This window comes from Paraburkholderia sp. (genome assembly GCF_036488795.1).
Lineage (GTDB): Bacteria > Pseudomonadota > Gammaproteobacteria > Burkholderiales > Burkholderiaceae > Paraburkholderia.
Genome location: NZ_DASXHA010000106.1, coordinates 1 through 81,301, shown reverse-complemented (window position 1 = coordinate 81,301; position 81,301 = coordinate 1). Strand labels below are relative to the sequence as shown.

General features: G+C 63.5%; 65 protein-coding genes and 1 pseudogene. 40 read left to right on the top strand and 26 right to left on the bottom strand.

Annotated elements, in window-relative coordinates; all coding sequences use genetic code 11:
* Nucleotides 1-7: 7 nt before the first annotated feature.
* Together VGH41_RS15520 and VGH41_RS15515 are read right to left on the bottom strand one after the other, a co-directional pair.
* Nucleotides 8-718: an SDR family NAD(P)-dependent oxidoreductase gene (locus VGH41_RS15520; protein WP_331598355.1), complete on the bottom strand. Its 711-nt coding sequence runs from the start codon at nt 716-718 to the stop codon at nt 8-10.
* A 195-nt stretch (nt 719-913) separates the two neighbouring features.
* Complete coding sequence (locus VGH41_RS15515; RefSeq protein WP_331598354.1) at nt 914-1,855, bottom strand: LysR family transcriptional regulator; 942 nt, start codon at nt 1,853-1,855, stop codon at nt 914-916.
* Nucleotides 1,856-1,963: 108 nt separating this feature from the next.
* On the opposite strand from VGH41_RS15515, the gene VGH41_RS15510 reads away from it, so the two are divergent.
* The 3 genes from VGH41_RS15510 to VGH41_RS15500 all read left to right on the top strand — a co-directional run bounded on the left by VGH41_RS15510 (nt 1,964) and on the right by VGH41_RS15500 (nt 5,690).
* Nucleotides 1,964-3,475 (top strand): CoA-acylating methylmalonate-semialdehyde dehydrogenase, encoded by a 1,512-nt coding sequence (locus VGH41_RS15510; protein WP_331598353.1) that lies wholly within the window; start codon nt 1,964-1,966, stop codon nt 3,473-3,475.
* Nucleotides 3,476-3,642: 167 nt separating this feature from the next.
* The gene (locus VGH41_RS15505; RefSeq protein ID WP_331598352.1) at nt 3,643-4,563 is read left to right on the top strand and encodes a LysR substrate-binding domain-containing protein; all 921 of its coding nucleotides are present in this window, start codon (nt 3,643-3,645) and stop codon (nt 4,561-4,563) included.
* Between the two features lie 29 nt (nt 4,564-4,592).
* Entirely contained in the window at nt 4,593-5,690 is a 1,098-nt protein-coding gene (locus VGH41_RS15500; RefSeq protein WP_331598351.1) for a nitronate monooxygenase, read from the top strand.
* A gap of 471 nt (nt 5,691-6,161) precedes the next feature.
* Here the strand turns inward: VGH41_RS15500 and VGH41_RS15495 are convergent, their stop codons facing one another.
* The 4 genes from VGH41_RS15495 to VGH41_RS15480 all read right to left on the bottom strand — a co-directional run bounded on the left by VGH41_RS15495 (nt 6,162) and on the right by VGH41_RS15480 (nt 11,242).
* A complete protein-coding gene (locus tag VGH41_RS15495; RefSeq protein WP_331598350.1) occupies nt 6,162-7,856 on the bottom strand; it encodes a metallophosphoesterase family protein in 1,695 nt (564 codons plus the stop codon).
* 340 nt (nt 7,857-8,196) lie between these two features.
* The gene (locus VGH41_RS15490; protein ID WP_331598349.1) at nt 8,197-8,523 is read right to left on the bottom strand and encodes a hypothetical protein; all 327 of its coding nucleotides are present in this window, start codon (nt 8,521-8,523) and stop codon (nt 8,197-8,199) included.
* Between the two features lie 352 nt (nt 8,524-8,875).
* Nucleotides 8,876-9,961, bottom strand: coding sequence for an aldose epimerase family protein (locus tag VGH41_RS15485; RefSeq protein ID WP_331598348.1), 1,086 nt, complete (start codon nt 9,959-9,961; stop codon nt 8,876-8,878).
* Between the two features lie 48 nt (nt 9,962-10,009).
* A complete protein-coding gene (locus VGH41_RS15480) occupies nt 10,010-11,242 on the bottom strand; it encodes a DNA-binding transcriptional regulator (protein ID WP_331598347.1) in 1,233 nt (410 codons plus the stop codon).
* A gap of 254 nt (nt 11,243-11,496) precedes the next feature.
* Between VGH41_RS15480 and xylA the strand changes: the two genes are divergently transcribed.
* The 7 genes from xylA (at nt 11,497) to VGH41_RS15445 (ending at nt 22,400) form a co-directional block, all read left to right on the top strand.
* The gene (gene xylA / locus VGH41_RS15475; RefSeq protein WP_331598346.1) at nt 11,497-12,819 is read left to right on the top strand and encodes a xylose isomerase; all 1,323 of its coding nucleotides are present in this window, start codon (nt 11,497-11,499) and stop codon (nt 12,817-12,819) included.
* A 122-nt stretch (nt 12,820-12,941) separates the two neighbouring features.
* Entirely contained in the window at nt 12,942-14,420 is a 1,479-nt protein-coding gene (gene xylB, locus VGH41_RS15470) for a xylulokinase (RefSeq protein WP_331598345.1), read from the top strand.
* 196 nt (nt 14,421-14,616) lie between these two features.
* Nucleotides 14,617-15,645, top strand: coding sequence for a D-xylose ABC transporter substrate-binding protein (gene xylF, locus VGH41_RS15465; protein WP_331598344.1), 1,029 nt, complete (start codon nt 14,617-14,619; stop codon nt 15,643-15,645).
* Nucleotides 15,646-15,732: 87 nt separating this feature from the next.
* Complete coding sequence (xylG, locus tag VGH41_RS15460) at nt 15,733-17,292, top strand: D-xylose ABC transporter ATP-binding protein (RefSeq protein ID WP_331598343.1); 1,560 nt, start codon at nt 15,733-15,735, stop codon at nt 17,290-17,292.
* The gene (locus VGH41_RS15455; protein ID WP_331598342.1) at nt 17,289-18,488 is read left to right on the top strand and encodes a sugar ABC transporter permease; all 1,200 of its coding nucleotides are present in this window, start codon (nt 17,289-17,291) and stop codon (nt 18,486-18,488) included. The genes xylG and VGH41_RS15455 overlap by 4 nt, the downstream gene beginning before the upstream one ends.
* Nucleotides 18,489-18,779: 291 nt before the next feature.
* Nucleotides 18,780-19,244, top strand: coding sequence for a GNAT family N-acetyltransferase (locus tag VGH41_RS15450; protein WP_331598341.1), 465 nt, complete (start codon nt 18,780-18,782; stop codon nt 19,242-19,244).
* Between the two features lie 393 nt (nt 19,245-19,637).
* A complete protein-coding gene (locus VGH41_RS15445; RefSeq protein ID WP_331598340.1) occupies nt 19,638-22,400 on the top strand; it encodes an autotransporter outer membrane beta-barrel domain-containing protein in 2,763 nt (920 codons plus the stop codon).
* A 207-nt stretch (nt 22,401-22,607) separates the two neighbouring features.
* Here the strand turns inward: VGH41_RS15445 and VGH41_RS15440 are convergent, their stop codons facing one another.
* A complete protein-coding gene (locus VGH41_RS15440) occupies nt 22,608-23,513 on the bottom strand; it encodes a helix-turn-helix transcriptional regulator (RefSeq protein ID WP_331598339.1) in 906 nt (301 codons plus the stop codon).
* Nucleotides 23,514-23,701: 188 nt separating this feature from the next.
* On the opposite strand from VGH41_RS15440, the gene rraA reads away from it, so the two are divergent.
* Both rraA and VGH41_RS15430 read left to right on the top strand, forming a co-directional pair.
* The gene (gene rraA / locus VGH41_RS15435) at nt 23,702-24,196 is read left to right on the top strand and encodes a ribonuclease E activity regulator RraA (protein WP_331598338.1); all 495 of its coding nucleotides are present in this window, start codon (nt 23,702-23,704) and stop codon (nt 24,194-24,196) included.
* Between the two features lie 28 nt (nt 24,197-24,224).
* On the top strand, nt 24,225-24,656 hold the full coding sequence (locus tag VGH41_RS15430) for a gamma-glutamylcyclotransferase family protein (RefSeq protein WP_331598337.1): 432 nt from the start codon (nt 24,225-24,227) through the stop codon (nt 24,654-24,656).
* A 132-nt stretch (nt 24,657-24,788) separates the two neighbouring features.
* On the opposite strand, the gene aceB is transcribed toward VGH41_RS15430, so the two are convergent.
* Together aceB and VGH41_RS15420 are read right to left on the bottom strand one after the other, a co-directional pair.
* The gene (gene aceB / locus VGH41_RS15425) at nt 24,789-26,390 is read right to left on the bottom strand and encodes a malate synthase A (RefSeq protein ID WP_331598336.1); all 1,602 of its coding nucleotides are present in this window, start codon (nt 26,388-26,390) and stop codon (nt 24,789-24,791) included.
* A 195-nt stretch (nt 26,391-26,585) separates the two neighbouring features.
* Nucleotides 26,586-26,933, bottom strand: a pseudogene (locus tag VGH41_RS15420) (haloacid dehalogenase); the annotation flags it as partial.
* Nucleotides 26,934-27,093: 160 nt separating this feature from the next.
* Between VGH41_RS15420 and VGH41_RS15415 the strand changes: the two are divergent.
* Nucleotides 27,094-27,996, top strand: a complete 903-nt coding sequence (locus VGH41_RS15415; protein ID WP_331598334.1) for a LysR family transcriptional regulator — start codon at nt 27,094-27,096, stop codon at nt 27,994-27,996.
* A 177-nt stretch (nt 27,997-28,173) separates the two neighbouring features.
* The gene (locus tag VGH41_RS15410) at nt 28,174-28,608 is read left to right on the top strand and encodes a universal stress protein (RefSeq protein WP_331598333.1); all 435 of its coding nucleotides are present in this window, start codon (nt 28,174-28,176) and stop codon (nt 28,606-28,608) included.
* A gap of 313 nt (nt 28,609-28,921) precedes the next feature.
* Here VGH41_RS15410 and aceA read toward each other — a convergent pair whose 3' ends face one another.
* The 3 genes from aceA to VGH41_RS15395 all read right to left on the bottom strand — a co-directional run bounded on the left by aceA (nt 28,922) and on the right by VGH41_RS15395 (nt 33,003).
* Nucleotides 28,922-30,229 carry an isocitrate lyase gene (gene aceA, locus VGH41_RS15405; protein WP_331598332.1) on the bottom strand — a complete coding sequence of 436 codons (1,308 nt, stop codon included), beginning with the start codon at nt 30,227-30,229 and terminating at the stop codon, nt 28,922-28,924.
* 423 nt (nt 30,230-30,652) lie between these two features.
* Nucleotides 30,653-32,257 (bottom strand): DEAD/DEAH box helicase, encoded by a 1,605-nt coding sequence (locus VGH41_RS15400; RefSeq protein ID WP_331598331.1) that lies wholly within the window; start codon nt 32,255-32,257, stop codon nt 30,653-30,655.
* A gap of 476 nt (nt 32,258-32,733) precedes the next feature.
* Nucleotides 32,734-33,003 (bottom strand): acyl-CoA-binding protein, encoded by a 270-nt coding sequence (locus tag VGH41_RS15395; protein WP_331598330.1) that lies wholly within the window; start codon nt 33,001-33,003, stop codon nt 32,734-32,736.
* A gap of 186 nt (nt 33,004-33,189) precedes the next feature.
* Here VGH41_RS15395 and tsaB point away from each other — a divergent pair, with 186 nt between their 5' ends.
* From tsaB to VGH41_RS15375, 4 genes are read left to right on the top strand one after another with little or no spacing between them, the layout of a single operon-like run.
* Nucleotides 33,190-33,993, top strand: a complete 804-nt coding sequence (gene tsaB / locus VGH41_RS15390; protein ID WP_331598329.1) for a tRNA (adenosine(37)-N6)-threonylcarbamoyltransferase complex dimerization subunit type 1 TsaB — start codon at nt 33,190-33,192, stop codon at nt 33,991-33,993.
* On the top strand, nt 33,990-34,484 hold the full coding sequence (gene rimI, locus VGH41_RS15385) for a ribosomal protein S18-alanine N-acetyltransferase (RefSeq protein WP_331598328.1): 495 nt from the start codon (nt 33,990-33,992) through the stop codon (nt 34,482-34,484). Before tsaB ends, rimI begins: the two co-directional genes overlap by 4 nt.
* On the top strand, nt 34,471-35,487 hold the full coding sequence (locus tag VGH41_RS15380) for a uracil-DNA glycosylase (protein ID WP_331598327.1): 1,017 nt from the start codon (nt 34,471-34,473) through the stop codon (nt 35,485-35,487). The genes rimI and VGH41_RS15380 overlap by 14 nt, the downstream gene beginning before the upstream one ends.
* Before the next feature lie 2 nt (nt 35,488-35,489).
* On the top strand, nt 35,490-36,464 hold the full coding sequence (locus VGH41_RS15375; protein ID WP_414696663.1) for a DUF1853 family protein: 975 nt from the start codon (nt 35,490-35,492) through the stop codon (nt 36,462-36,464).
* Nucleotides 36,465-36,498: 34 nt separating this feature from the next.
* Here the strand turns inward: VGH41_RS15375 and thiD are convergent, their stop codons facing one another.
* The gene (gene thiD, locus VGH41_RS15370) at nt 36,499-37,305 is read right to left on the bottom strand and encodes a bifunctional hydroxymethylpyrimidine kinase/phosphomethylpyrimidine kinase (RefSeq protein ID WP_331598325.1); all 807 of its coding nucleotides are present in this window, start codon (nt 37,303-37,305) and stop codon (nt 36,499-36,501) included.
* A 117-nt stretch (nt 37,306-37,422) separates the two neighbouring features.
* Nucleotides 37,423-38,730 carry a lysophospholipid transporter LplT gene (lplT, locus tag VGH41_RS15365; protein WP_331598324.1) on the bottom strand — a complete coding sequence of 436 codons (1,308 nt, stop codon included), beginning with the start codon at nt 38,728-38,730 and terminating at the stop codon, nt 37,423-37,425.
* 218 nt (nt 38,731-38,948) lie between these two features.
* Between lplT and alr the strand changes: the two genes are divergently transcribed.
* From alr to VGH41_RS15350, 3 genes are all read left to right on the top strand, one after another.
* On the top strand, nt 38,949-40,019 hold the full coding sequence (gene alr, locus VGH41_RS15360) for an alanine racemase (protein ID WP_331598323.1): 1,071 nt from the start codon (nt 38,949-38,951) through the stop codon (nt 40,017-40,019).
* Nucleotides 40,020-40,084: 65 nt separating this feature from the next.
* On the top strand, nt 40,085-41,461 hold the full coding sequence (radA, locus tag VGH41_RS15355) for a DNA repair protein RadA (protein WP_331598321.1): 1,377 nt from the start codon (nt 40,085-40,087) through the stop codon (nt 41,459-41,461).
* A 141-nt stretch (nt 41,462-41,602) separates the two neighbouring features.
* On the top strand, nt 41,603-41,866 hold the full coding sequence (locus VGH41_RS15350; RefSeq protein WP_331598320.1) for a DUF2866 domain-containing protein: 264 nt from the start codon (nt 41,603-41,605) through the stop codon (nt 41,864-41,866).
* A 148-nt stretch (nt 41,867-42,014) separates the two neighbouring features.
* Here the strand turns inward: VGH41_RS15350 and VGH41_RS15345 are convergent, their stop codons facing one another.
* Nucleotides 42,015-43,091 carry a CaiB/BaiF CoA transferase family protein gene (locus VGH41_RS15345; RefSeq protein WP_414696662.1) on the bottom strand — a complete coding sequence of 359 codons (1,077 nt, stop codon included), beginning with the start codon at nt 43,089-43,091 and terminating at the stop codon, nt 42,015-42,017.
* A 105-nt stretch (nt 43,092-43,196) separates the two neighbouring features.
* Nucleotides 43,197-45,158 (bottom strand): ATP-binding cassette domain-containing protein, encoded by a 1,962-nt coding sequence (locus tag VGH41_RS15340; RefSeq protein ID WP_331598319.1) that lies wholly within the window; start codon nt 45,156-45,158, stop codon nt 43,197-43,199.
* 122 nt (nt 45,159-45,280) lie between these two features.
* Here VGH41_RS15340 and VGH41_RS15335 point away from each other — a divergent pair, with 122 nt between their 5' ends.
* A complete protein-coding gene (locus VGH41_RS15335) occupies nt 45,281-45,760 on the top strand; it encodes a glutathione peroxidase (protein ID WP_331598318.1) in 480 nt (159 codons plus the stop codon).
* A 57-nt stretch (nt 45,761-45,817) separates the two neighbouring features.
* Here VGH41_RS15335 and cls read toward each other — a convergent pair whose 3' ends face one another.
* From cls to dapC, 6 genes are all read right to left on the bottom strand, one after another.
* Complete coding sequence (gene cls, locus VGH41_RS15330) at nt 45,818-47,293, bottom strand: cardiolipin synthase (RefSeq protein WP_331598317.1); 1,476 nt, start codon at nt 47,291-47,293, stop codon at nt 45,818-45,820.
* Nucleotides 47,294-47,446: 153 nt separating this feature from the next.
* Nucleotides 47,447-48,331 (bottom strand): 50S ribosomal protein L3 N(5)-glutamine methyltransferase, encoded by an 885-nt coding sequence (gene prmB / locus VGH41_RS15325; protein ID WP_331598316.1) that lies wholly within the window; start codon nt 48,329-48,331, stop codon nt 47,447-47,449.
* Between the two features lie 16 nt (nt 48,332-48,347).
* Complete coding sequence (gene dapE / locus VGH41_RS15320) at nt 48,348-49,487, bottom strand: succinyl-diaminopimelate desuccinylase (protein ID WP_331598314.1); 1,140 nt, start codon at nt 49,485-49,487, stop codon at nt 48,348-48,350.
* A gap of 116 nt (nt 49,488-49,603) precedes the next feature.
* The gene (locus VGH41_RS15315) at nt 49,604-49,969 is read right to left on the bottom strand and encodes an ArsC family reductase (RefSeq protein ID WP_331598312.1); all 366 of its coding nucleotides are present in this window, start codon (nt 49,967-49,969) and stop codon (nt 49,604-49,606) included.
* Nucleotides 49,969-50,796, bottom strand: a complete 828-nt coding sequence (gene dapD, locus VGH41_RS15310; RefSeq protein WP_331598311.1) for a 2,3,4,5-tetrahydropyridine-2,6-dicarboxylate N-succinyltransferase — start codon at nt 50,794-50,796, stop codon at nt 49,969-49,971. The genes VGH41_RS15315 and dapD overlap by 1 nt, the downstream gene beginning before the upstream one ends.
* Nucleotides 50,797-50,861: 65 nt before the next feature.
* Nucleotides 50,862-52,079, bottom strand: a complete 1,218-nt coding sequence (gene dapC, locus VGH41_RS15305) for a succinyldiaminopimelate transaminase (RefSeq protein ID WP_331598310.1) — start codon at nt 52,077-52,079, stop codon at nt 50,862-50,864.
* 319 nt (nt 52,080-52,398) lie between these two features.
* Here dapC and VGH41_RS15300 point away from each other — a divergent pair, with 319 nt between their 5' ends.
* The 3 genes from VGH41_RS15300 (at nt 52,399) to VGH41_RS15290 (ending at nt 58,405) form a co-directional block, all read left to right on the top strand.
* The gene (locus VGH41_RS15300; protein WP_331598309.1) at nt 52,399-53,400 is read left to right on the top strand and encodes a DMT family transporter; all 1,002 of its coding nucleotides are present in this window, start codon (nt 52,399-52,401) and stop codon (nt 53,398-53,400) included.
* A 148-nt stretch (nt 53,401-53,548) separates the two neighbouring features.
* Nucleotides 53,549-57,067, top strand: coding sequence for a chromosome segregation protein SMC (smc, locus tag VGH41_RS15295; protein ID WP_331598308.1), 3,519 nt, complete (start codon nt 53,549-53,551; stop codon nt 57,065-57,067).
* Nucleotides 57,068-57,163: 96 nt separating this feature from the next.
* Entirely contained in the window at nt 57,164-58,405 is a 1,242-nt protein-coding gene (locus VGH41_RS15290) for a cell division protein ZipA C-terminal FtsZ-binding domain-containing protein (RefSeq protein ID WP_331598307.1), read from the top strand.
* Between the two features lie 137 nt (nt 58,406-58,542).
* On the opposite strand, the gene VGH41_RS15285 is transcribed toward VGH41_RS15290, so the two are convergent.
* The gene (locus VGH41_RS15285; protein ID WP_331598306.1) at nt 58,543-59,388 is read right to left on the bottom strand and encodes a hypothetical protein; all 846 of its coding nucleotides are present in this window, start codon (nt 59,386-59,388) and stop codon (nt 58,543-58,545) included.
* A gap of 278 nt (nt 59,389-59,666) precedes the next feature.
* Here VGH41_RS15285 and ligA point away from each other — a divergent pair, with 278 nt between their 5' ends.
* Nucleotides 59,667-61,733, top strand: a complete 2,067-nt coding sequence (gene ligA, locus VGH41_RS15280) for an NAD-dependent DNA ligase LigA (protein ID WP_331598305.1) — start codon at nt 59,667-59,669, stop codon at nt 61,731-61,733.
* On the top strand, nt 61,730-62,263 hold the full coding sequence (gene def, locus VGH41_RS15275; RefSeq protein ID WP_331598304.1) for a peptide deformylase: 534 nt from the start codon (nt 61,730-61,732) through the stop codon (nt 62,261-62,263). The genes ligA and def overlap by 4 nt, the downstream gene beginning before the upstream one ends.
* 117 nt (nt 62,264-62,380) lie before the next feature.
* Here def and VGH41_RS15270 read toward each other — a convergent pair whose 3' ends face one another.
* Genes VGH41_RS15270 through map form a run of 3 tightly spaced genes read right to left on the bottom strand, consistent with a single transcriptional unit; the run spans nt 62,381 to nt 67,799 of the window.
* Nucleotides 62,381-64,372, bottom strand: a complete 1,992-nt coding sequence (locus VGH41_RS15270) for a pseudouridine synthase (RefSeq protein ID WP_331598303.1) — start codon at nt 64,370-64,372, stop codon at nt 62,381-62,383.
* Between the two features lie 6 nt (nt 64,373-64,378).
* Nucleotides 64,379-66,958: a [protein-PII] uridylyltransferase gene (locus VGH41_RS15265; RefSeq protein ID WP_331598302.1), complete on the bottom strand. Its 2,580-nt coding sequence runs from the start codon at nt 66,956-66,958 to the stop codon at nt 64,379-64,381.
* 31 nt (nt 66,959-66,989) lie between these two features.
* A complete protein-coding gene (gene map / locus VGH41_RS15260) occupies nt 66,990-67,799 on the bottom strand; it encodes a type I methionyl aminopeptidase (RefSeq protein WP_331598301.1) in 810 nt (269 codons plus the stop codon).
* A gap of 461 nt (nt 67,800-68,260) precedes the next feature.
* On the opposite strand from map, the gene rpsB reads away from it, so the two are divergent.
* From rpsB to lpxA, 13 genes are all read left to right on the top strand, one after another.
* Nucleotides 68,261-69,013 carry a 30S ribosomal protein S2 gene (gene rpsB, locus VGH41_RS15255; protein ID WP_331598300.1) on the top strand — a complete coding sequence of 251 codons (753 nt, stop codon included), beginning with the start codon at nt 68,261-68,263 and terminating at the stop codon, nt 69,011-69,013.
* Nucleotides 69,014-69,179: 166 nt separating this feature from the next.
* A complete protein-coding gene (gene tsf / locus VGH41_RS15250; RefSeq protein ID WP_331598299.1) occupies nt 69,180-70,061 on the top strand; it encodes a translation elongation factor Ts in 882 nt (293 codons plus the stop codon).
* 233 nt (nt 70,062-70,294) lie between these two features.
* Nucleotides 70,295-71,008 carry a UMP kinase gene (pyrH, locus tag VGH41_RS15245; protein WP_117336610.1) on the top strand — a complete coding sequence of 238 codons (714 nt, stop codon included), beginning with the start codon at nt 70,295-70,297 and terminating at the stop codon, nt 71,006-71,008.
* A gap of 98 nt (nt 71,009-71,106) precedes the next feature.
* On the top strand, nt 71,107-71,667 hold the full coding sequence (frr, locus tag VGH41_RS15240) for a ribosome recycling factor (protein ID WP_331598298.1): 561 nt from the start codon (nt 71,107-71,109) through the stop codon (nt 71,665-71,667).
* A gap of 63 nt (nt 71,668-71,730) precedes the next feature.
* On the top strand, nt 71,731-72,513 hold the full coding sequence (uppS, locus tag VGH41_RS15235) for a polyprenyl diphosphate synthase (RefSeq protein ID WP_331598297.1): 783 nt from the start codon (nt 71,731-71,733) through the stop codon (nt 72,511-72,513).
* Complete coding sequence (locus VGH41_RS15230; RefSeq protein WP_331598296.1) at nt 72,507-73,328, top strand: phosphatidate cytidylyltransferase; 822 nt, start codon at nt 72,507-72,509, stop codon at nt 73,326-73,328. Before uppS ends, VGH41_RS15230 begins: the two co-directional genes overlap by 7 nt.
* A 10-nt stretch (nt 73,329-73,338) precedes the next feature.
* Nucleotides 73,339-74,544: a 1-deoxy-D-xylulose-5-phosphate reductoisomerase gene (locus VGH41_RS15225; RefSeq protein WP_331598295.1), complete on the top strand. Its 1,206-nt coding sequence runs from the start codon at nt 73,339-73,341 to the stop codon at nt 74,542-74,544.
* Between the two features lie 7 nt (nt 74,545-74,551).
* Nucleotides 74,552-75,940 carry an RIP metalloprotease RseP gene (rseP, locus tag VGH41_RS15220; protein WP_331598294.1) on the top strand — a complete coding sequence of 463 codons (1,389 nt, stop codon included), beginning with the start codon at nt 74,552-74,554 and terminating at the stop codon, nt 75,938-75,940.
* Nucleotides 75,941-76,006: 66 nt separating this feature from the next.
* Entirely contained in the window at nt 76,007-78,310 is a 2,304-nt protein-coding gene (gene bamA / locus VGH41_RS15215; RefSeq protein ID WP_331598293.1) for an outer membrane protein assembly factor BamA, read from the top strand.
* 48 nt (nt 78,311-78,358) lie between these two features.
* Nucleotides 78,359-78,925, top strand: a complete 567-nt coding sequence (locus tag VGH41_RS15210; protein ID WP_331598292.1) for an OmpH family outer membrane protein — start codon at nt 78,359-78,361, stop codon at nt 78,923-78,925.
* Between the two features lie 20 nt (nt 78,926-78,945).
* A complete protein-coding gene (gene lpxD, locus VGH41_RS15205; protein WP_331598291.1) occupies nt 78,946-80,040 on the top strand; it encodes a UDP-3-O-(3-hydroxymyristoyl)glucosamine N-acyltransferase in 1,095 nt (364 codons plus the stop codon).
* A gap of 175 nt (nt 80,041-80,215) precedes the next feature.
* Nucleotides 80,216-80,683, top strand: a complete 468-nt coding sequence (fabZ, locus tag VGH41_RS15200) for a 3-hydroxyacyl-ACP dehydratase FabZ (RefSeq protein WP_331598289.1) — start codon at nt 80,216-80,218, stop codon at nt 80,681-80,683.
* Nucleotides 80,684-80,852: 169 nt separating this feature from the next.
* On the top strand, nt 80,853-81,301 hold a 449-nt coding region (gene lpxA / locus VGH41_RS15195; RefSeq protein ID WP_331598288.1), incomplete at its 3' end, for an acyl-ACP--UDP-N-acetylglucosamine O-acyltransferase.

Genomic DNA, 81,301 nt, shown 5'->3' with positions numbered 1-81,301 from the left:
CTCGCGATTAATGGCCGGCGATCTGGCCGCCGTCGACGTGCAGGATTTCGCCGGTGACGAACGGCGCGGAATCCAGATACAGCACCGCGTTGACGATGTCGCTCATCTCACCCATGTGACCGACCGGGTGAAGTGCGCCGAGTGCGGCGTGGGTTTCAGGTGCGTGCATCGGCGACTTGATGATGCCCGGCGCAACCGCATTGGCGCGAATGCCGCGTTTTGCGTATTCGATGGCGAGGGACCGGGTCGCCGCGTTCAGGCCGCCCTTGGTCAGCGAAGCGAGCACCGAAGGCACGCCGTCGATCGCGTGGTCGGCAAGCGTGGTGGTGATGCTGAGCACGTGGCCGCTCGAATGCTTCTCCATTTCGGCGATGGCGAGCTGCGTGATGTAGAAGAAGCCATTCAGGTTGACGCCGAGCACCGCGGCGTAATCTTCTGCCGTGTAGCTGGTAAAAGGCTTGGCGACGAAGATGCCGGCGTTGTTGACCAGCGTGTCGATGCGGCCAAAGCGCGCCACGCCTTCGCTGATCACGCGGCGGGCGGTTTGCGGATCGGCGATATCGCCTGCCACGGTGACGAGGTTGGCGTCGTCCGAGGGCTTGATGCTGCGTGCGGTGGCGACCACGCGATAGTCGAGCTTGCGGAACGCCTTGACGATTTCAGCGCCAATACCTTGCGACGCACCGGTGACGACGACGACCTTTTGGGAGTTGCTCATGGAAAACCTCAAGAGTAGTTGATCTGGCTGATTGCTGATCGGGCCCGTGGCGCCGATAGGTGCTCAATCTAGGCGCTTTGGCGTCGAATTCGAATACCCGCCAGGGACAAACACTTTTGATGTGACGGAACAAATCAATGCCGCCGGCACGCGGCGGCTGCGCCTGCTACTCGGGCAGGCACGGCTTGAGCCATGTTAGAGCGGGAAGCCGTCCGCAAAGGTGTCGCGCAGATAGGCGACGAACAGGCTGACCGCGCGCGGCACGTGCGACGCGTAAGGACGCAGCACGTAAAGCTGTTCCGCGAACGTGCCGGTGACGCGCCAGTCGGGCAACACCACGGCCAGCTTGCCGGCCTTGACGGCTGCCTGCGCCGTGAAATCGGGCAGGAGGGCGATGCCCATGTCGGCCAGTGCGGCGTCGCGCAGCGTTTCGCTGTTATTGGCCGAGAACTGTCCGGTCACCGGAACCGTGGCCGGCGCGGCAGCGGTTTTGCGCGCCGTTTTGCGCTCGAATGACCACATGGCTGCGCCGGTCGCGCGCGGATAGAACAGGCAGTCGTGAGCGGAAATATCCTCGGGCGTGCCGGGCGTACCGCGTTTGCGAAGATAAGCGCGCGTCGCGGCGAGCACCGAGTGCGTCTCGCAGAGCTTCCACGCAACGTGGGTATCCGGCGCGCCGGCACTGTGGCGAATCGCCAGATCGAAGCCTTCCGTTGCAAGCGAGCTGATTCTGTCGGAGACCTCGAGTTGAATCCGGACTTCGGCATGCGCCTGCAGGAACGCGGGCAATTTCGGCATGAGCTGTTGCCGGGCAAACGCAACTGGCGCGGTGATCCGGATCAGGCCGCGTGCCACGCCGGCCAGCTCACGAACGCTCGCGAAGTTGCTGGCGATGTTTTCGTACTGGCTGCGCGTGCTTTCGACGAGCCGCTGCCCGGCTTCCGTCAGGCGCACACTGCGCGTGGTGCGCTGTACAAGGGAAATCCCTGCGGCGCGCTCCAGTTCGGAGATACGTTGACTCATCGCCGCCTTGCTGACCCCAAGACGTGTCGCCGCCGCCGTATAGCTCCCCTGTTCGGCCAGCACGGTTAGCCAGTACAGATGGGTCCAGAGGTCTGCAATTTTTTCGCGTTCCATACATTCATTGTTCACAGTGAGAAACAATGAGTTCAATGATAACGGCTTTGCAGATGGGGCGCGTGCTCCTAGACTCTGTTCATCGCCATTCAATCACCTGGAGTCGACATGCAAGCCTTCACCGATAGCGCCGACGTAGCGCATTTCATCCACGGCCAGAGCGAGAAGGGCACGGGCAGCCGTAGCCAGCCGGTCTTCAATCCCGCCACCGGCGCACGGCCGCGCAAGGTGCTGCTGGGCGAGACGGCGGACGTGGACGCAGCGGTCGCGAGCGCGAAGGCAGCCTTTCCGAAGTGGAGCAACACGCCGCCGATTCGCCGTGCACGTGTCATGCTGCGCTTTCTGGAGTTGATGAACCGGCACCGCGACGAACTCGCTGCGATCATCACGGCCGAGCACGGCAAGGTGTTTTCGGATGCCCAGGGCGAAGTGGCACGCGGCATCGACGTGATCGAATTTGCTTGCGGCATTCCGCAACTGCTTAAGGGCGACTACACCGAGCAGGTCTCGACGGGTATCGACAACTGGACCACGCGCCAGGCGCTCGGCGTGGTTGCGGGCATCACGCCGTTCAACTTCCCCTGCATGGTGCCGTGCTGGATGTTCCCGGTTGCGATCGCCGCCGGCAATGCATTCATTCTGAAGCCGAGCGAACGCGATCCGTCAGCATCGCTTTTCATGGCGAAGCTGTTGAAGGAAGCAGGCCTGCCCGATGGGATCTTCAACGTGGTCCAGGGCGACAAGGTCGTCGTCGACGCCTTGCTGGCGCATCCGGACGTGAAGGCGGTCAGCTTCGTCGGCTCCACGCCGATTGCGAACTACATCTACGAAACCGGAGCGAAGAACGGCAAGCGCGTGCAGGCACTGGGCGGCGCGAAAAATCATATGGTGGTGATGCCCGACGCCGACCTCGATCAGGCCGTCGATGCGCTGGTGGGAGCCGGATACGGTTCCGCGGGCGAACGCTGCATGGCCATCTCGGTCGCCGTTCTGGTTGGCGACGTCGCCGACAAAATCATCCCGAAGCTGGCCGAACGCGCGCGCAATCTGGTCGTAAAGAACGGCATGGAGCCTGATGCGGAGATGGGTCCGATCGTCACGCGGCAGGCGCTCGAGCGGATCGAGGGTTACATCGCAACGGGCGTCGAAGAAGGGGCGAAGCTGGTGGTCGACGGTCGCGGTTTGAAGGTTCCGGGGCATGCAGACGGCTTCTTCACCGGCGGTACGCTGTTCGACAATGTGACCCCCGAGATGCGTATCTACAAGGAAGAAATTTTCGGTCCGGTGCTCGCGTGCGTGCGCGTGAAGGACTTCACCGAAGCCGTCGACCTGATCAACGCCCACGAGTTCGGCAACGGCGTTGCATGCTACACGCGTGACGGGCACGTTGCCCGGGAGTTCGGCCGGCGGATCGAAGTCGGCATGGTGGGCATCAATGTGCCGATTCCCGTGCCGATGGCATGGCACGGCTTCGGCGGCTGGAAGCGCAGCCTGTTTGGCGACACTCACGCGTACGGTGAAGAAGGCGTGCGGTTCTACACGAAGCAGAAGTCGATCATGCAGCGCTGGCCGGAAAGCACCGAGAAAGGTGCGGAATTCGCCATGCCGACAGCGAAGTAAGACATAGCGAAGGGGCGCATTGCGCCCCTTCGGCATATCGGGGCTTGTCTGCAAGTGTTTCCATTCGGTACAAAGTGTTTTGCCCGCCGCTTGATTGACCGCTCGTTCTCTCAAAGTGAATATCGTCGTTTCGTGCATTCCCAGGCGAGAATCTGACTGAGGGCGAAATGGAATTCTCAACGCTGGAAATATTCCATGCTGTCGCAACACAGAAAAGCGTCACTCAGGCGGCCCGCCGTCTGGCTCGGGTCCAGTCGAATGTCTCCACGCGGGTCAGGCATCTCGAGGAGGAGCTGGAGGTCGAGCTCTTTTCAAGGCGCGGCCGGCAGATGACGCTGACGCCGCAGGGGCAGAAAATGCTCGAGTACGCGCAACGCCTGTTGTCGCTTGCCGAAGAGGCGCGCCTCGCGATGAAGCATGAGCAGGCTGCGCCCCGCCTGCGGATCGGCGCCATGGAGAGCACCGCCGCAGCACGTTTGCCAGGGCTGCTCTCGGCCTACCACAGCAGATGGCCCCAGGTTGAGCTGGAGATTTTGATCGGTACGTCGTGTTCGCTTGTCGAAGACGTCGCGAACGGGCGTCTTGATTGCGCATTTGTGGCTGAAGCAACCTTCCAGGGTTCGCTGGTGCGGCAGAACCCGATCACGGCGCACGGCTTGCAGGCCGTTCGTGCGTACACCGAAGAGATGCTGCTGGTGCTGCCGCCCCAGCATCCTCCCGTGCAACGGCCGCAAGATATCCAGCTCACAGCCATCGCGGCTTTTCCGGGCGGCTGCACCTATCGACACACGCTCGAACAGTGGTTAGGCAGCATGAACGGAAACCTACGCGAGGGCTGGAAAGTAGTCGAACATGCGTCGTACCATGCAATCCTCGCGAGCGTCGTAGCAGGATCGTGTTTTGCGCTTTGCCCGAGGTCCGTGCTGGATCTGCGGCCTGCACCTGTAGAACTCGTGACGCTGCCCATCGCCACGATCGATACCTTTCTGGTGGCGCGCCCAGGCTATGCCAGCAGCGCGTACGAGGAACTGGTCCGGTATGTTCAGGCCGCGGGCTCTGCGTTTGCGCAGAGGCGCGTAGCGGTGTAGCGGCACACCTAATTTGAAGAGGAAGTGAGATGACTAACCAGACAGACAATCGGTCGCTGCTGCGCCTGCTGGGCATCGACAAACCTATCATTCAGGCGCCGATGGCCGGGGTAAGCACGCCGGCGCTGGCGGCCGCCGTATCGAACGCCGGCGGTCTCGGCTCGTTGGGCGTGGGCGCCATGAACGCGGCGGGCGCTCGCAAGGTCATTCGGGAAACCCGGGCGCTTACGGCGAAGCCGTTCAACATCAACGTGTTCTGCCATAGCCCTGCGAAGGCCGACGAGCACGTCGAGCGGCAATGGCTGGACTGGCTCGCACCGCAGTTTGCAAAGTATGGCGCGACCCCGCCGGCCTCGCTGTCGGAGATCTATACGAGCTTTGTGGCCGATGCGGCGATGCTCGAGGTGTTCCTCGAGGAGAAGCCAGCGGTCGTCAGCTTCCATTTCGGTTTGCCTTCGGCCGAAGTGATGGCCGCATTGAAAGCGGCCGGCATCAGGTTGTTGGCCGCAGTGACGAATCTGCAGGAGGCCGAACAGGTCGTGGCAGCAGGTGTCGATGCGATCGTCGCGCAAGGCATCGAGGCAGGCGGCCATCGCGGCGTCTTCGAACCGGATGGCTCCGACGACCGGCTCGGCACGTTCGCGCTGACGCGTTTGCTGGTGAGGGAATTCAAACTGCCGGTGATCGCCGCAGGCGGCATCATGGACGGCGCCGGGATAGCCGCCGCGCTCGCCCTGGGTGCTCAGGCTGCGCAACTGGGGACGGCTTTCGTCGCCTGCCCGGAGACTTCGATCGACGAGGGTTATCGCCGCACCATCCTGAGTGATTCGGCCCGCCATACGACATTTACGGCGGCCATTTCCGGGCGTGTCGCGAGAAGCATGGTGAACCGCTTCACCGAACTCGGCGACGAGCCGAGCGCACCGCAAACGCCGGCATATCCGGTTGCGTACGACGCAGGCAAGGCGCTGCATGCCGCGGCCAAAGCCAAGGGCGAATTCGGTTACGGTGCGCAATGGGCGGGCCAGGCCGCCGCGCTGGCAAGGGCGTTACCCGCCGCTGAACTGTTCGCAGAACTGGAGAACGAATTGAAAGAGAGTGTGAAACAGTTGTCGCAGTGGGCATAGAGAGATCGGAGGCGCAACTGTACGCTGTCAGAAACCAGAAAGCCGTTGAATCTGCCCGGATTCAACGGCTTGTGTTCTTTCAACTGATCAAACGCGCTGCCTTCACAGACTTCAAAAAAAGTCTAAAAAGAAGCCGCGAACGAATCGCGGCCCAAACACACGTCGCGCAGGAATCAGCGCGCTGGCTCATCCTACTTGCGTCACGCCGCGCTGCAATCGGGTGTTATGTCTGAGGAAAATTCATTGTTGGCAAATCGCAAGCCTGGCGGGAGCCTGGCAATTGTCAATACAACTGACGCGGCGTTGTAACTCGACAACGTCCCTTTCTAGAGCCACGCGTCACGCGGTTTGAAGTACGACGAATTGACCGATGGATCTTCATACGGATAGCCTGAAACTTCGCGTTCGGTTAACCGTCTGGATGTGTTGAAGCGGTTCCGGGAGGCATGCGCCGCGCCATGAACCAACCACTCAGTGACGACGCTTCTTGCTCAGCACGATCGTTTCGAACAACTGATAGTCGGACGTCGGCGTCTGATCCGCGCCCGGCGCGTGATAGTAGTTCATCGTGATCGTCGTGTCGCCGCCCGGGGTACCCGGATCGTGATCGAATACGGCAATGCCGTAGCCCGTGCCGGTATCGCGCCGCGCCGACCAGACCGCGTCTTCGAGGGCGTCGGCGACATTGCGCACGTAGGTGTTGGTCGCAGTCCCAGGCACCGGGCGATTAGGGCGGGTGAACACCTTCGCCTGCGGCATGCCGGTGGCTTGATCGGCGCCGTAGACGTCGAGCGGTGCACTGGTCCCACCGCCGCCGAGGATCAGGTGGATCGTGCCGTGAGTGGTATCGAAGGTGTCGCGCTGCGGATCGGCTGGGCCGACCGGGCGCGGCTGCAGCGTATCCACCGTGGCGCCGGTAGCCGCGTCATAGCCCGCATGATGGTTGCAACCGCGCACCGGATAGCTGCGCTCGTAGTCATGGTCATGACCGCATACCACGAGATCCACGCCATAGCGGTCGAACAGCGGCAGCCATGCCTCGCGGATGCCCTTATCCGACCCGTTGCCCGTCTTCGACGATGTCAACGCGTCCTGGTGCATCTGCACGACGATCCAGTCCACCTCGTGATCTTCCGAGGCCCGGCGCAAGGTCTGCTCCAGCCAGCGGGTCTGCTCCCCCTCGCTATAGCCGCGCACGTAGAACGAGGTGCCCGGATTGATCGGCGCATTGCCGGTGCTGGCTGCCGGCACCAGCGGGTCGGGACCTGCCACGAAAGCAGCGGCGTCCTGGTAGACCACATCGTCGGCGTCGAGTGAAATGAACAGCACTGAGCTCACACGAAAGCTGTACCAGCGGCCCGCAAAACGGCTGCCGTTGTCCGGCAAGGCGTAACGCGTGAGGTAGGACGCAAGCCCTTGCGGACCGTTGTGGAATTCGATTTCGTGATTGCCCGGGCAGGGCATCCACGGACGATTGGCGGCCGACGCCTGGGCGTTATTGCCGAAGTCGCGCCATACGTCGGGCTGGTGCAGCGGATTCAGATTGGCGTAGCACAGGTCGCCATTGAGCAAATGAAACAGCGGCGCGAAGCGCTCCACCGCTTGCACGGCAAAACGGCTCTGCGGATAGGAGAGGACCCATTCGGTATTCGGCGTGGCGAGGTCGCCATAGGTGGTCCAGCGAAACGGGGCGCGCCCGCGCGGCGCGGTCTGGAAGTTCGCGGTGAATGGCTGCGCAGTATTACTGTCGTTGTCGGCGCTGACGGTGTACTGATAGGTCGCACCGGGTGTGAGGCCACGCAGGCGGGCGTGATAGGTGAACACGGTCGCGCCGTTCAAGCCGTCGGTATAGATGCGCTGCACGCCGTGCACGGTTTGCGTGTGCGCGCCGGCACTACCGAACTGCACGCGCGGACTGACCGCTGCGGCGAGCGATGCCCACGAAACCACGACCTCGCTCGACGGATCGTTGCCCCATGTCAGATGGATCTGCTCCGGCGTGCCGTCCGCATTCGCAGGACTGGCTACGGCAGCTTTGCTCGCGGCGGCAAGGCCCCCTGCGGCAGTGGCAAATCCGGAGGCGCCCGCGAGCTTGAGAAAGCCGCGACGCGACACAGCGGAGACAGGGTCGGCAGGGCGGGCGTCGGAAGGATTCTTGCTGGACATATCGGTGTTCTCGGCCTGACGGTTGGAGCACGGGGACACGCAGGTTGATCCGCGCTGGGCGATGAGGCTTGCGGGCCACGCCAGCGCGATCCTGTTTCCGAAACGCGGCGCGACCACGTCCTCAATTATTTGCCGAACCGTCTTTCCGTGCTGTGACAGCGCACACCAACGGATGCGCGAGAACGCGGGGCGACAGGTGCGTTCATTGGACGAAGCGGGCAGGGGTTCGATGCGTAGACCGGGGGCGGCCGGCGTAGCGGCGCGGATGCTTCGGCAAGCGTGCGAAGCACCGGGAAGGCGGATAGCGTGATCCGTCTTCCCGGCTTGTCAGGCAGGCCTTTTAGTTCGCGCTCGCCTGCTTCGAACCGAACGTCACCGTGATGGACGGATTGTATTGCGGGACCGTGATCATCGCATCGGCGTCCTCATCGCCGCCGCCGTCGGTAGCAAAGTGGAATGCCGGCCGCGGTATTTGCGTCTTCGCGGCCTTGAGGGTCGTTACGACCGGATCGTAGCCGGGCTTTTCGCATTTGATCTGCAGGTCCGAATCCGAGCGGCGCACGTCGACATCGTTGGGTGCCGTGAGTGACCAGTTCCCCTTCGAATTGGTCAGCGTACATTTCGCGTCGGCGACGGGGCCGGTGCTGTCCACTGTGGCGATGGACAATGTTTCGTGATCCTTGTTCTCGCCGCCGTCGTTGTGGTTGCTCGCGCCCGTGACATTGACGGTGGCTGCCGAATTAAGCGTCGAGTTGGGACCTGGGAAGCCGCCGGCAAATGCATGCAGCGAGCATAATGAAATGGTTGCGGCAACAACTGCCGTGAGTGTCCTGTTAATTTTGTTTCTCCTTCATTCTAAGCGCGGGGCGGGCATAGACAGTTGACCCGATGTCGCCATGGTGACGACGCGTGGGACTCTAGCACGCCGATTTACGCTTGAACTTACAGGAGGCTGACCATGCAGTGGCATACCCACTTAGTGGTTTAGTTGACCTTGATGCGTAGCATATTCACCACGCTTAAACCCCACTGCGAACACCGAGCCGGTACTGCGTGACCTGACTGTATTGCTCGCCCGCGCGCAACACCACCTGGGTGTTGTCCGCCATATTGATCTCGTTGGGAAAGCCGCCGGCTTCGAGACACAGCCCCGCGTATTTCGGGTATGTCACGCCGCCGCGTCCCGCGAGACCTTCAAGGTGATTGCCGGTATAGAACTGCAGTCCCCATTGATCCGTCAACACGCTGAGTTCACGGCCGCTGCCGGGATCGTACACACGCGCCACTTCGCGCACTGGCTGCGCGTGCGATGCCGCAGCCGCATCGGACGCATCGTGCAGGACATAGCAATGATCGAAACCGCTCGCGAGGGCGAGTTGCGTATTCGGCCAGTCGAGGCGCGCACCGAGCGGCGCGCTTTGGCGAAAGTCGAACGCATTGCCCGCCACGCCGGCGCGGCGTGAAGGGATCATCGCCGCGTCGACTTCGAAAAACGTATCGGCGTCGATGGATACCACGTGCCCGCGCACATCGCTGAGTGCCTGGCCCGTGAGATTGAAGTATGGGTGGCTCGTCAGATTGAGCGGCGTCGGCGCGTCGGTGATGGCTTCGTAGCCGATCGTCAGCGTGCCGTCGTCATCGAGCGTATAGCGCACCTGCACAGTCACGTTGCCGGGAAAGCCTGCATCGCCCTCGGGCGATTCGAGCCGCATCACGAGGGTGCCGTTGTCCTCGGCGGCATCCCAGCGCATGCGATTGAAACCGAGCGTGCCGCCATGCAGCAGGTTGTCGCCTTCGTTGCGATCGAGCGTGTACTCGATGCCGTCCAGCGCAAAGCGGGCACCGGCAATACGATTGGCCCAGCGGCCGATCAGGCCGCCCATATAGGTGGTCGCGTTGAAGTAGGCGGTGGGCGTATCGTGACCGAGCAGGATGTCGCCGAGACGTCCCGCGCGATCCGGCGCATGCCACGACACGAGCGTCGCGCCGAGGTCGCTGATGGCGACCTTCATGCCGTGCGCATTGCGCAACGTGAAGAGCTGGATGGCATCGCCGCCGGGCAAAGCGCCCCAGGGCTCAGAGGAAAAACGTGCGTTGCTGATCATATCGGCAGGAGATAAGGGATTCAAAAAGCTGCGTGAGTGAGGCCGTGCCTAGTCTGGCGCCGCTGCGGATTTGGCACGGTCCTGATATTCGCGCGGCGTGCAGCCGAGTTCACGGCGAAACACCGCATACATGTACTGCAACGACGTGAAGCCGCAACGGATCGCAACCTCCGCGCTCGACGCATCGCCTTTGGCCAGCAGCGCCCTGGCGGCGTCGAGCTTATGACGCAGGATCTCCTGATGCACGGTGCATTGCAACTCGCGCCGAAAATATTCTTCCAGCGACGAGCGCGACACACCCACGTAATCGGCCACCTGTTCGGTGCGAATGCCCTGGCAGCCGTACTGCCGGATGAAGTGCCGCGCGCGCATCACATAGGGGCTCGTGAGCGGCTGATGGCGCGTCGATTCGAGCACGTTGATGCCCACCGGCGGCACGCGGATGCGCCGCCCGGGAAAACGCGCGCCATGCAGCATCTGATGCAGCAGGTGGGCAGCGGTGCGGCCCATTTCCTCGGTGCCCTGAATCACGGACGACAGCGGAATGCGCGTCAGGGTGCGCGTGAGCGGATCGTTGTCGATGCCGATGATGGCCACCTCCTCGGGCACGGCGATGCCGGCAATCAGGCACGCTTGCAGCAGATGGCGTGCGCGTGCATCCGTCACCGCGATGATGCCCACCGGCTTGGGCAGTTTCTCGAGCCACGCGGTGAGTTGTTCGATCGCCTGATTCCACGACGGCGCGCTCGTCGACAGGCCGCGGTAGATTTCCGCGTCGAGTTGTTCGGCGGTGCGCCCTTCGGCGGTGCGCCCTTCGGCGGCGCGCAGTTGCGCAAAGGCGAGTTCACGTTGCTGCGCCCAGCGGTTCTCAGGTGCTTGCGGAAGACTGTACAACGCGAAATGCTGCAGGCCCGCGCCGATCAGATGGGTATAGGCGAGCGAGACGAGTTTGGCGTTATCCGTGGCGATGTACGGCAGCTCGGCAGGGTATTCCCTATCGTCTTCGAATGACGAGCCCACTGCGACCACCGGCAGCGGACAGCCGCGCAGCGCTTCGCAAACCGCAGGGTCGTCGAAATCCGCAATGATGCCGTCGCCGTCGAAGCGTTCGATGCCGATCAGCCGGCAACGAAAATCCTCTTCGAGAAACAGGTCCCACGCGACCCGCGTCGACAGCAGGTAATTACCGATGCCGGTGATGATCTCGCGGTCATAGACCTTGTTGGCGTTGAACAGTAGCGCAATCCGATGCGGCGTTTGGGGCGTCTGGGGTCGGGTCATCGCGTTCCGTGGCGCGCGAGCTGCAAAGCCTGTGCGCCATTGTCTCCGGTCGGTTTTTTTAAGCGTCCGGTTATTTTAGGCCGGGATTGCCGCGCGTGTGCGTATGAACTTCGCGAGCGGTGAGAAACATCACAAGGCCTGCGCAATTTCGCAATTGCCGCCAGGCACTGCGCGCTGGCACGATGGCGTCACCTTACCGAACCCGGCTCGAATGCGTTGCGCGGGTTGCGCTGCAACAAAAACAGGAGACGTGCATGTCCTATTTCGAACATATTCCCAAGATCGGCTTTGAGGGTCCGCAATCGGACAATCCGCTTGCGTACCATCATTACGACCGCAGCAAACGTGTACTCGGCAAGACCCTTGAAGAGCATCTGCGCATTGCCGTGTGTTACTGGCACACCTTCGTCTGGCCGGGCGTGGACATCTTCGGGCAAGGCACGTTTCGCCGTCCGTGGCAGCAGCCGGGCGACGCGATGGAGCGCGCCCATCAAAAGGCCGACGCCGCGTTCGAATTTTTCTCGAAACTCGGCACCCCTTACTACACGTTCCACGACACCGACGTCGCCCCCGAAGGTGCGAGCCTGAAGGAATACAGCGAGAATTTCGCGCGCATCGGCGACTATCTGGCGCGCAAGCAGCAGGACACCGGCATCAAGCTACTGTGGGGCACGGCCAACCTGTTTTCGCATCCGCGCTATGCGGCCGGTGCGGCGACCAGCCCCGACCCGGAGATTTTTGCCTATGCGGCTACCCAGGTCACCCATGCGCTCGATACGACCCAGCGCCTTGGCGGCGAAAACTACGTGCTGTGGGGCGGTCGCGAAGGTTACGACACGTTGCTCAACACGGACCTCGTGCGCGAGCGCGACCAGTTCGCGCGCTTTCTCAGCATGGTGGTGGAGCACGCGCACAAGATCGGCTTTAAAGGCACGCTGCTGATCGAGCCGAAACCGCAGGAGCCGACCAAGCATCAATACGACTACGACGTCGCCACCGTGCATGGCTTTCTCACGCAATACGGCTTGCAGAACGATATTCGTGTGAACATCGAAGCCAATCATGCGACGCTTGCCGGGCACTCGTTCCATCACGAGATTGCCACGGCGTTCGCGCTCGGCATCTTCGGCAGTGTCGACGCGAACCGCGGCGATCCGCAGAACGGTTGGGATACCGACCAGTTTCCGAACAGCGTCGAAGAGCTGACCCTGGCCTTCTACGAGATCCTCAAGCACGGCGGCTTCACGACGGGCGGCATGAACTTCGACGCCAAAGTCCGGCGGCAGAGCGTGGATCCCGAAGACCTGTTTTATGGGCATATCGGCGCTATCGACAACCTCGCGCTGGCAGTGGAGAGTGCCGCCGCGCTGCTCGAAAACGACCGGCTCGAACAGTTCAGGCAGAAGCGTTACGCCGGCTGGGAGACCGAGTTCGGTCGCAAGATCCGCTCGGGCGGCTATTCGCTGTCGTCGCTCGCCGCGGATGCGCTGGCACGCGGCCTGAATCCGCAACATGCAAGCGGTCATCAGGAACAGCTGGAAAACGTGGTGAATCAGGCCATTCACCGGGCGCGTTAAGCGTCTCGAACGGCACGGCGGGCGCGCCGTAGAAAAGTAAAAAACACGGGCACGTCCCGCCAGTTTCGCAATGGCAGGCTGGCGGACGGGGCGCACACTTGCGCAACAACGAGGATGGAGACATGTTCATCGGTATCGACCTGGGCACGTCAGGTGTCAAAGCCGTGCTACTCGATCGCGACGGACGCGTGCGTTGCACGGCGGCGCATCCGCTATCGGTAAGCCGGCCGCAGCCGCGCTGGTCCGAACAGTCGCCGCACGACTGGTGGAAGGCCACCACGGCGGCCGTCACGGATGTGATCGCCGAGGCCCGCGCGGCCGGTATCGACGCTTCGCAGATCGAAGCAATCGGTCTCACCGGTCAGATGCACGGCGCGACCTTGCTCGACGCGCAGGGCGATGTGCTGCGTCCCGCGATTCTATGGAACGACGGCCGCTCGGACGTGGAGTGCCGCGAGCTGGAGGCCGCCGTGCCGCAACTGCGCGCGGTGGCCGGCAATCTCGCGATGCCTGGCTTTACCGCGCCCAAGCTGCTGTGGGTCCGAAAACATGAACCTGAGACTTTCGCGCGGATCGCGCATGTGTTGCTGCCGAAGGACTATTTGCGCTATCTGCTGACAGGCGGCTTCGCCACCGATCCATCGGACGCAGCAGGCACGCTGTGGCTCGACGTGGCGCGGCGCGATTACAGTCCCGCGCTGCTCGAGGCATGCGGCTTGTCGCGCGAGCAGATGCCGGACGTTTTCGAAGGTAATCGCATCACCGGCACGCTCAAGCCGGAACTCGCGCGCGCGTGGGGCCTGGGTGAGATTCCAGTCGTCGCGGGCGGCGGGGATAACGCCGCAGGCGCGGTGGGCGTGGGCATCGTCAGGCCGAAGCAGGCCATGCTGTCGTTGGGTACCTCCGGGGTCTATTTCGCGGTCTCCGACGGCTTTCTGGCGAATCCGGCATCCGCTGTCCACAGTTTTTGTCACGCGTTGCCGCAGACATGGCATCTGATGTCGGTGATGCTCAATGCGGCAGGGTGCCTCGACTTCACCGCGCAACTGACGGGCTACGCGGACGTCGCCGCCCTGCTGGCAGATGCGCAAGCGCAAGCGCGCGATCTGCGCCCGTGGTTCCTGCCGTACCTGACCGGCGAGCGCACGCCGCATAACAACGTCAACGCGAAGGGCGTGTTCTATGGCCTCGCACCGCAGACGAACCGCGCGGATCTGGCGAACGCCACGCTCGAAGGAGTCGGTTTCGCATTGCTCGACGGCATGGATGCGCTGCACGCAGCAGGCCTTGTGCCGGATGAGATTTCGGTGATCGGCGGCGGTTCGCGTAGCGCCTATTGGACACAAATGCTGGCGGATATCGCCGGCCGTCCGTTGACCTTGCGTGCCGGCGGTGAAGTCGGGCCCGCGCTGGGCGCGGCGCGGCTCGCCCATCTGGCGCTGGAGCCGGACGGGACGCTGGATGCGATCTGTCCGACGCCCGAGATTCTCGCCGTGCGCGAACCCGATATGGTGCGTCATGCGTGGTATCGCAACGCACGGCGGCCGACTTTTCAGGCGCTTTATCGGGCCCTCGAACCGGTGTTTGCCGGACCGGCCTGAAACGCCGCCTCGCTTCTGGAGACAAGCGCAGCAAGCGCGGCGCAATTGCAGATCATCAGAAACATGAAAGCAATGCGCGGTCGCACAGACCGCGTCGCAAACGGGTAGTCCTGAGTTGTCGTGTAGCCGGCCGCGCGCTTTGACGCACGAGCCGTCCAGTCCGGTATTGCCGGTCAAAAAGAGAGAGGAGTGAGACATGAAATTCGCAACGCGTCGTTCCGTTCTGAGTTCGCTTGTGTGTGGAGCGGTGCTCGCCAGCCTGTCGCTCGCTGCGCCGCTGGCGCACGCGAGCAAGGATCATCCGGAAATCGGTTTCTGTATCGACGACCTGCGCGTCGAACGCTGGTCGCGCGATCGCGACTATTTTGTGGCCGCGGCAGAAAAGCTCGGCGCCAAAGTGTCGGTGCAGTCGGCGGATGCCAGTGAGGAGCGCCAGATCTCGCAGATCGAAAACCTGATCTCGCGCGGCGTGGATGTCATCGTGATCGTGCCGTTCAATTCGAAAACGCTCGGTAACGTCGTGGCCGAAGCGAAGAAAGCGGGCATCAAGGTGGTGTCGTATGACCGCCTGATTCTCGATGCCGACGTCGATGCCTATATCTCGTTCGACAACGAAAAGGTTGGCGAACTGCAGGCGCAAGGCGTCTTCAACGCGCAGCCCAAGGGCAACTACTTCCTGCTGGGCGGCGCGCCGACCGACAACAACGCGAAGATGCTGCGCGAAGGCCAGTTGAAGGTGCTCAAGCCCGCTATCGACCGCGGCGATATCAAGGTGGTGGGCCAGCAGTGGGTGCCGGAGTGGAGCGCATCGACCGCGCTGCGCATCATGGAAGACGCGCTGACGGCGAACAGCAACAAGATCGACGCGGTGGTCGCTTCGAACGACGGCACGGCCGGCGGCGCGATCCAGGCACTCGCAGCACAACATCTGGCAGGCAAGGTGCCGGTATCGGGTCAGGATGCCGACCTCGCAGCCGTGCGCCGGGTGATTGCCGGCACGCAGACCATGACGGTCTACAAGCCGCTCAAGCTGATCGCCGGCGAAGCGGCGAAACTCGCGGTGGATCTCGCCAAGGGTGACAAGCCTGGCTTTAACGCGCAGTACGACAACGGCAAGAAGAAGGTGGACACCGTGCTGCTGCAGCCGACTCTGCTCACGAAGAGCAATGTGGACGTCGTCGTGAAGGACGGCTTCTATACTCAGGCACAACTCGCGAGCCAATAAGCGGGAAGCACGCGCGACGGCTGCTGCTGCGTGCCCAGGCATAGAGGCAGCGCCGCCGTCGCGTCTATTGCAGCGAGGCAAAAGCGAATGACGCAACCCTTACTGGCGATGCGCAACATCGTCAAGGCGTTTTCCGGCGTGAAAGCACTCGACGGTATCGACCTGGCGGTGGCGCCGGGCGAATGTGTCGGCCTGTGCGGCGAAAACGGCGCGGGCAAATCGACGCTGATGAAGGTGCTGTCCGGCGTCTATCCGTACGGTACCTGGGATGGCGAAATAGTGTGGGAGGGCGAGCCGCTCAAAGCGGCAAACGTGCGCGACACCGAACGCGCGGGCATTGTCATCATCCATCAGGAATTGATGCTGGTGCCGGAGCTGTCGGTGGCGGAAAACATTTTTCTCGGCAACGAAATCACCCTGCCGGGCGGCCGTATGAATTACGCCGCGATGTATCAGCGTGCCGACGAATTGCTGCGCGAGCTGCATATTGAAGGCATCAACGTCGCGCAGCCGGTGATGAACTACGGCGGCGGTCATCAGCAACTGATCGAGATTGCCAAGGCGCTGAACAAGCGCGCCAAACTGCTGATTCTCGACGAACCGTCGTCTTCGCTGACGGGTTCGGAGACGCGCATTCTGCTCGATATCGTGCGCGATCTGAAGCGGCGCGGCGTAGCCTGCGTCTACATATCGCACAAGCTCGACGAAGTCGAAGCCGTGTGCGACACGATCACTGTGATCCGCGACGGCCGTCATGTCGCGACCGAACCGATGCGCGCGCTGACCACTGACCGCATCATCGCAATGATGGTGGGCCGCGAGATCAAGAACCTGTTTCCGTGCGAGCCGCGACCGCTTGGCGAGGTGATCTTCGAAGCACGGAACGTCACCTGTTTCGACGTCACCAATCCACGCCGCAAGCGGGTCGACGATGTGTCTTTCACGCTCAGGCGCGGCGAGATTCTCGGCGTCGCGGGGCTGGTGGGAGCCGGGCGCACGGAGTTGATGCAGGCAATCTTCGGCGCCTATCCGGGCGTGTGCGAAGCGACGGTGCTGCTCGACGGCAAGCCGCTGAAGATTCGTGCACCCGCCGATGCGATTCGCGCGGGCATCGGCATGGTGCCCGAGGATCGCAAGCGTCACGGCATCGTGCCGCAGCTGAGCGTCGGCCATAACATCACGCTCTCCGTATTGCAGCGCTTTGCAAAAGGCGCGCGTATCGATTCGGCCGCCGAGCTCGATACGATCCACACGGAAATGAAACGGCTGTCGGTGCGTGCCGCGCATCCGATGCTGTCGATTGCGAGCCTGTCCGGCGGCAATCAGCAAAAGGCGGTGCTCACGCGCATGCTGTTGACCGACCCGAAGGTGCTGATTCTCGACGAGCCGACGCGCGGTGTCGATGTCGGCGCCAAATATGAAATCTACAAACTGATCGTGCAGCTCGCGCAGCGCGGCATGTCGATTGTGATGGTGTCCTCCGAAATGCCCGAAGTGCTCGGCATCAGCGACCGCGTGCTGGTGATCGGCGAGGGCGAATTGCGCGGCGACTTCATCAACGACGGCCTCACGCAAGAAGACATACTCACGGCCGCGATCCGCCCCGTGCGGCGATCCACGAACCTAACCGGAGCGAGTGCAGCATGACTCCCGACGTCACTTCCCCCAATCCCAAAGACGCTGCGCCGCGCGGCTCGTTCGATGGCGCGCAGCGGCTCCAGCAACTCTTTGCGCGTTACAAGATTCTCGCGCTGTTGTTCGCAGTAGCCGCTATCTGGCTGTTCTTTTCGGTCCTCACCGAGGGCGCATTCATCACGCCGCGTAATCTGTCCAACCTGTTGCGGCAGATGTCGATCACCGGCATGCTGGCCTGCGGGATGGTGTTCGTCATCATCGCGGGCGAGATCGACCTGTCGGTCGGTTCGCTGCTGGGCCTGCTTGGCGGCGTCGCGGCCATCCTCGATGTGAACCGCCACTGGCCGATCGGCATCACCGTGCCGGTCGTGATGGCGCTCGGTGTGCTGATGGGCCTCTTCAACGGCTGGTGGTCGACCTATCGCCGTGTGCCGTCGTTTATCGTCGGGCTGGGCGGCATGCTCGCGTATCGCGGCATTTTGCTCGGCGTGACGGGCGGTTCGACCATTGCGCCCGTGTCCGACAGCTTCGTGTTCGTGGGCCAGGGCTATTTGCCGCGCCTCGTCGGCGACACGGTCGCGGTGGTGCTGTTCGCATTGCTCGCACTGTTGACCGTGCGGCAGCGGCGCAACCGTCAGCGCTATCAGTTGCCGGTCGTGCCGGTCTGGCAGGACGCGGTGAAGATTATCGGCGCGGGCGTGATCCTGTTTGCGTTCGTGGCGACGCTCGACCGTTACGGCGGCATTCCGGTGCCGGTGCTGTTGCTGCTCGCGCTGCTCGGCATCTTTACGTGGATCGCCACGCAAACCGTATTCGGCCGGCGCATTTACGCGGTCGGGTCGAACCTCGAAGCCACGCGTCTTTCGGGGGTGAACACGAACCGCGTGAAGCTGGCGATCTTCGCGCTGATGGGCTTGATGTGCGCGTTCGGCGGCATCGTCAATACGGCGCGACTCGCGGCAGGGTCGCCCTCGGCCGGCTCGATGGGCGAGCTCGATGCGATTGCCGCGTGCTTTATCGGCGGCACGTCCATGCGCGGCGGCTCAGGCACCGTGTACGGCGCGCTGATTGGCGCACTCGTGATGGCCAGTCTCGACAACGGCATGTCGATGCTCGACGTCGACGCGTACTGGCAGATGATCGTCAAAGGCAGCATCCTCGTTCTGGCGGTGTGGATCGACGTGGTGTCGGGGTCCAACCGGCGCTGACGCATCAAGGGACGGCGTTGCGATTGCGAGCTGAAGCGGTGAGCATGGCTCACCGCTCATGGGCCCAGCAGCGCGGAAAGTTTTTCTGTAAGTGAAACGTTATATTGGCGCCGCGTGGTCAAGCCTGCTGGGTAAGCAGGCCGCCGTGTTGCAGCGCACGCAGTCACGATGAGCGATTCCGCGTTATCCTGCCAGTCCCGGTCCATCTTGGGACAAACAGCCATTGCCTGCGCGCACGGGCTGCTTTACCGTGGGGTGGATCACCCTGGATCCCTTTACGCCCGCTGCGTCATGTTCGTCCCTACCGATGCTCCGTCGCCGTTCCAGTTGCGCAAAGCCAGCATGGACGACTTCGCGTTTGCCGAAGCGCTGACCCGCAACAACATGGGCGGCTACTATCAACGCCACCATCTGATCTGGCGCAGCGACCTGTTCCTCGGCAGCTGGCGCGAGTCGGAGAATTTCATCCTCGAAGTGGATGGCGAAGCAGTCGGCGTGTTGCGCATCACGGAAGAAGGCGATTCGCTGCATATTCGCGACGTCCAGATCGCGGATGGACACCGGCGGCGCGGCGGCGGCACTTATCTGCTGCAGAAGTCGCATCAATGGGCGCGTGAGCGCGGCCTGCGCGAATTGCAGTTGCGGGTGTTCGTCGACAATCCCGCCGCGCGGCTCTATCAGCGCATGGGCTACAAGCTCGCCGGCCCGAGGCTTGCGCAACTGGGCGCGATCCGGCATCTGGCGCGGCGGGTTTAGGTCGGACTGCACGTCGGCACCTACGGGCGGGTCCCCGCATCTGGGTAAACCGTCAGCGCACCCTATGCACGGTACATAGCGGGGCGGCAGCGCTCAGGGGTTTCCCATCTTCGCTCACCGCTTTGCTCGCGGCCGAGATGACAGCAAGCGGCACATCACTGTCGCTTACAGGAAACCAGTCAGGCACTCGATCCTCCTCGACCTCTACGCAGCCCGGGTCGAACCCACTGCTCGCAAGCCAGCCGCTACGGGAGTTAGCCGACCGGTAGCACTCCTTTTTTTCCTCAGACTAAATAAAAATATGAACTAAGATGGTTTTAAGCATTTTCGACGCCGATGGTTTAGTCCGATTAAGCCGTCCACGAGGTAGGCAAAATGCATACTTCATGTCCTGTGACAAAGTTCGTCGTCTTTCATTTCCACTATCCATTGGCCCGTTCGACCATAAGCCTGCTTGCTTCAGGCTTACCTCTGTTGGCGGGTGCATTGCCCGCGGAAAGAGTGCACGCGGCAACCACGGTTCCCAGTTCCACCTCTACGGTTTTTTTGCAATTACTGGATCCTGCTTCAGATACTTTTCTGGTGCCCGCCAGGACTGTCATCAACAACACCGGGTCCAGTGCCGGTATATCCGGCGACAACTCCAAAAACTGGCAATTGACCAACTATGGCTCGGTCAAAGCAATCGGCAGCGGTATCGTGCTTGGCTCGACCACACCCAACAGTGTACAACTGGACAACTTTGGGGTGATTCAGGGGATCACGGATGGCCTGGCTACGGGTGTCTGGCTGAACAATGGCGGCACACTTCGTAACCACCTTGGTGCCAGCATTGGCAGTGATGCATTTTATGGGGTTCTGTCTTTTGGCGTCGCGACCGTCGTGAATGACGGCGACATTTCTGGCGCGTCGAGTGGCGTCCGGTTGGGCGCCGGCGGTTCTCTCACACAAAGCGCGACCGGGCGGCTCAACGGAAATATTAGTAGCCCTGGTTTGCTGATTGATACCGGTGCGTTTGCCGTCAATAACGCCGGGTCGATTACGTCATCAGGAGGACCTGCGTTACTGGTGCGTGGCACAGGCAACGGAACGTTAATCAATAGTGGCACGATTGCGGGTTCCAATGGTGTAGTGATTCAAAACACCGGAGGCGGAACGTTGACTAACTCGGGAACAATAACCGGAACGAGTGGCACAGCGGTCAATATCTCTGGAAGTAACTATCAGGTGATTTTGCAAACGGGTAGTGCGATCAATGGAGCGGTTACCACCTCGGGTAGCAACAACGTACTGGTGCTGCAGGGTAATGGGATTGCAAATAATAACTTCAGTGGATTTTCGAGCCTGACTGCACTGGATAGCGGTACATGGACCTTAGGCGGCGACGTGAGTACGTCCGCTGCCAGTCTCCTGGCCCTCGACGTGCAGCACGGCACACTGATCGTGAATGGGCAGTTGAGGAACAGTGGTCCGGGGGGAGGGTCCAGTGTTTCAGACGGTGGTACCCTGGCTATCGGGGATGCCAGCCACCCCGGGGCGGTTTTAGCCGGCGGCGGCCTCGTCAGGGTCGGCGCGGGCGGCGCGCTGGGTGGCTACGGCACCTTGACGGGATCCGTTGTCAACGATGGCCTGATCGGCGCAGGGAGTGCCTTTCCTGGGTTGGCCGCCGGCCCCAGCGCAAGTTTCACGATCGCCGGCAATCTCGACAATCACTCCACACTTGCGATGAGCAATGGTGTCGTCGGTGACCGCGTGATCGTCAACGGCACCTACACGTCAAACGGTGGCCGGCTCCTGATTGATAGCGTACTCAATGAGGGAGGTACGGCAGGGAAATCCGATCTGCTGGTCGCCAACAGCACCGTGGTCGGTGCCAACGGCGCCACCCACCTGACGGTCACCAATATCGGGGGAGCGGGTGCTCTTCCCGCAGACAATGGAATCATGGTGGTGCAGGTTCAAGACACCGCTCACTCGGCAGCGGGGGCATTCGCGCTGAGCGGTCGCGCCGTCGCGGGCCCATATGAATATCAGCTGTTTCAAGGCGGCGAACAAAGCGCCGATGGGAATTGGTACCTGCGTTCTGAACGTCAGCCGCCACCTCCGCCACCTCCGCCGCCGCCGCCTCCTCCGCCAGTACCGCCTAATCCACCAACGCCACCCGAGCCGCCACCGACTCCCAGTCCGCCAGCGCCGCCACAGCCGCTTTTCAGGCCTGAAGTCGCGGCTTACCTGGCGAACCAGCGCGTAGCCGGGGAGATCTTCATTCACAGCCTGGACGACCGTGGCACCGGGCTGTCGCGGGGCGCAAGCGACGCGGACGATCCAATCCGGCCCGGCTCGGCCTGGCTTCGGATGGAAGGGCGGACGGAAGGGAGTGACAGCTATGATGGCGTCTTTCACGTGAACACTGACGCGTATCTGATCCAGGGTGGCGTCGAAGTCGACCAGAAAAAATTGATCGGCAATGCCGATCTCCTGCATCTTGGAATGCTTGCCACTTACGAGACGGCCCAAAGCAATGCAGACGCTGCGGGCAATCCAGCCCGAGCACGCGGAAACGTAACCGGCTACAGCGTCGGCGGCTATGCAACGTGGTATCAGAACGATGAAAATCGGCTGGGCGTCTACGCCGACGTAGCGCTCCAATACGGATGGTTCAACAACAACGTCCAGGGTGATGAGCTGCCCACGGTCAGCTATAACGCTTACGGTTGGGCGGTATCGGGCGAATCAGGTTATGCGATCCCGCTGATGGGCGAGTGGGTGTTCGTGCCGCAAGGTCAGCTTCTGTATATCGACTATCACGAAGACTCGCTGACCGAGCCCAACGGCACGCAGGTGGACGGCGCCGACTCCAGCGGCGTCGTGACCCGACTGGGGTTGCGTCTCGAACGGACCGTCCATCGCAGTGCGAACAGGAAAATACAGTTCTATGCGACGGCTAACTGGTGGCACGCAAGCACGAACAGCTCCATCTCTTTCAACCAGTTGCCGGTGGGCAGTCTTTACCCGGCCAATCGCTATGAGATGAAGCTGGGTCTCAATGGCGATCTCGGGAAGAACTGGAGCGTCTGGAGCAATGTGAGCGGCGCGTGGGGTGCGCAGAGCTACCACGCATATGTCGTGCGCGCAGGGCTCAAATATACGTGGTGAATTGTTGGTGCAGGGTGCCGGAGTTAAGCAAAAATGTCAGTGTTCTAATCGCCTTGAGAAGCGGCCTTTGCTGACGGACGAAATCAATGTGACGATTACCGAAATAATCGTGGTCGGTGTTTCGGAACAACCCGTTCGAGTCGAAGTTTAACGAAAGCCCTTACGCTATTCCGGTCTCCCGCGTCTCGCGGTGAGCGCGTCAGGTCATCAAGGCTCGGATTCATCCGGCGTATGCGCCAGTTCCACCGCCGTCGGACCGGTCCCCGCAGACACCTCCACCTCACTCTCACCACTCCCGTCCAGGTGATCCACACCATGTTCCATGAAGGCGCGCGGGCTCTTGCCGAACGCGCGCCGGAACATCGCGGAGAATGCGCTCTGGCTCTGGTAGCCCAGTTCCTGGGCGACGTGCGCGAGCGGACGCCCCTGGTTCAGTAACGGAATGGCGCGCGCCAGAACCGCCTGCTGACGCCACTGCGAAAAGCTCACGCCCAATTCCTGACGAAACAGGCGCGCGATGGTACGGGTGCTCGCCCCGACGCTCGCCGCCCACTGTTCGAGCGAATCGGAGTTGGCCGGAGCGGCGATCACGGCTTCGCATAGCGCGCGCAGACGCTTCTCGCTGGGCATCGGCACGGACAGCGGCAACGGTTCGGAGCGGGTCAGCTCGTCGAGCGCGAGTGCGCCCAGCAACTGTTCGCGCGCATTCGACAACCCCGGCACCCCGAGTGCGGCGATCACCTCGCGCAACAGGTTCGACACTTCGACCACGCGGCATGCGTCAAGCGTCGGCGGCACCGCGTTTTCGTCGATATAGAGCGTGCGCAGATACGCCTCCTCGACGATCACCACTTCGTGCGTGACATGCGGCGGTACCCAGATGGCGCGCGACGGCGGCACCATCCACGTGGTGCCGAGCGTGGCTACGCGCAACACGCCGCGCGACGCATAGGCCACCTGCGCCCACGCGTGCGTATGACGCGCAATGCGCACGCCGGCGGGCATGGGTCGCGAGCGCACGCGGATCGGATGCGTGCGGGTCGGCGCGAATTCGGGCGGAATGTCGGCGAAATCAACGCGTGTCGAAAGAGCGGGCGTAGCTGACGAATTCATGACGTGGACGCGGAGTGTAGAAGCTTGCTGCGATGAATGCTTCCATTGTAGGGCGTCGAGCGTTCCGTGCCCGCCGCGGCGAACCGGCGCGGATTTTTTGCAGACTGCGGCAGGTCGGCCCGCAGGGGCATAATGCTGGCGTTTCGTTGCACCTGCAGCGTCCCTCTTGTATGGAACCGGAGACAGCCATGACCTTTGCAACAGCAGACCTGTGCGACGCGCACGAAGACCAGTTGGCCGCCGGCACGCTACGTGTACTCGAGCCGGTCTTTCAGCGCTTTGGCCGCACGGCGTGCTTCAAGGGCGAGGCCGTCACGCTCAAGGTATTCGAGGACAACGGGCTGGTGCGCGCCACGCTCGAAGAGAAAGGCGCACACCGCGTGCTGGTGGTCGACGGCGGCGGCAGCCTGCGCTGCGCGCTGGTGGGCGGCAATCTCGCGCAACTGGCGGAAAAGAACGGCTGGGCCGGCGTGATCGTGTACGGCTGCATGCGTGACACGCTCGAACTGAACGAATGCAATGTCGGCTTGATGGCGCTTGCGACGCATCCGCAACGCGGCCAGAAGCGCGGCGTCGGCGAACGCGATGTGCCGGTGCGCTTGCCGGGTTCCATCGTCAAACCGGGTGACTGGGTGTATGCGGATATTGACGGCGTGCTCGTCTCAAGCACGCCGCTCGTCTGATTCAGGCAGAAAGAGATGAGCCACGACGATGAAGAAGGTTTTCGTGTACGGCACCCTGCGGGCCGGCGAGATCAACGACATCAACCAGGCCGCCGCGCGGCACGACATCGCCGAACCGGTCTTGCTCGGCAGCGCCACCCTGCGCGGACACCTGTTCGACTTCGGCGCGTATCCGGGTTTTGTACCGGACGCAGCGGGCCAGCCGGTGCGTGGCGACGTCTACGAAATCGACCCGGCTCTGGTGGCCGTGCTCGATGAGATCGAAGAGGTCTATCCGGGCGTCGAGGGACTGTTCGTGGCGCGCGAGGTGAGTGTGGAAGTCGAAGGCGAAGCGCTGCTTTGCCGTTTCTATCCGGTCACACGGCAGGCGGTGAAGGGCTTGCCGGAAATCCGCTGCGGCGATTGGGTCGAACATCGGCGTGCACGCGAGGGCACGCACAGTCAGGCTCATTCACGCTAGGACGAAGGAAAAAAACGGCCCCGCAAGCTTGAACCCGCGGCGCCGTCCGGTCGGTCAGACTTGTGAGCGAAGCCGCTTCAATTGCAATGCGGCCCGGCTCGATTCAATCCATCTGAAGCAGCGTATTGCGCCTCAGATTTCCTCGTACAGCGGCAGCGTCAGGAAGTCGGTGAACTGTGCGGACGTGGACATCTCTTCGAAGATTTGCGCGGCGCGCTCATACGGCTTCGTGTCGCCGCCCACTGCCTGCTTCACCTTGTCCAGTTCCTGAGCGGACAGTTCGCGCACCAGCTCAGCGCTCACCTTGCGGCCGTCGTCGAGCTTGCCCTTCGGCGAGCGGATCCACTGCCAGACCTGCGAGCGCGAAATCTCCGCGGTCGCGGCATCTTCCATCAGGTTGTGGATCGGCACACAGCCATTGCCCGCCAGCCACGAACCGAGATAGTGAATCCCGACGTTGATGTTGTTGCGCAGACCCGCTTCCGTAATAGGCGTTTCCGGGCGGAAGTCCAGCAGGTCTTGCGCGCCGACCTGCACGTCGTCGCGTTGCTTGCCGATCTGGTTCGGCCGGTCGCCCAGCACCCTGGTGAACTCTTCCATGGCGATCGGCACGAGACCCGGATGGGCAACCCAGCCGCCGTCGTAACCGTCGCCGGCGTCGCGCGCCTTGTCCGAACGCACGCCGGCCATGGCCTTGTCGTTCGCGGCGGGGTCGTGCCTGATCGGAATCAGCGCGCTCATGCCGCCAATGGCCGGTGCATTGCGGTGATGGCAGGTCTTCAGCAACAGCAATGCATAGGCGCGCATGAAGGGCGAGGTCATCGTGATCTGCGAACGGTCCGCGAGGCAAAAGTCCTCGTCGGTCTTGAACTTCTTGATCGCCGAAAAGATGTAGTCCCAACGGCCTGCATTCAGCCCGGCGCTATGTTCGCGCAGTTCGTAGAGGATCTCGTCCATTTCGAAGGCGGCAAGAATGGTTTCGATCAGCACGGTGGCGCGAATCGTACCGCGCGGCACGCCGACCGCTTCCTGCGCGGCGACGAAGATGTCGTTCCACAGACGCGCTTCGAGATGGCTCTCCAGCTTCGGCAAGTAGAAGTATGGGCCCGAGCCGCGCGCCAGCAATTCCTTTGCGTTGTGGAACAGGTAGAGCGCGAAATCGAAGATGCCGCCGGACACGCGCTGGCCGTCCACCTTCACGTGCTTCTCGTCGAGATGCCAGCCGCGCGGCCGCACGATGAGCGTCGCCACCTTGTCGTTCAGCCTGTACGACTTGCCATTCTGTTCGAGCGAAATGGTGCGGCGAATCGCGTCCTTCAGATTGATATGACCGCTGATCTGGTTGTCCCAGCTCGGAGCGTTCGAGTCTTCGAAGTCGGTCATGTACGAATCCGCGCCCGAGTTCAGCGCGTTGATGATCATCTTGCGCTCGACCGGCCCGGTGATTTCGACGCGGCGGCACTGCAGATCCTGCGGCAGCGGTGCGATCTTCCAGTCGCCTGCGCGGATGTCCTTCGTTTCGGTCAGGAAGTCGGGACGCTCGCCGGCGTCGAGCCGCCGGGTGCGTTCGACGCGCGCTTTCAGGAGTGCCTGGCGACGCGGCTCGAAGCTTCGATGCAGCGCCGCGACGAGTTCGAGCGCGTCACGCGTGAGAACCGATTCATAACCCGGCTTGATCTCAGCCGTGATTTCCATGCCCTGCGGCAACTGCGATGATGAAAGCGTGTTCGCCATGTTTTCTCCTTGGTCGGTCAGAGTGCAACGATGCGTGTGATGAATGGGTTGATTGGGATGAGGTCGGCTGGTGCGCCGGCAGGTGTCGCCTCGGCACGGTTGCGCTTGCCATCACGTGCCGGGGCTGTGGCGCGTGGGGCGTAGGCAAACGGTGCACGGCCAGGGCGACGCGAGGTCTTCTGGAAAAACGTCGTGCAGCTGACGCAAGCGGGCCATCGCATCAGGACGCGCCGACAGGCATGCGGATTCGTCCATCAGGCGCTGTTGCGCGGCGGCCGTGAGCGTCAGACCGGGCTTGTGCGCGGCAAAGCGCAGGGTGTCGAGCGTGATGGTCCGGAACGGCTGATAGCGCGAACCCGCGGGGGCGGCGAGTGTGCGCGGCCGGGTGGGTTCGATTTGCTTGAGCCGCCACAACTGCGAGAGCGTATTGCCGTGGCCCGGGGACATCTGCTGCGCCGCAGCCACCGCCGAATGCACGTCGAACAGCGTGCCGTAGGCGTCGAAGATGACTGCTTCGGGGAAGGGTGTCGTTGTGGCCGACATTGCCGTGCGCTCCAGTTCGAGGTCAGGACGGATTGTATTAGTGAAGTCAGACGGCTAAAAAGAGGCTAAACATCACTTGATTTTTTACTTTCATGCACCTAATCTGACGCGCATCCTCATTTTTGAGGCGTTTTCGGGCGCCTCCGGTTTTCATCCATTTATGGACCGCTTCAAGCAGATCGAGACGTTCATTACCGTCGCGGCCAGGGGCAGCCTGTCCGCCGCGGCGCAGGCCGAAGGCGTGGCGCCCGCCATCATCGGGCGGCGCATCGACGCGCTCGAAGAGCGGCTCGGCGTCAAGTTGCTGGTGCGCACCACCCGCAAGCTGACGCTGACCTTCGAAGGCTCGGCGTTTCTGGAAGACTGTCAGCGCGTCATGCAGGACATGCAGAACGCCGAGGCGAGCGTGTCGGCCGGCGGCATCAAGGCCAGCGGCCATCTGCGCGTGTCCGCGCCGGCGGGCTTCGGGCGGCGGCACGTGGCGCCACTGGTACCGGCCTTCGCCGCCGCGCATCCGGACGTATCGATCACGCTCGATCTGTCCGACCGTTTCGTGGATCTGGTCAACGAAGGCTTCGACTGCGCCGTGCGGCTGGGCGAATTGCCGGATTCGTCGCTGGTGTCGTTGCGCCTCGCCGACAACCGCCGCGTGTGCGTCGCCTCGCCTGCCTATCTGACGCGGCGCGGCTCGCCGCAGAGCCTCGCCGATCTGGCGCACCACGATTGTCTCGCGCTCGGCGCGAGCGCCAACCAGCAGCGTGGCTGGATGTTCCAGCAGGACGACAAGGTGGTGTCCATCAAGGTCTCCGGCACGATGGAATGCTCGGACGGCGCGGTGCTGCACGAGTGGTGTCTCGAAGGCTATGGTCTGGCCTGGCGCTCGTGGTGGGAGGTCGGCACGGACATCGCCGCCGGGCGTCTTGTCAGCGTGCTCGACGGGTTCGCCGCACCGCCCATCGGCATTCACGCGGTGTTTCCGCAGCGCCGCCATTTGCCGCTGCGCGTGCGGCTCTTTCTGGACTTTCTTAAACATACCTACGGTCATCCCGGTTATTGGGGGTGAAGCCGACGTATTCGCTCGAAGCCACGCGCGGCGCGGGTTTCCGATATGCGGACAGACCCGCAAGCGGGCGCCGCGTCCGTTTCGGCGCACTACAATCGATTGGGGCGGCCGGTGTTTCGGGGCATGGGCCACCGGTGGCATGGACAGCCCCAGCCGCAGTCGACGACGGAGGACACCATGTTCAAACACATCCTGGTTCCGACCGATGGTTCCGACCTCTCACGAAAAGCGATCGAAGGAGCAATCGATCTCGCTCAGGCCGTCGGCGCGCGCGTGACCGCTTACGCCTGCCTGCCGCAATATCCGTATTCGCCGTTCTCCGAAGTGGTGATCGAGCCGCCCGTGGACTTCCTCGAGCGCAGCGAGCGCGAGGCGCGCGTGCATCTGCAGGAAGTCGAGCGAGCGGCACGCAATGTCGGCGTGAGCTTCGATTGCCACACCAGCGTGCATCCTGCGCCGTATCTCGGCATCATCGAAGCGGCCGAGAAGGGCGGCTGCGACGTGATCTTCATGGCCTCGCACGGACGCCGCGGGCTGGGCAGTCTGCTGATCGGCAGCGAGACGCAACGCGTGCTCACGCATACGAAGATTCCGGTCATCGTGTATCGCTAGCGGGGATCGCGTTCCCGCAATTTGCGCGTGATGCCGTGCGCCGCGTTGCAGCAGGATTCACAGGAAAAACGCGCCGGCGATGAGGCCGCCGCGCCGCCTTGCGCGCGGCGCACCGTGCCGCTTCCGTCTCCCAGGTTCGACGCCCGCCCGGATTCGCTCAGTCCCGCGAGTCCCTCGCCAGATAGCTTTGCCGGCTCGCCCGTTGTGGCGTGTTCCCCTGACCGCGGCCCTCTGGCGGGGCCGCTTGCCTCGGTGCTTCGGCGTTCCATTCCAGCGCGAACTGCGCAGCAGCCCGTCTGCGGGCTGCGTGCGCTTACGCCACCTTCTTGTCGAAGAACTGCTCGTCTTCCGTCGAGCCATGCAGCGCGGTCGTCGAAGCGTCGCGTTCGACCGTTTGCGTCACGGCGTCGAAGTAGCCGGTGCCGACTTCGCGCTGATGCTTCACGGCAGTGAAGCCCTTTTCAGCGGCCGCGAATTCAGCCTGCTGCATTTCGACGAACGCGGTCATCTGATTGCGGGCGTAGCCGTGCGCGAGGTTGAACATCGAGTAGTTCAGCGCGTGGAAACCGGCCAGCGTGATGAACTGGAACTTGTAGCCCATGGCGCCCAGTTCTTTCTGGAACTTGGCGATCGTCGCGTCGTCGAGATTCTTCTTCCAGTTGAACGACGGCGAGCAGTTATACGACAGCAGCTTGCCCGGGAATTCCTTGTGGATCGCCTCGGCGAATTTCTTGGCGAACTCCAGATCCGGCTTGCCGGTTTCGCACCAGATCATGTCGGCATACGGCGCGTAGGCGAGGCCGCGCGAAATTGCCTGTTCGATGCCCGGCTTCGTGCGATAGAAACCTTCCACGGTGCGCTCGCCGGTCAGGAACGGCTTGTCGTTGTCGTCGATGTCCGACGTGACGAGGTCAGCCGCTTCCGCGTCCGTGCGGGCCAGCAGCACGGTCGGCGTGCCGGAGACGTCGGCGGCGAGGCGCGCGGCCGTCAGCTTGGCGATGTTCTCGCGAGTCGGCACCAGCACCTTGCCGCCCATATGGCCGCACTTCTTCACGGAGGCCAGCTGGTCTTCGAAGTGCACGCCTGCGGCGCCGGCCTCGATCATCGCCTTCATCAGTTCGAACGCATTGAGCACGCCGCCAAAACCGGCTTCAGCGTCCGCGACGATCGGCGCGAAGAAATCGACGTAGCCTTCGTCGCCCGGGTTCTTGCCTTCGGACCACTGGATCTGGTCAGCGCGCGTCAGCGTGTTGTTGATGCGCTTGACGACGAGCGGCACCGAATTCGCCGGATACAGCGACTGGTCCGGGTACATTTCGCCCGCGACATTGGCGTCGCCCGCCACCTGCCAGCCCGACAGATAGATCGCCTTCAAACCGGCCTTCACTTGCTGCATGGCCTGGTTGCCGGTCAACGCACCGAGCGCGTTGACGAACGGCTCGCTGTGGATCGACTCCCACAACTTTTCCGCGCCGCGTTTGGCGAGCGTGTGCTCAACCGGCACTGAACCGCGCAGACGCACCACATCATCAGCGGTGTACGTGCGCTTGATGCCGTTCCAGCGCGAATCCGTTTCCCATTGCTGCTGGAGTTGCTGTGCTTGTTCCTGGCGTGACGTCATGGCGTGCTCCTTGAATTGCCTGGTAAGTGGAATGTGAACCTTGTCTTCGACGAAGCGTTGGCCGTCAGGGTGTTCCGAACGGCCGGTGGTTCGTGAAGTCTTATATAAGAGTCTAGGCAAAACAGGAGAGGCGCAGTAGGCGCTTGTCACGCTTTGTTTGAGATTTTTTGTTTAATTAAATCAAGTCATTGCGTGTTCCATATCGCATTGAGAAAAGCAATTTCCCCTGCTGCAATAGGCGCAGTTGTGCCACGCAGCACGCTTTTTTACGACGCAAAAAAATTTTCCACATCGTGAAATGTGGAAGGTGAGTCCACAGGGCGAAAAAAAACCGGTGCCTGAGCACCGGTTTCTTGTGACGTCGTGACGGTACAGGACCGTCCGATATCTTTTCAGCGAGCCGTAAGGCTCACCGTGGATGTTTTAGCTACCACGACGTGCGGTACGCGGACCGTCGCTGCGGCGTGCGCCGTAGCCGCCGTCACGCGAGCCACCGTAGCCTTCGCGCGAACCGCCGCCGGCAGACTTGCCGGCCCAGCCGCCGCCATTGCCGCTACCGCTGCGCGCGCCGCCGCCGTTACCGGCCGGCTTGCCTGCGCCACTGCCGCTACCGAAACGACGGCCGCCGCCGTTGCCACCGCCAGGACGGCCACGGCCGCCGAAGCCCGGACGGCCATTGCCCGACGGCGCCGACTTGCGCGGCTCGAAGCCCGCGACGACGTTGACCGGCAGCGGAGTGCGCACGAAGCGCTCGATGCGCTTGAGCGCGCCCTGTTCGGCGTGATGCACGAGGCTCACGGCGACGCCCGAGCGGCCAGCACGGCCGGTACGGCCGATACGGTGCACGTAGTCTTCAGCGAACTTCGGCAGGTCGTAGTTGAACACGTGGGTGATGCCCGGGATGTCGATCCCGCGAGCGGCGACGTCGGTGGCCACCAGCACGCGCACACGGCGCTCGCGCAGCGCGCGGATCGTGCGGTTACGCGCGCCTTGCGGCAGGTCGCCGTGCAGGGCGGCCGATTCGAAGCCGGCGTCGGCAAGACGGCCGGCGAGCTGGTCGGCGTCCATCTTGGTTGCCGTGAAGACGATGGCCTGATCGAGGCCGGAGTCGCGCAGCAGATGGTCGAGCAGACGGTCCTTGTGATCGCGGTCGTCGACGTAGTGGACGGTTTGCGCGATGTTGGTGCGCTGTTCCATGCGTTGCACGATCTCGATACGCTCCGGATCCTTCAGCAGGCGGCCGGTCAGCGAAGTGATCTTGCCGTCGAGCGTGGCCGAGAACAGCATCGTTTGACGCGTAGCCGGCGTAGCGGCGACGATGGTTTCGATGTCTTCGATGAAGCCCATATCCAGCATGCGGTCGGCTTCGTCGAGCACGAGGATCTGCAGTTGCGACAGATCGATACGGCCGCGCTCCAGATGGTCGATCAGACGACCCGGCGTGGCAACCAGGATTTCCGGGTTCTTCGCCAGCAGCATCAATTGCTGACCGTAGGCGACGCCGCCCAGAATGCTGACGGTACGCAGGCGCTTCAGATGCTTGCCGTAGGTGGCAGCAGCGGTGGTGACCTGCATCGCGAGTTCGCGGGTCGGTGTCAGAACCAGCATGGTCGGACGGGCGACCGGTTGCGGACGGCGGGTGCGGGCGCCATCGGCCGGACGCGGCTCGCGCGGCTGGCTGGCCTGCGCCTTTTGCAACTGCGAGAAACGCTCGATGGCGGGCAGCATGAACGCGGCGGTCTTGCCCGAACCGGTCGGGCTGGAGACCATCAGGTCGCGGCCGGCGATGCCGGCAGGGATCGCGCGTTGCTGAACCGGCGTGGGGTTTTGATAGCCAGCGGCGGTCAACGCGGAGACGACGTCCGCGGACAGACCGAGCGACGCGAACGTCGGGCCGGTCGGGGCCGTGGTTTCAGCGGCGACGGCTTGCGTAGCGGCAACTGCTGCTTGCGCGGGTGCGTCGGCGAGACCGAGGGCTTGATCGGCGATGGCGTTCAACGGGCTGCTGGGGGTATTGCTCGAAGTCATGAGAATCCTTGATGCACAGGGAATTAAAACGTCGGCGCCAATCGGCATACCCAAGTCGTCGGATTCAGCGAGCAAAGAAGCAGCGAGCAAATCGAAAAACGGGGGCAGCTCGCAACAATGAAGGCGAGCTTTTCGTTAGAAGCTGTATCGGTTGCGACATGCCAACACGGCGTGTCGCCAGCCTGGTACATGATCGCCCGTAGGGGGCTAGGCAGGAGGGGACAGGTTCTAAACTGGATTGGAGCAAAACGCTACGAGGCGCTGCGCCGCAAAGGCCGCTGGGAGAAAGCCGGGCAAAGCAGTGAAGCGCAGGCAGCATTGTATAGGGTTTTGCTGCACCGCGCCACATTTAAGACATTTCCAGGGGAAAGGCGTATTTGCCGCTGGTATTTTGATCTGGCTTGACCTCTGGCGGCCGTCGGCGGTGCTTGCGAGGCGAGGCGCCGGATCAAGCCGCCGGGTTCGGGCCGCCGGCGTCAGGCCGACGCGCCGTTTTTCAGCGATTCGACCAGTTCGACGTATTGCTGCTTTGCCGCGTCCTGCGAGGTGCCCTTCATTGCGGCCCACGCGTCGTATTTGTACTTGCCGACGATGTCGGTGAAACCCGGCTTGTCGCCGTGCACATCGCCCTTGGTGGCCTGCTTGTACAACGCGTACAGACGCAGCAGCGTGAGGTTGCCCGGCCGCTCCGGCAGTTGTTGCACCTCTTCGTGGGCTTTGGCAAATTGCGCGTCGACGTCGCTCATGTTTTCTCCGTGGCTAAATCCTGATGGGCCGACGATCATAACAAGCACCGCCGCTTGCAGGATTGCAGCCGGCTGGAGCGATTCTTCCAAACACGTAAGCCGCCGGCGCCGATTCTGGCGTGCGCAACACCTTCGACGGCACGCCGGGTGCCCGGCAACGCGGGACCCCGCATTACAATAGCGGTCATGACCCGAACTGTGCTGCTTGCCCTCGATACGTCGACCGAATTCTGCTCGGTCGCGCTGCTGTCCGCCGCTGCCCAAGCGGCGGGCTCTCCCGTCTCCGAACCGCTTGCCCGGGTGCGTCACGAAGCCACGGGTGCCGTGTCCAGCACGCGACTGTTGCCGGCCATCCGCGAACTGTTCGACGAAGCCGGCCTTGTGCTGGCCGATTGCGATGCCATAGCGTTCGGCGCGGGTCCCGGCTCGTTCACCGGCCTGCGCACGGCGACCGGTGTGGCGCAAGGGCTGGCATTTGGCCTGAATTGTCCGGTCGTGCCGGTCAGCACGCTACTCGCGTGTGCCGAAAGCGCGCGGCTGCGCAATCCGGCTGCCACGCGCGTGCTGGCGGCGCTCGACGCCCGCATGGACGAAGTCTACTGGGCCGACTACGCATGGAATGACGAAGAAAGCGAATGGCGCATCATCCAGCCTGCCTCGCTCGACGCGCCTGACCGGCTGACGCTGCCCACGGTGCCGTTCACGCTGGCGGGCAACGCGGCCGCGGCCTTCGGCGCGCGGCTTGCGGCAACGCAGGTCGCGCAGGTGATCGACGGTGAGGCGCTGCCGCACGCGCTGCCGTTGGCTTGCGCGGCGCTGCGAGCGTTGCGCGCCGGCCGCACCGTGCCGCCCGAGCTGGCGGCACCGGAATACGTGCGCAACAAGGTCGCGCAGACCACCGCGGAGCGTATGGCGGACAAGGCCGCCAGGACATCGCAGGCCGCGGGACTGGCCGCGCACCCGGAACCTCAAGGCGAGGGCGGACGATGAGTGGCGTGTTGCTGGCGGACCGCTATATGTCGCCGATGACCGAGGGCGATCTTGATGAGATCGCCATCCTCGAAAAGGCGGCCTACGAGTTTCCGTGGAGCCGCGGCAATTTCGAAGATTCGCTGCGCAACGGCTATTTCGGCATCTGCCTGCGGCACGTCACCGGCACGTTGATCGGTTACTGTGTGCTGATGCCGGTCGTCGACGAAATGCATCTGTTGAACCTGTGCATCGCGCCTGCCGCTCAGGGCGCGGGTGCCGGGCTGACGCTGCTGCGCGAAGCGGTGCGCGTCACCCGCAACGAGAAACTCGACGGCCTGCTGCTCGAAGTGCGGCCGTCGAACCACCGGGCTATCAAGCTTTATGAACGCTTCGGCTTTACCTCGATTGGCCGTCGCAAGAACTACTATCCGGCGCGTCATCGCAGCCGGGAGGACGCCATCGTGATGCGTTTTTCGTTTGCCAGGGAGGGCGCAGATGGCGCTGCATGAATCCGCATTGGAAGAACTCGGGCTCGCACCGTTATGGGTGAGGCGCGGCATGGGGCAGGCGAGCGCGGGGCAGGGCGAGGCGGCTGAGTCGGCTGCTGTGTCCGGCTCTGCGGCTGGCGCCGAAGAAGGCGCAGCTTTGCACACCGACGCTCAGCTTCAGGCGCCGGCGCATGCGCCAAGCCGGCTCGCGGCGCAGGGTGTCGCGCAGGTTCCCGCTCGCGCGGGACGCGACGACGAAGAGCCGCCCGGGATAACTGGGCGCGCGTCGGATGCGCCTGCGGCAAGACGCGCGGCGCCAGCCGTGCAGCCGACACCGTCCGCAGCATCGGCGCCACCCGAAGACGACTTTGCCTGGTTCGACGCATCGCCGTCCCATCCGGCGTCGCAAGTACGTGAGGTTCCGGCCGAGGACAGCGGCCCGACAATCCACACCCTGGAGTGGGACGCGCTGGGCGAGCGCGTCGCCAGCTGCGAACGGTGCCGTCTGTGCGAGAAGCGCACCAACACGGTGTTCGGCGTGGGCGACCGCGACGCCGACTGGATGCTGATCGGCGAGGCGCCCGGTGAGAACGAAGACCGTCAGGGCGAACCGTTTGTCGGCCAGGCCGGCAAGCTGCTCGACAACATGCTGCGTTCGCTGACGCTCGCGCGGGACACCAACGTCTACATCGCGAATGTGATCAAGTGCCGCCCGCCTGGCAACCGTAACCCGGAGCCGGACGAGGTCGCACGCTGCGAGCCTTATCTGCAGCGCCAGGTCGCGCTGGTCAAGCCGAAACTGATCGTCGCGCTGGGCCGTTTTGCCGCGCAGAGCCTGCTGAAGACCGACGCCAGCATTTCGTCGTTGCGCGGCCGCGTGCATGCTTACGAGGGCGTGCCGGTGATCGTCACCTATCACCCGGCGTATCTGCTGCGCAGTCTGCCGGATAAGGCGAAAGCCTGGACCGACCTGTGCCTCGCACGCGACACATGGCTCAAGTCGGCCGGCACGCCGCCTGACTGATGATGGAGATCGGGCCGGCAGCGTTACCCGCGGTTGTGTCCACGGCACGGCTCGATGCGCTGCGCGCGCCTGCGGTGCGCGATCTTGCCTGGCTGCTCTTCAGCGCGGATCTGTTGCGCGCGCAACCACCGGTCGGGATGCTGGCGAGCGTCTTCGCAACCGAGGCTGAACTCAGCGCGACAGTCGACTGGCTGCTCGCACTGGACGCCGACCCGAGCGCCTTGCTGCACGACATCGCAGCGGCCCGCGTGACACGTCTTGGCCGTTACGCGGAATGCCTGCTCGCGTGGTTTCTCCAGCATGGTCCAACCGCGCGACTGATTGCCGCGAACGTGCCGCTGCGGCGCGCCGGCTTGACCTTGGGCGAGTGCGATTTCCTGGTCGAGACCCGGGCGGGACGGCGTCTGCATTGGGAGCTCGCCGTCAAATGCTACTTGCACGCCGGCGCCGGACGCGGGCAACTGGCGGACTACGTCGGACCGAATTTGCAGGATCGTTTCGATCTGAAGCTGACTCGCGTGCTCGATCATCAGTTGCCGCTCAGCGCCCGCGCGGAATTTGCCACGCTCGGCCACACCGGGCCGTGGGAGCCGCAGATGTTCATCAAAGGCTGGCTGTTCTACCGGCACGGCGAGACGGTACACGAGTCTGGGCAGATCGATCCGGCGCATGCGCGCGGCTGGTGGACGACGCGCCACGACTGGCCGGCTTTCGCGGCGAGTCATGCCGCGTTCTGGCGGGTTCTGCCGCGTCTGGAATGGCTCGCGCCACGGCGGCACGAGCGCGGCGCGGCGCAAGCGGAGGGCATTGCGTTCGTGGATGCGCCCGCGTTGAGCGAGCGGATCGCGCATCAAAACGGCCCGACGATGGTGGCGGGTTTCTACGCCGACGCTGCAGGCCGCTGGGTTGAACGCTCACGCGGCTTCATCGTGCCGGACGACTGGCCGGATAAGGCGCAGGCGTTTGCGCGCGAGTGAGGGTGGCGCAACCTGGCGCCGCCTCACCACCACCTCACCACCACCGATAAAAATGATGCACCGGCCCGACGCCATGTCCGACGTCGAGCTGGTCGCTGGCTTGCAGCGCGCCGGTCAGATAGGTTTTCGCATCCGCGACCGCGCTCGCCAGATCCGCGCGCTGCGGAATCAATGCGGCAATTGCCGAGGACAGCGTGCAGCCGGTCCCATGCGTGTTCTTCACCGGCACACGCGGGGCGCCGAGGCGTAGTGTGCCGCTATCCTGCACGAGCCAGTCGGGGCTGTCGGCGGCGCTCAGGTGGCCGCCTTTCATCAGCACCGCGCGCGCGCCGAGCGCGCGCAACGCCTCGCCTTGCTCGATCATGCCGGCTTCGTCGGTCGCGGCGGCAACGCCGAGCAACGCGGCGGCTTCCGGCAGGTTCGGCGTCAACAGATGGGCGAGCGGCAATAGTTCGTCGCGCACAGCCGCGACGGCTTCGGGTGCCAGCAGCGCATGATTGCTCTTCGAGATCATCACGGTATCGAGCACGATGTGTTTCGGCTGATGACGCCGCAGCGCCGCAGCCACCGCGCCGACGATCTGCGCATTGGCCAGCATGCCGATCTTCACCGCATCGATGCGGATATCGTCGAAGACTGCATCCAGTTGCGCCGACACGAAGGCGGCATCGGGCGTATGTATCGCCGTCACGCCCCGGGTGTTCTGAGCGGTCAGCGCGGTGATCACGCTTGCGCCGTATGCGCCGAGCGCCGAGAAAGCCTTGAGGTCGGCCTGGATACCCGCACCGCCGCCGGAATCGGAGCCGGCGATGGTCAGGACGTTGGGAATGCGTTGAGTCATCTCGAGGACTGGATACAGAGGCTAGGTGCAGGGGCCAGCTGCGGGGCTAAAAGCAGAGGCTAAATGCCGCGGGCCAAAAGCGAAAGCCCGATGCGCAGGCCGATGGCAAAAACTGGCTCAGTGCTTCACTTCGCCGATCAGCGCAACCGAATCGAAGGCGCGCTGGTTGGCCTGATGACGCCGCATCACGAACCACATCATCACGCAGACGAAGGTGCCGAACAGCACGATGACCGCCGAGACCGGCACGTCGAGCCATACCAGCACCGCGTACAGGCATAGCATCACCAGCACGGAGAGGTTTTCGTTGAAATTCTGGACGGCGATCGAGTGACCGGCCGACAGCAGCACGTGGCCGCGATGCTGCAGCAGCGCGTTCATCGGCACGACGAAAAAGCCCGACAGCCCGCCGACGATCATCAGGAAGATATAAGCGAGGATCAGATAACCCGAGACATGCATGTGGCCGAAGTAAAAGCCCCAATGCGCGGGAAACAGGTTGCGGGTGTAGAAGGCCATCAGCATCACGGCGAGGCCCATCATGATGCCGACCGGCAGTACCGAGAGCGACTTCTTGAGCGGGACCCGCGAGGCCGCGATGATGGCGCCCGCGGCCACGCCGACCGCGACGACCGCCTGCAGGATCGCGCCTTCGGACAGCGACATGCCCAGCGAGACTTCCGCCCACTTCAGCACGATGAATTGCAGCGTCGCGCCCGCGCCCCAGAAGAGCGTCGTGACGGCGAGCGAGATCTGGCCGAGCTTGTCGCGCCAGAGAATCAGGAAGCAGTCGGCGAAGTCGGTGACCAGCTTGATCGGGCCGCGTTCCTGTTTCGGATAGCGCGCGCCGGTATCGGGAATGCGCAGATTGAACAGCGCGGCGATGACGTAGATGGCCATGATCACGAGCATCGCAGCTTCGGCCGGTGTGTTGACGGTCGGAATATGGTGCTTGAGGATGGTCGAGGCAATGTGCGGGCTGATCAGCGCGCCGCCTAACACCGTGCCCAGAATGATCGAGCCGACCGTGGTGCCTTCGATCCAGCCGTTCGCGGCGACCAGCCGGTCAGGCGGCAGCAGTTCGGTGAGGATGCCGTATTTGGCGGGCGAGTAGGCCGCGGCCCCAAATCCGACAATGCCGTACGCAATCAGCGGATGCGCGCCGATCAGCATGGTGAAGCAGCCCACCACCTTGATGGTATTGGTGACGAACATCACGCGCCCCTTCGGACGCGAGTCGGCAAAAGCCCCCACGAAAGCAGCGAGAACGACGTACGACAGCACAAAAAACAGCTTGAGCAGCGGCGTCATCCAGTTGGGGGCGTGAAGGTCTTTCAGCAGTGCAATAGCAGCGATCAGAAGCGCATTGTCGGCCAGCGACGAAAAAAACTGCGCGGCCATGATGGTGTAAAAACCTTTTTTCATCTGATGCGATGCTGTCCTCGCTGCGGTCCGTCCGCCCCGGCCGTGTGCAAGGCGTCCGGGCTTATTCCGTTCGAAATGGGTTGTGCGCACGGCTTTATATCACGAAAATACATGGATTCGGACTAGCAGAATCCTTGATCGCACCGCCCAGCGGGCTCCTGAGCACTGAAAACGCACTGTAAGCTCCTGATTCGCAAGCGTCTTTACGAAAATTTCCCATGCCGCGCCCCCTCTCAGCCACGATTCACACCGCTGCTCTTGCCAATAACCTCGCCGTCGCCCGCCGCTACGCCCGCCATTCCAAAATCTGGGCTGTCGTCAAGGCCAACGCGTACGGTCACGGCCTGGCGCGTGCCTTTCCTGGTTTGCGTGCAACGGACGGCTTCGGATTGCTCGACCTCGAAGAAGCTGTGAAGTTGCGTGAATTGGGGTGGGCGGGACCGATTTTGTTGCTCGAGGGTTTTTTCCGTCCCACGGATATCGACGTCATCGACCGCTACAGCCTCAGCACGGCACTGCACTCGGACGAGCAATTGCGCATGCTGGAAATGGCGCGTCTGTCCAAACCGGTCAATATCCAGCTGAAAATGAACACCGGCATGAACCGGTTGGGCTATACGCCGGAGCGTTTTCGCGCAGCATGGGAGCGGGCGCGCGCATGTCAGGGCGTGGGCCAGATTACGCTGATGACGCATTTCTCGGACGCCGATAACGAGCACGGCGTCACGCATCAGATGGAGGCTTTCGAGCGCGGCGCGCAGGGCATTGCCGGGGCGCGCAGCCTGGCGAATTCGGCGGCGACGCTGTGGCATCCCCAGTCGCACTTCGACTGGGTGCGGCCCGGCATCATTCTGTATGGGGCATCGCCCTCGGGCGTGACGCAGGCCGTTCACGGCACGGGGCTGCAACCGGCCATGACGCTTGCCTCCGAACTGATCGCCGTGCAGACCGTCGCCGAAGGGCAAACCGTCGGTTATGGCTCGACCTTCAAGGCACGCGGGCCGATGCGCATCGGCGTGGTGGCGTGCGGCTATGCCGACGGCTATCCGCGTTGCGCGCCGGAAGGCACGCCGGTGATCGTCGACGGGGTGCGCACGCGGCTCGTAGGCCGCGTGTCGATGGACATGGTGACCGTCGACCTGACGCCGTGCCCGACCGCCAATATCGGTTCGCGGGTCGAGTTGTGGGGGCACAACCTGCCCATCGACGACGTTGCGCTGGCGTGCGGCACGATCGGCTACGAGCTGATGTGCGCGGTGGCGCCGCGCGTGCCGGTGCGGGCGGAATGACGCGGCTCTGCTGACCGGCTTCTCACTTTTTATCCTCAGACATAACAGCAGACAGGCAAGGGCGCGTGGCTAAACAGAAGACGATGTACACCTGCACCGAATGTGGCGGGCAGGCGCCCAAGTGGCAAGGTCAATGTCCCGCCTGTCAGGCGTGGAACACGCTGGTGGAAACGGTGGCGGAGTCGCCCTCGGCGCATCGCTTCCAGTCGCTCGCGAGGAGCGCGCCGGTGCAGCGCCTGGCGGACATCGAGGCGTCCGATGTGCCGCGCTTTTCGACCGGCGTGAGCGAATTCGACCGCGTTTTGGGCGGAGGCCTCGTGCCGGGCGGGGTGGTGCTGATCGGTGGCGATCCTGGGATTGGCAAATCGACGCTGCTGCTCCAGTCGCTGGGGGAAATTGCCCACGAGCGGCGCGCGCTGTATATCAGCGGCGAAGAATCGGCTGCGCAGATTGCGTTGCGGGCGCAACGGTTGTCGCTGCTCGATCCCGGCTCGAAGGCGAGCGAGTTGCGGCTGCTCGCTGAAATCCAGCTCGAAAAGATCCAGGCGACCATCGAGAGCGAGCGGCCCGACGTCGCGGTGATCGATTCGATTCAGACGGTTTATTCCGAGGCGCTGACTTCGGCGCCCGGTTCGGTTGCGCAGGTGCGCGAATGCGCGGCGCAGCTGACGCGTATCGCCAAGCAATCGGGCACCGCAATCATCATGGTCGGCCACGTGACCAAGGAAGGCAATCTGGCCGGCCCGCGCGTGCTCGAACACATCGTGGACACGGTGCTGTACTTCGAAGGCGACACGCACTCCTCATTCCGGCTGGTTCGGGCCTTCAAGAACCGCTTCGGCGCCGTCAACGAACTGGGTGTTTTCGCGATGACCGAGCGCGGTCTGCGCGGCGTCGCCAATCCGTCAGCGCTGTTCCTTTCGCAGCACGAACAGATCGTGCCGGGCTCCTGCGTGCTGGTCACGCAGGAAGGCTCGCGGCCGCTGCTCGTCGAAGTGCAGGCGCTGGTCGACGCGGCTAACGTGCCCAATCCGCGGCGTCTCGCAGTGGGGCTGGAACAGAACCGTCTCGCGATGCTGCTGGCGGTGCTGCACCGCCACGCGGGCATTGCCTGCTTCGACCAGGACGTGTTCCTGAACGCGGTGGGCGGCGTCAAGATTACCGAGCCGGCCGCCGACCTGGCCGTACTGCTGGCGATCCACTCGTCGATGCGCAACAAGCCGCTGCCCAAAGGGCTGATCGTGTTCGGTGAAGTGGGGCTTGCGGGCGAGATCCGCCCGTCGCCACGCGGCCAGGACCGGCTCAAGGAAGCCGCGAAGCTGGGCTTTTCGATCGCGCTGATTCCGAAAGCGAATGCGCCGAAACAGGCCATAGAAGGCTTACAGGTTATTGCGGTCGACCGGCTGGAGCAGGCCATCGACCGCGTCAGAACGCTTGAATAGGCGGCCTGCGCGGCGTCTTCCGGGGGAAATCTCCCCGTAATGTGCCGTAAATAACTCCGTATTGGCTGTAACCCACGCGAAGCGCCTTTTCCCTAAGCTGGGCGGGTCTGCCATCCCTCTCATGCGGAAAAGGATCGCGCCTTGAAACAGTCTCATGAAACCGTGACCGAGCACACGATCCAGATGCGCGGCTGCCGCGTCTCTGCGCCCATCCGTCAGCCTTGGGGCGGAGCGTGCCGGATCGTTGAATGGATCGATACCACCGGCCAGATCTCGCGCCGCGTGGTCGCTGAACACGTGACGCCGGACGAGGTCCGCGCCACCATCGACCGGCACGTCGAAGGCCGAAAACACGTGCTCTACGACGACGAACATGCGCCGCGGCAGACCTTGCCGCGGCGGTAGGCGGTTGCTTCGAGCCGGGTGTGCGCTGGCCCTTTGGCGCTGACCGAAGCGTTTGGTGCGGATCCGGGTCTGCGCATGTGCCTCGCGAGGCGGCCCGGTTCAGCTAGCCGGCGCGCAGCGGGATTGCCCGGCAGATGCACGAACGAGTCTAGCTGAGCGAACCGTCTTCGAGCCCCGCTTCGTCTTCGCCGGCACTTACGTAGGCGTCCGGATTGAAGAGCGGGTGCTGCGCCGCTTCGGCCGGAGTCAGAACCGGCGACACGCAGCAGTCCAGCGGTTCGAGCAACCTGACCCATTCCTCCAACGAGCGGCCGGCAATCAGATCCGCCAGCTCCTGCGTGAGCGCCACCGCATCCGGACCGCCGATTGCCTGACCCACGCTCCAGTGCCGGTACGCCCATTCCGGCCGGTCGAGCGCATGGCACAGCGTTTCCCAGAACTTGAGTTCGAGCGCGCCGACTGCGAGCCACCGTCCATCCTGGGTCCGATACAGGTTATAGCAGGGCACACCGCCATTGAGCAGGCCGCCGCCGGCGGGCGGCGCGGCGCCGTCGTTCGCAAGCGCGATCCGGGCGATGAAGTTGTTGGCGTGAGTGGCGTGAGTCATCGACACGTCGACGAAGCGGCCCTCGCCGCCGCGCGACACGTGCCACAGCGCGGCGAGAATCTGCGTGACCGCGCTCAACGCGCCGCCGAGCAGGTCGGCAATCTGGAAGTTCGGCATGATCGGCGCGCCATCACGGCTCGCCAGTTGTTCGAGCACGCCCGCGTAGCCGATATAGTTCAGGTCGTGGCCGGCCTGCGCGGCGAACGGCCCGCTCGAACCGTAACCGGTGATGGCACAGTAGACGAGCCGCGGATTGAGCGCGCGCAGCGTCTCATAGCCAATGCCGAGCCGTCCCATCACACCCGGGCGGAAGCTTTCGATCAACACGTCCGCTTCGCTCGCGAGTGCCCGCAGCACCGTGCGTCCCGCTTCCGACTTGAGATCGAGCCGGGTTTCGCGCTTGCCGCGGTTGACCATGCGGTAGAACGCGCCGGGGCGGCCGGCGACGCGATCGCCCGACGCCTGCATCATGGTGCGCGTAGGGTCGCCGGAACCGGGCGCTTCGATCTTCAGCACGTCCGCGCCGAGTTCGGCGAGGCGCAGGGCCGCAACCGGGCCGGGTAAGAGGCGCGTCAGATCGAGAACGCGCAGGCCTTGCAATGCAGGGGAAGACGACAATGCCAACCTCCTCAAGAAAACGCCGGGCCGTTCCAGGTTTGCCTCGCCTGAAAGCCACACGTTCGGGGCGCTTAGGCGCGCCGGCGCGGACCAGATGGCGCGCGGCTAGCCAATCTGTTCGAGTTCCTCATGCGTATCGAGCCATTCGGCTTCCAGCGTTTCGAGGCGCGCGTTCACATCCGCCTGGCGCCGGATAGCCTCGGTCAGCTTGCTTTTCTGTTCAGGATCGTAACTGGCCGGATCCGCGACGAAGGCATCGAGCGTCGTTTTTTCGGCGTTCAACGCATCCATTTCCTTTTCAATCTTCGTGATCCGGCTTTGCAGCGGTTTTTTCAGGTGCGAGAGTTTTTGACGCGTTTCGGCGTCCTGCCGACGCTGTTCCTTGCGGTTGGTCGCGCTGTCGGCTGCGTCGGCGGCATTCCCGTCGCTCCCACCATTCGCCGCACGCGCCGCGCTGCCCGCTTTCAGCGCGGCGCGCTGGTCAGCCGCGTGCTGCAGCAACCAGTCGCGGTAATCGTCGAGATCGCCGTCGAAAGGTTGCAGCCGGTGTTTCGCGACCAGCATGAATTGATCCGTGGTCGCGCGCAACAGATGACGATCGTGCGAGACGAGAATCAGCGTGCCTTCGAACTGGGCGAGCGCCATGGTCAACGCGTGGCGCGTTTCCAGATCCAGGTGGTTGGTCGGCTCGTCGAGCAGCAGCAGATTCGGCTTTTGCCAGATCACGAGCGCGAGCGCGAGGCGCGCTTTTTCGCCACCCGAGAACGGTCCGATGGCGGTAGTGGCCATTTCCCCGGAGAAATTGAAGCCGCCGAGGAAGTCGCGCAATTCCTGCTCGCGCGTGTCGGGCGCGAGCCGCGCCAGGTGCTGCAGCGCCGAGTCTTCCGGGCGCAGCGTTTCCAGTTGATGCTGCGCGAAGTAGCCGATGCGCAACCCCTTGCCTTCGCGCACGTCGCCGCCGAGCGGCGCGAGCGTGCCCGCAAGCGTCTTGATTAGCGTCGATTTGCCCTGGCCGTTGGCACCCAGCAGGCCGATCCGCTGGCCGTTCTGGATGGACAGCTTGACGTGCCCGACGATTGGAATTTCGCCATGTTCGCCGTGATAGCCGCAGCGTACGTCTTCCATCACCATCATCGGATTGGGCGCCGAGTCCGGGGTACGGAATTCGAAAGTGAACGGCGACGCCGCGTGGGCGGGGGCGATCAGCTCCATCTTTTCGAGCGCCTTCACCCGGCTCTGCGCCTGGCGCGCCTTGGTGGCCTGCGCCTTGAAGCGGTTGATGTAGCTCTGCAGATGCTCGACGGTACGCTGCTGCTTCTCGTACGCACTCTGCTGCAGCGCGAGCTGCTGGGCGCGCAGGATTTCGAACTGCGAATAGTTGCCGCCGTAGCGCTTGATCTGCTGATGCTCCAGATGCAGCGTGACATTGCAGACCGAATCGAGAAATTCACGGTCGTGCGAAATCACGATCAGCGAGCCGGGATAGCGATGCAGCCAGTCCTCCAGCCAGACGATGGCATCGAGGTCCAGGTGGTTGGTGGGTTCGTCGAGCAGCAGGAGGTCCGAGCGACACATCAGCGCCTGCGCGAGATTCAGGCGCATGCGCCAGCCACCTGAGAAACTGCTCACCGGCAGGCGCGTTTGTTCGAGCGTGAAGCCGAGGCCAAGCAGGAGCGCTTCGGCGCGTGCCGGGGCAGTGTAGCCGTCGGCGTCGGCGAAGGCTGCGTGCGCTTCACCTTCGGCCGCGCCGTCATGCGCGGCTGAGGCGGCGGCAATCGCCGCTTCGATGGCGCGCAGCGCCGCGTCGCCGTCGAGCGTATAGGCGAGTGCCGACTTGTCGACCGCCGGGGTTTCCTGTGCGACGTGCGCGATTTGCCACGACGGCGGCATTGAGAAGTCGCCGGCGTCCGCGTGCAGTTCGCCGAGCAGCACGGCGAACAGGGTCGACTTGCCCGCACCGTTCGCCCCGACCAGGCCGGCTTTTTCGCCGGGGTTCAGGGTGAAGGTGGTTTGTTCGAAGAGCGGTTTGGTGCCGCGCGCGAGACTGAACTGGTTGAAACGGATCACGAAGAGGCCGGGCTGGGAAAAACGCTATTTTAGACCGGCGGGCGGGGGATCGGCATCGGCCATTTGGCCGACTGTACCCGCAAGACTTTTAGCTTAGACTGACGCCTTTCAGGAGAGGACACATGGCATCGATTTACACCTTCTCGGCGCGCACACTCGGCGGCGAGGAGATCAGCCTGGACCGCTATCGCGGCAAGGTCCTGCTGATCGTCAATACGGCCAGCGAATGCGGCTTCACGCCGCAGTACGCGGGCCTGCAAAAGCTGTACGACGCTTATGCGGCGCGCGGGCTCGAGATTCTCGGCTTCCCCTGCAACCAGTTCGGCAAACAGGAACCGGGCGACGCAACGCAGATCGGCAGTTTTTGCGAAAAGAACTTCGGCGTGAGCTTTCCGATGTTCGACAAGATCGACGTGAAAGGCCAGAACGCCCATCCGCTGTATCGCTACCTGACGGGAGAGGCGCCGGGCGTGCTGGGACTGGAGGCCATCAAATGGAACTTCACCAAGTTCCTGATCGGCCGTGACGGCAGCGTCGTGAAACGCTACGCGCCGGTCACGAAGCCCGAGGCGATAGTCGAGGACGTCGAGAAGCTGCTGTGACCCGGCGCGCTGGCGTTGCGCACACGCCGGCAGCGCTGCAAGCCCGCAACGCGGGCGTCAAAGAATCGGCGAAAAGAGCCGTGCCACGTGCATGATCACCCGTCTGAGCGCCGGCGCGTGGCGGTACTCGTTACGATCAATCTCATACGATTCGTCGAAGTCGCGCAGCAACATCGTTTCCACTTCGGCGGCAAAGCCGCGGTCCACGGTCAGCACCATGATCTCGAAGTTCAGCCGGAACGACCGGTTGTCGAGATTGGCGCTGCCAATGGCCGCAGCAACGTCGTCGATCAGGATGACCTTCTGATGCAGGAAACCTGGCCGATAACGGAAGATGCGAATGCCGGCGCATACCGAGTCGTACGCATACAGTTTGGAAGCCTCGAACACGACCCGGTGGTCGCGCCGGCTCGGGATCAGGATGCGCACCTCCACGCCGCGCATCACGGCTAGCCGCAGCGCGGAAAACACGGCTTCGTCGGGAATCAGGTAGGGCGTGGTGATCCAGATCCGGCGGCGCGCCGCGTTGATCGCCTCGACGAAGAACAGAGAGCAGGTTTCCTGTTCGTCGGCGGGGCCGGTCGGCATCACGATGCAGTGCATGCCTTCGCCGGCCGCTTCGCCAGCTGCTTCACCGGACCCGGCGGCGGCCTGGATGTCGGACGGCATGTCGAGCGGCGGCAACTGCTGGGTGGCCCAGTACCAGTCTTCGGTGAACACGAACTGGATGCTGGCGACAGCCGGACCGCGCACTTCGATATGCGTATCGCGCCACGGCGAGAGCGGCGGCTTCGCCCCGAGATATTCCACACCGACGTTGTGACCGCCCACGAAGGCGCGCTCGCCGTCCACCGAAACGATTTTGCGGTGATTGCGGAAGTTGAGCTGGAAACGGTTGACGAAGCGGCGATTGGTGGCGAACGGATGTACCTCGACGCCACCTGCCCGGAGCTGGGCCACGTAACGATGCGGCAGGTCGAAGCTGCCGATGCTGTCGTACAGGAAGTAGATGCGCACGCCTTGCGCGGCTTTGGTGAGCAGCGTGTCCTTCAGAATCTCGCCAAGCGCATCGTCGCGCACGATGAAGAACTGGACGATCACGTACTTGCGGGCCTGTTCGATGGCCTCCAGGATCGCCGCGAAGGTCGCCTCGCCGTTCACCAGCGTGCGCACCGTGTTGCCCGGCAGGAACGGCATGCCGCCCAGATGTGTGAGCGAGCGCACGAGGCGAGGTCCGAGTTCGTTGGTGGGCTTGCCCTGCGACGACGCGTGCGCGTCCCATTCACGTGGGTGGGCGAGCGAGCGCAACGATTCGTTCTCGATGCGCCGCGCGTCGACGTATCCCTCGAACTTGCTGCGGCCAAGGAACAGATAGGGCACGAGCGTCAGGTAAGGCATGGCGACGAGCGACACGGCCCAGGCGACCGCGCCCTGCGAAGTCCGAGTGTTGAGGATGGCGTGACACGCCGCGATCACCCCGAGTATGTGAGCGAGGGCGACGAGCGGGGCGACGTGAAGCAAATCGAAATGCATAGGCGGGCGAAAGGTTTTCGAAGCGCTTCCTCGCCCTGAAGTGGGCGGCCGGGAAGTCGATCGCGCCCATCTTACCGAAGCCGCCCGCGTTGCGGTTGGCTTCGTCAGAGTTTAAGAATCGTTGCTGGCGCAACGGAGCAGACAGGGCAGGTCTCAGACCGGCAGATCAGCCGCCTGGATCAGGAACACGTTGTCGTCGCCGGCACTGGTGGACAACCAGACCAGATCGAGGCCGCCGAAGGCCGCTTCGACATGGGCGCGCTCGTTGCCGATCTCGACCACCAGCACGCCGTCGTCGGTCAGCCAGTTGCGTGCTTGCGCAATGATGCGGCGCACGATGTCCATGCCGTCCGCGCCACCGGCGAGCGCCATTTCGGGCTCGTGTTTGTACTCGGCGGGCAGCGACGCCATCGATTCGGCGTTCACGTACGGCGGATTCGTGATGATGACGTCATAGCGGCGCTCGGGCAGCGGCGCGAACAGGTCACCTTCGAACAGCGCAATGCGCTCTTCGAGCTTGTAATCGCCCATATTGCGCGCGGCCACTTCGAGCGCCGGTTTCGACAGATCGACGGCGTCGATATCCGCGTTCGGGAACGCATGTGCCGCGAGGATCGCGAGACAGCCTGAACCCGTGCACAGCTCGAGCACCGCGCCCACCTGTTCAGGATCTTCGACGTACGGCTGCAGGCCGTCCTGCAACAGCTCGCCGATGAACGAGCGCGGCACGATCACGCGCTCGTCCACGTGAAAGCGAAAGCCATGCATCCACGCTTCCTGCGTGATGTAGGCGGCCGGCACGCGTTCAGTCGCACGGCGCTCGATCACGTTGAGCACCGCGTCGATCTCCGCCGCGGTGAGGCGCGCGTCGAGAAACGGCTCCAGCAGGTCGAGCGGCAGGTGCAACGTGTGCAGCACGAGATAGGCGGCTTCGTCATAAGCGTTGGCCGAGACATGGCCGAACGACAGTTCGGCCTGGTTGAAGCGCGTCACTGCGAAACGCAGTACGTCGCGGACGGTGGAAAACGGAAGCGTCATCGCAGATAGTCCTTGGTCATGCGACCAGTTGTTCGAGCACGCGGCGGTACACGTTCTTGAGCGGCTCGATATGAGCGACCTCGATATGCTCGTCGATCTTGTGAATACTGGCGTTCAGCGGCCCGAATTCGACCACCTGCTCGCAGATGCGCGCAATGAAGCGGCCGTCGGAGGTGCCTCCGGTGGTCGACAGTTCGGTCGTCAGACCTGTTTCGTCCTTGATGGCCTGTTCCAGCGCGTTGGACAGTTCGCCGCGCGGGGTCAGAAAGGGCAGGCCGCTCACCGACCATTGCAGCTCGTATTCGAGCTTGTGCCTGTCGAGAATCGCGTGCACGCGGCTTTGCAGGCCCTCCACGGTGCTCGCGGTCGAGAAGCGGAAGTTGAACATCACGTCCGCGTGACCCGGAATCACATTGCTCGCGCCGGTGCCGCTATGGATGTTCGAGACCTGCCAGGTGGTGGGCGGGAAGTATTCGTTGCCGTCGTCCCAGCGTTCGGCCACCAGTTCCGCGAGCGCGGGCGCGAGCAGATGCACCGGGTTCTTCGCCAGATGCGGATAGGCGATATGGCCTTGCACGCCCTTCACGGTGAGCTTGCCGGACATCGAACCGCGCCGGCCGTTCTTCACCATGTCGCCGAATTTCGCGCTCGACGTCGGTTCGCCCACCACGCAATAGTCGAGGCGCTCGCCGCGTGCCTGCAGCGCTTCGATTACCTTGACGGTGCCGTCGGTCGCCGGACCTTCCTCGTCGCTCGTGATCAGAAAGCCGATCGAGCCGCGATGCTCCGGGTGCGCCGCGACGAACTCTTCGCTCGCCACCACGAAGCCGGCAATCGACGTCTTCATGTCCGCCGCGCCACGGCCATACAGCATGCCGTCGCGGTGGGTCGGCTCGAATGGCGGCGAGCTCCATTGTTCAAGCGGGCCGGTCGGCACCACGTCGGTGTGGCCGGCGAATACGAGCAGCTTGCCGCGCGTACCGTCGATGCCGCGCCTGACGGCCCACAGGTTGGTCACGCCGTGCGATTCGATGGTCTCACAGTCGAAGCCGAGCGCCGCCAGGCGTTCGATCAGGAGGTGCTGGCAATGCTGGTCGTCGGGCGTGACGGACGCGCGTGCGATCAGTTGTTCGGTAAGGGCGAGGGTGCCGGACATGGATTCAGTACTAGCCACTTTGAAATGAAAAATTGCCGGCATGCAGATCAGACCCGCAGCCGGCAACAGCATGGAGAGCGCGCTCAAGCCACAGTCAGGCCGCGCTCAACCTCGGTTTATGCGAACAGCGTCTCGTATTCGTCCGCGGAAAAGCCAAGCGTCTTGACGCGGCCGTTGACCACCACCACCGGCCGCTTGATGACCGAGGGCTTGTGGATCATCAGAGCGATCGCACCCGGCTGGGTGTCGGCCGCCGCTTTCATGTCGTCGGACAGGGCGCGCCACGTCGTGCCGCGGCGGTTCAGCAATGCATCGAGCTTGACGTCTTTCAGCCAGTCCTGCACGAGCGGTTCGGTCACGCCGTGCTTCTTGAAGTCGTGGAACTCGAACTCGACGCCGTGTTCTTCCAGCCACACGCGGGCCTTCTTCACGGTGTCGCAGTTCGGGATGCCGTAGACGACAGTCTTGTTGGCGCGCGCCATCAGTCGCCTCGCAGCAGCTCGTTGAGACCGACCTTGGCGCGCGTCTTGGCGTCGACCTTCTTGACGATCACCGCGCAGTACAGACTATGCGAGCCGTCTTTCGACGGCAGGTTGCCGGCCACCACCACCGAGCCCGCCGGAATGCGGCCATACGTGACTTCGCCGGTTTCACGGTCATAAATCTTGGTGCTTTGACCGAGGTACACGCCCATCGAGATCACCGAATTTTCTTCGACGATCACGCCTTCCACGACTTCCGAACGCGCGCCAATAAAGCAGTTGTCTTCGATGATGACCGGATTGGCCTGCAGCGGCTCCAGCACACCGCCGATGCCCACGCCGCCCGACAGGTGGACGTTCTTGCCGATCTGCGCGCACGAGCCGACGGTGGCCCACGTGTCGACCATCGTGCCTTCGTCGACGTATGCGCCGATGTTGGTGTACGACGGCATCAGCACGACATTCCTGGCGATGAACGAACCGCGGCGCGCGATGGCGGGCGGCACCACGCGGAAGCCGCCGGCTGCGAAATCTTCAGCCGTGTAGCCGGCGAATTTCGACGGCACCTTGTCATAGAACTGGGAGTAGCCGCCAGCCGGCATGGGCGCGTTGTCTTCCAGGCGGAACGACAGCAGCACGGCCTTTTTCAGCCACTGATTGACGACCCAGTCGCCGTCCTTCTTCTCGGCGACGCGCAGTACACCCTTGTCCAGTTGTTCGATGGCGTGCGCGACGGCGTCGCGCACGTCGGCGGGAGCGGCCTTCGGCGAAAGCTCTGCGCGATTTTCCCAGGCGTTATCGATGATCTGCTGAAGTTGTTGCGACATATTCGTGGCTAACCGTGATTGATGGAATTGAAATCTGAGGAAAAAGCGGCGGCGCGCGGTGCGTTTTAGCGCGCGAGCGCGCGGCAAAAGTCGACGATGCGCTGTGCGCCCTGGGTGCACTCGTCGACGTCGGCGACGAGCGCGAGGCGCACGAAATTGCGGCCGGGATTCGTGTCGTGCGCGGTGCGCGCGAGATACGAGCCCGGCAGAACCGTCACATTATAGTCGGCGTAGAGACGCTGGGCGAACTGGGTATCCGACAGGCCAGTGCGCGTGACGTCGGCCCACAGATAGAAGGCCGCGTCCGGCAGGCGCACGTCGAGCACCTCGGCGAGCATGGGCGTGACGGTGGCGAATTTCTGCACGTAGCGGGCGCGATTCTCGCGCACGTGCGCCTCGTCGTTCCATGCGGCGATGCTGGCCGCCTGATACACCGTCGAGAGCGCCGCGCCGTGATACGTGCGGTACAGCAGGAACTGCCTGAGAATCTGCGCGTCGCCTGCCACGAAGCCCGAGCGCATGCCCGGCACGTTCGAGCGCTTCGACAGGCTCGACAGCATCACGAGGCGCTCGAATCCGCGGCCCAGCTTGTGCGCCGCTTCGAGACCGCCCAGCGGCGGGTGCGCTTCGTCGAAGTAGATTTCCGAGTAGCACTCGTCAGAGGCGATGACGAAGCCATAACGGTCCGACAGCGCAAACAGCTCGCGCCAGTCTTCCAGCGTCATCACGGCGCCGGTCGGATTGCCCGGTGAGCACACGTAGAGCAGTTGCGTGCGCGCCCAGATGCCGGCCGGGATGGTCGAATAGTCGCAGGCGAAATTACGCGCCGGATTGCTGTTGACGAAATACGGCTGGGCGCCCGCCAGCAAGGCCGCGCCTTCATAGATCTGGTAGAACGGGTTGGGGCAGAGTACGATCGCGGGCTCGCCGGCGCCATTGCGCTTCGGGTCGATCACGGTCTGCGCCAGCGCAAACAGCGCCTCGCGCGATCCGGCCACCGGCAACACCTGGGTCGCCGGATCGAGCGGCGGCAGGTGGTAGCGCTGCGTGACCCAGTTGGCAATCGACTCACGCAACGCCGGAGAACCTAGCGTGGCCGGATAGGCCGCCAGGCCGCCCAGCGACGCGATCACCGCATCGCGGATCAGCGCCGGCGTAGGATGTTTGGGTTCGCCAATGCCGAAACTGATGTGCGGCAAGGCGGCGGGCGGCGTGACATCCTTGAAGAGCGCGCGCAGCTTTTCAAAGGGATAGGGCTGGAGGGAGTCGAGTAGCGGGTTCACTTGGCGGATCGGGCCTGATCGAAGACGGGCGAAGACAGGTGAGCGGCACGCGCGGCGGCCGCCACACTTGGGCAGCGGTGAATGGACGGCACCGGCGGCGAACGAATGATTATAGCGTGGCGCCGCGGCCGCAGGGCTTTGCCGCCCGGCGGACGATGGCCGCGCCCGAGGGGCGCGCCGGACGCGGGCGCCGCTGGCAAAAAAGGTCTGGAGGAGCAATGCAGGCGGCAGTTGAGGTCAATCGAGGTCATCTGGCACGGCACCCTGGCGGGGCGGACGGGGCGGACACCCCCGCGCGCGCGGGCGGGAGCGCCGCGCCATGAACAACTGGATCCGCACGAGCTGGCCGACGTTCGCCATCATGCTGGGGGCGTCGGTGTGGGGCATGATCTGGTATCCGCTGCGCATGCTGGCCGCGCTCGGCGTGACCGGTACGGCTGCGAGCGCGCTGACGAGCGGCGCCGGCTGTCTGTTCGTGCTGCTGGTCCGGTATCGCGCCATCAAAACGGTGCGCTGGCACTGGCTGCTGCCCGCGCTCGCGCTGGCCGCGGGCATCACCAACCTCGGCTTCGTGTGGGGCTCGATCCACGGCCAGGTGATGCGCGTCCTGCTGCTCTTCTATCTGACACCGGCATGGACCGCGCTGTTCGCCCATTTCATCCTGCATGAGCGCCTGAGCTGGTCCGGCGCGGGTCTCGCCGTGCTGTCGCTGGCGGGCGCCATGACCATGCTGTGGTCGCCGCAACTGGGCTTGCCGGTGCCCGCCAATCTGGCCGAATGGGGTGGTCTTGCGGGCGGCATGGGCTTTGCCATGAGCAACGTGCTGATTCTGAAGACGAGCCGCGTGCTCCCCGGCATGAAAGCGGAGATGCGCACCGCCACCATTTTTGGCGGCGCGGCCATCTTCAGCGCGTGCGCGTCGTGCTTCGAAGCGATGCCGGCGCCGCCTGGCGGCGCGCATCTCGGCGCGGCGGCGTTGCTGGTGATGGGCCTAGGCTTTCTGCTCGCGTCGAACAACATGCTGGTGCAATACGGCGTGGCCCGCATTCCGGCCAACCGGGCCTCGATCATCATGCTGTTCGAAATCGTGGTGACCGCGCTGTCCGCGTGGCTGTTCGCCGGTGAGACACCCGGTCCGCGCGAATGGGCCGGCGGCTTGTGCATCGTGCTGGCGTCCGCGCTGTCGAGCTGGGTGCATCGCACGCGGGCCAAGCCCACGGCGGCTGCGCACCCCGAAGCGACGCTTGACGTCGAGCCGCACGCCGGTTCGGGCGGCGATCGCGATCCGGACCGTCAGGATCGCTCGCGCGCGATGGTATGATTGCCCCTGCTTGCCGTAACGCGCTTCACCGCGGGTGCGCGGCGTCCGTATCGCGGGGCTGGCATGGGTCGTTTCGCTGCATCGTAGAACGGCTCACGCGGCCCTTGCGGTCCACCTTTATTTTCCCTTTTCAATCAGCGATATCGCCGTGCGTCTGACCTCGATCAAACTCGCTGGCTTCAAGTCATTCGTCGATCCCACGCATTTCCAGGTTCCTGGCCAGCTTGTCGGCGTGGTCGGTCCCAATGGTTGCGGCAAGTCCAACATCATCGACGCCGTGCGCTGGGTGCTCGGCGAATCGCGTGCCTCCGAGTTGCGCGGCGAGTCGATGCAGGACGTGATCTTCAATGGCTCGACCGCGCGCAAGCCAGGTAGCCGGGCCAGCGTCGAACTCGTGTTCGACAACGCCGACGGCCGTGCCGCCGGCCAGTGGGGCCAGTATGCCGAGATCGCCGTCAAGCGCGTGCTGACGCGCGACGGTACCTCGAGCTACTACATCAACAATCTGCCGGCGCGCCGCCGGGACATCCAGGACATCTTCCTCGGCACGGGTCTCGGGCCGCGTGCCTACGCGATCATCGGGCAGGGCATGATTGCACGCCTCATCGAGGCGAAGCCCGAAGAGCTGCGCGTGTTCCTCGAAGAAGCCGCGGGCGTGTCGAAGTACAAGGAGCGCCGCCGCGAAACCGAAAGCCGGCTGCACGATACGCGTGAGAATCTCACGCGGGTCGAGGACATCGTGCGTGAGCTCGGCACGAACCTTGAAAAGCTCGAAGGCCAGGCGGTCGTTGCGACGAAGTTCAAGGAACTGCAGGCCGACGGCGAAATGAAGCAGCGCCTCTTGTGGCTGCTGCGCAAGAACGAAGCCGGCGGCGAACAGGAACGCCAGAAGCGCGCAATCGAACAGGCGCAGATCGACCTCGAAGCGCACACGGCGAAGCTGCGCGAAGTGGAAGCGCAGCTGGAAACGTTGCGGGTTGCGCACTATTCGGCGAGCGACGCGATGCAGGGCGCACAGGGTGCGCTCTATGAAGCGAATGCCGAGGTGAGTCGCCTCGAAGCGGAGATCAAATTCATCGTCGAGTCGCGCAACCGCGTGCAGGCACAGATCGCCGCGCTGACCGCGCAGCGCGAACAGTGGCAGTCGCAGGCGCAGAAGTCCCAGGACGATCTGGCAGACGCCGAAGAGCAACTGGCGGTGGCCGAAGAAAAGGCCGCACTGGCCGAAGACGAAGCCGGCGCGAAGCACGACGCCATGCCGGCACTCGAAGGGCGCTGGCGCGACGCGCAGACGCAACTGAACGAAGAGCGTGGTGGCATTGCGCAGACCGAGCAGGCGTTGAAGCTCGAAGCGGCCCATCAGCGCAACGCCGACCAGCAATTGCAGCAGTTGCAGCAGCGTCACGAACGTCTGAAGGCGGAAGCGGGCGGTCTGGATGCACCGGACGAAGCGCAGCTCGAAGAGCTGCGCATGCAGCTGGCCGAGCACGAAGAGATCTTGCACGACGCGCAGGCGCGTCTTGCCGACGCGCAGGAAACCCTGCCGCGCCTGGACGGCGAGCGGCGTAGCGCGCAAGAACGCGTGCAGTCGGAAAGCGCGCAGATTCATCAGCTTGACGCGCGCCTCGCAGCGCTCAGGCAATTGCAGGAAAACGTCCAGACCGAAGGCAAGATTCAGCCCTGGCTCGAAAAGCATGAACTGAACAGCCTGCCGCGTCTGTGGAAGAAGCTGCACGTCGAAGCCGGCTGGGAAACCGCGCTGGAAGCCGTGCTGCGCGAGCGGCTTGCCGCGCTCGAAGTGTCGAATCTGGATTGGGTCAAGGCGTTCGCCACCGACGCGCCGCCCGCCAAGCTCGCGTTCTACGCGCCGCCCGTGGCCGGCGCGCCAGCTGCCGCGGCTGGCTCCTTGCGTCCGTTGCTGTCGCTCGTGCGGATTGACGATGCGGGCTTGCGCGCGGTCCTGAACGACTGGCTCGGTTCGGCCTACGTCGCCGACGACCTCGGCCAGGCACTCGCGGCGCGCGCGCAACTGCCGGAAGGCGCTTCGTTCGTCGTCAAGGCAGGTCACGTCGTGACGCGTGTGGGTGTGCAGCTGTATGCCGCCGACTCCGAGCAGGCCGGCATGCTGGCCCGTCAGCAGGAAATCGAAAACCTGACGCGTCAGGTGCGCGCCCAGGCCCTGCTCGCGGACGAAGCCAAGGCCGCCGCGATTCGCGCCGAAGCCGCGCACACGCAGGCGGCCCAGGCGTTGTCGGACGTCCGCCAGCAGGCTGAACGGGCAACCCAGCGCGTGCACGCACTGCAGATGGACGTGTTGAAGCTGACCCAGGCGCATGAGCGCTATATGCAGCGCAGCACGCAGATTCGCGAAGAACTGGCAGAGATCACCGCTCAGATCGAGGAACAGCGTGCGCTGCGTGCCGAATCGGAAGCGAACTTCGAGCGACATGATGGCGAACTGGCCGAGTTGCAGGCGCGTTTCGAAGACAATCAGCTGGCCTTCGAAGCCCTCGACGAAGCATTGACCGCGGCGCGCGCGCAGTCGCGCGATCTGGATCGTGCCGCCACGGACGCGCGCTTTGCCGCGCGCAACATGGCCAATCGGATTGACGAGTTGAAGCGCAGCATTCAGGTCGCGCACGAGCAAAGCGAGCGGGTGGCCGGGTCGCTGGAAGACGCACGCGCCGAACTCGAAACGATCAACCAGCAGACCGCGCACACCGGCCTGCAGGGCGCGCTGGAGATTCGGGCTGCCAAGGAAGAGTTGCTGCATGCCGCGCGCCTGGAACTGGACGACCTGACGGCCAGGCTGCGCGCCGCGGACGAAACCCGTCTGACCGCCGAGCGTGCGCTGCAGCCATTGCGCGATCGCATCACCGAGTTGCAGTTGAAGGAACAGGCCGCACGCCTGAATGCCGAGCAGTTCATCGAGCAGCTCGCCGCGGCGGGCGTCGACGAGGCCGAATTGCAAGCCAGACTGACGCCGGACATGAAGCCGTCCTATCTGCAGGGCGAAGTGACGCGCCTGAACAACGCCATTGCGGCGCTCGGACCGGTCAATATGGCTGCGCTCGACGAACTGAAGGCGGCCAGCGAGCGCAAGAACTTCCTCGACGCGCAGTCGGCCGACCTGACAAGCGCCATCGAAACGCTGGAAGATGCGATCCACAAGATCGACCAGGAAACACGCACGCTGCTGCAAGGCACGTTCGACCAGGTGAACCAGCATTTCGGCGAACTGTTCCCGCGTCTGTTCGGCGGCGGGCAGGCGAAGCTGATCATGACCGGCGACGAGATTCTCGACGCCGGCGTGCAGGTGATGGCGCAGCCGCCCGGCAAGAAGAACTCGACGATCCACCTGCTGTCCGGTGGCGAGAAGGCACTGACCGCGACCGCGCTCGTGTTCGCGATGTTCCAGTTGAATCCCGCGCCGTTCTGTCTGCTCGACGAAGTGGACGCGCCGCTCGACGACGCCAACACGGAGCGCTTTGCCAACCTGGTGCGTGCCATGTCGGACAAGACGCAGTTCCTGTTCATCTCGCACAACAAGATCGCGATGGAAATGGCTCAGCAACTGATCGGCGTGACGATGCAGGAGCAAGGCGTGTCGCGGATCGTCGCGGTGGACATGGAAACGGCCGCGGGTTTCGCCCAGAATATCGTTTGAGATCGGACGGCGCCGCCTGCGCCCCCGCTGCGGCTCGCGAGCCGCGCGGCGCAGGCGTGATGCCGCGCAAACAGAAGAATTGCTGATGGAGCATGCATGGACGAGTTGACACTCGGTTTGATCGGCGCGGGAGCCGTGGTGGTCGGGGGCGTGGTGGTGTACAACGCATGGCAGGGCGCGAAGGTCCGCCGCCGCATGCCGCGGCCCATGCCGGCCGACCCGGCCGAGGCCTTTGCACGCGACGAACAGGAAGAACAAAGCCCGTTCATCGAACCGGCCCGGCCTGCTACGCGCCGTGAACCCGTGTCCGAGGACGCGGCTGATGCAGGCTCGCGCGTCGAACCTACTTTCGGCACGGCCGCGCCGCTCGATACGCCCGCCGACATCCAGGCCGAAACAACCACGCCGAACGGCTTTCCCGAAGCCGGGACCGAAGCTGCGGATGAGCGTGCCGAGCCGACGGTCGACGAACCAGCGGAGCCGATCATGCCCGCCGCGACGACCATTTCGTCCGCGCCGCCGGCCATCGTGGACCGCCGCATTGATTGCATCGTACCGATTCGCCTCGCGGGCCCGATTGCCGGCGAGAAGGTGATTCCGCTTGCGCAGCGCCTGCGCCGCGCGGGCAGCAAGCCGGTTCATATCGAAGGTAAGCCGGAGGGCGGCGGCACCTGGGAACTGCTGCAAAACGGCGTGCGCTATGAAGAGTTGCGAGCGGCGGCGCAGCTTGCGAACCGGAGCGGCCCGCTCAACGAACTGGAGTTCTCGGAGTTCGTCACCGGCGTGCAGCAATTCGCGGACGCCATCGACGCGGCGCCGGAATTTCCCGACATGATGGAGACGGTGGCGATGGCACGCGAACTGGACGGCTTTGCTGCTCAGTGCGACGCGCAACTGTCGATCAACGTGATGTCGGACGGTGCACCGTGGTCGGCTAACTACGTGCAGGCGGTGGCGTCGCAAGACGGTTTGCTGCTCTCGCGCGACGGCACGCGTTTTGTAAAGCTCGACGCGAGGCAAAGCCCGGTGTTCATGCTGCAATTCGGCGACACCAACTTCCTGCGCGACGACCTCACGTATAAGGGCGGCCAGATGATCACGCTGGTGCTCGACGTGCCGGTGGCCGACGAAGACATCTTGCCGTTCCGTCTGATGTGCGATTACGCGAAATCGCTGTCCGAGCGGATTGGTGGTCGCGTGGTTGACGACGGACGCCGACCGTTGCCGGAAACCGCGCTGCTGGCAATTGAAAAGCAACTGATGACCTTGTATGCGAAGCTCGAACAGGCTGGCATTCCGGCGGGCTCGCCGGCAACGCGGCGCCTGTTCAGTCAGTAAGACTGCAATGCGCGAGGCACGTCCCCTGGCGTGATGGTGGGCTACGGGACGCCTCGCGCGGCGTCTCTCTCCACCCGGCGCCGGGCCGCTTGCGCCCGCGCATCGCTTAGCCGCCTGAGTGCGGCGGCACCTGAGCGTCACCGAACCTCCCTTGGCCATGCCGCGCCGCTGATCCACGCCTTCATCGCGGCGACGACTGCTTCATCCTGCCCATAGAAACCGTGATGTGCCATCGCCTTGCACGGGTTGCCGCTTGCGCTTCCGCCGCTCACGGCAATCAGATCGTGGCCGTCGTTCGCAATGCGCTGCGCCGCGCTGAATGAACAGAGAAAACAGGCGTCATCCACATGGTGAACGAACAACTGCCGCGCGCGGATTTCTCCGTAGTTAAAGCCGATCAAGGGCGTCGCCTGACCCCGGGCGGGACTGCTCAAGGTCGATGTATGAATGACCGCATCCCACGTATCCGGCAGCGCGCGACCGACGAACGCCGACGAGATCGTTCCGCGACTCGTCCCGATCAGTACGAGCTCTGCGGCGGGAAAGCGCATGCGTAAATCAGCCGCAATTCGTGCGATGTCCTGCGCATGCCGGGGGGAGGCCCGAAACGCATCCGAGTAGCCGCCTGGCTGGTCTGAAGGCGCATCGACGATGGCTGTGGCGAAGCGCTCGTCGACCAGCAGGCTGCGTGCACGAACGAGAAAATTGTTCTTCTCGCGCAGGTGTACGGTGCCGTCGCCTGTCTGCGCGAGTTGCAGGTCGCCGTCGCCGCCGGGGAACATCACGAGAATCCAGTCGGGCTTACTGCCGTCTTTTTGAGTGAGCAGGTAGGCGATGGAAGCGTTGTCGGCGAGCGGCACGTTGATTACCTGTTCGCCTGCGCAGGCCGACGAGCAATACGACACGAATAGCCCGAGGCAAGAAGCACAAATCAGCGACACGAACTGGCGAAAGCTACGCCTCAACGCAGAGAGACCCGTCATCGTTACTCCTGTGATTGATTGTGGTGAGGGCATTCGTATGCCGGTAGCGCGGAGTGCTCACAATCGCATCGCGCTGCGCGTGCGTCAACGTGCTGGCCCAAGCGTTAGCCAACTGGACAAGGCCGGCGGTCGGTTACGCAGCGACATGGGGCTCGCTGACGGGACGTGCCGGCCGTGGGTGAGCGGACGTACGAAACTGGCCGTTCGGCCAATGTCCACGACAAGCGGTTCCTGCGATAATCGGAGGTCTGAATTTCACCGGCGAACCTTCCGAAAGCATGGCCCGAACCACTGTCCCTCATCCTGTCACCAGCGCTGCGGCCAACCCCGGCCCGGCCGAACGTGCCGTGTGGTTGCGCGCGGAGCTCGAGCGCGCGAACCATGCGTACTACGTGCTCGACCAGCCGGACCTGCCGGACGCGGAATACGACAAGCTTTTCAAGGAACTGCAGCAGATCGAGACGGAGCACCCGGATCTCATCACGCCTGATTCGCCCACCCAGCGTGTGGGAGGCGAGGTGGCGAGTGGCTTCGAGCCGGTTGTGCACGACCAGCCCATGCTGTCGTTGAACAACGGCTTCGCGGACGAAGACATCGTCGCGTTCGACAAGCGCATTGCCGACGCGCTGCGCAAGAGCCCGGTCGATTACGCGAGCGAACTCAAGTTCGACGGTCTTGCCATTTCGCTGCGCTACGAAGACGGCCGCTTCGTGCAGGCGGCCACGCGCGGCGACGGTGCGACCGGCGAAGACGTGACCGGGAATGTTCGGACCATCCGTTCCATCCCGCTCAAGCTCAAAGGCAAGCGCATTCCAAAGCTGCTCGACGTGCGCGGCGAAGTGCTGATGTTCAAGCGCGATTTCGAACGCATGAACGAGCGGCAACGTGCGGCGGGACTCAAGGAATTTGCGAACCCGCGTAACGCCGCGGCGGGCAGTCTGCGCCAGCTCGATTCGAAGATCACCGCGCAGCGGCCGCTGTCCTTTTTCGCCTACGGGATTGGCGTGCTGGACGGCGAACCGATGCCGGCCACGCATAGCGCGATGCTCGACTGGTACAGCGAGCTTGGTTTGCCGGTCAACGGCGAGCGTGCGGTAGTGCAAGGTGCAGATGGCTTGCTCGGGTTTTTCCGCTCGGTGGGGGAGAAGCGCGACAAGCTGCCGTACGACATCGACGGCGTGGTGTACAAGGTCAATGCGCGCGACGAGCAGGACGCGCTTGGATACGTCTCGCGCGCGCCGCGTTTTGCGCTTGCGCATAAATTTCCGGCGCAGGAAGCGTTGACCCGGTTGCTGGCAATCGACGTGCAGGTTGGCCGAACCGGCGCAATTACGCCGGTGGCGCGTCTGGAGCCGGTATTCGTCGGCGGCGCGACCGTGACGAATGCCACGTTGCACAACGAAGACGAAGTGCGTCGTAAGGACATTCGTATCGGTGACACGGTGATCGTGCGGCGCGCCGGCGACGTAATCCCCGAGGTGGTGAGCGCGCTGCTCGACCGCCGTCCCGACAACGCCGCCGGGTTCGTCATGCCCACGCAATGTCCCGTCTGTGGGTCGGCGATCGAACGTCTGCCCGACGAGGCAATCGCCCGCTGCACAGGTGGCCTGTTCTGCCCGGCCCAGCGCAAGCAGGCACTATGGCACTTTGCGCAACGTCGGGCGCTCGATATTGACGGGCTTGGGGAAAAGATCATCGATCAACTGGTCGAGCTGAATCTGGTGCGCACGCCGGCCGACCTGTTCAACCTCGGCTTTGCCACGCTGGCCGAACTCGATCGCTTCGCCGACAAGTCGGCGCAAAACCTGCTCGATTCGATCGAAAAGGCCAGGCACACCACGCTCGCGCGTTTCATCTACGCGCTTGGGATTCGCCACGTGGGAGAGTCCACGGCGAAGGACCTGGCCAAACACTTCGGCTCGCTCGATCCGATCCTGGAAGCCTCGCTCGAAGAATTGCTGGAAGTCAACGACGTCGGGCCTGTGGTCGCAGAGTCGATTCATCAGTTCTTTGCCGAAGAGCATAACCGCACGGTGATCGAACAGTTGCGCGCGCCGGGCAAGGTGACGTGGCCGGAAGGGCCGCCCGCGCCGAAGGCACCGCAGGGTGTGCTGGCCGGCAAGACCGTAGTGTTGACGGGCACTTTGCCCACGTTGGCGCGTGAAGAAGCGAAAGAAATGCTGGAAGCAGCCGGTGCGAAAGTGGCCGGTTCGGTGTCGAAGAAAACTGACTACGTGGTAGCCGGCGCTGAAGCAGGCAGCAAACTTGCGAAGGCCGAGGAACTTGGCATCCCCGTGCTCGACGAAGATGGTATGCGTAAGCTCCTGGAGGGGCAGATAACATGATTCGCGAAATTCTCAAGATGGGCGATCCGCGCCTTTTGCGCATCGCCGCTCCAGTCGATCATTTCGACACGCCCGAACTTCATACCCTGATCCAGGACATGTTCGAGACCATGCATGACGCCAATGGCGCGGGTCTGGCGGCGCCGCAGATCGGCGTCGACCTGCAGGTCGTGATTTTCGGTTTCGGGCATAACGAGCGCTATCCGGACGCACCGCCAGTGCCGGAAACCGTGCTGATCAATCCGACCGTCACGCCGGTCTCGCAAGACATGGAAGAGGGGTGGGAAGGCTGCCTGTCGGTTCCGGGGTTGCGTGGCGCCGTCAGTCGCTTCTCGATGATCCGCTACCACGGCTTCGACCAGTACGGCAAACCGATTGACCGCGTTGCCGAAGGCTTTCATGCGCGCGTCGTGCAGCACGAGTGCGATCACCTGATCGGCAAGCTCTATCCAATGCGGATCAACGACTTCGCTAAATTCGGCTTCACGGAGGTGCTGTTTCCGGATATGGATCCGAATAGCGACGATTGAAGGCCTGCCGCAAAAAGAAAGCCCACGCATGCGCGTGGGCTTTCTTGCATCCGGAGCTTGGACCTCTCCAACCTCTGGACGCTGAACGCACAAAGGTGCGTTCGCGCCGGCGCCGGGTCAGAACGATTCGTCGGCTGACAGATAGCGCCACTGGCCGGGTGGCAAGGCGCCGAGCGGCACGCTGCCCATCCGCACGCGCTTCAGACCGACCACCTCGAGGCCGACCAGTTCGCACATGCGACGGATCTGACGCTTCTTGCCTTCGCGCAACACGAAGCGCAATTGCTCGCCGTTCTGCCAGCTAACCTTCGCGGGCTTGAGCGGCACATCGTCGAGTTCGAGGCCGTGACGCAGCAGCGTGAGGCTCTCGGGCGGGAAGTGCTGATCGATTTCGGTCGTCATCTCGCCGTATGTCACGCGGACCAGGTACTCCTTTTCGACCTCCGAATGTCCGCCGATCAGACGTTTCGCAATGCGCCCGTCTTGCGTCAGCACGAGCAGGCCGGTCGAATCGATGTCGAGCCGGCCGGCCGGTGCGAGCTGACGCAGATGCGACACCGAAAAACGGATGTCCGAGTGGTCGCCTTCCCAGCGATTGTCCGGCGTGACGAGCGTGATGGCCGGTTGATAGCCGTCCTCAGCCTGACCCGAGACATAACCGACCGGCTTGTGCAGCAGAATCGTGACCTGCCGTGCCTGGATGGCCTGGGCGGCCGGATCGATCTCGATGCGCTGGTCCGGACGGACCTTGCTGCCGAGCGTGTCGATTTTCACACCGTCCACCAGGACCCAGCCGTTTTCGATCCATTCGTCGGCTTCACGGCGCGAGCACAGGCCGAGTTCCGACATCAGCTTCGACAGGCGCAAGGTGCCGGGGGCATCTTCGTGATCACGGTGATGCGCGGCGGGGCGCGAGGTCCCTTCGTCGGCGCGGCCCGGTTTTGCAGCCGGCGGAGCTTTACGTGCGGGCTTGTCGCCGTATGCGGGGCGCTCGCGGTCGCCAAAGCGGCCGCCCGAAGCCGGCTTGTCAGCGCTGCGCGCGGGGCGGGTGCCGCGATCATCTCGCGCAGGCCTGTCGCCGAAGTCGCGTTTCGCCGGTGCCCGTGCGCCGGCGTCTTCGCGTGGGCCACGTTCCGGGCGGTCGCCGTAGCCACTCTTGACGGGTTTGGCGAAGCTGCGCTCGCCGCGTTCGAACGAACCCCGCGGCTTCGAGGCCGGGCGCTCGCCTGACGGAGCCCGGCGCGCGTTGTCGTCTCGCGAAGGCCGCTCGAAGGAGCGGCGCTCTTCGCGTGCGCCGCCACGGTCTGCACCAAAACGTGGGCGTTCCGACGTGCCGCGCTCGCGCGAGGTGTCGCCCTCGCGTCGTGGCGGACGTGCGTCTCGCCCGCCGGCGTCGGACGGACGACCGGTGCGCGGGGCGCCGGAGCGACGCGTATCGTCGGCTGCGCCACGCGGGCCGCCCGTTGCCGGGCGACGGGTGCCTTCGTCGCGTGCAAAGCGTGCCGGCCGTTCACCGCGTTCGCCTTCGGTACGACGCGGCGCGCTGAACGTGCGTTCACCTGTCGCCCCGCGCCTTGCTCCAGCAGGACCATCGCCTCGCGGCGTACGTTCGAAACGTTCACCTTCGGTACGACGCGGCGCACGCTCGCTGCGTTCGCCTTCAAACCGGCGCGGCGCGCGCTCGCCACGTTCAGCTTCAGCGCGGCGTGGGCCGCGTTCAGTGCGTTCGCCTTCGGCATGGCGTGGCGCGCGCTCACTGCGTTCACCTTCGAAACGTCGCGGCGCCCGTTCGCTACTGGATCCGCCCTCAAAGCGGCGCGGCGCGCCAGCGGCGCCTTCGCGCCGCGGCGGCCGATCGGCTGACGGCGCTCGTCGTCCTTCGCCGCCGCCCGCATCGCGCTCACGCGAAAACGAGCCTTCGCTGCGTGGTGGGCGCGCACCGCCCGCAGGCTTGCCGGCCGGGCGCCTCGCGGCACCGGCCGGAGCCGGCGTGGCTGGCCGGGGCCCGGCAGGGCGCGTCGGTTTACGCGCGGTGGTACTTCCCGAGCGAACAGGGGCGCGCTCGGACGAAGCCGACCGCGGGTGCTTGGCTGTCAATTTGACTCGCATGAAATCTCACACTGCGATCGCGCGCAGCAGTTCGGTTTCGACCTGAATTTGCAGGCGATTGTCCGAGAGGCCGCGTCCATCCAGCAGGAACACGTCCTCGACGCGTTCGCCGAGCGTATTGATCCGTGCCGACTGGACGCCGACCCGGTGCTCGGCCAGCACGCGCGCGATCGAATAAAGAAGGCCTGGCCGGTCGTTTGCCGACACGGACAGGATGTAGTACTGGCCACGATCGTCGGCCCGAAGGTCGACGCGCGGCGTAACAGGGAAGGTCCGCGACAGGCGCGACAGGCGCCCTTTTGACGGCTCCGGCAGCAGGGTGCCGTCCGCCGTGAGGCGTGCGGCCAGTTCCTGTTCGACCAGATTGGCGATGTCGCGGTAATGCACGTCGTCTTCGGTGTGCTGGACGATGAAATTGTCCAGCGCATAGCCGTGGCGGGTCGTGCTGACGCGGGCATCGAGCACCGACAGCGAATTCCTGTCGAAATAGGCGCAAATGCCGGCAAACAGGTCGGGGCGGTCTTTCACATAGACCAGCACCTGGAGCGCGTCGCCTACCGGCGAGGGGCGGGCGCGCACGATGGGCGTCGGCGTTTCGACATGACGGTACAGCACGCGCGTCTGCCAGGCGATGTCCGCCGCGTCGTGACGCAGGAAGTAGCCGACGTCGAGCTTGTCCCACAATGCCTTGTGGGCATTGTCGGGCACGGTCTCGAGGCGCAGCAGCGTAAGCGCCTCTTCCTGGCGCGACTTCAGTTCGGAATGCGCGTCCGGACGCGCACCGCCGAGCACCGCCAGCGTGGACCGGTACAGGTCTTCGAGCAGCTTGCCTTTCCACGCGTTCCAGACCTTCGGACTGGTGCCGCGAATGTCGGCCACGGTCAGCAGGTAAAGCGCGGTCAGGTACCGTTCGTTGCCGACCAGTTCCGCAAACCGCTTGATGACCTCCGGATCGCTCGTGTCCTGCTTCTGCGCGACCTGGCTCATGGTCAGATGGTGCTGGACCAGCCACACCACGAGTTCGCCGTCGCCGTTGACAATGCCGTGTTCCCGGCAAAAGCGCCGTGCGTCGGCCATGCCGAGCGTTGAATGATCGCCGCCGCGGCCCTTGGCGATGTCATGGAACAGCGCTGCGACATACAGCACCCACGGACGCTCGAAGTTGACGATCAACTGGCTGCAGAATGGGTACTCGTGTGCATGCTCGGCCACGGCAAAGCGGCGCAGATTGCGCAGCACCATCAGGATGTGCTGATCGACCGTGTACACGTGATACAGGTCATGCTGCATCTGCCCGACGATGCGGCGGAAATTCAGCAGGTAACGTCCGAGCACACTGGTCTGGTTCATCAGCCGCAGCGCGTGGGTGATCCCGGCGGGTTCCTTGAGAATGTCCATGAACAGCCGCCGGTTTTCCGGGTCGCGGCGCCAGTGCTGGTCCATCACGTCGCGGGCGTTGTAGATGGCTCGCAGCGTGCGTGCCGAGAGGCCCTTCACACCCGGCGTCTGCTCGTACAGCAGGAACGCTTCGAGAATCGCATTCGGTTCGCGTTCGAAAACGTCGTCGCTGGCAATTTCCAGCATGCCCTGTTTTTCGACGAACCGGTCCGACAGCACGCGGGTAATCCCGCTCGTGTTCGGGAAAAGCTGTGCTTCGATGTTCTGGATCAGGATGGTCGAAAGCTGCGTCACAGCCTTGGCCGCCCAGTAGTAGCGGCGCATCAGTTGTTCACTGGCGCGCTTGGTCGCGGTCGGCTTGTAGCCGAAACTCTCCGCTACGGGCGTCTGCAAGTCGAATACAAGGATGTCCTGGCGACGTCCCGCAATGACATGCAGCCGGGCCCGCAGTGCTTTCAGGAAGCCTTCGTTGCGCTCCAGTTCGCGCGCTTCGCGCCCGGTGATCAGGCCGCGCGCCTCGAGTTCCTGCCAGCTGCTGCCTAACCCGGCCGCCTGGGTAACCCACAGGATCAGTTGCAGATCGCGCAGCCCGCCCGGGCTTTCCTTGATGTTCGGTTCAAGCGCGTACGGCGTGTCCTGAAATTTGGCATGCCGCTGGCGCATTTCCAGGACTTTGGCCTGGAAGAAGGCGCGGGGGTCCAGCGCTTCGCGGTAGCGCCGCGCGAAGTCGTCGAAGAGGGCCGTGCTGCCGGTGATACGGCGCGCTTCGAGCAGCGAGGTCCGCACCGTGACGTCATTCGCCGCCTCTTCGATGCATTGCGAGACGCTGCGCACGCTGCTGCCGAGTTCCAGCCCAAGATCCCACGCGAGGCTGATAAAACGTTCGATGCGTGCCTCGAGATGCGGCAGCGGCTGGTCCGGCAGCAGCACGAGAATGTCGATGTCCGAATGCGGCGCAAGCTCGCCGCGCCCATAGCCACCGACGGCCAGCAGCGCGAGGGACGGCGGCAGATCGCAGGCGTTCCACGCGCCGCGCAGCGACTCGTCCGTGCTGCGCGCGAGCGCGGCCATCAGCGATTCGACGTTGGTCGCCACTTTGAAGCGCTCCAGCAACCTGGCTTTGGCCACCTTGTAGTCCGCCTTGAGCGACGAGGCATCGGATTGGGCAACGGCTGGAACACTGCTCATGGGCACGCGTGTGAGTAGGGACGAGGGACGGTCAGGCGGTGGCCGCGACAATGGGCGGGCGCGCCGGCGTGCCGGCGGACACCGTCAGCACGTCGTAGCCGGTTTCGGTGACGAGCACGGTGTGCTCCCACTGCGCCGACAGGCTGCGGTCCTTGGTCTTCACGGTCCATTGATCGGGCATGGTGCGGATGTCGCGCCGGCCGGCGTTGATCATGGGTTCGACCGTGAAGATCATGCCTTGCTGCAGTTCGATTCCGGTGCCGGGGCGACCGTAATGGAGGATTTGCGGGTCTTCGTGAAACACCGTGCCGATGCCATGGCCGCAATATTCCCGCACCACGCTGTAGCCTTGTCCTTCCGCATGCTTCTGGATGGCGTAGCCGATGTCGCCCAGATGCGCGCCCGGACGAATCTGGTCGATGCCGAGCCACATGGATTCGAAAGTCACCTGCACGAGCCGTTTGGCCAGAATCGAGCCCTCGCCGACGATGAACATGCGGCTCGTGTCGCCAAAATAGCCTTCCTTGATGACGGTGACGTCGATATTCAGCGCGTCACCGTTCTTGAGCGTCTTGTCGCCCGGAATGCCGTGGCAGATCACGTCATTGACGGAAATGCAGGTTGCTTTCGGATACGGCGGGTAGCCGGGCGGCTGATAATTCAGCGGCGCCGGGACGGTGCCCTGAACCTTGAGCATATATTCGTGGCACAGACGGTCGAGCTCGCCCGTCGTAACGCCGGCCGTCACGAACGGCGTGATGTAGTCGAGCACTTCGCTGGCGAGTTTGCAAGCGACGCGCATCTGCGCGATATCGTGTTCGTTTTTGAGCGTAATAGCCATGAGTCGGGCCTGAAATGCAGTTATTCAAGGATTATCGCACCATATTCCTGCTGCCGCAGGGTTTTGAGAGGGCGCACGGCCGATCGGACAAGGCTCGCCGCAACCGCCCGCAGGTGCAACCGGCGACGGAATCAGGGACTACCGGGCAGGTTGAGTCGGCTGATAGTCACGTGCTATAATCTTTGGCTAAGTCGATCCGCATTCGCTATTTTGTGGAGAAGGCTGGCTCGTAGCGATAGTTGCCTGCGCTACGGGCGGTTTCAGGGGGTGTCAAGCCGTCGAAACGTAACCCGTCAGCGGGGTGCGCAAGCGGCGTGCAAACACCACCCAAGGCAGCAGACTCGCAAGCCGGCAGCACCCAGGGTGTCCGTCGCGTCAGGTCCTCGCAAACTGCAAAAGCGGCGAGGACGGCGCGGCCGATACGGCAGCCGGCTTAAGACCCAACCCTAGCGGAGATTTTCATGGCAGTTACCATGCGTCAAATGCTGGAAGCAGGTGTCCACTTCGGTCACCAAACGCGCTTCTGGAACCCGAAGATGGCCCCCTTCATTTTCGGTCATCGCAACAAGATTCACATCATCAACCTCGAAAAGACGCTGCCGATGTACAACGACGCACTGAAGTATGTGCGTCAACTGGCAGCTAACCGCGGCACGATCCTGTTCGTCGGCACGAAGCGTCAATCGCGCGACACGATCGCTGAAGAAGCGCAACGCGCCGGCATGCCGTACGTCAACGCACGCTGGCTCGGCGGCATGCTGACCAACTTCAAGACGCTGAAAGTTTCGATCAAGCGCCTGAAGGACATGGAAGCAGCTGTTGAATCGGGTGAAACCGAGCGCATGAGCAAGAAGGAAGCGCTGCTGTTCGAACGCGAAATCGCCAAGCTGCAAAAGTCGATCGGCGGCGTGAAGGACATGGGCGGCATTCCGGACGCAATTTTCGTGGTTGACGTCGGTTACCACAAGATTGCCGTGACCGAAGCGAACAAGCTCGGCGTGCCGGTGATCGCCGTGGTGGACACGAACCACTCGCCGGAAGGCATCGACTACGTGATTCCGGGTAACGACGACGCCAGCAAGGCTGTCGCCCTGTACACGGCCGGCGTGGCTGACGCGATCCTCGAAGGCCGTGCAAACGCGGTCAACGAAGTGGTGCAGGCTGCCCGCGGCGGTGACGGCGACGAGTTCGTCGAGGTCAACTCGGAGGCGTAAAGCTGCCCCGTGTCCGGCAAAAAAGGGGGCTTTCTACAGGCCCCCTTTTTTTAAGTCATGACACCTGGCTGCAGTGCGTGAAAAATGCGTGCTGCGCTGAAACGAATTCTTGCCGCCGGCATCGAAGTGCGGGCGGCGTGTGAAAGACAGACTCAAGGAGCGAATGATGGCGGCAATTACCGCAAGCATGGTTGCAGAACTGCGCGCGAAGACCGATGCGCCGATGATGGAATGCAAGAAGGCGCTGACCGAAGCCGACGGCGACATGGCGCGTGCTGAAGAGCTGCTGCGCGTGAAGCTCGGCAACAAGGCCAGCAAGGCGGCCTCGCGCGTCACGGCAGAAGGCGTGATCGCTTCGTTCATTGGCGGCAAGGTTGGTTCGATCGTCGAACTGAACTGCGAAACCGACTTCGTTTCGAAGAACGACGACTTCCTGGCATTCTCGAAGCAGGTCGCTGAACTGGTCGCTACGCAAAACCCGGCTGACGTCGCCGCCCTGTCGGCTCTGCCGCTGGAAGGCTCGACGGTCGACGCGGTGCGCCTCGCGCTGGTCGGCAAGATCGGTGAAAACCTGTCCATCCGCCGTTTCGTGCGTTTCGAGACCGCCAACCAGCTGGCCGCGTACCTGCACGGCACGCGCATCGGCGTGCTGGTCGAGTACACCGGCGCGGACGAACAGGTGGGCAAGGACGTTGCCATGCACATCGCTGCAATGAAGCCGGTCTCGCTGTCGTCGGACGACGTGCCGGCCGACCTGATCGCCAAGGAACGCAGCATCGCTGAACAAAAGGCCGCTGAATCGGGCAAGCCGGCTGAAATCGTCGCCAAGATGGTCGACGGCAGCGTGCAGAAGTACCTGAAGGAAGTGTCGCTGCTGAACCAGACGTTCGTTAAGAACGACAAGCAGACCATCGAACAGATGCTGAAGGCGGCTGGCTCGAGCGTGCAGAAGTTCGCACTGTTCGTGGTCGGCGAAGGCATCGAGAAGAAGCAGGACGACTTTGCAGCAGAAGTGGCGGCGCAAGTCGCTGCTGCGAAGCAGCAGTAAGTTTCGCTTAAGTATCACGCAATATCGTTGGATCCGCGGCGGGGCAAGACCCTGCCGCGGCCGGCAGCGCCGCAAGGCTGCAAGCGGGTTGACCCTCGCTGCGCAGCCGCCGCTGGCGAACCTCGTGGGGAGTCCCATGGTTTGTCAATTTGGCGACGCTTGCCCGAATCAGCATTTCACCCCTACAGTTAGTTCCTTGTTGTTGCCCTGTTCTGCGCGATCTGGATACCCCTATGCCCACTGCCTACAAACGCGTCCTGCTCAAACTCTCCGGTGAAGCTCTGATGGGCGACGATGCCTTTGGCATCAATCGCGCAACGATCGAAAGAATGGTGGCGGACGTGGCCGAGGTGGTACGGCTCGGCACGCAGCTCGCCGTGGTGATCGGCGGCGGCAATATTTTCCGAGGTGTGGCGGGAGGCGCGGCAGGTATGGACCGCGCAACGGCCGACTACATGGGGATGCTCGCCACCATGATGAACGCGCTGGCCTTGCAGGACGCCATGCGCCATGCGGGCATTGAAGCGCGTGTGCAATCCGCGCTGCGGATGGACCAGGTGGTCGAGCCGTACATCCGGCCCCGTGCCATCCGCCAGCTGGAAGAAGGCAAGGTCGTGATTTTCGCGGCCGGTACCGGCAACCCGTTCTTTACGACGGACACGGCCGCCGCCTTGCGCGGCTCGGAAATCGGCGCGGAAGTCGTGCTGAAGGCCACCAAGGTGGACGGCGTCTATTCAGCCGACCCCAAGAAAGACCCGACGGCAACCCGCTACACGACAATCAGTTTCGACGAGGCGATTGGCCGCAACCTGCAAGTCATGGACGCCACCGCGTTTGCGCTGTGCCGCGACCAGAAATTGCCGATTCGCGTGTTCTCAATTGTCAAGCCGGGTGCGCTAAAGCGCATTGTGCAAGGCGAGGACGAGGGTACTCTCGTCCACGTGTAAACTCTCGTTCACGCAACGTGGGCTTTGACGCGAGCCCGGGCCGCCGCTTGACGCGCGCTGGCCGGCTCGCACCGTTTTGAAGGTTCGGAGGTTTAAAAATGTCTGTGGCTGATATCAGGAAGGGCGTCGAGCAGAAAATGCAGCGTTCGATCGACGCGTTCAAGAACGATCTGTCGAAGATCCGCACGGGCCGTGCCCACACGGGCCTGCTCGATCACATTCAGGTCGACTATTACGGCTCGCCGGTACCCATCTCGCAGGTTGCGAACCTGACGCTGATCGATGCGCGCACGATCGGCGTCCAGCCGTGGGAAAAGAAGATGGTGCAGGTCGTCGAAAAGGCGATCCGCGAATCGGATCTGGGTCTGAACCCCGCCACGCAAGGCGACGTGATCCGTGTGCCAATGCCCGCGCTGACCGAAGAGCGCCGCCGCGAACTGACCAAGGTGGCCCGCAGCGAAGCCGAAACGGCCAAGATCGCGGTGCGTAACCTGCGTCGCGACGCGAACGAGCAGTTGAAGAAGCTGGTGAAAGACAAAGAGATTTCCGAAGACGACGAGCGTCGTGCAGGTGACGACGTCCAGAAGCTGACGGACAGGTTCGTCGCGGAAATCGACAAGCTCGTGACGACCAAAGAAGCCGAGATCATGACGGTCTGAGGCCGTCCGGCATCAGCTCCTTCAGGTTTTCACTTCTTATTTGCAGTCACTGTCCCAACGGCCATGACCTATACCAGCTCAACTGTTCGCGTCCCCGATGTCGCGGCAGTGCCGCGACATATCGCGATCATCATGGACGGCAATGGCCGTTGGGCAACGCAACGCCGCCTGCCGCGCGTGGCAGGCCATACGCGCGGCGTCGACGCGGTGCGGGCCGCGGTCGAGGCCTGCGCGCGCTCCGGCGTCGAATATCTGACGCTGTTCGCCTTCAGCTCGGAAAACTGGCGCCGTCCGAACGACGAAGTCTCGTTCCTGATGCGCCTGTTCGTCACCGCGCTCGAACGCGAAATCGGCAAGCTGCACGCCAATGGCATTCGCCTGCGCGTGGTCGGCGACCTGACCATGTTCGACAAGCGTATCCAGGACCTGATTCGGCGGGCCGAAACCAAAACCGCCCGCAATACCCGTCTTACGCTGACGATTGCCGCGAACTACGGCGGCCGCTGGGACATCATGCAGGCTACCCGCAAACTGGCTGAACAGTCGGCGCTGGCGGGGCAGGCCGTCGAGGTGACGGAGGATTCGTTCGCCGAGCATCTTGCCATGGCCTACGCGCCCGAGCCGGACCTGTTCATTCGCACCGGCGGCGAGCAACGCGTCAGCAACTTCCTGTTGTGGCAACTCGCCTACACCGAGTTTTATTTCACCGACACCTTCTGGCCGGATTTCGACGCCGACGCCCTCGGCCACGCTATCGCCTCCTATGCGGAGCGTGAGCGTCGCTTCGGCCGCACCAGTGCTCAACTCGAGCCGCAATCGCAAAACGTCGATTCGCTTCCATGCTAAAAACCCGTGTTATCACGGCGCTCGTCCTTCTGGCTGTGTTTTTGCCGGTCACGCTATTTGCGCCGGTCGGCGCGTTCGGTGCGCTGATCGCGTTCGTGCTCGTTTTTGCCGCCTGGGAATGGGCGCGTCTGCTCAAAGTGGGCGGCGCGGGACCGGTGGTTTACGCCTTGCTGGCCGCGGTGGCGCTGGTTTTGAGCACGAAGCTCGGCACGGGAGCGCTGCTGCCGCGGCCGCTGTTTCAGGCCGCCGCGGTGTTCTGGGTACTGGCCGGCCCCTACGTCCTGCTGCGCAAGCCCGCGCTGGCACAGGGCGCCTGGCGCCTGTTCCTGTTTCTGGCCGGAATTGTGGTCTTCGTTGCCTGCTGGCATGCGCTGGTTGCCGCACGAATGGCTGGTGTGCCGTTTGTTCTGTCCCTTCTGCTAGTGGTCTGGTTGGCCGATATCGGCGCATACTTTGCCGGAAAGGCGTTCGGACGGCACAAGCTGGCACCCGCCATCAGTCCGGGTAAGACCTGGGAAGGCGCGATCGGCGGCTGGCTGGCTGTTCTGATCGTCGCTGCTGCGGCTATAGTGCTGCATGCGTTCGAACCGACCCTGTATTCGGCGCTGCTCGCGCGCCTCGGCGCCGTGCGCACGCTGGTTGCCTTGACTGTTCTGGTGGCGTTCAGCGTCATTGGAGACTTGTTCGAGTCGATGTTAAAACGCCAGGCCGGCGTGAAGGATTCAAGTGGTCTGCTGCCCGGACACGGTGGCGTCCTTGACCGCATCGACGCATTGTTGCCGGTACTGCCGCTTGCCATGCTGCTGCTCGGCTAGAGAAAGAGATATGCAAAAACGTCTGACACTGCTCGGTTCCACGGGCTCGATTGGAGATAGCACGCTCGACGTCGTCGCGCGTCATCCCGAGCGCTTCTCGGTGTATGCGCTGACTGCGCATCGCAACGGCGACAAGCTTGTCGAACAATGCCTGCGCTTTCATCCTGAAGTCGCGGTGGTCGGCGACGCGGCGACCGCCACGCAGGTGGCCGCGAAACTTCGCGAAGCCGGTTGCAAGACCGAGGTGACCTACGGCCCGCAGGCGCTCGTCGAGGTATCGAAAAACGCCGCTTGCGATACCGTGGTAGCCGCGATCGTCGGCGCGGCGGGCCTCGCGCCGACTCTGGCCGCCGCGCAGTCGGGCAAGCGCATTCTGCTGGCCAACAAGGAAGCGCTCGTGATGTCCGGCGCGATCTTCATGGATGCCGTGCGCGACCATGGCGCGATCCTGCTGCCGGTCGACAGCGAACACAATGCCATCTTCCAATGTCTGCCGCGCGAAGCGGCACTGCACGGCGGCGTGTCGAAGATCATTCTGACCGCGTCGGGCGGCCCGTTCCGTACGCGTGAGCCGGCCACCCTCGTCAACGTGACGCCCGACGAGGCCTGCAAGCATCCGAACTGGGTGATGGGCCGCAAGATCTCGGTCGATTCCGCCACGATGATGAACAAGGGCCTTGAAGTGATCGAGGCGCACTGGCTGTTCAATCTGCCGGGCGAGCGCATCGAAGTGCTGATTCATCCACAGAGCGTGATTCATTCCATGGTCTCGTATGTCGACGGTTCGGTGCTTGCGCAACTAGGCAATCCCGACATGCGCACGCCGATCGCCCATGCCCTGGCGTTCCCTGAACGGGTCGACTCCGGTGTGGCGCAACTGGACCTGCTGCAGGTCGCGTCGTTGTCATTCGAGAAGCCGGATTACGCGCGCTTTCCGTGCCTCGCACTGGCCGTGAAGGCACTGGCTGAAGGCGGCGTCGCGAGTGCGGCGCTGAATGCCGCAAACGAGATCGCGGTCGAAGCGTTCCTCGCACGCAAGATCGGCTTCATGGCGATCGCACAAGTGGTCGAGTCGGTGCTCCACGCGTTGCCCAACCGCAGCGCGCAAGCCCTCGAAGACGTGATCGAAGCCGACGCGGCGGCGCGCCGCGCGGCCGCCAGTTTTATCGAGCGTCTGCCGGCAGGCGCGCTACGCGCGGAAGGCGCCGTCCAGTGAGGCGAACATGAACCTGCTGATCGAAGTGCTCGCCTTTGCGGTCGCGATTGGCGTGCTCGTGGTGGTTCACGAGTATGGCCATTACAGCGTCGCGCGTCTGTGCGGTGTGAAGGTGCTGCGCTTTTCGATCGGTTTCGGCAAGCCGCTCCTGCAGTGGGTGAGTCCGAAGTCCGGCACCGAATGGACGGTTGCCGCGTTGCCGCTGGGCGGCTACGTCAAGATGCTCGACGAACGTGAGACCGGCACGACCATCCCCGCCGAAGATTTACCCCACGCGTTCAACCGTCAGCACGTCGCCAAGCGCTTCGCGATCGTTGCGGCGGGTCCGGTTGCCAATTTCCTGCTGGCTATCGTGCTGTTCGCGGCCGTGTTCGGCACAGGCGTCAGCGAACCTGCGGCGATCGTGGCGACGCCCGCGCCGAATACGCCAGCCGCACAAGCCGGCTTCGACGGCGGCGAGACCGTCGTGGCCGTGCGTAATGCCCAGGCGGGGCAGTCGGAGCCGGTTCGTTCGTGGTCCGATCTGCGCTGGAAGGTATTGGGTGCCGCGTTCGATCATCGCCGCATCATACTGAGTGCGAAAGATGGCCGCGGCACATACGATTTTCCTTTAGATCTCCGTGACGTTTCTGAAAAGGATGTCGACGATGACTTCATGTCCCGCCTTGGCTTCGAGCCGGGCGGCGGCAAGCTGATCGTCGCCAATGTTCAGCCGGGCAGTGCGGCGCAACAGGCGGGCCTGGTGTCAGGCGACCGCCTGCGTGCGATCGACGGCAAGCCTACCGACAACGCCACCGCTTTCATTGCCTATATCAAGGCGCATGCCGGCCAGTCCATCACGCTGCAAGTCGAGCGCGGCGGCGATGCGCAGCAGGCCGGCAAGATCCAGCAAATCCACGTCGTGCCGCTTGCGCAGCGCGATGAAACGACGGGCCAGCAGGTGGGCCGCATCGGCGCGGAACTGGCTACGCAGGTGCCGTCTATCGAGGTGCGCTACGGTCCGCTCGAAAGTCTTCAATTGGGCGCGCGTCGCACGTGGGATCTCGCGGCTTATTCGCTGCGAATGTTCGGACGCATGGTGGTAGGCGAGGCCTCGCTGAAAAACCTGTCCGGCCCGGTGACGATTGCCGACTACGCAGGTAAGAGCGCTCGCCTCGGTCCGTCAGCATTCCTGTCATTCCTCGCCCTTGTCAGTATCAGTCTTGGCGTACTTAACCTGTTACCTATTCCGGTATTGGACGGGGGCCATCTGTTATATTATTTGGTCGAAGCTGTGACCGGTAAAGCTGTCTCCGACCGCTGGCAGCTGGTTCTCCAGAGAGCAGGATTAGCCTGCATTGTCGCCTTGTCGGCGATTGCGCTTTTCAACGATCTGGCTCGCCTAATCCATCTTTAAAGTGTTTGATGGCGCTCAAGAGTAGCCGCCGTCTGACCTGATTTAGCTTCACATTGGGGAAGTACGTTGTTGAAACCTCATCGCTTTGGTTCTAAGACGGTGGCAGCTGCGGCACTCGCCTCGCATGGGGTGATTGCTCATGCGACGGCGCCTTTCGTGGTGCAGGACATCCGTATTGAGGGTTTGCAGCGTATTGAACCGAGTACCGTGTTCGCGTATTTGCCCATCCGCCAGGGCGATACTTTCTCCGACGACAAGGCTTCTGAAGCTATTCGCGCGCTGTATGCCACCGGTTTCTTCAATGACGTGAAGATCGCCACTGAAGGCAGCATCGTGATCGTGCAAGTGGTCGAACGTCCGGCCATCGGCACCGTCGACTTTTCGGGTTTGCACGAATTCGACAAGGACAACCTGACCCGGGCGCTACGTGCGGTCGGGCTGTCGCAAGGCCGGTATTACGACAAGGCATTGGTCGATAAGGCCGAGCAGGAACTGAAGCGCCAGTATCTGACGCGTGGCTATTACGCAGCCGAAGTCACCGCTACCGTCACGCCCATCGACCGTGACCGCGTCGCGTTGCTGTTCTCGGTAGACGAAGGCCCCAGTGCGAAGATCCGCCAGATCAACTTCATCGGCAACAAGGCGTTCAGCTCCGCCACGCTGCTCGACGAAATGCAGCTGGCTACACCGAACTGGTTCTCGTGGTACACGAAGAACGACCTCTACTCGAAAGACAGGCTGACCGGTGACCTCGGGAACGTTCGTGCCTACTATCTGAACCGCGGTTACCTCGAATTCAATGTCGACTCGACCCAGGTGTCCATCACGCCGGACCGTGAGGACATGTACCTGACGGTCGCGCTACACGAGGGTGAGCCTTACACGATCTCCGGCATTCGTCTGGCTGGTGATCTGCTGGACCGGGCAGAGGAGCTGAACTCGCTCGTCACGATCAGCTCCGGGGAGCGTTTCTCCGCTGAGAAGCTGCAAGCCACCACGAAGGCGCTGGTCGACAAGCTCGGCGAGTATGGCTATGCATTTGCCACGGTGAACGCGCAGCCGTTGATCGATCAGCGGCACCACACGGTAGATCTCACGCTGATGGTGGATCCGAGCCGCCGTGTCTATGTGCGCCGCATCAACGTGGTGGGCAACACGCGTTCCCGCGACGAAGTGGTGCGCCGCGAGATGCGCCAGCTGGAGAGTTCGTGGTTCGATTCGAACCGTCTCGCGCTGTCGAAAGACCGGATCAACCGGCTGGGTTATTTCAGTGACGTCGACATGACGACGGTGCCCGTCGAAGACACGGCCGACCAGGTGGATGTGAACATCAAGGTGGTTGAGAAGCCAACCGGTTCCATTACGCTGGGGGCGGGCTTCTCGTCGACCGACAGGGTGATCCTGTCGGCGGGCGTGCAGCAGGATAACGTGTTCGGCTCGGGCACGAGCCTCGCGGTCAACGTCAACACGGCGAAGACCTACCGGACCCTGACGGTCACGCAGGTCGATCCGTACTTCACGGTTGACGGCGTCAAGCGCATTACCGATCTTTACTATCGCACGCAGCAGCCGCTCTATTACTCATCGGATTCGAGCTTCAAGATCGTCACGATGGGCGGCGACCTGAAGTTCGGCATTCCGTTTTCCGAAGTGGACACGGTCTATTTCGGCGCGGGCCTCGAGCAGAATACGATGGATGTCGACGCGTCGACGCCGCAAAGCTATCTCGACTACGTGAAGACGTTCGGCCGCGTGTCGAACAACGTACCGGTCACGGTCGGCTGGGCACGCGACGCGCGTGACAGCGCGCTGGTGCCAAGCCGCGGTTACTTCACGCAGGCGAACGCCGAGTACGGCACGCCGGCGGGCGGTACCCAGTATTACAAGGCCGACGTCAACGCGCAGTATTATTATTCGTTTTCGCGTGGTTTCGTGCTCGGTCTGAATTTTCAGGCGGGGTATGGCAACGGCATGGGCGGCAAGCCGTATCCGATCTTCAAGAACTATTATGCGGGCGGCATCGGCACGGTACGGGGTTATGAGCCGAGCTCGCTGGGCCCGCGGGATGCATCGACCGGCGACCCGATCGGCGGTTCGAAAATGGTCGTGGGCAACGTCGAACTTGCGTTCCCGCTGCCGGGCACAGGCTATGATCGCACGCTACGCGTGTTCTCGTTCCTCGACGCCGGCAACGTCTGGGGCAACGAAGGCAACAGCGTGGGTGCAAATGGCTTGCGCTACGGCTACGGTGTGGGTCTCGCGTGGATCTCGCCCATCGGCCCGCTCAAGCTTAGCCTGGGTTTCCCGCTCACGAAGCACCGTGGCGACCAGTATCAGAAATTCCAGTTCCAGCTTGGGACGGCATTCTGATTGGACGGTTCGGGCCAGCAGCCTGGACCCCTTTACAGTATCGAGAGGATGACTTTGCGAACCGGTATGTTTTCGAAAGGTGTGAGAAGCGCCTTTGCGACGTGCGCGCTTGCGCTGGCAATGACTTTGGGCGTTGGAGTAGCGCACGGGCAAGAAGCCAGGATTGCGGCCGTCAACTCGGATCGTATCCTGCGCGAGTCGTCGGCTGCGAAGGCGGCGCAGACCAAACTCGAGGCCGAGTTCGCAAAACGCGACAAGGACCTGCAGGACATGGCGCAGAAGTTGAAGACCATGTCCGACTCGCTCGACAAGAACGGTGCGTCGATGGCGCCTGCTGACCGCGCCCAGAAGCAGCGCGACCTGTCGCAACTCGACAGCGACTTCCAGCGCAAGCAGCGTGAGTTCCGCGAAGACCTGAATCAACGGCGCAACGAAGAACTGGCGGCGGTCCTCGACCGTGCCAACAAGGTAATCAAACAGATTGCCGAGCAGCAGCACTACGATCTGATCGTGCAGGAGGCGGTGTACGTCAGCCCGCGCATCGATATTACCGATCAGGTGCTCAAGGCGCTTGCTGCGTCGCCCGCAAGCGGCGCGTCTACTAACGGCAACTGAACAGCAGGAGCAGTACACGCATGGCATTTACGCTCGAGGAGATCGTCCAGCGGTTCGGCGGTGAAGTAGTCGGAAACCGTTCGCAACGCGTGGGCAGCCTGGCGCCGCTCGATCAGGCAGATCCCAGCCAGCTGGCATTCCTCGCCAATCCGAAGTATCTGTCGCAGGTCGAGACGACACGCGCGGGCGCTGTGCTGATCAACGCCGACGACCTCGCCAGGCTGAGCGTGGCCGAAGGGCGTAACTTCATCGTCACGCCTAACCCCTACGCTTACTTCGCCCGCGTGGCGCAGACCTTCATCGACCTGGCCGCGCCGAAGGCCGCACCGGGCGTCCATGCCAGCGCGACAATCGATCCGTCGGCGAAGATTGCGCCGAGCGCGGTCATCGGCCCGCATGTGACCATTGAAGCGGGTGTGGTGATCGGCGAACATGTGCGGCTCGACGCGAATGTGGTGATCGGCCGCGGCACGCAGATCGGCGCCTGCTCGCATCTGTATCCGAACGTTGCGGTGTACTACGGCTGCAAGATCGGCGAGCGCGCCATCATTCACGCGGGCGCCGTGATCGGCTCGGACGGCTTTGGCTTTGCGCCGGATTTCGTCGGCAACGGCGAGGCGCGGACCGGCAGCTGGGTCAAGATTCCGCAGGTCGGCGGTGTGTCGATCGGACCGGATGTCGAAATCGGCGCGAACACCACGATCGACCGCGGCGCGATGGCCGACACCGTCATCGAGGAATGCGTGAAGATCGACAATCTTGTGCAGATCGGCCACAACTGCAAGATCGGCGCCTATACCGTGATTGCGGGTTGCGCCGGGATCGCCGGCAGTACCACGATTGGCCGGCATTGCATGATCGGCGGTGCGGTTGGTATTGCGGGACACGTCACGCTGGCCGATTATGTGATCGTCACGGCGAAGTCGGGCGTGTCGAAGTCCCTGTTGAAGCCAGGCATGTACACGAGCGCTTTCCCGGCCGTCAATCACGCCGACTGGAACAAGAGTGCGGCACTGATGCGTAACCTCGACAAGCTGCGCGACCGTATCAAGGCACTGGAGGCGGCGGCGTCGGGCAGCGTGTCGAAAGAAGACGCGTCGAGCGACAAGGCCTGAGCGCCGGGCCGGCAACGGCCCGGTACCAGGCATGAATCAAGCAGGAAGCGTCGGTTGCGGTGACCGGGTAGCACGGGCTGCCGGGGCACGGGAAGCGACGGCAACACGCGTTACCCATCCACCTGAAACGTATCCGCAGTCATCATCGCGCAGTCAATGCGTGAGTAGAAACACCATGAGCACCGAAAAAATCAATCTCGACATTCATAAGATTCTCACGCTGCTGCCGCACCGCTATCCGATCCTGCTCGTTGACCGGGTGCTCGAACTCGAGCCGCACAAGAGCATCAAAGCGCTGAAGAACGTGTCGATCAACGAGCCGTACTTCATGGGCCACTTCCCGAGCCGTCCGGTCATGCCCGGCGTGCTGATCCTGGAAGCACTTGCGCAGACCGCGGCGCTCCTGACGTTCTCGGAAGAGCCGCATGACCCGGCCAATACGCTGTATCTGTTCGTCGGCATCGACAATGCGCGCTTCAAGCGCGTGGTGGAGCCGGGCGATCAGCTCATCCTGAACGCAACGTTCGAGCGCCATATGCGCGGCATCTGGAAGTTCAAGGCGCGTGCCGAAGTGGACGGTGCAGTTGCGGCGGAAGCCGACCTGATGTGCGCGGTCCGGCACACGGATGCGGACGGCCGGTAGCGGACGGCCGGTACGGCCAGAATCAGGCCCGTCGCGGCCACGCACGGCCAGCAGGGGCCATCGAGGGCCGCTCAAGGCCATCAGGCCAAGGTCCAGCAATGGACAACCGGGCACAGGCGGTATGCCGACCGGTATCCAAACAACGCAACGGAATCAGAAGCGAGGGCGCATGAGCAGGATTCACCCCACTGCAATCGTCGAGCCGGGTGCACAGCTCGACGAAACGGTTGAAATCGGGCCGTATGCCATTGTCGGCCCGCACGTGACGATCGGCGCAGGGACGACCGTCGGGTCGCACAGCGTGATCGAAGGTCACACCACAATCGGCGAAGACAACCGGATTGGCCATTACGCGTCAGTCGGCGGCCGGCCGCAGGACATGAAGTACAAGGACGAGCCGACCCGGCTCGAGATCGGCAATCGCAATACGATCCGCGAATTCACGACCATCCACACCGGCACGGTGCAGGACGCGGGTGTGACGACGTTGGGCGACGACAACTGGATCATGGCGTACGTGCACCTCGGGCACGACTGCCACGTCGGCAGCAACGTCATCCTGGCCAGCAACGCGCAAATGGCGGGCCACGTGACGATCGGCGACTACGCGATCGTCGG

Bases quoted from the DNA above. Each gene is read 5' to 3' on its own strand.
- VGH41_RS15430 (WP_331598337.1), top strand. From the start codon at position 24,225: ATGAAGAAGGTTTTCGTGTACGGCACCCTGCGGGCCGGCGAGATCAAC.
- VGH41_RS15400 (WP_331598331.1), bottom strand. From the start codon at position 32,257: ATGACTTCGAGCAATACCCCCAGCAGCCCGTTGAACGCCATCGCCGAT.
- rpsB (WP_331598300.1), top strand. From the start codon at position 68,261: ATGGCAGTTACCATGCGTCAAATGCTGGAAGCAGGTGTCCACTTCGGT.
- lplT (WP_331598324.1), bottom strand. From the start codon at position 38,730: ATGAAAAAAGGTTTTTACACCATCATGGCCGCGCAGTTTTTTTCGTCG.
- xylB (WP_331598345.1), top strand. From the start codon at position 12,942: ATGTTCATCGGTATCGACCTGGGCACGTCAGGTGTCAAAGCCGTGCTA.
- VGH41_RS15410 (WP_331598333.1), top strand. From the start codon at position 28,174: ATGTTCAAACACATCCTGGTTCCGACCGATGGTTCCGACCTCTCACGA.
- fabZ (WP_331598289.1), top strand. From the start codon at position 80,216: ATGAGCACCGAAAAAATCAATCTCGACATTCATAAGATTCTCACGCTG.
- def (WP_331598304.1), top strand. From the start codon at position 61,730: ATGATTCGCGAAATTCTCAAGATGGGCGATCCGCGCCTTTTGCGCATC.
- VGH41_RS15510 (WP_331598353.1), top strand. From the start codon at position 1,964: ATGCAAGCCTTCACCGATAGCGCCGACGTAGCGCATTTCATCCACGGC.
- VGH41_RS15520 (WP_331598355.1), bottom strand. From the start codon at position 718: ATGAGCAACTCCCAAAAGGTCGTCGTCGTCACCGGTGCGTCGCAAGGT.
- VGH41_RS15455 (WP_331598342.1), top strand. From the start codon at position 17,289: ATGACTCCCGACGTCACTTCCCCCAATCCCAAAGACGCTGCGCCGCGC.
- map (WP_331598301.1), bottom strand. From the start codon at position 67,799: ATGGCTATTACGCTCAAAAACGAACACGATATCGCGCAGATGCGCGTC.
- rraA (WP_331598338.1), top strand. From the start codon at position 23,702: ATGACCTTTGCAACAGCAGACCTGTGCGACGCGCACGAAGACCAGTTG.
- VGH41_RS15290 (WP_331598307.1), top strand. From the start codon at position 57,164: ATGGACGAGTTGACACTCGGTTTGATCGGCGCGGGAGCCGTGGTGGTC.
- VGH41_RS15300 (WP_331598309.1), top strand. From the start codon at position 52,399: ATGAACAACTGGATCCGCACGAGCTGGCCGACGTTCGCCATCATGCTG.
- thiD (WP_331598325.1), bottom strand. From the start codon at position 37,305: ATGACTCAACGCATTCCCAACGTCCTGACCATCGCCGGCTCCGATTCC.
- xylG (WP_331598343.1), top strand. From the start codon at position 15,733: ATGACGCAACCCTTACTGGCGATGCGCAACATCGTCAAGGCGTTTTCC.
- dapD (WP_331598311.1), bottom strand. From the start codon at position 50,796: ATGTCGCAACAACTTCAGCAGATCATCGATAACGCCTGGGAAAATCGC.
- dapE (WP_331598314.1), bottom strand. From the start codon at position 49,487: ATGTCCGGCACCCTCGCCCTTACCGAACAACTGATCGCACGCGCGTCC.
- VGH41_RS15265 (WP_331598302.1), bottom strand. From the start codon at position 66,958: ATGAGCAGTGTTCCAGCCGTTGCCCAATCCGATGCCTCGTCGCTCAAG.
- VGH41_RS15380 (WP_331598327.1), top strand. From the start codon at position 34,471: ATGGCGCTGCATGAATCCGCATTGGAAGAACTCGGGCTCGCACCGTTA.
- cls (WP_331598317.1), bottom strand. From the start codon at position 47,293: ATGCATTTCGATTTGCTTCACGTCGCCCCGCTCGTCGCCCTCGCTCAC.
- VGH41_RS15485 (WP_331598348.1), bottom strand. From the start codon at position 9,961: ATGATCAGCAACGCACGTTTTTCCTCTGAGCCCTGGGGCGCTTTGCCC.
- VGH41_RS15285 (WP_331598306.1), bottom strand. From the start codon at position 59,388: ATGACGGGTCTCTCTGCGTTGAGGCGTAGCTTTCGCCAGTTCGTGTCG.
- uppS (WP_331598297.1), top strand. From the start codon at position 71,731: ATGACCTATACCAGCTCAACTGTTCGCGTCCCCGATGTCGCGGCAGTG.
- VGH41_RS15500 (WP_331598351.1), top strand. From the start codon at position 4,593: ATGACTAACCAGACAGACAATCGGTCGCTGCTGCGCCTGCTGGGCATC.
- alr (WP_331598323.1), top strand. From the start codon at position 38,949: ATGCCGCGCCCCCTCTCAGCCACGATTCACACCGCTGCTCTTGCCAAT.
- rimI (WP_331598328.1), top strand. From the start codon at position 33,990: ATGAGTGGCGTGTTGCTGGCGGACCGCTATATGTCGCCGATGACCGAG.
- VGH41_RS15440 (WP_331598339.1), bottom strand. From the start codon at position 23,513: ATGAATTCGTCAGCTACGCCCGCTCTTTCGACACGCGTTGATTTCGCC.
- VGH41_RS15495 (WP_331598350.1), bottom strand. From the start codon at position 7,856: ATGTCCAGCAAGAATCCTTCCGACGCCCGCCCTGCCGACCCTGTCTCC.
- frr (WP_331598298.1), top strand. From the start codon at position 71,107: ATGTCTGTGGCTGATATCAGGAAGGGCGTCGAGCAGAAAATGCAGCGT.
- VGH41_RS15270 (WP_331598303.1), bottom strand. From the start codon at position 64,372: ATGCGAGTCAAATTGACAGCCAAGCACCCGCGGTCGGCTTCGTCCGAG.
- VGH41_RS15415 (WP_331598334.1), top strand. From the start codon at position 27,094: ATGGACCGCTTCAAGCAGATCGAGACGTTCATTACCGTCGCGGCCAGG.
- xylA (WP_331598346.1), top strand. From the start codon at position 11,497: ATGTCCTATTTCGAACATATTCCCAAGATCGGCTTTGAGGGTCCGCAA.
- VGH41_RS15515 (WP_331598354.1), bottom strand. From the start codon at position 1,855: ATGGAACGCGAAAAAATTGCAGACCTCTGGACCCATCTGTACTGGCTA.
- tsf (WP_331598299.1), top strand. From the start codon at position 69,180: ATGGCGGCAATTACCGCAAGCATGGTTGCAGAACTGCGCGCGAAGACC.
- lpxD (WP_331598291.1), top strand. From the start codon at position 78,946: ATGGCATTTACGCTCGAGGAGATCGTCCAGCGGTTCGGCGGTGAAGTA.
- xylF (WP_331598344.1), top strand. From the start codon at position 14,617: ATGAAATTCGCAACGCGTCGTTCCGTTCTGAGTTCGCTTGTGTGTGGA.
- VGH41_RS15450 (WP_331598341.1), top strand. From the start codon at position 18,780: ATGTTCGTCCCTACCGATGCTCCGTCGCCGTTCCAGTTGCGCAAAGCC.
- VGH41_RS15230 (WP_331598296.1), top strand. From the start codon at position 72,507: ATGCTAAAAACCCGTGTTATCACGGCGCTCGTCCTTCTGGCTGTGTTT.
- VGH41_RS15395 (WP_331598330.1), bottom strand. From the start codon at position 33,003: ATGAGCGACGTCGACGCGCAATTTGCCAAAGCCCACGAAGAGGTGCAA.
- VGH41_RS15375 (WP_414696663.1), top strand. From the start codon at position 35,490: ATGGAGATCGGGCCGGCAGCGTTACCCGCGGTTGTGTCCACGGCACGG.
- VGH41_RS15315 (WP_331598312.1), bottom strand. From the start codon at position 49,969: ATGGCGCGCGCCAACAAGACTGTCGTCTACGGCATCCCGAACTGCGAC.
- pyrH (WP_117336610.1), top strand. From the start codon at position 70,295: ATGCCCACTGCCTACAAACGCGTCCTGCTCAAACTCTCCGGTGAAGCT.
- aceA (WP_331598332.1), bottom strand. From the start codon at position 30,229: ATGACGTCACGCCAGGAACAAGCACAGCAACTCCAGCAGCAATGGGAA.
- tsaB (WP_331598329.1), top strand. From the start codon at position 33,190: ATGACCCGAACTGTGCTGCTTGCCCTCGATACGTCGACCGAATTCTGC.
- VGH41_RS15225 (WP_331598295.1), top strand. From the start codon at position 73,339: ATGCAAAAACGTCTGACACTGCTCGGTTCCACGGGCTCGATTGGAGAT.
- aceB (WP_331598336.1), bottom strand. From the start codon at position 26,390: ATGGCGAACACGCTTTCATCATCGCAGTTGCCGCAGGGCATGGAAATC.
- ligA (WP_331598305.1), top strand. From the start codon at position 59,667: ATGGCCCGAACCACTGTCCCTCATCCTGTCACCAGCGCTGCGGCCAAC.
- VGH41_RS15335 (WP_331598318.1), top strand. From the start codon at position 45,281: ATGGCATCGATTTACACCTTCTCGGCGCGCACACTCGGCGGCGAGGAG.
- VGH41_RS15480 (WP_331598347.1), bottom strand. From the start codon at position 11,242: ATGACCCGACCCCAGACGCCCCAAACGCCGCATCGGATTGCGCTACTG.
- VGH41_RS15505 (WP_331598352.1), top strand. From the start codon at position 3,643: ATGGAATTCTCAACGCTGGAAATATTCCATGCTGTCGCAACACAGAAA.
- rseP (WP_331598294.1), top strand. From the start codon at position 74,552: ATGAACCTGCTGATCGAAGTGCTCGCCTTTGCGGTCGCGATTGGCGTG.
- prmB (WP_331598316.1), bottom strand. From the start codon at position 48,331: ATGACGCTTCCGTTTTCCACCGTCCGCGACGTACTGCGTTTCGCAGTG.
- VGH41_RS15210 (WP_331598292.1), top strand. From the start codon at position 78,359: ATGACTTTGCGAACCGGTATGTTTTCGAAAGGTGTGAGAAGCGCCTTT.